This is a genomic window from Ancylomarina sp. 16SWW S1-10-2 (genome assembly GCF_009669305.1).
GTDB lineage: Bacteria > Bacteroidota > Bacteroidia > Bacteroidales > Marinifilaceae > Ancylomarina.
Genome location: NZ_SADB01000004.1, coordinates 1 through 115,343, shown reverse-complemented (window position 1 = coordinate 115,343; position 115,343 = coordinate 1). Strand labels below are relative to the sequence as shown.

At 34.5% G+C, this 115,343-nt stretch carries 100 protein-coding genes (1 of these 100 running past the window's edge); 25 read left to right on the top strand and 75 right to left on the bottom strand.

Annotation, left to right across the window (positions count from 1 at the left end; translation table 11 throughout):
- Positions 1–792: the 3' portion of a beta-ketoacyl-ACP synthase III gene (locus EMN46_RS04495; protein WP_154199487.1), read on the top strand. The gene continues 207 nt to the left of window position 1, outside the view; only the last 792 of its 999 coding nucleotides appear in the window; the start codon falls outside the window, past its left edge; its stop codon occupies positions 790–792.
- 66 nt (positions 793–858) lie between these two features.
- On the opposite strand, the gene EMN46_RS04490 is transcribed toward EMN46_RS04495, so the two are convergent.
- The 6 genes from EMN46_RS04490 to EMN46_RS04465 all read right to left on the bottom strand — a co-directional run bounded on the left by EMN46_RS04490 (position 859) and on the right by EMN46_RS04465 (position 7,371).
- The gene (locus EMN46_RS04490) at positions 859–1,929 is read right to left on the bottom strand and encodes an endonuclease/exonuclease/phosphatase family protein (RefSeq protein ID WP_154199486.1); all 1,071 of its coding nucleotides are present in this window, start codon (positions 1,927–1,929) and stop codon (positions 859–861) included.
- Positions 1,930–2,032: 103 nt separating this feature from the next.
- A complete protein-coding gene (locus EMN46_RS04485) occupies positions 2,033–2,959 on the bottom strand; it encodes a rhomboid family intramembrane serine protease (protein ID WP_154199485.1) in 927 nt (308 codons plus the stop codon).
- Between the two features lie 89 nt (positions 2,960–3,048).
- Positions 3,049–3,867, bottom strand: a complete 819-nt coding sequence (locus EMN46_RS04480) for a rhomboid family intramembrane serine protease (protein WP_154199484.1) — start codon at positions 3,865–3,867, stop codon at positions 3,049–3,051.
- A gap of 127 nt (positions 3,868–3,994) precedes the next feature.
- Complete coding sequence (mutL, locus tag EMN46_RS04475; RefSeq protein WP_154199483.1) at positions 3,995–5,965, bottom strand: DNA mismatch repair endonuclease MutL; 1,971 nt, start codon at positions 5,963–5,965, stop codon at positions 3,995–3,997.
- A 101-nt stretch (positions 5,966–6,066) separates the two neighbouring features.
- Positions 6,067–6,381 (bottom strand): hypothetical protein, encoded by a 315-nt coding sequence (locus EMN46_RS04470; protein WP_154199482.1) that lies wholly within the window; start codon positions 6,379–6,381, stop codon positions 6,067–6,069.
- A 189-nt stretch (positions 6,382–6,570) separates the two neighbouring features.
- Positions 6,571–7,371, bottom strand: a complete 801-nt coding sequence (locus EMN46_RS04465) for an ion transporter (RefSeq protein WP_154199481.1) — start codon at positions 7,369–7,371, stop codon at positions 6,571–6,573.
- Positions 7,372–7,540: 169 nt separating this feature from the next.
- Here EMN46_RS04465 and lpcA point away from each other — a divergent pair, with 169 nt between their 5' ends.
- Positions 7,541–8,113 (top strand): D-sedoheptulose 7-phosphate isomerase, encoded by a 573-nt coding sequence (lpcA, locus tag EMN46_RS04460; RefSeq protein ID WP_154199480.1) that lies wholly within the window; start codon positions 7,541–7,543, stop codon positions 8,111–8,113.
- Between the two features lie 66 nt (positions 8,114–8,179).
- Here the strand turns inward: lpcA and EMN46_RS04455 are convergent, their stop codons facing one another.
- The 9 genes from EMN46_RS04455 to arsC all read right to left on the bottom strand — a co-directional run bounded on the left by EMN46_RS04455 (position 8,180) and on the right by arsC (position 20,091).
- On the bottom strand, positions 8,180–8,479 hold the full coding sequence (locus EMN46_RS04455; protein ID WP_154199479.1) for a hypothetical protein: 300 nt from the start codon (positions 8,477–8,479) through the stop codon (positions 8,180–8,182).
- Positions 8,480–8,510: 31 nt separating this feature from the next.
- Positions 8,511–10,244 carry a bifunctional UDP-sugar hydrolase/5'-nucleotidase gene (locus EMN46_RS04450; protein ID WP_154199478.1) on the bottom strand — a complete coding sequence of 578 codons (1,734 nt, stop codon included), beginning with the start codon at positions 10,242–10,244 and terminating at the stop codon, positions 8,511–8,513.
- 244 nt (positions 10,245–10,488) lie between these two features.
- Positions 10,489–11,406: a Spy/CpxP family protein refolding chaperone gene (locus tag EMN46_RS04445; RefSeq protein ID WP_154199477.1), complete on the bottom strand. Its 918-nt coding sequence runs from the start codon at positions 11,404–11,406 to the stop codon at positions 10,489–10,491.
- A 229-nt stretch (positions 11,407–11,635) separates the two neighbouring features.
- Positions 11,636–13,231, bottom strand: a complete 1,596-nt coding sequence (locus EMN46_RS04440) for a S41 family peptidase (RefSeq protein WP_154199476.1) — start codon at positions 13,229–13,231, stop codon at positions 11,636–11,638.
- Between the two features lie 11 nt (positions 13,232–13,242).
- Positions 13,243–13,695, bottom strand: a complete 453-nt coding sequence (locus EMN46_RS04435; protein ID WP_154199475.1) for a dCMP deaminase family protein — start codon at positions 13,693–13,695, stop codon at positions 13,243–13,245.
- Between the two features lie 651 nt (positions 13,696–14,346).
- A complete protein-coding gene (scpA, locus tag EMN46_RS04430) occupies positions 14,347–16,503 on the bottom strand; it encodes a methylmalonyl-CoA mutase (protein ID WP_154199474.1) in 2,157 nt (718 codons plus the stop codon).
- A 54-nt stretch (positions 16,504–16,557) separates the two neighbouring features.
- Positions 16,558–18,420, bottom strand: coding sequence for a methylmalonyl-CoA mutase family protein (locus tag EMN46_RS04425; protein ID WP_154199473.1), 1,863 nt, complete (start codon positions 18,418–18,420; stop codon positions 16,558–16,560).
- A gap of 213 nt (positions 18,421–18,633) precedes the next feature.
- A complete protein-coding gene (locus EMN46_RS04420) occupies positions 18,634–19,680 on the bottom strand; it encodes an endonuclease/exonuclease/phosphatase family protein (RefSeq protein WP_154199472.1) in 1,047 nt (348 codons plus the stop codon).
- Positions 19,681–19,749: 69 nt separating this feature from the next.
- Complete coding sequence (gene arsC, locus EMN46_RS04415; RefSeq protein WP_154199471.1) at positions 19,750–20,091, bottom strand: arsenate reductase (glutaredoxin); 342 nt, start codon at positions 20,089–20,091, stop codon at positions 19,750–19,752.
- 222 nt (positions 20,092–20,313) lie between these two features.
- On the opposite strand from arsC, the gene EMN46_RS04410 reads away from it, so the two are divergent.
- Together EMN46_RS04410 and EMN46_RS04405 are read left to right on the top strand one after the other, a co-directional pair.
- Positions 20,314–20,514 (top strand): DUF6132 family protein, encoded by a 201-nt coding sequence (locus EMN46_RS04410; RefSeq protein ID WP_154199470.1) that lies wholly within the window; start codon positions 20,314–20,316, stop codon positions 20,512–20,514.
- A 72-nt stretch (positions 20,515–20,586) separates the two neighbouring features.
- Positions 20,587–21,006 (top strand): thioesterase family protein, encoded by a 420-nt coding sequence (locus EMN46_RS04405; RefSeq protein WP_154199469.1) that lies wholly within the window; start codon positions 20,587–20,589, stop codon positions 21,004–21,006.
- Between the two features lie 152 nt (positions 21,007–21,158).
- Here the strand turns inward: EMN46_RS04405 and rimM are convergent, their stop codons facing one another.
- Both rimM and EMN46_RS04395 read right to left on the bottom strand, forming a co-directional pair.
- Positions 21,159–21,701, bottom strand: a complete 543-nt coding sequence (gene rimM, locus EMN46_RS04400) for a ribosome maturation factor RimM (protein ID WP_195715181.1) — start codon at positions 21,699–21,701, stop codon at positions 21,159–21,161.
- Between the two features lie 10 nt (positions 21,702–21,711).
- Complete coding sequence (locus tag EMN46_RS04395) at positions 21,712–22,260, bottom strand: 30S ribosomal protein S16 (RefSeq protein WP_154199467.1); 549 nt, start codon at positions 22,258–22,260, stop codon at positions 21,712–21,714.
- A 635-nt stretch (positions 22,261–22,895) separates the two neighbouring features.
- Here EMN46_RS04395 and EMN46_RS04390 point away from each other — a divergent pair.
- Entirely contained in the window at positions 22,896–23,822 is a 927-nt protein-coding gene (locus EMN46_RS04390; protein ID WP_154199466.1) for a CPBP family intramembrane glutamic endopeptidase, read from the top strand.
- Here EMN46_RS04390 and EMN46_RS04385 read toward each other — a convergent pair.
- Entirely contained in the window at positions 23,787–24,542 is a 756-nt protein-coding gene (locus EMN46_RS04385) for a hypothetical protein (protein WP_154199465.1), read from the bottom strand. The two genes, EMN46_RS04390 and EMN46_RS04385, sit on opposite strands and share 36 nt — an antisense overlap.
- A 491-nt stretch (positions 24,543–25,033) precedes the next feature.
- On the opposite strand from EMN46_RS04385, the gene EMN46_RS04380 reads away from it, so the two are divergent.
- Positions 25,034–26,785: an endonuclease gene (locus tag EMN46_RS04380; RefSeq protein WP_154199464.1), complete on the top strand. Its 1,752-nt coding sequence runs from the start codon at positions 25,034–25,036 to the stop codon at positions 26,783–26,785.
- 377 nt (positions 26,786–27,162) lie between these two features.
- Here EMN46_RS04380 and EMN46_RS04375 read toward each other — a convergent pair whose 3' ends face one another.
- Together EMN46_RS04375 and EMN46_RS04370 are read right to left on the bottom strand one after the other, a co-directional pair.
- Positions 27,163–28,461, bottom strand: coding sequence for a hypothetical protein (locus tag EMN46_RS04375; RefSeq protein WP_154199463.1), 1,299 nt, complete (start codon positions 28,459–28,461; stop codon positions 27,163–27,165).
- Positions 28,462–28,494: 33 nt separating this feature from the next.
- Positions 28,495–31,074, bottom strand: coding sequence for a TonB-dependent receptor (locus tag EMN46_RS04370; protein ID WP_154199462.1), 2,580 nt, complete (start codon positions 31,072–31,074; stop codon positions 28,495–28,497).
- Positions 31,075–31,970: 896 nt separating this feature from the next.
- Here EMN46_RS04370 and typA point away from each other — a divergent pair.
- Positions 31,971–33,770, top strand: coding sequence for a translational GTPase TypA (typA, locus tag EMN46_RS04365; RefSeq protein ID WP_154199461.1), 1,800 nt, complete (start codon positions 31,971–31,973; stop codon positions 33,768–33,770).
- A 270-nt stretch (positions 33,771–34,040) separates the two neighbouring features.
- Here the strand turns inward: typA and EMN46_RS04360 are convergent, their stop codons facing one another.
- Positions 34,041–34,415 (bottom strand): T9SS type A sorting domain-containing protein, encoded by a 375-nt coding sequence (locus EMN46_RS04360; protein WP_154199460.1) that lies wholly within the window; start codon positions 34,413–34,415, stop codon positions 34,041–34,043.
- A gap of 229 nt (positions 34,416–34,644) precedes the next feature.
- Here EMN46_RS04360 and radC point away from each other — a divergent pair, with 229 nt between their 5' ends.
- Entirely contained in the window at positions 34,645–35,340 is a 696-nt protein-coding gene (gene radC, locus EMN46_RS04355; RefSeq protein ID WP_154199459.1) for a DNA repair protein RadC, read from the top strand.
- Positions 35,341–35,674: 334 nt separating this feature from the next.
- On the opposite strand, the gene EMN46_RS04350 is transcribed toward radC, so the two are convergent.
- The 19 genes from EMN46_RS04350 to EMN46_RS04260 all read right to left on the bottom strand — a co-directional run bounded on the left by EMN46_RS04350 (position 35,675) and on the right by EMN46_RS04260 (position 51,657).
- Positions 35,675–36,367 (bottom strand): OmpW family outer membrane protein, encoded by a 693-nt coding sequence (locus EMN46_RS04350; RefSeq protein ID WP_154199458.1) that lies wholly within the window; start codon positions 36,365–36,367, stop codon positions 35,675–35,677.
- Positions 36,368–36,462: 95 nt separating this feature from the next.
- Entirely contained in the window at positions 36,463–37,653 is a 1,191-nt protein-coding gene (kbl, locus tag EMN46_RS04345) for a glycine C-acetyltransferase (RefSeq protein ID WP_154199457.1), read from the bottom strand.
- 246 nt (positions 37,654–37,899) lie between these two features.
- Positions 37,900–38,742 (bottom strand): endonuclease I family protein, encoded by an 843-nt coding sequence (locus EMN46_RS04340; protein ID WP_154199456.1) that lies wholly within the window; start codon positions 38,740–38,742, stop codon positions 37,900–37,902.
- A gap of 342 nt (positions 38,743–39,084) precedes the next feature.
- Positions 39,085–39,648, bottom strand: a complete 564-nt coding sequence (gene frr / locus EMN46_RS04335; RefSeq protein ID WP_154199455.1) for a ribosome recycling factor — start codon at positions 39,646–39,648, stop codon at positions 39,085–39,087.
- Positions 39,649–39,774: 126 nt separating this feature from the next.
- The gene (gene pyrH / locus EMN46_RS04330; RefSeq protein WP_154199454.1) at positions 39,775–40,485 is read right to left on the bottom strand and encodes a UMP kinase; all 711 of its coding nucleotides are present in this window, start codon (positions 40,483–40,485) and stop codon (positions 39,775–39,777) included.
- Positions 40,486–40,656: 171 nt separating this feature from the next.
- Entirely contained in the window at positions 40,657–41,481 is an 825-nt protein-coding gene (tsf, locus tag EMN46_RS04325) for a translation elongation factor Ts (protein WP_154199453.1), read from the bottom strand.
- 26 nt (positions 41,482–41,507) lie between these two features.
- Complete coding sequence (gene rpsB / locus EMN46_RS04320) at positions 41,508–42,389, bottom strand: 30S ribosomal protein S2 (RefSeq protein ID WP_154199452.1); 882 nt, start codon at positions 42,387–42,389, stop codon at positions 41,508–41,510.
- A 193-nt stretch (positions 42,390–42,582) separates the two neighbouring features.
- Entirely contained in the window at positions 42,583–42,969 is a 387-nt protein-coding gene (gene rpsI / locus EMN46_RS04315) for a 30S ribosomal protein S9 (RefSeq protein ID WP_154199451.1), read from the bottom strand.
- Between the two features lie 5 nt (positions 42,970–42,974).
- Positions 42,975–43,469, bottom strand: coding sequence for a 50S ribosomal protein L13 (gene rplM / locus EMN46_RS04310; RefSeq protein ID WP_154199450.1), 495 nt, complete (start codon positions 43,467–43,469; stop codon positions 42,975–42,977).
- Between the two features lie 635 nt (positions 43,470–44,104).
- Complete coding sequence (gene atpG / locus EMN46_RS04305; protein WP_154199449.1) at positions 44,105–44,980, bottom strand: ATP synthase F1 subunit gamma; 876 nt, start codon at positions 44,978–44,980, stop codon at positions 44,105–44,107.
- 72 nt (positions 44,981–45,052) lie between these two features.
- Positions 45,053–46,657, bottom strand: coding sequence for a F0F1 ATP synthase subunit alpha (gene atpA, locus EMN46_RS04300; protein WP_154199448.1), 1,605 nt, complete (start codon positions 46,655–46,657; stop codon positions 45,053–45,055).
- Between the two features lie 125 nt (positions 46,658–46,782).
- Positions 46,783–47,319: an ATP synthase F1 subunit delta gene (gene atpH / locus EMN46_RS04295; protein ID WP_154199447.1), complete on the bottom strand. Its 537-nt coding sequence runs from the start codon at positions 47,317–47,319 to the stop codon at positions 46,783–46,785.
- A gap of 53 nt (positions 47,320–47,372) precedes the next feature.
- Positions 47,373–47,867: a F0F1 ATP synthase subunit B gene (gene atpF / locus EMN46_RS04290; protein WP_154199446.1), complete on the bottom strand. Its 495-nt coding sequence runs from the start codon at positions 47,865–47,867 to the stop codon at positions 47,373–47,375.
- A 110-nt stretch (positions 47,868–47,977) separates the two neighbouring features.
- Positions 47,978–48,235, bottom strand: coding sequence for an ATP synthase F0 subunit C (gene atpE, locus EMN46_RS04285; RefSeq protein ID WP_154199445.1), 258 nt, complete (start codon positions 48,233–48,235; stop codon positions 47,978–47,980).
- Between the two features lie 77 nt (positions 48,236–48,312).
- The gene (atpB, locus tag EMN46_RS04280; protein ID WP_154199444.1) at positions 48,313–49,401 is read right to left on the bottom strand and encodes a F0F1 ATP synthase subunit A; all 1,089 of its coding nucleotides are present in this window, start codon (positions 49,399–49,401) and stop codon (positions 48,313–48,315) included.
- 199 nt (positions 49,402–49,600) lie between these two features.
- Entirely contained in the window at positions 49,601–49,972 is a 372-nt protein-coding gene (locus EMN46_RS04275; protein ID WP_154199443.1) for a hypothetical protein, read from the bottom strand.
- 75 nt (positions 49,973–50,047) lie between these two features.
- Positions 50,048–50,293 carry an AtpZ/AtpI family protein gene (locus EMN46_RS04270; RefSeq protein ID WP_154199442.1) on the bottom strand — a complete coding sequence of 82 codons (246 nt, stop codon included), beginning with the start codon at positions 50,291–50,293 and terminating at the stop codon, positions 50,048–50,050.
- Positions 50,271–50,648, bottom strand: coding sequence for a polymer-forming cytoskeletal protein (locus EMN46_RS04265; protein WP_154199441.1), 378 nt, complete (start codon positions 50,646–50,648; stop codon positions 50,271–50,273). The genes EMN46_RS04270 and EMN46_RS04265 overlap by 23 nt, the downstream gene beginning before the upstream one ends.
- Before the next feature lie 391 nt (positions 50,649–51,039).
- A complete protein-coding gene (locus EMN46_RS04260) occupies positions 51,040–51,657 on the bottom strand; it encodes a glutathione peroxidase (RefSeq protein WP_154199440.1) in 618 nt (205 codons plus the stop codon).
- A gap of 211 nt (positions 51,658–51,868) precedes the next feature.
- On the opposite strand from EMN46_RS04260, the gene hemN reads away from it, so the two are divergent.
- On the top strand, positions 51,869–53,233 hold the full coding sequence (hemN, locus tag EMN46_RS04255; RefSeq protein WP_154199439.1) for an oxygen-independent coproporphyrinogen III oxidase: 1,365 nt from the start codon (positions 51,869–51,871) through the stop codon (positions 53,231–53,233).
- A 50-nt stretch (positions 53,234–53,283) separates the two neighbouring features.
- On the top strand, positions 53,284–54,633 hold the full coding sequence (locus EMN46_RS04250; protein WP_154199438.1) for a YihY/virulence factor BrkB family protein: 1,350 nt from the start codon (positions 53,284–53,286) through the stop codon (positions 54,631–54,633).
- 165 nt (positions 54,634–54,798) lie between these two features.
- On the opposite strand, the gene EMN46_RS04245 is transcribed toward EMN46_RS04250, so the two are convergent.
- The 4 genes from EMN46_RS04245 to EMN46_RS04230 all read right to left on the bottom strand — a co-directional run bounded on the left by EMN46_RS04245 (position 54,799) and on the right by EMN46_RS04230 (position 58,582).
- Positions 54,799–55,815: a branched-chain amino acid aminotransferase gene (locus EMN46_RS04245; protein WP_154199437.1), complete on the bottom strand. Its 1,017-nt coding sequence runs from the start codon at positions 55,813–55,815 to the stop codon at positions 54,799–54,801.
- A gap of 125 nt (positions 55,816–55,940) precedes the next feature.
- Entirely contained in the window at positions 55,941–56,744 is an 804-nt protein-coding gene (locus EMN46_RS04240) for a DUF2797 domain-containing protein (RefSeq protein ID WP_229130270.1), read from the bottom strand.
- A 29-nt stretch (positions 56,745–56,773) separates the two neighbouring features.
- Entirely contained in the window at positions 56,774–57,286 is a 513-nt protein-coding gene (locus EMN46_RS04235) for a peroxiredoxin (protein ID WP_154199436.1), read from the bottom strand.
- 30 nt (positions 57,287–57,316) lie between these two features.
- Entirely contained in the window at positions 57,317–58,582 is a 1,266-nt protein-coding gene (locus EMN46_RS04230; RefSeq protein WP_154199435.1) for a peptidase U32 family protein, read from the bottom strand.
- Positions 58,583–59,230: 648 nt separating this feature from the next.
- Here EMN46_RS04230 and EMN46_RS04225 point away from each other — a divergent pair.
- Positions 59,231–60,505 (top strand): KamA family radical SAM protein, encoded by a 1,275-nt coding sequence (locus EMN46_RS04225; RefSeq protein ID WP_154199434.1) that lies wholly within the window; start codon positions 59,231–59,233, stop codon positions 60,503–60,505.
- 81 nt (positions 60,506–60,586) lie between these two features.
- On the opposite strand, the gene EMN46_RS04220 is transcribed toward EMN46_RS04225, so the two are convergent.
- Positions 60,587–61,225, bottom strand: a complete 639-nt coding sequence (locus tag EMN46_RS04220) for a DEAD/DEAH box helicase (protein WP_154199433.1) — start codon at positions 61,223–61,225, stop codon at positions 60,587–60,589.
- An 859-nt stretch (positions 61,226–62,084) separates the two neighbouring features.
- Between EMN46_RS04220 and EMN46_RS04215 the strand changes: the two genes are divergently transcribed.
- The 3 genes from EMN46_RS04215 to EMN46_RS04205 all read left to right on the top strand — a co-directional run bounded on the left by EMN46_RS04215 (position 62,085) and on the right by EMN46_RS04205 (position 64,776).
- Positions 62,085–62,933 carry a hypothetical protein gene (locus tag EMN46_RS04215; RefSeq protein ID WP_154199432.1) on the top strand — a complete coding sequence of 283 codons (849 nt, stop codon included), beginning with the start codon at positions 62,085–62,087 and terminating at the stop codon, positions 62,931–62,933.
- Between the two features lie 75 nt (positions 62,934–63,008).
- Positions 63,009–64,010 (top strand): S41 family peptidase, encoded by a 1,002-nt coding sequence (locus tag EMN46_RS04210; protein ID WP_154199431.1) that lies wholly within the window; start codon positions 63,009–63,011, stop codon positions 64,008–64,010.
- 289 nt (positions 64,011–64,299) lie between these two features.
- Positions 64,300–64,776 (top strand): hypothetical protein, encoded by a 477-nt coding sequence (locus EMN46_RS04205; RefSeq protein ID WP_154199430.1) that lies wholly within the window; start codon positions 64,300–64,302, stop codon positions 64,774–64,776.
- Positions 64,777–65,407: 631 nt separating this feature from the next.
- Here the strand turns inward: EMN46_RS04205 and EMN46_RS04200 are convergent.
- On the bottom strand, positions 65,408–66,880 hold the full coding sequence (locus EMN46_RS04200) for a hypothetical protein (protein WP_154199429.1): 1,473 nt from the start codon (positions 66,878–66,880) through the stop codon (positions 65,408–65,410).
- A 188-nt stretch (positions 66,881–67,068) separates the two neighbouring features.
- Positions 67,069–67,566 (bottom strand): hypothetical protein, encoded by a 498-nt coding sequence (locus EMN46_RS04195; RefSeq protein WP_154199428.1) that lies wholly within the window; start codon positions 67,564–67,566, stop codon positions 67,069–67,071.
- A 382-nt stretch (positions 67,567–67,948) separates the two neighbouring features.
- Here EMN46_RS04195 and EMN46_RS20180 point away from each other — a divergent pair, with 382 nt between their 5' ends.
- Positions 67,949–68,071, top strand: a complete 123-nt coding sequence (locus tag EMN46_RS20180; RefSeq protein ID WP_255447696.1) for a hypothetical protein — start codon at positions 67,949–67,951, stop codon at positions 68,069–68,071.
- A 319-nt stretch (positions 68,072–68,390) separates the two neighbouring features.
- On the opposite strand, the gene EMN46_RS04190 is transcribed toward EMN46_RS20180, so the two are convergent.
- The 14 genes from EMN46_RS04190 to EMN46_RS04125 all read right to left on the bottom strand — a co-directional run bounded on the left by EMN46_RS04190 (position 68,391) and on the right by EMN46_RS04125 (position 82,905).
- Complete coding sequence (locus tag EMN46_RS04190) at positions 68,391–69,383, bottom strand: electron transfer flavoprotein subunit alpha/FixB family protein (protein ID WP_154199427.1); 993 nt, start codon at positions 69,381–69,383, stop codon at positions 68,391–68,393.
- Between the two features lie 12 nt (positions 69,384–69,395).
- Positions 69,396–70,178 carry an electron transfer flavoprotein subunit beta/FixA family protein gene (locus tag EMN46_RS04185; protein ID WP_154199426.1) on the bottom strand — a complete coding sequence of 261 codons (783 nt, stop codon included), beginning with the start codon at positions 70,176–70,178 and terminating at the stop codon, positions 69,396–69,398.
- 97 nt (positions 70,179–70,275) lie between these two features.
- Entirely contained in the window at positions 70,276–71,415 is a 1,140-nt protein-coding gene (locus tag EMN46_RS04180; RefSeq protein WP_154199425.1) for an acyl-CoA dehydrogenase, read from the bottom strand.
- Positions 71,416–71,496: 81 nt separating this feature from the next.
- Complete coding sequence (locus EMN46_RS04175) at positions 71,497–72,702, bottom strand: acetyl-CoA C-acetyltransferase (protein WP_154199424.1); 1,206 nt, start codon at positions 72,700–72,702, stop codon at positions 71,497–71,499.
- Between the two features lie 95 nt (positions 72,703–72,797).
- Positions 72,798–73,460 (bottom strand): 3-oxoacid CoA-transferase subunit B, encoded by a 663-nt coding sequence (locus tag EMN46_RS04170; protein ID WP_154199423.1) that lies wholly within the window; start codon positions 73,458–73,460, stop codon positions 72,798–72,800.
- A gap of 71 nt (positions 73,461–73,531) precedes the next feature.
- Positions 73,532–74,320, bottom strand: a complete 789-nt coding sequence (locus EMN46_RS04165) for an OAM dimerization domain-containing protein (protein ID WP_154199422.1) — start codon at positions 74,318–74,320, stop codon at positions 73,532–73,534.
- Between the two features lie 70 nt (positions 74,321–74,390).
- Positions 74,391–75,944 (bottom strand): lysine 5,6-aminomutase subunit alpha, encoded by a 1,554-nt coding sequence (locus tag EMN46_RS04160; RefSeq protein WP_154199421.1) that lies wholly within the window; start codon positions 75,942–75,944, stop codon positions 74,391–74,393.
- A gap of 58 nt (positions 75,945–76,002) precedes the next feature.
- Positions 76,003–77,415: a DNA mismatch repair protein MutS gene (locus tag EMN46_RS04155; protein WP_154199420.1), complete on the bottom strand. Its 1,413-nt coding sequence runs from the start codon at positions 77,413–77,415 to the stop codon at positions 76,003–76,005.
- 27 nt (positions 77,416–77,442) lie between these two features.
- Positions 77,443–78,459 carry a hypothetical protein gene (locus tag EMN46_RS04150; protein WP_154199419.1) on the bottom strand — a complete coding sequence of 339 codons (1,017 nt, stop codon included), beginning with the start codon at positions 78,457–78,459 and terminating at the stop codon, positions 77,443–77,445.
- On the bottom strand, positions 78,459–79,709 hold the full coding sequence (ablA, locus tag EMN46_RS04145) for a lysine 2,3-aminomutase (RefSeq protein ID WP_154199418.1): 1,251 nt from the start codon (positions 79,707–79,709) through the stop codon (positions 78,459–78,461). The genes EMN46_RS04150 and ablA overlap by 1 nt, the downstream gene beginning before the upstream one ends.
- Positions 79,710–79,817: 108 nt before the next feature.
- Positions 79,818–80,852, bottom strand: coding sequence for a zinc-binding dehydrogenase (locus EMN46_RS04140; protein ID WP_154199417.1), 1,035 nt, complete (start codon positions 80,850–80,852; stop codon positions 79,818–79,820).
- A 53-nt stretch (positions 80,853–80,905) separates the two neighbouring features.
- On the bottom strand, positions 80,906–81,730 hold the full coding sequence (locus EMN46_RS04135; protein ID WP_154199416.1) for a 3-keto-5-aminohexanoate cleavage protein: 825 nt from the start codon (positions 81,728–81,730) through the stop codon (positions 80,906–80,908).
- Between the two features lie 99 nt (positions 81,731–81,829).
- Positions 81,830–82,213 (bottom strand): hotdog fold domain-containing protein, encoded by a 384-nt coding sequence (locus tag EMN46_RS04130; RefSeq protein WP_154199415.1) that lies wholly within the window; start codon positions 82,211–82,213, stop codon positions 81,830–81,832.
- A gap of 41 nt (positions 82,214–82,254) precedes the next feature.
- Positions 82,255–82,905 carry a CoA transferase subunit A gene (locus EMN46_RS04125; protein ID WP_154199414.1) on the bottom strand — a complete coding sequence of 217 codons (651 nt, stop codon included), beginning with the start codon at positions 82,903–82,905 and terminating at the stop codon, positions 82,255–82,257.
- A gap of 490 nt (positions 82,906–83,395) precedes the next feature.
- Here EMN46_RS04125 and EMN46_RS04120 point away from each other — a divergent pair, with 490 nt between their 5' ends.
- The 4 genes from EMN46_RS04120 (at position 83,396) to EMN46_RS04105 (ending at position 89,652) form a co-directional block, all read left to right on the top strand.
- Positions 83,396–86,398 (top strand): DUF2723 domain-containing protein, encoded by a 3,003-nt coding sequence (locus EMN46_RS04120; RefSeq protein WP_154199413.1) that lies wholly within the window; start codon positions 83,396–83,398, stop codon positions 86,396–86,398.
- A 286-nt stretch (positions 86,399–86,684) separates the two neighbouring features.
- Complete coding sequence (locus tag EMN46_RS04115; RefSeq protein ID WP_154199412.1) at positions 86,685–87,296, top strand: polysaccharide deacetylase family protein; 612 nt, start codon at positions 86,685–86,687, stop codon at positions 87,294–87,296.
- Positions 87,297–87,407: 111 nt separating this feature from the next.
- Positions 87,408–87,779 (top strand): hypothetical protein, encoded by a 372-nt coding sequence (locus EMN46_RS04110; RefSeq protein ID WP_154199411.1) that lies wholly within the window; start codon positions 87,408–87,410, stop codon positions 87,777–87,779.
- 733 nt (positions 87,780–88,512) lie between these two features.
- Complete coding sequence (locus EMN46_RS04105; RefSeq protein ID WP_154199410.1) at positions 88,513–89,652, top strand: carboxypeptidase-like regulatory domain-containing protein; 1,140 nt, start codon at positions 88,513–88,515, stop codon at positions 89,650–89,652.
- A 129-nt stretch (positions 89,653–89,781) separates the two neighbouring features.
- Here EMN46_RS04105 and prfB read toward each other — a convergent pair.
- The 6 genes from prfB to EMN46_RS04075 all read right to left on the bottom strand — a co-directional run bounded on the left by prfB (position 89,782) and on the right by EMN46_RS04075 (position 94,462).
- Positions 89,782–90,883, bottom strand: a protein-coding gene (gene prfB, locus EMN46_RS04100; protein ID WP_154199409.1) for a peptide chain release factor 2 whose coding sequence is annotated in 2 segments (ribosomal slippage) — positions 89,782–90,819 and positions 90,821–90,883 — 1,101 coding nt in all. Because the reading frame shifts where the segments join, the coding sequence is not laid out codon by codon here.
- A 111-nt stretch (positions 90,884–90,994) separates the two neighbouring features.
- A complete protein-coding gene (gene yidD, locus EMN46_RS04095) occupies positions 90,995–91,198 on the bottom strand; it encodes a membrane protein insertion efficiency factor YidD (protein ID WP_229130269.1) in 204 nt (67 codons plus the stop codon).
- Entirely contained in the window at positions 91,182–91,628 is a 447-nt protein-coding gene (locus tag EMN46_RS04090; protein ID WP_154199407.1) for a ribonuclease P protein component, read from the bottom strand. The genes yidD and EMN46_RS04090 overlap by 17 nt, the downstream gene beginning before the upstream one ends.
- Before the next feature lie 142 nt (positions 91,629–91,770).
- The gene (locus EMN46_RS04085; RefSeq protein ID WP_154199406.1) at positions 91,771–92,529 is read right to left on the bottom strand and encodes a uroporphyrinogen-III synthase; all 759 of its coding nucleotides are present in this window, start codon (positions 92,527–92,529) and stop codon (positions 91,771–91,773) included.
- Positions 92,530–92,573: 44 nt separating this feature from the next.
- Positions 92,574–93,506, bottom strand: a complete 933-nt coding sequence (locus EMN46_RS04080; protein ID WP_154199405.1) for a DUF4271 domain-containing protein — start codon at positions 93,504–93,506, stop codon at positions 92,574–92,576.
- 113 nt (positions 93,507–93,619) lie between these two features.
- Positions 93,620–94,462 carry an MBL fold metallo-hydrolase gene (locus EMN46_RS04075; RefSeq protein ID WP_195715180.1) on the bottom strand — a complete coding sequence of 281 codons (843 nt, stop codon included), beginning with the start codon at positions 94,460–94,462 and terminating at the stop codon, positions 93,620–93,622.
- A 287-nt stretch (positions 94,463–94,749) separates the two neighbouring features.
- Between EMN46_RS04075 and murC the strand changes: the two genes are divergently transcribed.
- Both murC and upp read left to right on the top strand, forming a co-directional pair.
- On the top strand, positions 94,750–96,108 hold the full coding sequence (murC, locus tag EMN46_RS04070; protein WP_154199403.1) for a UDP-N-acetylmuramate--L-alanine ligase: 1,359 nt from the start codon (positions 94,750–94,752) through the stop codon (positions 96,106–96,108).
- Positions 96,109–96,433: 325 nt separating this feature from the next.
- Positions 96,434–97,084, top strand: a complete 651-nt coding sequence (upp, locus tag EMN46_RS04065) for a uracil phosphoribosyltransferase (RefSeq protein WP_154199402.1) — start codon at positions 96,434–96,436, stop codon at positions 97,082–97,084.
- A gap of 72 nt (positions 97,085–97,156) precedes the next feature.
- Here upp and EMN46_RS04060 read toward each other — a convergent pair whose 3' ends face one another.
- A complete protein-coding gene (locus tag EMN46_RS04060) occupies positions 97,157–98,815 on the bottom strand; it encodes a S41 family peptidase (protein WP_154199401.1) in 1,659 nt (552 codons plus the stop codon).
- Between the two features lie 569 nt (positions 98,816–99,384).
- Between EMN46_RS04060 and lpxK the strand changes: the two genes are divergently transcribed.
- The 3 genes from lpxK (at position 99,385) to EMN46_RS04045 (ending at position 102,220) form a co-directional block, all read left to right on the top strand.
- Positions 99,385–100,473: a tetraacyldisaccharide 4'-kinase gene (gene lpxK, locus EMN46_RS04055; protein WP_154199400.1), complete on the top strand. Its 1,089-nt coding sequence runs from the start codon at positions 99,385–99,387 to the stop codon at positions 100,471–100,473.
- Positions 100,474–100,674: 201 nt separating this feature from the next.
- Positions 100,675–101,493 (top strand): 2,3,4,5-tetrahydropyridine-2,6-dicarboxylate N-succinyltransferase, encoded by an 819-nt coding sequence (locus tag EMN46_RS04050; RefSeq protein WP_154199399.1) that lies wholly within the window; start codon positions 100,675–100,677, stop codon positions 101,491–101,493.
- Between the two features lie 163 nt (positions 101,494–101,656).
- On the top strand, positions 101,657–102,220 hold the full coding sequence (locus EMN46_RS04045; protein WP_154199398.1) for an L-threonylcarbamoyladenylate synthase: 564 nt from the start codon (positions 101,657–101,659) through the stop codon (positions 102,218–102,220).
- 83 nt (positions 102,221–102,303) lie between these two features.
- Here the strand turns inward: EMN46_RS04045 and EMN46_RS04040 are convergent, their stop codons facing one another.
- From EMN46_RS04040 to EMN46_RS04015, 6 genes are all read right to left on the bottom strand, one after another.
- On the bottom strand, positions 102,304–103,176 hold the full coding sequence (locus tag EMN46_RS04040) for a diacylglycerol kinase family protein (RefSeq protein ID WP_154199397.1): 873 nt from the start codon (positions 103,174–103,176) through the stop codon (positions 102,304–102,306).
- A 159-nt stretch (positions 103,177–103,335) separates the two neighbouring features.
- A complete protein-coding gene (locus tag EMN46_RS04035) occupies positions 103,336–104,256 on the bottom strand; it encodes a DUF58 domain-containing protein (protein WP_154199396.1) in 921 nt (306 codons plus the stop codon).
- Between the two features lie 113 nt (positions 104,257–104,369).
- Entirely contained in the window at positions 104,370–104,687 is a 318-nt protein-coding gene (gene trxA, locus EMN46_RS04030; RefSeq protein WP_154199395.1) for a thioredoxin, read from the bottom strand.
- 91 nt (positions 104,688–104,778) lie between these two features.
- On the bottom strand, positions 104,779–108,369 hold the full coding sequence (locus EMN46_RS04025) for a DNA polymerase III subunit alpha (RefSeq protein ID WP_154199394.1): 3,591 nt from the start codon (positions 108,367–108,369) through the stop codon (positions 104,779–104,781).
- Positions 108,370–109,003: 634 nt separating this feature from the next.
- Positions 109,004–111,082 (bottom strand): DUF748 domain-containing protein, encoded by a 2,079-nt coding sequence (locus EMN46_RS04020; protein WP_195715179.1) that lies wholly within the window; start codon positions 111,080–111,082, stop codon positions 109,004–109,006.
- Positions 111,083–112,012: 930 nt separating this feature from the next.
- Positions 112,013–112,777, bottom strand: coding sequence for an exodeoxyribonuclease III (locus tag EMN46_RS04015; RefSeq protein ID WP_154199392.1), 765 nt, complete (start codon positions 112,775–112,777; stop codon positions 112,013–112,015).
- A gap of 226 nt (positions 112,778–113,003) precedes the next feature.
- Between EMN46_RS04015 and EMN46_RS04010 the strand changes: the two genes are divergently transcribed.
- Entirely contained in the window at positions 113,004–113,795 is a 792-nt protein-coding gene (locus EMN46_RS04010) for a class I SAM-dependent methyltransferase (RefSeq protein WP_154199391.1), read from the top strand.
- Positions 113,796–114,429: 634 nt separating this feature from the next.
- Here EMN46_RS04010 and EMN46_RS04005 read toward each other — a convergent pair.
- Positions 114,430–115,197, bottom strand: a complete 768-nt coding sequence (locus tag EMN46_RS04005; RefSeq protein ID WP_154199390.1) for a LytTR family DNA-binding domain-containing protein — start codon at positions 115,195–115,197, stop codon at positions 114,430–114,432.
- Positions 115,198–115,343 lie beyond the last annotated feature (146 nt).

The following is a 115,343-nucleotide window of genomic DNA, read 5'->3' as shown; positions in this document are numbered from 1 at the left end:
ACCAATACCTCTCCTGAAGAAATTGACTTGGTGATTTGCGCAACTGTAACACCAGATATGCCATTTCCTGCCACAGCAAACATTATTAGCGATAAAGTTGGCATAAACAATGCTTTCAGTTTCGATATAAATGCTGGTTGTTCTGGTTTCCTTTTTTCTCTAACGACGGGTGCTAAATACATAGAATCCGGAATGTGTAAAAAGGTTATCGTTGTAGGAGCTGAAAAAATGTCTTCAATTGTAGATTATACTGATCGACAAACCTGTCCTATTTTTGGTGACGGTTCTGCAGCAGTACTTCTTGAACCAACTACTGAAAATGTAGGGGTCATCGACGAAATCTTACATACGCAAGGTTCTGGTCGCAAACACTTATACCAAAAAGCTGGTGGATCTTGCAGACCTGCAAGTCACGAAACAGTAGATAATCGAGAACATTTCATTTACCAAGAAGGAAGCCACGTATTTAAACACGCGGTATCTAACATGGCTGATGTATCTGTTGAGATGATGGAGAAACACAACATCACATCTGAAGAGTTAGCATGGTTGGTTCCTCATCAGGCAAACAACCGTATTATTGAAGCTACTGCAAAACGTATGGGCTTAGCTAAAGAAAAAGTGATGATCAATATTGAAAAATATGGTAACACGACTTCAGCTACAATTCCATTGTGTTTGTGGGAATGGGAAAAACAACTTAAAAAAGGCGATGACATTATCCTTTCAGGATTTGGAGCCGGATTTACTTGGGGTGCAATCCTAATTAAATGGGGATACGATACAAAATAATCCCAGTTTACAACATATAAAAAAAGGACTTCCAACTAGGAAGTCCTTTTTTTATATCATTAATTTCTACTTAAGAACAAAACTTGCACAAATAGGATAATGGTCGGAATACCGTTTTCTAATACGATCGTAGCTAGTACACACTATATCTTCTGAATAGAGAAGATAATCAATACGAAAGGATGGAAAATCGCCAGAATAAGTAGCACTTATGCCATGGCCTTGAGTCACAAAAGCATCATTCATACCTTTAGATAATTGATGGTAGGTGTACGAATTAGGTGTATCATTAAAATCGCCACATACCAAAGTCGGATTTGGAGATTGATTGACATGTTCCTTTATTTTGAGAGCTTGTTCTGCCCTACGAGAAAAAGCATGATTTAAACGTGAAGAAATATCTTTAATCTCATTCAAATCTTCATCATTCCCTTGATACTCCTCTTTTTTTATAAACTGATAATTTTTATTAACGAGTCGATTCGATTCCAAATGAAGGTTATAAATTCGCAATAATTTACTCTTAAAAGAAATATCAGCATAAATAGCCTTACACAAATTACCTTTTCCAAATGAAAGCCTAGCCTTTTTAACTATAGGATATTTTGAAAATATAGCAACCCCACTATTTTTATTACTGGAATACACATATTTCATTCCTAATATTTTCTTCAAATTAGCAAGTGATAAAAAACCATTGGTCGTGGTCCGATATTCTTGTAAACAAACAACATCGGGTTCCTGTGAATTTATCAATTTTATAATATTTTGAGGCGTATTAGGATCTTTAGTCCACTGATACCTATCAAACGAGCGTACATTATAGGAAAGGACAGTAAGTTGCTCTGAAGCTGTTATAACGCCCTTATCTCCCCTGCTTAACTGATAAAAATTACTTAAGCTACCATAGCCAACAAGAATAGTAACGAGAGGAATTAAAAAACTCCACTTTCGACGAAACATCCAATACAAAACAAAAAGAAGATTGACAATTAGGAGGTATGGAAAAGCTAGTCCGAAAAATGCAGGAAAACCAAGAGTTCCAGGATTAATATAAGCCGCAAAATAAGAAATCAAGAGCGAGCCTGAGAAAATCAAGCTAAAAACAACCAGTCCTGTATGGAGTATTTTCTTCAATTAAATCTGTTGTTAGTTATTAGTATTTAGAGTGCCTTGAGTTAAAAGTACCTAAAGAATTTCCAACTTATAAATATTCATAAATACTTTTTAACTTTAAGTACTAATCATTACTCGATTTAAACAGAATTTCCTTCTCTTCTTTGGATAAACTATCGTAACCCGATTTTGATATCTTCTCTAAAATCACATTTAAACTTTCTTGCTTTTGTTTTTTAGCCTTATTATAAGCCCTATCATCTCCAGTTTTCTTTCGTTTATGGGTTACTTTCATTTTCTTCTTAGACGTAAACCAAGAGAAAACAGTATCCATCATTTGATTAAATCCTAAAGATACATCTCTTCCTTTTTGCAATTGATTGATGAAAAACCAACCATAGAAAGCGCCTCCAAAATGAGCCAAATGTCCACCAGCATTACCTTGAGGCAACTGAATTACATCGAGAAGAATAAAGACAAGAGCAATATATTTAATTTTAACGGGACCAATGAATACTAAATTTACAATATAATTAGGTGAATAACTAACAGTAGCAAACACAACTGCCATAACCGATGCTGACGCTCCTAAGGCTACCGAATAAGCCAATCTATCAGCAAATACAGGAAAAATATTAAATGCAAACACAAAAATTGAAGCTCCAGTTAGTCCTCCTAGCAAATAAACACTCAAGAGTTTCTTCTGATCAAGAAAACTCAGAAATATCTTTCCAAACCAATACAAATAAAGCATATTGAAAAGAATATGAAGGAAACCTTCGTGCAAAAACATATAGGTAAAAACCGTCCATGGACGAAATAAAAGTACTGACGTGTCAGCAGGTAACATCAACCAATTCAAAACAAAATTTCCTTCGCTTGGAGCTAAGCCAAAAAGAAAAGCAACAACAGCTGCGATCTTTACAAGAATAAACACGCCTAGGTTAATATAAATTAACCGACTCAAATTACTTCCTTCTTTAAAAGAACTCTTAATGCCTTCCCAAATATTCTGATGAGAATAGGATTGATATGGATTGTTAAAATTCATGCTTATATCAAATAAGTCAATAACAAGTTAGAAAAATGACACTAACTTTAAAATGAATACTAATTGTTAATTTACTGTATTGCTATCGACTAATAAAATCGATTAGAGTGCTTTTGCCAATACTTAATCAGAATAAAACCAAAGAGCATACCTCCAAGGTGAGCAAAGTGAGCTACGTTATCTCCAGCACTATGTTGGAATCCACTATAGAGTTCTATTGCACCATAACCAATCACAAAATATTTTGCTTTGATTGGAATTGGAGGAAATAGAAGCATCAATTCCGTATTTGGGAACAACATGCCAAAAGCTAATAGAATTCCGAATACAGCACCTGATGCACCAATAGTAACCCCATTAATACTTGCTGTAATAGCTTGATGTGCAATTTCAACCCCTCTTTTAGCATATTCAACACTATCGGGATTATCAGCCCACTTATCGGCAAATTCGTATACCCAGGCTGCTGGTCTTCCTAATGCATCATTTATAATCGAAGAAAATAATTCAGGCGTTGGCGTATTTGAGAAGGCTGTAAAAGCTTTCATCACTGATGAATAATCTAACCAAATAACAAAAGTGTGCAAAGCCGCAGCTCCCAAACCTGTAATCATATAATAAGTTAAAAACCTTTTAGGTCCCCACACTGATTCCAATACACGACCAAACATGAAAAGCGCGAACATATTAAAGAAGAGATGCATGATGTTAGCATGCATAAACATGTGAGTCACATACTGAAAAGGCATAAAATGCTCAGATTCGAAGAAGTATAGACCTAATATCTTATTTAAATCAATACCAGTTTGTTGTAAAACCCATGTAGCCAGTAGCATCAGAGTATTTATTATCAACAGATTTTTAACAACTGGAGGTAGATTTAATAATGTCGATTTTAAATTATTCATTACAATATTTTTTTATGATGCTTACAATTCCTACTTCGTATATCGATTAAATTTCGGTAAGAACTCTATTAAGACAAGAGCCATACCAAGAAATTTAAACCAGGAATTACAGTCAAATTGTCAGTATTTACCTAAAACGTTTGTCAAGTTCCTGAGTCTCTAAAACCGAAACGATGGTTTTTCCATCAGGAGTATAATTTGGTGTTTCGCAAGCAAAAAGTTGATCAATAATGGCACTCATTTCTTCAGAGTTAAGCGTTTTTCCATAATTAACAGCAGAGGCTTTTGCCAAGGCCTTTGCTAAATTCTCACGAACCTTAACCTTTACATCCAATTGATTCACCTTATAGTTTTCCAGAAGATTTTCTATTAACTCTTTGGGGTTAACATTTTGTATATCAGCCGGCGTGCCATTTATTACAAAAGTTTTCTTTCCAAATTCTCTAATATCAAAACCTAATGCTCTAACATCTTCGATAATCACCTGTAAAAGGGTATAATCAGAGGCATTAAACTCAATAGTTTGAGGAAAAAGCGTTTGTTGCGCCACACCTTGATTATTTTGAACAGAATTTCTAAACTTCTCAAACAAAATTCTTTCGTGTGCCTTTCGCTGGTCGATAATCATTAAACCAGAACGAACGGGCGTTAGTATATATCTATTTTTTAACTGAAAGAAATCTTGTGATTTAGCATTTCGATCTCTTTGAAATATTTTTTGTTGTATTTGATTCTGAGGAGCTTCCTGTGGCTTGAAATAATCAGGCATCGGAGGTCTTTTAAGCTCAGTCTGTTCTTCAATCGGATAATCAGGTATCAAATCTGGCTCTCTATCCTGATAGAGCTTATCCCAATCCTGAGGAACCTCTTTCTTCGCACTTTGAGCTGTTGGTTCAGCTGTAGGCGTTTTCGGTTTAAATTCCTGGTAGAACTGATTATCCTCTATGGTATTTCTTCCTTGTTCAAAGGGATTGAACGAGGTATCTGCTTCAAAAGGATTAAACTCATGATTTACCTTAATCATAGGTGCTTCAACATCAGAAACATCTTGATTTACAAGAGGAATTTCAAGACTATTATCCTCATCAAAATCGATAGAAGGCACGATATTAAATTTACCTAGAGCCTCTCGAATTGATGCTCGTATAATCTGGAATATGGCTTGTTCATCCTCAAACTTAATCTCTGTTTTGGTTGGATGAATATTAATATCAATAATCTTTGGATCAACCTCAAAAAAGATAAAATAAGGTGGAACTGTACCAGGTGGTAATATTTTATCGTAAGCCAACAAAACAGCCTTGTGAAAGTATGAATGCCGCATATAGCGATTGTTTACGAAAAAGAATTGTTCATCGCTTCTTCGTTTAGCATTCTTAGGTTTACCAATAAAACCAGAGATTTTAACAATACTCGTATCGGTGTCAATACCTATTAATCTTGTATTAATATTTCGCCCAAAAATATTAACGATTCTTTGGCGCCTATTACTTGGAGCAAGATTATGTACCTCAACATCGTTATGAATCAACTGAAACTCAATATCGGGACTAGCTAAAGCAATTCTATAAAATTCAGTAATAATATTTCTCAGCTCTGTTGAGTTTGCCTTAAGAAACTTACGACGGGCAGGAACATTATAAAAGAGATTCTTAACAATAAAATTACTCCCAGAAGGACAAGCTACAGAATCTTGTGAAATCAATTCTGACCCATCTATCAAAAGACAAGTTCCTAGCTCATCTTCGGTGCGTTTTGTTTTAAGTTCAACATTGGCAATGGCTGCAATAGAAGCTAAGGCTTCACCACGAAAACCCATGGTGCGAATAGCAAATAAATCATTGGCAGCCTTAATCTTCGAAGTAGCGTGACGCTCAAAAGCTAATCGAGCATCGGTAGCTGACATACCACAACCATTATCTATAATTTGGATTAGGGTTTTACCTGCATCCTTCAGATTTATCTTTATGGAAGTACTCCCTGCATCAATAGCATTTTCAACCAACTCTTTCACTACAGAAGCCGGTCGTTGAACAACCTCTCCTGCAGCAATCTGATTAGCAACAGAATCTGGAAGTATTTGTATAATATCGGACATGTGAAATTTTAATGTGAGATAAATATTCCTTGTTCCCCAATTAAAAAGGAAATAAAAACAAAACGAAGCTTTATAATAAAGTTTAGCTTCAAATAGTCTCCTTACATTTTAAGTATTGAAAGATCAAAACCAAAAACATAGGCGTAAGCAATAAACAAAAGAAGGAACAAAATAATGAAAAGACGAATATTCGATTTTTTATTTGTTTGTCTTACATCAGCACTCTTATGTCGCAGAGAACGTCTTATTTGTCCCTTAATATTAGGGATATACTGATCATTATCATCGGTCATTCCCAATTCGGCTTTAATTCGATTCTCCCTCTCCTCACGTTCTTCCTTTGCAGGATCCCAATAGCGTGGTTGAATATTAAATCTCTTATATTCCGGCTTCTTAAAAAAACCTGGTAATGCCATAATCACTTGTGTTAATGCTTTTTATATTTAATACAACTATAAGGCAAATATAGCTATAAATACTGGATTTTAATCCAATAAATCAATTCAGACACAGAGGTATTTATGATATATTAACAAAGTCTTATCTTTCAATTCTTTATTCAATATCAAGCAGAATCGTGTTCTTATTTCTGAAGATTTTACTTTTTATTTCATTTTATGACCACAAAATCTACAATACTTATCATCTATATCATGCCCTTCGGACAAACAATTTTCACAAACCTGACCCGATGGTTTTGACTTAGTCGGTTTCGATAATTCTGCCGTTACAATCCCTGTGGGTACAGCAATTATAGCATAACCAATTATCATGACAAATGAAGCAATAAACTGTCCCAAAGCTGTAACTGGTGAGATATCACCATAACCTACAGTAGTCAACGTTACAATTGCCCAATAAATACCTCGAGGAATACTTGTAAAGCCATTTTCGGCACCTTCTATCAAATACATCATCGTTCCTATAATCACAACCAGAGTTAACACAGCAAAAAGGAAAACAGAAATTTTAATACGACTCTGTTTCAAAGCTTTTATAATGATAGCGCCTTCCTTCATATAACGATTCAGCTTTAGAATTCGGAAAACTCGAAGCAAACGTAAAGCTCTAATTACCATCAAACCATGTGTTCCAACAATAAATAAACCCAAGTAACTAGGTAGTATAGATAGAAGATCAATAATACCAAAAAAACTAAAAATATAGGTCTTGGGTTTAGATACAATCCATATCCTCATAAAATATTCTAAACTAAAGACAATCGTGATACTCCATTCTAAAAAATGTAATAAATCCCGGTGTTCATGTTCAATGGATGGTACACTCTCGAGCATGACCAAAACAATGCTCATAACAATTACAATAAGTAATAAAACATCAAATAACTTACCTGCTTTTGTATCTGATTCAAATATAATTTCGTAGAGTTTTTCTTTAAGTGTCATAGTAATAAATATGTTGGTCTATACCTCGTTTGAAACTGACTCGAAGTTAACAAAATCCTATCAGCTTAGCTAAGTGCTTAAGCAAAATACGACTTACATATTACGTTTTTTCCTTTCCTAATTGTAAGTTGCCAATTGTTATTGTAGTTTTGAAAAAAAAAGCAACTCTATGATTCTTGAAGATATACAAAGTAGTTTTAATGATGCACACCAAGTTCTGGAAGCATTTATAAAAAATAAGGAGAACTTTATTGCCATTGAAAGAGCTGGAACTGCCATGTCAATAGCAATTAGAAATGGTAGAAAAATCATATCTTGTGGTAACGGTGGTTCAATGTGCGATGCCATGCATTTCGCTGAAGAACTTACAGGCCGTTTTAGAGATGATCGCATTTCTATGCCTGCTGTTGCCATCTCGGATCCTAGCCATATAACTTGCGTAGCTAACGATTATGGCTTCGATTACATTTTTTCTCGCTATGTAGAAGGCATGGGCCAAAAGGGCGATGTCTTTTTAGGCATAAGCACATCAGGAAACTCAAAAAACATTATAAATGCTATTAAGGCAGCCAAAGAAAAAGGAATGACAGTAGTTGGTCTTACTGGAAAGACTGGTGGCGAAATGGCTCAGCTTTGTGATATTGAAATTAGAGTTCCTTGGACAGGTTATTCTGATCGTGTTCAAGAAATTCATATCAAAGTAATTCATTGCCTAATTCAATATATTGAATCACAGATTTAAAGGTGATTCTATAAAATACAAAAGACTCCAAACTAAATAGTTTGGAGTCTTTCTTTGCTTAAAATCTTATTTATTTCGGATATCTTTTACACGATCTTTAAAACCAGCATCTTCTTCAATCAGCATCAATCGAGTGACACCACTTCCACATTTGCCACATTTCCCTTTCATCAAAATTTCATTGGCATCGGTTAAAATAATATTGTAATCGACAACCCCCTGAGGACATATTTGACTACAATTGGGGCAAAATACAGTATGATTTAATAGATAGTTAAAAGCGTCCTTTTCTTCTTTATTCAATAAATTATCGAATTGCAAACTATCTAATTCGATCTCCTCTTCTTCAAGCATTATATCTTTCATTCTTATATGATTATTAGTCCTCTACTATAGCTTAATTATTGCCATATAATAATTTATATTCTCTCTCTTTTGCCTGTTTCCACCAAGCTTCAGGACTCACAGTCCAATTATTATCACAAGTAGGATTAACAACCTTTTGCTCTTCTATCCACTTCATTAAATAGAAACGTAGATCTTTTGTTGTTGAATTAGTCATTCGCTCAATCAATTCTTTTTGTGAAAGTCCTGCTCCTTCAGTCAAATGACCTCCTCCACCGTTTCCACGATACGAATTCAATGCTACTTTATATGTTTTATTCAAATCGAAAGCCTCTCCGTTACTCATCTTAGAGATATGAATTCGATTACCCTTTTCTTTTCTCAAATCAAGTTCATAGTCTATACCTTGAGCAGAATCGTAGTTAAAAAACATCGTACTTAACTGATTTCCCTTCTCAGATGACTTAATAAACAACATAGGATCGGTCTTCTTTTTCATCTGATGAAACCATTTATCATAGCTGTATTCTAAAAAGTCTTTAATTTCTTGACCAGTTAAATTCATGGTGTAAAGCAAATTTTCAAATCGATACAACTTAAATAAATCCCGAACATAAAGCATACCTGAATCGATTTTCGTATTAAAAGACAATGGCGCTGTAAATGAAACATCTGCACCCGTCAAATCCAATTGAATATTCTGTATCAGATCAACAAAAGGTGAATCGCCAAACATCGCATCAGATGTTTTAATACATTTTGTAAATCGTCCAACTGGTCTCGAAACATAATCTTTTACCTCTTGAAAATAAGTCTTAAATCGCTCCTCAAACTCTTTGGAAACAGGTAATGCTTTCACGTCGATCAATTGAGGTTCCAACTTTTTTGAATAAGTCTTTTTATCAGCATTTAGCTTAAACGAAACTGTGACATCGGCTAAAAATTGAGCTTTCGATTTTGGATTAATAATCAAAACTTGCTTGTTATCAGTATTTTCAACCCACTTGATTGCTTCTTGATGATCATGCCCACAAACAATCATATCGAATCCCGGCACATCTTTAGCCACTTTGAAGGTTTCATTTTCTACCACTCCAGACTCATTACCATCAACTTCACCCATTCCAGAATGGAATAAACCAATAATCATATCAGGCTTTTCTTTTTCCTTTACAATTGCCATCCATTTTTTTGCAGTAGCTTCTATTTCCTCAAAGTGTATACCCGACCAAATTTTTTCGGGTAACCATTTTGGAATAGCTGCTGTTATAAAACCAATAACAGCAATTCGAACACCCTCTTTCTCAATAATAGTATAAGGTGTAAAATAAGGTGTTCCATCAGAATCTTTCACTGCATTTGCAGCCATCCATGGAAAAGCAAATTCGTTAACCAAACGATCATACACTTCATGACCGGGTTCAATATCATGATTTCCGACAGTTCCTGCATCGTAAGCCATAAAATTCATAACCTCGGCACAAATATGCTTCTGATTAGGCTTCTCGAAATTTGAATAATAAACTACGGGATCTCCCTGAAGAATATCTCCATTATCTAAAAGTAAAACAGATTGATCATTCTTACTTCGTTCCTTTGAAATATAAGTATATGCCTGAGCGAGAGAACTCTTCGATACTTCATCATTTACTAAATCGTAAGGAAACAAAGCCCCATGTACATCTGTAGTAGCTAATACTTTAAGTGTTAGCTCATCTTTTCTTGCTTCTTGGCAAGAAATAAAAAAAGGAATAATTAAAAGAAGGTAAAGCGTTATTTTTCTCATAATTTTTAAGATCAAAAAATCTAATTAGGTCTTGTAAAATACTAATAATGAGCCAGTAAAAACCCGTAAATTTCACCAATACGATTTTTAAAAGTAGTTTATAAATCAATATCACACCTAAATATGGGAGTAATCTTATATTTCACAAACCATTATATGTCTCGAACTTACAAAAATAGAAAAAGGTTTCGGAATTCCGAAACCTTTATTCATAGACTAAGCATTATTACTACTTAATAGTTCTTTACATTCTTGATCTTCTATTTTCACCCATTTTATGTGATTTAGATAAAAATATAACCAATTGATCTTTATCTAAAACTTTACGAATCTCTTTCTGATTAAGAACTCTTTCTTTAGCTAACTGATTTTGAACCTTTGATATTTGATCTATATTCGCGTAAATCTCATTCTTATTAGGAGCCTCATCGTTAAGTAAATGTTTTTGTTTTAAACGAAGCTCTTGCATTTCCTCTCTTAAATTCTGAGTTGCTTTTCTAGAATCTAGTCTTATAGTTTTCATTTGTTTTTGCTGATCAACAGATAAATCCAATGCATTTATACCTCTTTGTTTTCCTTTATTAGCTAAAGCACGTCGATTTTCTTTATTCATTTGTCCCTTGCTAGATTTCATCTGCTGTCCTCGCATTTTAGAACTATCACCTCTCGTATCTCTACGCATTTTTTGATTCTGACCATCAGACATACATTCTTGGTTTCCCTTTTCGGCAAAAGCTCTTTTATCACCTTTATTCATTTGTTGTCCATTCATATTAAAACGATCACCTCTCATGTTCCTATACATTTGTTGATCCGCACCTAATAAGCCAGAAGTAGCCAATCTCATATTGATTCGTTCTTTCATCAACTGCTTTTTCAAAGCTGTCATATTATCGATATTCTCAAAAACTTTCTTTTCGTCTAATTTCTCAGCAGACATTAATGTTTTTTGATGTGCCTTAAGCTCATTCAATTCATTTCTCACATCAAGAGTTGCCTTTGCATACTCAAGTTTAGCAGCTTTCAACTCTTCTTTTTGAGCATCTGTTAAATTAGCGGTTGTCTTTTGCATACGATCAGATCTATTTCTTTTCTGTGCCTGACTTACGCCACTTAATAGCATTAAGGCTACTACAATACATGTTGTTATTTTAGTTTTCATATCTTTTTTTTTATCAGGAATACGCCTCTATAGTTCGAAGGTATCTGCCATTAAACATTTTATTAAATCTATGCTGATTCAAACAGGATTTCAATATTTGGATCCACTCCCATTTTGTAATCGCTTTCGAGATTTAGACCTGTTGCATTCCTAAAGGTTTAATTTTGATGCAAAAAAAAAGATCCACCTTCTTGGGTAGATCTTAATTTTTAAACTATTTGGACTGAAACTAATCTTTCATATCTATCACATAATCAAGCGTCTTGTCTATTTTTTGAATGATTGGATAAAAGCCATCATCATCAATTATATTACGAGCAATATAAGCTTTCATTTGCGTATCAATTATCTCCAAAGAATAATTCAAGCCTTTGTTATTTGTTTTTACACCTGCATCTTCACAGTATTTTGTCAATTCCTTTATCAGTGGTTTCTTATCCAGATAATTGAGAATATCTTTCACATTCAATAATCTCTCCATTTCAGCTCTATGCTCATCCACATAGTAAAATGCAAATCGATGAATAAGACCTTTGCGATTTAACTCAATAAAATACTTAGAATAGCCTGCAGTATCAACAGGTATAAATATATCTGGCATAATACCACCTCCACCGTAGACAATGTTTCCTTCTGGCGTTTTGAATTTTAACGAGTCTGCAAAATGAATAGAATCTTGCTGTTCAAACTCGCCGTGAATAAATCGTTCCGTAATATCATTATTGTATTCTGCCTTACCATTGGAATATGATTTTTGAATACAGCGACCAGTAGGTGTATAATAACGTGCTACAGTTAATCTTAAAGCAGAACCATCTGGCAAAGAACGTTGCTCCTGCACTAAGCCTTTTCCAAACGATCTACGACCTATAATTTCACCTCTATCATTATCCTGAATAGCTCCTGCAAAAATTTCACTTGCCGAAGCAGATCCTTCATCAATTAAAACAACAATTGGTAAGTCTTGATAATTTCCACTACCAGTTGAAACGTAATCTGTTTTAGATTGCGATTTACCCTCCGTGTAAACAATCATTTTCCCTTTTGGCAAAAATTCATTGATCATATTTGTAGCAGCAGACATATATCCACCAGAATTCCCCCTAAGGTCAACAATTAATTTCTTTAAACCTTGCTCTTTTAACTTCTCAAGTCCTACTGAAAACTCATGATAAGTAGTTGCACCAAAGCGATCAACTTTTATATAACCCAGATCTTTATTAATCATATAAGCCACATCAACACTCGCAACAGGAATAGAACCTCTAATAATATCTAGATCAATCAAATCTTTAACACCACGACGAACAATCTGCACTTTAACACCCGTTCCTTTACGACCTTTAAGTTTGCCTTGAATGAATTCAGTACTTAAATCAGCACCTACTATTGGCGTTGTATCAACTTTTACAATTCTATCTCCAGCAAGAACACCAGCAGAGTCCGACGGACCTCCTTCAATTGCTTTTACAACGGTAACCGTATCGCGATAAGTGATGTATTGAACACCAATACCACCAAAATTACCATTCAAATCTTCATTAATCCGTTGTAAATCCTCCTTTGGAATATATACTGTATGTGGATCTAAATTCTTTAGAATAGCAGGTATAGCTTGTTCAACTAATCGCTCCGCCGAAACCGTATCAACATAATCATCAACAATCATATTAAGAACAGCATCTAATTTATGACTTGAAGCTGTAGCAGGCATAGTAAAAGACTGCAAACCTGTGCGTTGTTGAAAAAAAGGATTAATGTACATACCCAAAACAATAGCCATAGCTAATAAAATGGGAAGGAATACCTTCGTTTTATTATTCATTCTATCTGATTTTATAAGTTTTTAATGTCGATATATTTCACTTCTATACCAGCTCTAATCAAAAGATCTTTTCCATCGTTAGAACGATAAGCTTCTGAATAAACAACACGATTTATACCTGCTTGAATTATAAGTTTAGCACATTCAATACATGGTGTTGCCGTTACATACAAAGTGGCTCCTTCACTACTATTACTAGACTTTGCAACCTTCGTAATAGCATTAGCCTCAGCGTGTAGAACATAAGCTTTTGTCTTATCATCTTCATCTTCACAAATATTTTCGAAGCCAGATGGCGTTCCATTATAACCGTCAGAAATAATCATTTTATCCTTCACAATTAAAGCACCTACTTGGCGACGTTTACAATAAGAATTTTCAGCCCAAATAATTGCCATTCTTAAATATCTGCAATCAAGCTTTTCTTGTTTTCCCAAAAGTTCTGTATTCAAAGTCTCCTGCATTATATTGGTTTATTTAGTAAAAATTAAGCAAAATCACATAGCACACTATCAGCAAGCTTCTTAAGAATAGATCCTATTCAAAATCCTTATCACAAGAATTTTGTAAAGTTAATCTCAAATTTCACACACTATTAAAATAGGTATTAAACAAAAATAGGAAAAAATAAAGCTTCTCGAATTTATTAGTCAGCAAGTTTCATATTTATTTAAGATTTAATCCCTTTACGTTTATGTATGAGGAGAAAATTTATTGGATATAATAAAACATAAACTGCATTGTAATTAAAGCTTAAAGCTAGAATATGAAGTTTCTTATTTTAAAAATAAACCTACTCAAGTATAATTACTTTGGAATTATACTTGCCTCTTTTAGTTAAGCAGTTTATGCTTTTTTAAAAAATAGGGATAGAATTAATTTACAACTAGAAGAATGCTAACACTTAAATCTAATAGGATTCTATTTAAAATTAAAAAACAATCCTTAAAATAAATAATTAGTTGACTAATAAAGTTATTATTTTTTTCATACAGAATGATTAACCCTCATATATAAATATATTCAAGAATACGTTTTCAGCTCCACACAACAAATAATACAAAAAAAACCTGTCAGAAAACTGACAGGTTTTAATATATTGAATAGAGAGTTTATTACTCTTGATTATTTTCAATAAGAAGTTCCAACATTTGGATAGCACATCTTGATACTTTGGTACCAGGACCAAATACACCAACAACACCAGCTTTATAAAGGAAATCGTAATCCTGAGCTGGAATAACACCACCTGCAGTAACCATGATATCTTCACGACCAAGTTTCTTCAATTCTGCAATAACAGCAGGAATCAAAGTCTTGTGACCAGCAGCCAATGAAGAAACACCAACAATGTGTACATCATTTTCTACAGCTTGCTTAGCAGTTTCTTCTGGAGTTTGGAACAAAGGTCCCATATCAACGTCAAATCCTATATCAGCAAAACCAGTAGCTACAACTTTACCACCACGGTCATGACCGTCTTGCCCCATTTTTGCAACCATAATACGAGGACGACGTCCTGCTAATTTTGCAAATTTTTCGGCTAACTTCGTTGCTTCAGCAAAGTCACCATCTTGTTTAGATTCTGATGAATACACGCCTGATACAGTTCTAATTACAGCTTTATATCTTCCACATACTTCTTCACATGCATCTGAAATTTCACCTAGAGAAGCACGTAATTGTGCTGCCTTAACAGCAAGATCCAATAAGTTACCTTCGCCACCAGCTGCACATGCAGTAATAGCTTTAAGAGCAGCTTTAACAGCATCATTATCACGATTAGCACGTAATACAGCTAAACGCTCAATTTGTGAAGTACGAACAGCAGAGTTATCTACTTCAAGAATATCGATAGGATCTTCTTTCTCTAGACGATATTTGTTAGTACCTACAATAGTTTGTGTATTAGCATCAATCTTAGCTTGAGTACGAGCAGCCGCTTCTTCAATACGAAGTTTTGGAATACCTGACTCAATAGCTTTAGACATACCACCAAGTTTTTCAACTTCTTCGATATGAGCCCAAGCTTTATTAATGATTTCTTGAGTTAATGACTCTACATAATAAGAACCTCCCCATGGATCAACGGCTCTACAGATTGTAGTTTCATCTTGAATATAAATCTGAGTATTACGAGCAATACGTGCAGAGAAGTCAGTTGGCAAAGCAATCGCCTCATCCAATGCATTTGTATGCAATGATTGAGTGTGACCCAAAGCAGCAGCCATAGCTTCGATACAAGTACGTCCAATATTATTGAAAGGATCTTGCTCAGTTAATGACCAACCTGAAGTTTGCGAGTGAGTACGCAATGCCATTGACTTAGGATTCTTAGGATTGAATTGTTTTACAATCTTAGCCCATAGTAAACGACCGGCACGCATTTTAGCAATCTCCATGAAGTGATTCATTCCGATAGCCCAGAAGAAAGACAAACGAGGTGCAAAAGTATCAATATCCATACCTGCAGCAACACCTTTTTTCAAGTACTCTAAACCATCAGCAAGCGTATAAGCTAACTCGATATCTGCTGTAGCACCTGCTTCTTGCATGTGGTATCCTGAGATAGAAATAGAGTTAAACTTAGGCATCTTTTGAGAAGTAAATTCGAAGATGTCAGCAATAATTTTCATTGAAAATTCTGGTGGGTAAATGTAAGTGTTACGCACCATGAATTCCTTAAGGATATCATTTTGAATAGTACCAGAAAGTTGTTCCAACTTAGCACCTTGTTCCAAACCTGCAACAATGTAAAAAGCCAAAATTGGAAGTACTGCACCATTCATTGTCATTGATACTGACATTTGATCCAATGGAATTTGATCGAAAAGGATCTCCATATCAAGAATAGAGTCAATAGCAACTCCTGCTTTACCAACATCACCAGTAACACGAGGATGATCTGAATCGTATCCACGGTGAGTAGCCAAGTCAAATGCTACAGAAAGACCTTTCTGACCAGCAGCAAGGTTACGACGGTAAAATGCATTTGATTCTTCAGCAGTAGAAAAACCTGCATACTGACGAATTGTCCAAGGACGCATTGGGAACATAGCTGAATAAGGTCCACGTAAAAATGGTGGTAAACCTGAAACATAGTTAAGGTGCTCCATACCTTCTAAATCTTCCTTGTTAAAAGCTGTTTTAACCGGAATTTGCTCTGGAGTCATCCAAGATTTTTTAATGCCGTTTTCCTTTTCCCATTCCTGAGAGGTAGCAGCAGCTCTTTTAGATGACTTGATATTTATATCTTTAAAATTTGGTTTCATTTTCATCATTTTTGAAATTAGTGTTTCCTAATTATTACAATTAATACTCACTAATTAAATTCCTAACTCGGCTTGATATGCTTTTAAAGTTTCAAGAACGTTAGATCTTACGTTAACAAAATTCTCAACACCTTTAGCTTTTAACTCGTCAGCACATGCAGGAGCACCTGCTACAACAAGAGTTGCACTTCCATTAAGAGCTTTTAAAAGCTCAGGAGCGATAGTTGCATATTCATCATCAGATGAACAAAGAACAACAATCTTAGCATTTTTCTCTGTTACGAATTTCACACCTTCTTCAACTGTATTAAAACCATTGTGGTCTTCAACATCGAATCCAGCACAAGCAAAGAAGTTACATGCAAATTGTGCACGAGCTTTACGCATATTCAAGTTACCAATAGGGAACATCATCACTTTAGGACGACCATTTGCTTTAGCGTAAATGTCAGTTTTGTTACGAAGAGCTTCGAAAGCTTGAGCACCACGGTATGGTTTCAATGTTTCGCAAACAGCATCTTTAGCCGTTTTATCTTCAGGAACAAGAACTGCTTCTGGAATAGCTTCAAGAACCTCACCGAAGTTAGGGAATTGATTTGTTCCTAAGAAGTTTTCTTTACGAGAAGCAATAGCTACATCTCTTTTTTGAGCAGTAGCTTTAATAGTATCTTGAACGAATCCAGCTTTGAAAGCAGCAAGGTATCCACCTTTGTCTTCAACAGCTAAGAATAATTTCCAAGCTTCATCAGCGATTGATTCTGTTAATGCTTCAATATAATATGAACCAGCAGCAGGATCAGCAATTTCACCAAAATGTGATTCTTCTTTCAATAATAATTGTTGATTACGAGCAATTCTTTCAGAGAAATCAGTAGCAGCAGCAAAAGATGAATTAAAAGAATTAACAGTAAATGAATCAAGACCACCCAATACAGCAGACATTGTTTCAGTTTGAGTACGCAACATATTTACATATGGATCGTAAACTGATTTATTCCAATTAGAAGTTTCACCATGTACAAACATTTTACAAACAGCTTCGTTAGAAGCACCAAATGCTTTAACAATGTTTGCCCATAACATACGACCAGCTCTTAACTTAGCAATCTCCATGAAATACTTAGAGCTTGTTGCAAAGTTGAAACGCATTTTAGGAGCAACATCATCAACTGAAAGACCAGCTTCGATCATTTTTCCTAAATACTCAGCACCTGATGCTAAAGAGAAACCTAATTCTTCAACAATTGAAGATCCAGAGTTATTGAACAAGCTACCTGTAACTGCAATTACTTTATAGTTAGGAAGAGCTTTTGATGCTTCAACAGCTTCTTTCATGAACTTATAAGCACTTTCTTCTGTTCCACAAAAGTTACCAACAGTACTGAAACCAGAATTGATATCGATAGAGATTCCACCATTTAGTTTATCTAAAGCGATACCTCTTTCAGTAGCAATTGCCTGTAGGTTTTTGATTAATTCGATAGAACCATGAGATTTTTCGAAGTTAACTTCTACACAATCCAAGAAAATTCCTTCTAACAAAGTAGTCAATTCTGCTTTGCTTAGGTCTTTCCAGTTTAAAATGAATCCTACTGAATCAACACCTTTGTTTAAGATTTCAAGAGCCTTTGCATTGGCAACTTTTACATCTTCTACAATAATATCTTGGCGAACTAACCAATTATTGTTGTCCTTTTTGTTTCCACGAACATAAGGGAAATCCCCAGGATAAGTATCCATGTATTCTTTACCAACCAAATTCTCTTCTCTGTAGAAAGGCTGTACATTGAATCCTTCGTTTGTTCTCCAAACTAACTTTCTATCAAAGTCAGCTCCTTTAAGGTCTTTAGCAATTCTGTCCATCCACTGTTGAGTAGTTTGTGGAGCAAAGTCACTAAAAAGTTTATTATTTGCCATAACTGTAACTGTTAATATAACTGTTTAAAATTAGAGTCTAAAAATACAGTCTTTTTATCATTTAGGGTATCAAAATTTTAATGTTCTGCATCATGTTTATTAAACAAGCACCTGATTACAAGATTTTAACTGCAAAAAAGAATGAAATTTTAATGAATAAGAAGTCATTTTACGCCCATTGAGATCCTATTCATTTTATATGTCACTCATTAATCATTCGTATTTTACGGTTATAGGTGCATGATCTGATGCTTCCATCCAATCTTGAATCGTAAGCCCTGATCCTAATACAAAATGCTTATTGGTAAAAATATAATCCGTTTTACGGTTCCAAAAGCCATCCTTATCTGTTGTGTGAGTATAATGTTTAAGATTGTTATGGGAATATTCACCCAAACTTATTGCAGATTGAAAACTTTCATAATAGGGTAGCATCCAATCGGTTTCCCTACTATAATCATCTGCATCAAAATCGACTTCCTCACAAACAGAATCATCAAAATTCTGTGTTTGTATTGTATTAGGAGGCAAAGCATTAAAATCCCCTGCCAAAATAAAAAGCTGTCCGTCAGCGCTTAAAGAATCAGCATATTGCTTAATAATTTCAAGCTGCTGTTTCTTTGTATTGTCCTTTGCATAAGCTGATACATGTGTATTGATTAAATTCAGTTCCCCATCTGAAGTTTTCATTTTTACATGCAAAAGGTTACGCTTCAAATAAAAATAACGAACGACCGAATGCTGCTCAGCAATCAATGGTAAGGCTATTCTTATAGCATTTTTAAGTTTCCACTTGGATAAAATAACATTACCCGAGTCCATTTTCCCTATACCTTCACTTGGAATATACTTAGCTTTCCATTGTGAAGCATAAACCCCATAATTAAGGCTTGTACTATCTAATATATACTGTAACTGATTTATGTAAGCTGATCGTTTTGCATCAATATCTACTTCCTGTAAAAAGAGTATATCAGGATTTACCTCACGAATTTTTTCAGCTAAAGTTTTCAAATTTTGTTCAACTTCTTCTTTTTCCATAATTACCCTATCCCCATGGCAATCGAAAAAGAAATCGATTCGTCCTCCACCAAACTTCACATTCCAAGTCATCACTTTCAACGTGTCGGGAAAAGCCACACTATCCAACTCAACAGCTTTAAAATAAGCCACCTCATCTCCTATATTAGTTCCAAAAGGATCGCAAGAGGAAAATAAAAGGCCAACAAAAAAGAGTAATATAAGCCGAGATAAATTCATGCTAATTAATAATTAACGATTAGTGATGAACGATATACAATATCAAAGTGAATAATTAGGAGTTACTAATTATAAAATAGCATCAACTTCCTCAGCAGGGACTGCAAAAATTGCTTTATGATCATTCACAATTATGGGGCGCTGAATCAATTGAGGTGATTCCAACAGAATCTTAATCCACTCATCGTGATTAAAAATCTTACCCTTATAATCGGACTTATACAATTTTTCTTGTGTACGAATAATTTCCTGAGGTTCCTTGTTCATACGTTTCAAAACGTCTTCCATTTCTTCGACAGTATATGGTTCTTTCAAGTACAAACGAACTTCAGGCTTTAAGCCTTTTTCTACGAGATAAGCCAGTGCTGCTCGTGATTTTGAACAACGAGGGTTGTGATAAATTTTAAGCATTCTATTAAATATTTTAAATCTCAAAAATGAGAATATCAGTTTATAATTTATCGGAGAGATTAATTCAGCGATCAGCAAAGTTAAGAATAAAGTTTTATTTAAGAAATGAATACTTTGAGGTCTTTTTCCTGTAAAAAATTCCATTTATTGATATCAATTTCATAAAACAAGTATATCTTAGAATTTCTTTATTTAGTTTAAGGACTCAAAAAAATATTGAAAATGAAGAATTTTATAAAAAGCAGAAAATTCGAAATCATAGGTGGAATTATCGGAACAATTGGAGGATTCCTTTATTGGAATTATGTAGGCTGTACAAGTGGTACCTGCCCTATTAAAGCAAATTGGTACACGATGGTCCCATATGGTTTAGTTATGGGCGTACTCGTTGGGGGATTGTTCAAGCCAAAAAAACATAAATAAATACGTTAAAGTCTTTATTAAGCTTCTCATTCAAGAATAATACTTAATTTTGCTGACTTTAAATACATAATTATGAATAGCAATCACACACAAAAAATACAAATTCGCTTTGGCGATATAGATTTAATGGGACATGTCAACAATGGTATACAGCTAGGTTACCTCGATTTGGCACGCTGGAAATATTTTGAGCAAGTATACGGACAAACGATTAGCTGGGATGACGCAGCTCTTATTGTTGCCCATCTCGATATCGACTTTGTATCTCCTATTCTTTTAAATGATCAGGTAGAGGTACATACTTCAATCTATAAAATTGGAAATAAAAGCATAAGCTTAAAACAAAATATTGTAGATGCAAACACTGGAGATATCAAAACTAAAACGACTCAAGTTATGGTTGCGTTTAGCCAAAAATCAGGCAAAAGTATAGAGGTACCTGAGATATTGAAAATAAGAATCAGAGAATTTGAAAAGACCTCTATAAAATAAGACTTCGCTATTTGTTTTTTGCAAATTAGAATTAGGTTGATACTTAATTTCTAATTTGCCAGAGCTAATTACTCTATGAGGTACCGAAAATCAATCTAAAAAAAATAGATTCAAATTGTAAGCCGATAAAAGTTTGATGGAATTGTATTCAATTAATCTTCTAGGTAAAGATCGATTAAACCTTCTGATGTTTTCATCGTAATAGATTTATTCTCTTCATCTATTTCAATAAAATGTTCGTCAGAAAAAGGAATCAATACCTCTTGACCATTTAGTTCCAATACTAAAACAATATTACCAGAATAATCTTGAATATCTTCAATAGTACCTATAACACCTCTTTCTTGGTCGATATAAGTAAAACCAATAAGTGCAGTCGCTTCAAAGTCTTCTTTATCTTCGAAAAAATCTGGAGCATCCTTAAAAGGAACATAAATTTCGCAACCAATAAATCGAGTTGCTTTGGCCTCGCTATCCATATCCTCGAGAAGAATACGAACACTAGCATGGTTTCTTGGGGTTAAACCATTGGGAGTAATAAAAAAAGGAACCAGTCCTCCGTCGATATCGACAAGAACTGATTCCAATTTATATTTTTCGAGAAGATCGCTAGATTTTTTTGCTACAAGTTCACCTTTCACTCCATGAGTTTTGACAAAACTTCCTACAAAAAAACAATCTTCTTTCTTAAACATGCAATTTGAATTAAGCTTCAGTAGTTTCTGTTCCTTCTTCAGTTGCTTCTTCTTTAGGAGCATTTTTTGCAGCTTCAGCAGCAGCAATTTCAGCAGCAGCATCTGCAGCTTTCTTTGCAATAGCTTCTGCTCTATCAGTAGAAACTTTAGTTTCTGCATCCAAACGAGCTTTAGCTGAATCAGTCGCAGCAGTAGAAAGACCTTCTTTCTTAGCGTTGATTTTAGCTTCTTTTTCTTTCATCCAAGCTTCGAATTTTACTTCAGCAGCAGCTTCGTCGAAAGATCCTTTTTTAACACCACCTTGTAAGTGCTTCATCATCATCACACCTTGGTATGATAAAATTGCTCTTGCAGTGTCAGTTGGTTGTGCACCATTATTTAACCAAGTTAATGCTTTATCAAAGTCAAGGTTAATGGTAGCTGGGTTTGTATTAGGATTGTAAGATCCAATACGTTCAATGTACTTACCATCACGTGGCGCTTTGCTATCTGCTACCACAATGTGGTAAAATGGTCTACTTTTGCGACCATGTCGGGCTAATCTAATCTTTGTTGCCATAGCTTCTTCTAAAAAAATTTGTTATAAACTTGCTTTTATTAAGCGCACAAAGATACAAGTTTATTTTTGATATGAAATAGCTTTCTAAGATATTTTCAAGAACTTGAAAGATAGCTAATTGCTTATGCGATTGTTACAAACAATAATAATCAAACAATATATACCTCAGATTACATAGATTAAAACCGAAAGGCCCCAGAGGGAGAACAGGCGATGTGGTGCAAAGAGTAAATTGCAGAGAACGCGACGGAAAAACTTGAAACACCCAAAACACTCATAATTCGTGATTTCATATTCTAATACTCATCAAATTCCACGCAAAGGACGCAGAGAGGTAATCATCGAGAACGCAAAGGAAAAACTTGAAACACCCAAAACACTCATAATTCGTAATTCTCAATTCGTAATTTCTTATTCTAATACTCATCAAATTTYACGCAAAGGACACAGAGAGGTAATCATCGAGAACGCAAAGGAAAAACTTGAAACACCCAAAGCACTCATAATTCTCAATTCGTGATTTCATATTCTGATACTCATAAGTACTTTCAACTTATAAATACTCTAGACACTCTAAATACAAAGTTTTAAATAGAAATTCCTACTTTTGAATCGCTTAATAAACAAATACAATTATGCTTAAAGGTCGTTTTTCTCAATTATCATATTTCAATCAAATTCTTTTAAGCCTAAGTTTGGTGGTGGGAATTAGTTTTGTTCTCCTATTTATAGGCGCAATACTTTGCTATCTGTTTTTCGGAATAAATATCATGACTGACACCAATGCACTTGATATTAATGGAACAAATCCCAATATAGCTGCTCTAAAATTTTACCAAGCCATCTACTCCATAGGTATGTTTATCGTTCCCCCTTTTATTATAGCCTTTTTTCTATCTTATAGTGTATCCAATTATCTTAAAATAAATCAACTTGCTAAACCAAGTGTATTCCTCAAAGCTTTTCTGCTTATTCTACTTGCTCTTCCATCTATAAATATGATGGCCGAACTCAATTCTCAAATTCACTTTCCTGAGTTCTTGAAAGGAGCCGAACAATGGATGAGAGAGTCCGAAGAAAAAGCAGCTTTGGTCACTCAGAAATTTCTTAAAATGGATAACCTAGGTGATTTATTCGTAAACCTGATATTAATTGCTGCAATTCCCGCTATTGGAGAAGAACTTCTTTTTAGAGGCGTGCTTCAAAAACAACTCTCAAAATTGACAGGAAATATTCATTGGGGAATATTTATTTCTGCAGTGCTATTTTCAGCTCTACATATGCAGTTTTTTGGTTTCTTTCCTCGTTTGTTTCTAGGAATGCTATTTGGCTACCTATTGGTATGGACCGGATCTTTATGGGTTCCAATACTTGCTCATTTTGTAAATAATGGATTAGCCGTAAGCATAAGTTATTTTATAGGTAAAGGACAATTACCCCAAGAGTCTGATGCAATTGGTTCCACTAATACAATGTGGGAATTGAGCCTTATATCTTTAATCCTATTCTCTTACCTAGCTTACCAATTATTTAGCGCTAGAAAAAGGCAAATTGAGAGTTGAGTTCTCAGCTGATTTCTCTTGTTTCTGTTTTTCCAACTCAGATTTTCGCCAAACATACACGATACCATATCGACTGCATATCTCTCGACGTTCTTCTTCAGATTTATCCTTATAGTAAGTTTCTACATCATTCCAAATATCTAATATCAACTGATCAGCCTCATGACGTCTCTCAGCTACTTGTTCTGAAAAACGCTGTGTATTACTCTGTAGTCTTTTTTGATGGTTATACGCATCTCTAAACTGGTCACAATGAACACGCACAAGAGCAATAGAAGGACTATAAATTGGATTTCCTCCAGCAGCTATACGTAAGCGTTCACCTTCAATCAACTTATATCCCCACTCAATCAACTTAGCGTCTTTAACTAAATTAGGAATACTTTGAGAATTAATCTTTAAACCATAAAACTCTCTAACTTCAGGCTTTAATTCTTCTCTAGCAATTGTGAAATTTAAGACTTGAATAAAGTGTGATACATATAATCTTGCTTTCCTCTGTCTCTCGTTATACGCCTTACTTTTTACCGATTGCTCAGCAATAGCTTGATGGTGATTACTTATTGCCAACTCAAAATGGGGTAAAAAGTCATGAAGTTTTCTCAATAATGTAAACGAGAATCCTAATTCGGAAGATGATAGAATCTCTTCCATATCTTGGGCAGAACGCAAGGCTCTTATTCTAGCTAAATCGGTATTAGGTAACCTTCTATATGGCATATTGATATTCTTTAAAATTCACTTATTACGAAGGTATAAATTTTAACTAAGGAGATATGGCTATTCGCAGTTTCACATTCTGTCATTTTATGAACAACACTTAAATGATTACCAAAATGATTTCTCGATAAACAAAATGATAAAAACAAAAAAAGCTGCCCTTTTGGGGCAGCTTTTAATATTACAAACAACGAATAGTTGTGTAAAAAAACAAAGATAGCAATCGTTCTTCTTGTATTTCGAAGCAAGATATGAGTAAAAGTCTTATTCCCAGATGATTCAAAAATACGATAAATGAAGATAAACTTATTTATTTTACAATTTATCATCAAAATATGAAATAGAGTCAAGGTCTTCTGCATTATATTCTTTAATTTGCAGTCGAATATTATCTCCAATACAATCACCTTTTGTTGATTTATTCGAACACATCAACCAACCATTTTTATGATACCCAATCAATTTAATATTAATCTATTAAGGCATATTGTATGATGAAATTTTTATACTCAAGATTTTTTCTTCCTTTAACATTTTTAGCAGCCATCTCTTTTTCTTCCATGGCTCAAACCTCAATTGAAGAATACTACCAAAATGCTACCGGTAAAACGGGTGGCGAATTGAAAACAGCCCTCCATTTTATCATTCACGATCACACTGAACTTCCATACACCAGTAAAGATTCAGATGACGAATACAATGTTTGGGAAGCTCTTAAAATTACGGATGAAGATCCTAATAATAGCGATAACATTCTCTTAATTTATACTGGCCGAAGCGAAGCAAAAAGCAATCAAGACAATGGTGATGGTGGTGACTTATGGAACAGAGAACACATTTGGGCCAAATCACATGGCGATTTTGGTACCGACCGAGGTGCAGGAACTGATATTCATCACCTTCGTCCCTCCGATGCAAGTGTGAATTCCGATCGTAGCAATTTATTTTTTGACGATGGCGGACAAGCTCATAGTGAAGCAACCGAATGTAATTACGATGATGATTCGTGGGAACCTCGCGATGCTATAAAAGGAGACGTTGCCCGTATGATTTTTTATATGGCGGTTTGTTACGAAGGCGAAAATGGCGATCCCGATTTGGAAATGACCGAAGATATGACTTATAGTAAAGACAACTATACAGCACCTTATTTCGGAAAACTTTCAACTCTTATTGATTGGAACACACAAGATCCGGTTGATGATGCTGAGAGAGCTAGAAACGAAAAGGTTTATACCATTCAAGGCAATCGAAATCCATTTATCAATCACCCAGAGTGGGTTAATGCTATTTGGGTTGATACCGATAACAATAGTCCTATGGCTACAGACTACAGTCCTGAAAATGGAGATAATACTGTTTCTTTAACAAGCAACCTAAAATTAACTTTCAACGAAAAAATTCAGGCAGGAACAGGTAACGTTGTTATCAAAAGATTTAGCGACGATTCAGAATTTGAATCTTTGGATATTACTGGCTATCCAAGAGTTGTATTTACAAACAATACGGTTTATATTAACCCACTTTCAATGTTTGAGGAAGGTACCAAATACTATATCACCATCACAAGTGGTGCAATTACGGATGCTTCAGCAAATATTTTTGAAGGAATTTCAGATAAAAACACTTGGAGTTTTACGGCAACATACCCTGCTCCTGTAATTTCTGATTTTACACCAGTAAATAATAGTGTAAATATTCCTATTAATACAGACTTGCAAGTTACTTTTGATAAAAATGTAGTCGCTGGAAGTGGAAATGTTTCAATTCAAACGAATGGTATTGAAGTCCAAAGCATACAAACTTCAACAGCAAGCATTGATGGGAAAACAGTTACAATTCAGCTCTCAGAAGAGTTAGAAGGTAGTACTAAATATTCTGTTCTAATTGATGAAAATGCATTTTTAAGCGAAAACGGAGCAACTTTTGAAGGAATCACTTCTGACACAGATTGGACCTTTACTACTGAAGTTATAGAAGTAGAGGTAATAACAGGTATTGAAGAATCAGTTACTGAAGGTACACCATCATTCTATCCAAATCCCGCTGATAATGAAATTCGTTTGATAAACATAGATAATGTTCAATCAATAAACTTTACAGATCTATCTGGCAGAAGCATTATGCAAATAAAACCGACTTCGACTAGAATTAACATCGATAATTTACCACAAGGAATGTATCTAGTAACATTTATTTCAAATGATGAAAGTACAGTAACAAAAAAACTATTGAAGCAATAATACTTCTAACAAATAACTCTACAAGCTTGTTTTCTTTTGAAAGCAAGCTTTTTTTATGCTCTCTCCAACTTTACACAAACAAATAGCCTCTTTATTAATGAGATCCATATACAAGTAGCAAATTAGCCCTTTTAACATCCTATTGAGTAGCCATAGAATATGAGCGCCGACTATATGTTTCAATTGAAGCAGAAACTCACGATAGGCTCAGAAAAATTGATATTCTATAGCAACAGTTTCTTCTCGTTTTAATTAAATAATTTCTCAGCAACGCCTAAATAAAAATCAACACTAAGAATAAAAACTCAATTCAGAATGGAGCAAAAAAAAGCCCGAATCCATAAGGATTCGGGCTTAAATTTAAACATATATTCTTTTTACTTAACAGTTGGTCCTTCAACAAATTCAAATTCAGACCCTGGTCCTGATTTAGAACATTTAAAGGTAATTGTATAGTAAACCATAGAACTTTCATACCCACCAAAGCTAATTACATAGTTCACATCAACACCATCTACCTGAGCAACAGCATTAGGAAATTTTAATGGAAGGAAAGCCTTAACACCTGCCTTAACAGCATCTTGCCATGTAGCAAAGCTTGCATCATAATTACCTTCTTTAATATTAAACTCTACATAATAAGAATTAGCTCCGTAATATGATTCAGCAGTACCATAACTATCCAAATAGCCAGCACCTATATCACTCTTCACATAATTAACTAAGAGTAAATAATCATCAGCTACCATAGTATACAATATTGTAGGATCAAACAACCAACCATTAGCAGTTTTAAGATATTGATCGGTTTTTGCAATTGTAGATTGATACTCTCCCCAAACACCATCTGTAAGTGTGTATTCTTTAGCTCTAGTTTCAGTAACACCACCTCCGGCATAATATTTATATAAAACTAAAAACTTATCTCCTTCAGCAGCATATGGAAACTTGACACCAAAAAACGTAGATAAGTAATTTTCTGGAGCATCAGAGCTAGAAAAATTACCATATTTACCAGGAGCTCCCATTAAATCGTAATCCTCATCTTCCAATTCGTAAACTGTTACGTCACCTGGAACTTCAGGAGCAACTTTATCAGACTCAGCCCATACAGAACCATCAAATGCCCAAAATTGAGTAATAACCGATGTAACACCAGAATTATAATAATTATAAGATACCACTAACTCCTTACCACTTACAGCATCAGGATATTTATTTAATAAAAAATCAGCAAGAACAGTTGGAATTTTAACATTATAATCGAAGTTATCATATTTCCCATACCCTAAGGCATCATAATCTGTATCCGAAAGAGTATAAGCATCCATTGCAGCTAACTCTTCTAGATAATCATTATAATCATACAAATATGATAACCCACCACGATAAAAATCATAAGTTACCTTAATAGATGAAGTTACATCTAAAGTAGGATACTTACCATCAAGAAAATCTGGCAAGAAATCAGTTGCAGGAGCAGATGAGCTAAAGCTTTCATATTTTGCAGGATCCCCACCAATATTGCTATAATCATCGGCTGTTAATGTATATTCCAAGCTATGTATGTTGTTGTCATTGCTAAGAGCATCAACGTCCTTGTAAATATCTTCCATTGGATCACAACTTGCAAATACCAACGCAAATAGTGATACTATATATAATATTTTTTTCATTTTAATTATTTTAATGGTTTTAAAGACTATTGATTAAAACTTAATTTTTAAACGCATAGATGCTGTACGACCAAAACCATAGAAACCATATGATGTTTTCCAGTCATGAGCACTACCATCTGTTGCGTCAGAAAAATATTCAGTATTAAATACATTCTGTACATTTCCATACACTGTAGCTTTTAAACTACCAAGCATAAAGTTGTATTTCACGTTTAGATCGAACAAACCATAATCAGGCATTTCCCAAGCTTGAGAAAGGTCATTTGCATTATCTCTATCAGCAACATTAAAATAGGCATACAAATTAGCATAGTAATTATAGTTCATACCTATTTTTAAGTCATCTAAAATTTGATAATCAAGTCCCAAAGCCGCAGTAGTTTGAGCTGCATCTCCTACCTTTAATCCATCACTATAAATGGTTAAAGTCTCTTTAGTTTGATCATCTTTATTATCCATATTAACACCATTGGCAGTACCATTGCTGATCCACTCCCAATCTCCCATTGAAGCCATACCTGTTAAAGAAAGTTCATTCGTGATTTGGTATTTCATATCCATTTCAACACCCATATGAAGAGCATCTAAACCAAGTACGTTAAAACGCCAATCTTCGTTTCGAATTGTTGTAGTAGTTGCAATAGATTTATCCATCCACTTAGTGTAATATCCATTAATATTTACAGATAACTTATTAGAACGAAATCCGTATCCTACTTCAGCAGAATATACTTTTTCATTTTCAGCATCAGGATTAATATCATTGGCATAGTTTAAAAATACACTATTAAAAAATGGTGCTTTTTCGAAGTAACCTACGTTAACAAAAACATTATTCTTCTCATCTAAATTATAATTTGCTCCAGCTTTAGCACTGTATCCCAAGAAATCTTGCCATGCAGTTTTTTGATTACCTGGTAAATATTGAAAATGATCTGTACGACGATACTGACTTTCAGTAACAGAAGCAGAAACAAATGCACTTAAAGCATCCTTTTGATATTCTAATTGAGAAAATAATCCTCCCCACATAATCTCACCTGGATTATCGTAGTATATTTTATCTCCTTTTTTCAATTTTGTATTTGCAGCTCTGTTGATATTTTTACTAGCTCCATTATTATCAACATCAACAAAATAGTCACCTCCTAATAAATCATCAATTTTCGTACTATGCTGACCAATGTAATATCTAAGATCAACACCACCCGATAATTTCAAATTTTCATTTAGTTCAGTAGATAGATTAGATAAAACTCCATACCATTGGTGAGAGTTTACAGAGTTTGTGATAATAGCTCTTGAACCAGATAACGAAGCAGCATTATCAGCTATAACACTATCGTAATCAAGATAACCATCAGCTGTTACTCTAGTACTTGAACCTACTTTTCCATTATTATCGTAACGTAACCAATATTTATCTTTTCCATCGGTACTACGACCTCCACCTTCAGAGATAGAAGCATAAACAGATGTAGATAATGTTGTTTTTTCGTTAATTTGCCAGTAATGGTTTAAAGAAGCTTGTGGCTTGTGATAATAATTATAGGCAGTATTGAAACGTTCTCCGTTTTTAAAACCGTAATCAAGATTACGTCTGCTACCATCTTTATGATTCTTATAATCTTCGATAGTTCCTCTAGTATATCTTTGGTTGTGCCATTGTGGTGCACCAAAAACAGTAAAAGTTAAACGATGAGCATCATTAATTTGCTTTCCTACAGAAAGGAAATAAGACCATCCTTCATAATCAGTACTTTTAACCCATCCATCACCTTTTGTGCGAGATCCAGAAAAAGTAACTGCCCAACCATTATCCAATAAACCTGTAGATAAAGTTAGACTTTGTTTTTCCATACCATTATTACCAATACCATAAGAAAATGATCCACCTTTTTTAGCATCTGTAGAATTTGTTAAGATATTAATTGTTCCACCAACTGCAGGAGTAGCAACTTTAGAAGCTCCTAAACCACGTTGTACTTGCTGGCTACGAGTAACATCAGAAAGACCAGCCCAGTTTGACCAGTACACCTTACCATTCTCCATACCATTAATAGGTACACCATTAATCATTACACCAATGTTATTTGATTCAAAACCACGAAGGTTTATACGTGAATCACCATATCCACCACCAGCTTTGGTAGCATAAACACCTGGAGTAGATTTTAACATCTCTGGAAATTCCTGTGTTCCTAATTTCTCAGCAATCAATTCAGGTGATATAGTCGATACAGCAACTGGTGTTTGACGATCAATAGCTACTGATGCCAAAACACTAATTTCACTAAGACCAACTGCATCTGATTCTAGTTTAATTGTACCCAAATCTTGTGTTCCGTTCAATGTAAGCTCCTTATTAAGAAAACCCACAAAACTCACTACAAGCGATTTAGTTCCATTAGGCACCTCAAATACAAAGGTTCCATCTAAACCAGTAACGGTTCCTGTTGCTGTACCAGGAATAATAATAGAAGCACCAGGTAAAGTTTCATTGGTGCTACCATCTACAACCACTCCTTTCACGGTGGTTTGAGCAATAGCTGCAACAGACAAGATCATAAGAGCTGCCATTGACAAAATACTTCTCACAGTTTTTTTCATAAAATGAATTGTTAGATTAGCAATTTTGTGGTGGTTAGACCACAGAAAAACATTCCACTCTCTATTTTTTTAAGAGTTTTGGATCAAAATAATGGTTGTTGAATTCAACAGTTTTAACTTTTTAAATTCATTGACAAAAGTCGTTAGTTAAAAAGAAATTAACAAAATTTAAGAATCTTATTTTCGATTATTCATCGTTTTTTTTTTGTCTGTTCATCGAAAAACATATCCCCCAGCCTTATATAACAGCCTTTTTAGCCAACTATACGATTGATAAAATGACTTCATTTTTTTTTAAAACTAAAATCTGTGGATTAAGTGTTCTAATATAACACTTTTTAACAAAAAAAAACATAGCATTTTGATTTAAAGAGCCTAAACCGATTAATTATTAAAACAAATATCTCACAAAAAGCTTTTAAAAATAGCTTGTAGACCACCTTTCAAAGAATTTATTAATCTGTTTAAATTATATATTAAGATTTTTCCTTTTATTAACTTCAACTTTATAACCACATATCTCTAGAATTTATTTTCACTGTATTTTTAAAATTTTCAACACTGCAAATCAATAATAATATCTGCTCATTCATGTTAATTGAATATTAAATTATCATACAGAAATCGTTTCCATAAAATTTAATTTGACAGAATTAGTGTAATCAAAAAATAAGCTGTACTTTTGCAGCCGCATTAAAAGCTACGCAATCAATTATAAGACAATGATTTTAATTAAGTTATTGATTGCTAACAATGCACAATATTGATTACGAAATAGTCTTGAAAGCATTCAGATTATTAACATTTTGCAATTAGTATTAAACATCATCATGGAGATAAGTTGTAATAAAAGATCTGAAATTTGTGATTATCTCCTTAGTTAAGCCAATAAGAACATGAGAAAACTAAGAAACATTGCCATTATCGCCCACGTAGACCATGGGAAAACAACATTGGTTGATAAATTGATAATGCACAGCGACATTTTCAGAAAGAATGAAACTCCTGGTGAGTTAATTCTAGACAGCAACGATTTGGAGCGTGAACGAGGCATTACTATTCTATCGAAAAACGTTTCTTTAGAATATAAAGGTGTTAAAATTAATATTATTGACACACCAGGTCACTCCGATTTTGGTGGTGAAGTAGAGCGTGTATTGAACATGGCTGACGGTGTACTACTATTGGTAGATGCATTTGAAGGAACTATGCCTCAAACTCGTTTCGTATTACAAAAAGCATTAAATTTAGGTCTTAAACCAGTTGTTGTAGTAAACAAGGTTGATAAACCTAACTGTCGTCCAGAAATTGTTCAAGAACAAGTATTCGACTTAATGTTTAATCTTGACGCAACAGAAGAACAACTTGACTTCCCAACTATATATGGTTCGGCAAAAGAAGGTTGGATGTCTACTGACTGGCAAAAGCCAACTACCGACATTACTGCTATTTTAGATGCCGTTATTGAATTTATCCCTGAGCCAAAAACAATTCTTGGAACACCTCAAATGTTGATTACGTCTCTTGACTTTTCATCTTACGTAGGTCGTATTGCCGTAGGTAGACTTCACCGTGGTGAACTTCGTGAAGGGATGAATGTAACTCTTGTGAAACGTGACGGTACCATTAAGAAACAAAAAATTAAAGAATTACACGTCTTCACCGGTCTTGGTAAAGAAAAAGTTAAATCTGTAGCATCAGGTGAGATTTGTGCTTTAGTAGGTATCGACGGTTTTGATATTGGAGATTCAATTTGCGATGTTGAGAATCCTGAACCTCTAACACCAATTGCCATTGATGAGCCAACAATGAGTATGTTGTTTACAATTAACAACTCTCCATTTTACGGACAAGATGGTAAATATGTTACATCTCGTCACCTAATTGACCGTTTGACTAAGGAGCTAGAAAAAAACCTTGCTCTTAGAGTTGAACCTACCGAGTCTGCTGATTCATTTTTAGTATTTGGACGTGGTGTACTTCACTTGTCTGTATTGATTGAAACAATGCGTCGTGAAGGTTACGAATTACAAGTAGGTCAACCACAGGTTATACTTAAAACTATTGATGGTAAAAAATGTGAACCAATCGAGGTTTTATATATCGATCTTCCAGAAGATGTTTCAGGAAAAGCGATTGAGATTGTAAATCAACGTAAAGGTGAAATGTTGACTATGGAGCGTAAAAACGATCGTATCCATCTTGAATTCCAAATTCCATCACGTGGTATTATTGGTTTAAGAAACCAAATGATGACTGCAACTGCTGGTGAAGCCGTTATGTCACACCGTTTTCTAGAATATATGCCATTTAAAGGTGACATTCCTGGACGTGTTAATGGATCATTAATCGCTATGGAAACAGGGTTGACTTTTGCTTATGCTTTAAATAAATTACAGGATAGAGGAACTTTCTTTGTTTCTCCTACGACTGAAATTTATGAAGGTCAAGTAATTGGAGAAAACAATCGCGCTGGTGATTTAGTAATAAACGTTACTAAAACTAAGAAACTAACCAACATGCGTACTTCTGGTACTGATGAAAAAGTTAGATTAGCTCCTCCAATCATTCACTCACTTGAAGAAGCTTTGGAATATATCCAAAATGACGAGTATGTAGAGGTAACTCCAAACAATATTCGTTTGAGAAAAATCCACCTTAAGGAAACAGATCGTAAAAGAGGCGGAAAAGCTTAATTAAGATCTTTATCTAGATATACAAAGAGCCTTTGAGAAATCAAAGGCTCTTTTTCTATTTAGCGTTGTGTCTAATCTAGTCTAGTCTTAAAATAGTATTCCTTTTTGTGCAACACTCGTTTTTAGCTAGTTATGCATTAACAAATATATAATAGTAAAATCCAACGTATTGAGGAATAAAAATCTCCCAATACTTATCGAATTGAAACAAACTTTAGGTTAAGGAGGTGTTTTAATGGGTAGTGACAGTGAAAAGCAAAGAGAAAGAATTTACTTCTTAACTAATTTACGAGCAATATGCTTACCATCATTCAAATCAAAATTAATTAGATACATTCCTTTAGGTAAGAAGCTCAAATTAATATTTTTTTTAGGTGTTTTAATATCTATAAGCGTTTTCCCAGTCAAGCTCATCACTCTAATACGAGTTACATTTTCCTGATTTGTAAGGTTTACAATACTTCTAACTGGATTGGGATAAAAACTAGGATCTTTCTTTTTAAATGGATCCAATTGATCAGTAAAACACTCTGAATTACAAATAAAAGAACACAAAGATACTTCTGCTTTTAAATTGATATTAGATATCAAAAGCAGAAAAACGAATAGGATAAAATATTTTTTTACGAGTAAAAATCTCTGCATATATTTCCTTTATTAGAGACTATTTCAAACAAGCTAATCCAATTGCTTATCCATAGAATCTTCTGCAAGATAATAATTTATAAGGGAGCATACCTCATATTTTTAGTATTTCACATTATTATCATACTTCAATAATTCAAGTTTAATAGTAACAAAAATTATTTATTTCATTAATTTAGTTCAGGAAACGAGTTACTTACAAGTTAATTCATCCTTAATTTTCGATAAAATGAGTGAATACAAAAGTCTCAGTATTAAAAATTGGGCTTTAGAAGATCGTCCACGCGAGAAAATGATGTATAATGGGTCAAAGAGCCTCTCTAGTGCCGAACTCCTAGCTATAATTATTGGTAGTGGCAATCGAAACCAATCGGCTGTAGAAGTGGCTAAAATGCTTCTCGCTGATAATCAGGGAGACCTAAATGTACTTGCAAAAAAATCGATTCGAGATTTAATGAAAACACCTGGAATTGGATCTGCTAAAGCTGTAAGCATTATTGCAGCTCTTGAACTTGGTAGTAGACAAAAATCATTTCCATCGAAACAAAAGCTAAAGATAACAAGTAGTATGGATGCCTACGAAAGGCTGTATCCTTATGTTGAAAACTTAAGCCGGGAAGAATTTTGGGTCATCTATCTTAACCGAGGAAACAAAATACTAGAAATAAAAAATGTATCAATAGGCGGAATTACAGGAACAGTATTCGATATGAGACTGGTTTTTAAAGATGCAATTCTCTTAGAATCAACCAATATTATTCTTTGTCATAACCATCCATCGGGCAACTTAACACCATCCGAAGCAGACAAAAACCTAACGTCTAAAACAAAAGAAGCGGGAAAATTGATGAGTATTGAAGTATTAGATCATCTAATTATAGCAGACCAAGCGTACTTTAGTTTTGCAGATGAAGGACTTCTTTAATTATGAATTGTGAATTATGAGTTGAAAGTTTAAAAAAAAGGAAAAAGTAAAAGAGTAAACAAAAAAATCTGACCACAAATTACACAGATTCACAAATTTTTAAAAACACAACATGCCCATTCTGAAAATTCTGAAATTATGTGAATATTTATTGTCGAAGACAATTCAAAACTGTTTTAACCGATAACCGAAATCACGCATAAGGAGTTCCGAAAGCTCTCGTAATTGTTTCACTCAAACTTACACAACCGAAAACTGATAACCGACAAAACTTAGTATCCACTTCCTAACAAATTACCACAGTCGCTCTGGCTCCTTCGTAATGACAATTAAACTAGAGACGATAATATACACCAACTGTAAGCGAAGTGGAGGTAATTTTATCAAAGCCAATATATCGGTATTTTTGAAGATCAGTTAATTCATATCCCTCTGGATAATCAGGTTTTACATTCTTCTTTTCGAGCTTATTCTCAAAATTCGGAATATAGGTCAGCTTTAAATTGACATCAACAGCTAACTTTTTACTTAAATTATACATAAAACCAACATTAGGTACTAAACCAACTTTACTGGAAGAAACAGTATACTCCTCCTTAATAGGATCATAAGTATTTGTTGGTATTGATTCCACATGGCTCCTATAAAAGAAATAGCCAAAACCTAGTGAAGCATAAGGTCTAAAATCAATATCGTAAGCCTTAATAAAATAAGTAGCCGTAAAAATAATAGGTATAATTTGATAATTAACCGTATTCTTAACCCTATTATCACCATTCCAGTAAGAATCATTCTGCCCCAACCCCATATATCCTGCAGAAAGACCAACTGCAATTTTAGGATTTAAAAGCATCTTAGCATTTAGACTTAAATCTGCACCAAGCTTGCTTTCGTCGGCAAAATCGCCCATGGGTTTTACAATACCAGCATTTACACCTACAATAAATCGATCGTTATTATTACGATATTGAGCTGATAAGGGAAACGTGAAAAATAATACCAGGAAGGTGAAAAGAAGATTTCTCATAGCTTTTTTAGATAAAACCTGATAGCTTATAATAAGCAAGGTAGAAATAAGCCTAACAGATTCAAATATGACCTGTTAGGCTTGTATAATATAGGTTAATCAATCACTTTAAGTTCTTTACCTACTTTTATAAAAGCAGCTAAAGCTTTATCAAGATGCTCTTTAGTATGAGCAGCTGATAATTGAATTCTAATACGAGCCTGCTCCTTAGGAACAACTGGAAAAAAGAATCCGATAACATAAATACCTTCTTCAAGCAATTTTGCAGCAAACTGCTGAGCTAAAACGGCATCATAAAGCATTAATGCATTGATTGCCGACTCAGAAGGTTTCAAATCGAAACCAGCCTCGCGCATTTTAGTACTAAAATATTTTGCATTCCACATCACTTTATCACGCAACTCAGTAGATTCGCTTAACATATCGAATACTGCGATAGAAGCGCCTACAATTGCTGGAGATAATGAGTTAGAGAACAAATATGGACGAGAACGCTGACGCAACATGTCAATCACTTCTTTCTTACCTGTTGTGAATCCACCTAATCCACCACCAAGAGCTTTACCCAAAGTACTTGTAATAATATCAACGCGTCCCATGCAATTATGATACTCGTGAGTTCCACGACCAGTTTTACCAATAAATCCTGAAGAGTGTGAATCATCAACCATAACCAAAGCATTATACTTATCGGCAAGGTCACATATCTCATTTAGTTTAGCAATATCGCCATCCATAGAGAATACACCATCGGTAACAACAATTCTAAAACGCTGAGCTTGAGAAACTTTCAATTGAGCTTCTAAATCAGCCATATTAGCATGCTTGTAACGGTAACGAGCAGCCTTACATAAACGAACACCATCGATAATTGAAGCGTGGTTCAGTTCGTCAGATATAACTGCATCTTCTTTTGAGAAAAGTGGTTCGAAAACCCCTCCATTTGCATCAAATGCAGCTGCATAAAGAATGGTATCTTCAGTACCAAAAAACTTGGCAATTTTACCTTCCAACTCTTTATGAATATCAGTTGTTCCACAAATGAAACGAACCGAAGACATACCATAACCATGAGTATCTAATGCTTTCTTAGCACCTTCAATTACTCTTGGATGAGATGATAGCCCTAAATAATTGTTCGCACAAAAATTTAACACTTTATCACCAGTCGATACTGTAATTTCAGCACCTTGTGGAGAAGTAATAATCCTCTCACTTTTGTATAAGCCCGATTCTTTAATAGATTCGATCTCACCAGCCAAATAATCTTTGAATTTTCCGTACATAAGTATTTGTTGTATAGTATTGAAATAAGAAACCCGAATCACATCGGGGAAAGATTGAAATTTAGTATAAGGATTTTCAATCCAGATCAAAATTACAATAAATATTCTTCAGGTTTATAAATCCCGACTATTTTTTAACTCAACAAAACACAAAAAAGCTACTTTAAGTCTATCTAAAGTAGCATTTGAGGTATGTAATATGATGATCTATTAAGTAGTCATAATATCTATAGCATGTCAAGGCAATTAATGCCATATATAATTCACAAACTCTGGATGATCAATAAAAGGATTACGATTCCCTTGAATATTAAAAATAGTTTGGTTGCGTTTCATCTCAAAACTGTCAACCGGATCTTCAATATTCCATTTTAATAAAGTAGAAAGTCTACCAATATTAGGCAAGGTATAATCTTTTGCACCAGTTTCGTTAAGCTCCAAATCATTAAAACGATCATCACCTTCATATCGCACAGCCATATAAAACATCATTCGGGCTACATCGCCTTTTACAGCATCACGCGGTTCCCATGTATCTGCAGTATATTTACAGCCTGTTGCCTCACTATGAGAAGTTCCTCCTTCGTCAAAGTACTTACTCCATCGGTCTGAATTTACCGATCTATCAGCTGGTCGAATATGATGTATGTCTGTCGCTGGACCTTTTACCTCATTAGGATTTCCACCAAATCCGCGCACTTTAGCCCATACATGTTCCCTATTCCATGAATTATTATCTCTTTTTCCATGATCCTGATAGCTTTTTGCTTGTGATCTTCCCGTGTAAAATAAAATAACATTATTGGAGTTATTCGGATCTTCATCCGTTTGCTCTAACGCGTCCCAAACATCGAAGCTCGAAGATGTATAAGGCAATACCTTATTGTTATCAATTAAGCCATGAAGATTATGCCTTAGATTCAATGAATCTATTCCATCAAGAATCGCGTAATATGAATCAAAATCAGAACTATTTTCAATAGTAATTTTACCTGATTTATCTGTTTTTTGATCAGAAGACTTATTGGTACTCGAAGAACAAGAGTAAATAAATAAGCTTAACAGTAATAGAAATGTAAATTTACGCATATTTTAATATCATTAATATCAAAGAGTAGTCTTTGTAATACAAACACATACAATCCAAAAATAGGTTGTAATATCTTTTAAATAAATATTTTATTAGCTCTAAAAAATAGATGGCAATGCTACTAATTTAGAATAAACCTAACACATCAATCTTAAAAAAGGGGACAGTTTGTAATGCAGAAATACCATTTTACATCTAGCATAAAATGGTATGATAAAAATAGATAAAATCATACAATTATCAAACAAATGAGTTTATCTAAAAAAATGAATAGCCTAAAAACAAAATGCTACTTCAAATATATTTGAAGTAGCATTTTAGAATATGATATATAATATCTATTAGATAGTCATGATATCTTTTTCTTTATCAACGAATAAATCATCAATTTTCTTACTAAAAGCATCAGTCAAGTTTTGAACCTCACCTTCAGCGTCTTTCTCAACATCTTCCGATAAGCCATCCTTAACTAATTTCTTTAACTCAACGATAGTATCGCGACGTGCATTTCGAACACTAACTTTAGCATTTTCACAAACAGCCTTAGCTTGTTTTGCCAAAACACCACGACGTTCCTCTGTTAAAGCAGGTATGTTAATACGAATAATCTCACCATTATTATCAGGATTTAAACCCAAGTTCGAGTTCATAATAGCCTTTTCGATAGGCACGATCATAGCTCTTTCCCATGGTTGAACAACTAGGGTTCTAGGGTCTGGAACACTCACATTAGCAACTTGAGTCAATGGAACCATGCTGCCATAATAATCAACAGAAACGCCTGCAATCATATTTGCATTCGCTTTTCCTGCTCGTACTTTCAATAATTCATCTTCAAGATGCACAATCGTTGCATCCATCTTTTCCTTCGCATCCTCTAGATACATTTGAACTTCTTCATTCATCGGAGAAAGAGTTTAAGTATTTTGTTTTTATATAGATTCATTTCTTATGTCTACCGATAAGGCCACATACAAAAATAATAAAAAAAAACTACATCAGCTTAATTCAAGAAACATAAGGTCTATAACCTACACATGAACTAAAGTTCCAATATTATCTCCTTTAATGACTTTCAACAAGTTACCCTTGGTATCCATATCAAAAACGACAATTGGAAGATTGTTTTCTTTACACATAGTCGTTGCAGTAAGATCCATTACTCGTAAATCTCTTTTATAGATCTCATCAAAACTAATCTTATCGTACTTCGTTGCTGTTGGGTCTTTTTCAGGATCAGCCGTATATACACCGTCAACACGAGTTCCTTTCAACATCACATCAGCTTCTATTTCGATACCACGTAATGAAGAACCGGTATCAGTAGTAAAATAGGGATTACCTGTTCCTGCTGAGAAGATAGTTACATATCCCTCAGTAAGGTAGTCAACAGCCTTTTGCTTTGAGTAGAACTCACCTATTGGCTCCATTCTAATTGCAGTAAGTACTCGCGACTTACAATCAATAGCCTCGAGTGCTGAATTTAATGCTAGACTATTAATAACAGTTGCTAACATTCCCATTGAATCACCTTTTACTCGATCAAAACCTTTTGAAGCCCCACTTAATCCACGAAAGATATTTCCTCCGCCAATAACGATACCAACTTGTACACCTTGTTCTACAATTTCTTTAATCTGTTCGGCATAATCATTTAACCTTTGAGAATCTATACCGTATTGTTGTTCTCCCATTAGCGATTCTCCGCTAAGTTTCAATAGGACACGTTTATATTGTAACATTATAAATAAAGTATTTTATGAGATGTTTAGATCGATAAGTATCAAATAAAAATTAATTCTCAAGATAAGAATTAAAAGTTTAATCTCAATAAATAGAGATAAAACCGAAAATCTAAGTCCAAAAAAAAGAGTCCCTAAAAGGAACTCTTTTTATATATATTAATAACTGTATTAAGCATTCAAAGTGAAACGCTGCATAGCAGTTACATTTAAACTTTTATCAGCAGTTGCTAAATATTGTTTAATGCTCATTTTGTTGTCTTTAACAAAATCTTGATTTAATAAAGTAGACTCTTTGAAGAATTTACCTAAACGACCTTGAGCAATTTTGTCAAGCATAGCTTCTGGTTTACCTTCAAGGCGAGCTTTTTCTTTACCAATTTCCAATTCTTGAGCAACAACATCTTCAGCTACACCATCTTTGTCGATAGCAATTGGTGCCATAGCTGCTGCTTGCATAGCAACATCACGTCCCATTTGTTTCTCAACTTCCATGTTGAAACCAATTAGCGTAGCTAATTTGTTACCAGCATGAATATATGCAACTGCAGCTTCTGCTTCAATTTTACTGAAATAACTTAAATCGATTTTTTCACCGATTATACCAGTTTGTTCAGTAACATAGTCTCCAATTTTTCTTCCTTCAAGATCCAAAGCTTTCAAAGCTTCAAGATCAGCAGGATTGTTTGCAATAGCTACGTCAAGAATTTTACCTGCAAATGCGATAAAGCTATCGTTTTTAGCAACGAAGTCAGTTTCACAATTTAGGCTAATCATTGCACCTAGTTTTCCGTTTTCAGAAACTTTTGCTAAAACAACACCTTCAGAAGCTTCTCTGTCAGCACGTTTACTAGCAATTGCCATTCCTTTTTCACGAATTATCACAACAGCTTTGTCAAAGTCACCATCGGCTTCAACAAGAGCATTTTTACAATCCATCATTCCTGCGCCCATTGCTTTACGCAATTTAGCTACATCTGCTGCTTTAATAGACATCTTAATAGAAATTTATCAGTTAATAATTACTCTTCGTTACCTTTAACTTCTTCAGTTGCAGGTGCTTCAGGAGCAGCCTCTACTTTAGGAGTTTCTACTTCTGTAGCAACTTCAGCCTTAGGCGCTTTAGCCTTAGGTGCTTTTGCTTTAGGAGCTTCAGTTTTAGGAGCTTTTTTAGCTTTAGCTGATTTCTTATCAGCAGCTTCTTTCTCTTTTTCGTTCTTTCTTTCTGATAAACCTTCCTGAATTGCTCCAGTTACTTTATCAAGAATAATAGATACAGAGTTAGAAGCATCGTCATTAGCTGGAATAACAAATTCCACACCTTCTGGGCTTGAATTTGTATCTACCATAGCAAATACAGGAATTCCCAAACGATTAGCTTCTTTAACAGCGATATATTCTTTCATTACGTCAACTACAAACAAAGCTGCTGGCAATCTGGTCAGATCAGCAATACTACCTAAGTTTTTTTCTAACTTAGCTCTCTGACGAGATACTTGTAGTCTTTCTCTTTTAGAAAGGTGGTTTAATGTACCATCAGCTTCCATTTTGTCAATAGTTGACATCTTTTTAACTGCCTTTCTAATAGTAGGGAAGTTAGTCAACATACCACCTGGCCAACGCTCAGTCACAAATGGCATATTTACGTTGCTCACTTTTTCAGAAACAATACCTTTAGCTTGTTTCTTAGTTGCAACGAATAAGATTTTTCTACCCGATTTTGCAATTTGTTTTAATGCTGAAGCAGCATCGTCAACTTTTACGGCAGTTTTATGCAAGTCGATAATGTGAATTCCGTTACGCTCCATAAAAATATAAGGAGCCATTTTTGGATTCCATTTTCTGGTCAAGTGACCAAAGTGACAACCTGCTTCTAATAATTCTTCAAATGTAGTACTAGACATTTTGTTTTTTTAAAATTGTTTACATTCATCTTAATGGCAATTGTTAAGTAGTCTTCCTAAAGATTTGAAAATAAGATATGGGATGATTAAACTGAATTTTCATTCACAATTAAACCCATATCTTTTATATATTATCTAATCTCTGTAAAAGGAGAGTCTTAACAATTTTGATACTAAACCTGCCACAAAAATATTAACGCTTGCTAAATTGAAATTTCTTACGAGCTTTTGGTTGACCTGGTTTCTTACGTTCAACCTCACGAGGGTCACGAGTCATGAATCCAGCTGTTCTCAAAGCTGATTTAGATTCAGCATCCATTTTAACTAGAGCTCTAGCAATAGCCAAACGAAGTGCTCCTGCTTGACCTGTTACTCCTCCGCCTTCAAGATTAACCTTGATATCATACTTATCAGCAACCTCTAAAAGGTTTAATGGCTGTAGTACAACATACTGAAGAGTCCCGGTAGTAAAGTACTCTTTAAGCTCTTTTTTATTGATGGTAATCTGACCTTTACCTTCGCTAACATAGATACGAGCAACTGCCGATTTTCTACGTCCAATAGCATTAATAACTTCCATACCTATTATTTAATAGTGTTTAAATCCAATTTCTTAGGTTGTTGAGCTTCATGCTTGTGCTCTGAACCTACATATACGTTAAGGTTTCTGAAAAGTTGACTACCTAAACGATTTTTAGGAAGCATACCTTTTACAGCCATCTCAATAAGTCTCTCAGGGTGCTTTTCAAGAATAATCGCTGGGTTTGCAAAACGTTGTCCCCCTGGGTATCCAGTGTAACGAATATAAACCTTATCAGACATTTTCTTACCTGTCAAACGGATTTTCTCAGCATTGATAATAATCACGTTATCTCCACAATCAACATGAGGAGTGTAACTTGGCTTTAATTTACCTCTTAATATCAATGCTACCTTAGAAGCAAGACGACCCAATACTTCGTTCTCTGCATCAATAACAACCCATTCTTTAACAACGGTTGCTTTATTGGCAGAAACTGTTTTGTAACTTAATGTATCCACTTTATAAAGTTTTAATAATTTATACTTCAATACAATCATTCAATTTGACCTAAAAGAGTGTCTGCTTCCAGTTAATACACAAATTCTTTAACGACTTATTTACAACAACTTAAACCCTGTGTGGATAATCGGGGCAATATTGGATTTTTAAGTTATTCCTATAAATCAAATTTGTGCACCTTAAATAAACAGATTAAAATACTTGCTAAGGGTAGTAAAATCAGTCTATTAAGATGAAAAGACAGGACTATTAATAGCCATATCGCATAAATGCTCTGCAAAAGTATAAAATTTATTTGGGATAGGAACTTTATTTTTCTAATTATTTTACCCTTACCGTGTTGAATCACTGAATTCTAAGATAATTTAAGTTATTAAAGTATTGTAAAAGCTGATAAATACTAATAGAACAACACTAAATCTATTTTTAATTTACGTTAAAAAAAAAGTTAACACTGATTTTAACTAATACCAAAATCGCTTAAAACAAGACACATGTAAAACTTACGTTAAAATAGGGAAAGTTCTTTAAACAACAAATCTGCTCTTATGAAAGTTCTATCACAAATTCTGGAAACTAGTTATAAAGGTTGCGACTCGATAAACTCAAGATTTTAGCATAAAAAAATCCCCACCAGTAAGGTGAGGATTCATATAAATATATTTTATTTTTTTTATTGAGACAAAGCATTTGCCCCAGATACAATCTCAAGAATTTCGTTTGTGATTGCAGCCTGACGAGCTTGATTGTAATGTAATTTAAGATCTTGTATCAAATCACTTGCATTATCAGTTGCCTTATGCATCGATGTCATTCTTGCTCCATGTTCAGAAGCAACAGAATCAAGCATAGCACCAAAAAATTGCGTTTTCAATGACTTGGGAATTAATTCTCCAACAATAACTTTTTTATCTGGCTCAAAAATATAATCTGTTTGGCTTACCTTTTCTTCGTCCTCATTACTTATAATTGGGAGAAATTGTTCATTGGTAAGAATTTGAATACCTGCATTTTTGAAACGATTGTAAACTAATTCAACCCTATCGTAATTTCCAGCAACATATTCTTTCATAATAGACGTGGCAATTGCAGATGTATTTTCGAAACTCATATCATCGAAAAGCTCATTATGGTGACCAATAACCTGTTGAACCTTTGATAAATCTTTAAAACCCTGTTTTCCAATGGCTAGGACTTTAAAATTTCCTTCAGCCGCTTGGCTAGCATAAATTCCCCTTGCTAGTTCGTTAACACGCTTAAATACGTTTGAATTAAAAGCACCACATAATCCTTTATTCGATGTAATGGCAACAATTAAAACTTTATTAGCCTTACGATCTCCGCCATAAATATTATCCTCAGAATCGCTCAAGCTACCTGATAAACTACTCAGAATCTCTTTTAATTTATTGGCATAGGGACGAATTTGCACAATCGCATCTTGAGCTTTCTTAAGCTTAGCAGCCGATACCATTTTCATAGCAGCAGTAACCTGTTTAGTCTTCTCAACAGATGATATTCGTGTACGTATTTCCTTTAAATTGGCCATCCTATAATCAAATTATATGACTTTTGCATACGCCATTGATCTCGTAATGAAACCAATGGCTATATACTAAAGCTAGTTTTTATATTTCTCAGATACTTCAGCTGCAGCTTTTCGCATTGTATCTTGTGCTTCGTCTGTGTATTTTCCTGATGCCAACTCGTTCAACACCTTTTTATGTTTCATCTCCATCAAATCCAAGAAATCTTTCTCAAATTCTTTAGTTTTATGAACAGGTACATCACGTAATAAACCTTGGCTACCACAAAATAGAATAGCTACTTGCCTTTCAACTGAATAAGGAGAATATTGTCCTTGTTTCAAAATCTCAACATTCTTAGCACCCTTATTAAGTACTGCCAAAGTAGCTGCATCCATATCGGAACCAAACTTAGAAAAAGCTTCCAGTTCGCGATATTGTGCTTGATCAAGTTTCAATGTACCAGCCACCTTCTTCATGGGTTTAATTTGTGCATTACCACCAACACGAGATACCGAAATACCTACGTTAATTGCTGGACGAATACCTGCATTAAACAAATCGGACTCTAAGAAAATTTGACCATCAGTAATCGAAATTACATTGGTTGGAATATAAGCCGATACATCACCAGCTTGAGTTTCAATAATTGGAAGAGCAGTTAAAGAACCACCTCCTTTAATAATTGATTCTCCATTCTCATCCTTAGCCGCTACCAAACTATCTGGTAAATCATTCATTTGACGAGCAATATCGTCTGAATTAATGATTTTTGCAGCACGTTCTAATAATCTTGAGTGAAGGTAAAATACATCACCTGGATATGCTTCACGTCCTGGTGGACGACGAAGTAGTAATGAAACTTCACGATATGAAACCGCTTGTTTCGATAAATCATCATATATAATCAATGCTGGACGACCTGTATCACGGAAAAACTCCCCAATAGATGCTCCAGCAAATGGTGCATAAAATTGAACCGCAGCAGGGTCAGAGGCAGTTGCCATTACAATAACAGTATAAGCCATAGCGCCATGATCTTCAAGCGTTTTTGCAATATTCGCCACTGTAGATCCTTTCTGTCCTATAGCAACATAAATACAAAAAACAGGCTCACCTTTATCGTAAAATTCTTTTTGATTAATAATCGTATCAATCGCAATAGCCGTTTTACCAGTTTGACGGTCACCAATAATCAACTCACGTTGTCCACGTCCGATAGGAATCATGGCATCAACAGATTTCAAACCTGTTTGAAGAGGCTCAGTTACTGGCTGACGATACAAAACACCTGGCGCTTTACGTTCCAATGGCATTTCGTAAGTTACACCTTGTATTGGACCTTTACCGTCGACAGGTTCGCCAAGTGTATTAATCACACGACCTAACATACCTTCACCAACATTGATGGAAGCAATTCGTTTCGTTCGTTTTACGGTATCTCCTTCTTTAATCCCTTGAGTCTCGCCAAGCAGTACAGCTCCAACATTATCCTCTTCAAGATTTAAAACGATACCTAAAACTCCATTCTGAAATTCGATAAGCTCGTTTGATCCAACATGAGACAAACCATAAATACGGGCAATTCCATCACCCACTTGTAGTACGGTTCCAACTTCTTCAAGTTGTGCTTCTGTTTTTAGACCTTCTAACTGTTGTTTTAGAATTTCCGAAACTTCAGCAGGTTTAATACTAGCCATATTTTTTTGCTTTTGTTACGATTCAATACTTATATGAGACTCAAGATTTACTTGCTTTACAAACTAAAGCTCAATACCTTATCTCGAATTGTATTATTAAAAAACCAAACCCTTTAGGGCTAAGTTTATTGTACTAATGTTCTTTTTATTTGATTCAACTGTGCAGACACACTTACGTCTAATTCTTGATCATCGACACGAAGAATAAAACCTCCAATAATATCCTTATCTAGCACCTCTTCTAATTCGATTTTTGAATCAAAAGCTTTCTTAAGCATTTCACTAAGATTCGCTTTATCTTCTTTATCAATAACACTTGCAGTTGTAAGTTTCGCAGACACAACACCCTTATCTTTTCGGCATAAGTCCAAAAAGTTACGGATCATATCTTTGATAAAGATTTCACGATGATTTTGAAAAACCAGATCCAAAAAATTCAGACTTATTGAATCAACCTTATCAGTTAAAACCAATTTAACAGCCTTTCTTTTCTGTGATGTCTTAACCACTGGGCTTTCAACCATCAACCAGAAATCCTTCACGGTATGACAAAGCTCGTCAACAAGCTTCATATCAGCCACAATTGTGTCTAACACCTTTTTTTCTTTTCCCAACAGAAAAAGAGCTTTTGCATATCGAACCGAGATTTTACTTTCGTTCATGTTTTCTTATTAATTGCAATCCACAAAGGGATAGATGTTCGACTTTCAGTGAATTAATTGATATTGACCTCTTTCATCAACTCTTGGAAATAATCCTTTTGTTGTTGATCTTCTGCAAACTGACGACGTAAAACTTTCTCTGCAATTTCTACCGATAAAAGAGCGACCTGAGATTTAATTTCACCTAATGCAGCCGTTTTATCACTTTCAATAGCTTGACGAGCAGATGCAACAACTTTGTCGGCTTCTTCAGTAGCTTTAGTTTTGGCTTCGCGAACAATTTGCTCACCCAATTCTTTAGCTTCTTTTAGCATGCTCTCTCTTTCTCGTCGAGCTTCTTTCAAAATCTTTTGATTATCAGCCTGGAGTTTTGACATCTCTTCTTTTGCACTTTCGGCAGAAAGAAGCGCCTCCTTAATAGAATCATTACGCTCATCAATTGCAGTAACAATCGAAGACCATGCATACTTCTTTAAAAGAAAAAATAAACCTAAAAAAGAAATAAGCATCCATATGAAAGTTCCCAATTCGGGAGTAACTAAGCCCATATTATTCTATATTAATAATTACAATTTGTAATTAATGATTTAAAATTAAAATGTTGGTACCCACAATTTGTCGCCGACAACCTCATTGAACAAATTGTGGGATAATACTATTAAAGTACAATAGCCAACAAACAAATGATAATTGCAAAGAAAGAAGCACCTTCAATAAGGGCAGCAGCAACAATCATGTTTGAACGAATATCTCCAACAGCTTCTGGTTGACGGGCGATACTCTCAAGAGCAGATCCACCAATCTTACCAATACCGATACCAGCACCTATAGCAGCTAAACCTGCACCAATAGCGGCGCCCATCTTTGCCATACCTGCAGTAGCAGCAACTTGAAGAATAATTGATAATGTAATCATGATAATTTAGTTTAAAATGTAAAAACTATAATGTCTCCCAATGGAGTTTGATTCTAATTAAATATTAAAGAACGATTTTAATGTTCCTCTTCCACTGCCATTCCAAAATAGAGAGCAGATAAAAGTGTAAATACATAAGCTTGAATTAAGGCAACTAATAACTCAAGAATATCCATGAAAATGATAAATAATACTGAAACAACTGATGTCCCCATTCCAAGTAGTGGACTTATTTCACCGAAAATAAAAATCAAAGAAATAAAAGCCATTACAATCATATGACCTGCTGTGATATTAGCAAAAAGTCGAATCATTAGTACAAATGGTTTTGTAAACACGCCCATAAGTTCTACAAAAGGCATTAATGGGATTGGAAACTTTAACCACCAAGGTACTCCAGGTGTATTAAAAATATCTTTCCAATAATGTTTGTTGCTATTTATTGTAGTGATAACAAAAGTAAACAGAGCCAATACCAATGTAATAGTGATATTACCCGTAACATTAGCACCACCAGGAATAAATGGCACAATTCCCATCATATTATTCAACCAAATAAAGAAAAAAATGGTTAACAAGAATGGAACGAATTTTTTATATTTCTTTTCCCCAATTGCTGATTTTGCAATATCATCGATTACAAAAACAATAATTGGCTCTAAAAAAGCTTGAATACCCTTAGGTTCTTGCCCTTTTCTTAAACGATAAGTTTTAGAAATAGATACAAAAAGCCATAATAGAAATATCATGGAAAATAACATAGCCACAACATTCTTAGTCATAGATATATCGAAAGGACGAACCTGCCGTCCATCAATCATCTCAACTACTTTACCTCTATATTCACCTTCTTTAGCTAACTCGAAACCTTTAAAAGATGAGTGTCCGTGATTAAACTCACTGGACATGAAAATATGGAAGCCAGAATTTTCTGAATAAACAATTATCGGTAAAGGTGCTGTAAAATGAAAATCACCATAAGAAAAAACATGCCAATCATATGCATCAACAACATGATCCATAATAAAATTACCTGGTTCAAATTTTTTCGCTACATGGTTTTCTTGATGAATCTCTTGTTCGTGATCATCGCTAACTGAAGCCGAAACCGAAGTTAGACCAATAAAAAAAAATGCTATAACTAAAAGTCGATGAATGTGCTTCATTACATTCGAAAATATCAGATTAATAAAACAGTTTTTAGACCTGCTAATGACACAAGAAAAAACCGAAAACAGCTTAAAATCAGCCTAAAATAAATCATACTGAAAAATGCATGACAAATTACTCGTAAAAGCCCTTTAATTTAAGCCCCTCAAATCTAACAAAAAAAAAACATAAGATACCAATTTGTCTTTATTCATATTATTTAGATTTCAGACTCTTCACTAAAGACGTCACTTCTAATATTGTAAAGAAGATATAACAAGTTGCAAAATATAAAACAAAACCTCTCGCTTCGACTCTATTCAGTAAAACAAAAACCAATATTATAGCAATATTGAGCAAGAACTTGACACTAAACCAAGTCATAAAAGCTGTATTAAAAGCCATAGGACTTTTATCTTTTCTTCTAATTAAAAATGAATATTGAGCCAAATTTAAGATGAAAAAATAAAGAATGACAAAAGGAAATATTGGGTTAAACCAGGGACTCAATAGGTCGTAAAACAAGCCAATGGTTAGAACTAATAGGAATAAAGATAAAAGCCACAATTGAGAAATATGTTTCTTCATTTTTAATTATTTAAAATTAAGATCTACAAAAGAAAGATTAGCTTTCTTAAAAATGACATCAAAACACAAAAGATCTTACCTATGATTATTCAAAAAATCTTTTAGAACTATATACAGAGAAAGTATCACCCCCATAAATGCACCCAAAACGGTAAATGCTGGAAATTCATTTTTCAGATACTTATCAGCTTGCATACCCGCAAACAACACTAACAGTATAATGGCAATCATTTGAAATGCTAAACCAGAATACTTAGCAGCTTCTCGTAATTGCCTTTTTTTCTTTTTAGGATCAAGTTTATTTAATGGCTTTTTTTTCATCCTTCACAATCGCTTCGTTTCCCATTTTACATGTTCCCGTAAACTTAGCACCTGGCTCAACAGAGATTTTAGTGGTATTTATATTACCTAAAATGAGAGATGATGATTTCAAACTAATCAATTCACTTACGTGGATGTTACCATCGACACGGCCCGAAACATCAATAGTTTGACAAGTGATATCTCCTTCTACCTTTCCTGTAGGTCCAATAACGACTTTACCTTTTACAGTAATTTTTCCTTTCACAAAACCATCAATTCGAATATCTCTTGCTGCATCAATATTACCGTTAATAGAAGTTCCATCACAAACTAAATTAACTGCTGTTGTTTGTACCTCGTTATTTCTGCTCATTTTTTTATTCCTTTTAAACATTTTTGTAATAGATTTTCGAATTCGACTTCATAATTATTCAGAACTAACCTGATTTTATCAAGTAAGAATCTAATTACATAAAACAGAAGACTAAGCTGACTAGTTGTTAATCAAAATATAGCCTTCTATTTTCTAGTCCCACAAATATAAAAAAAGCTAATAGACCTACATCTTTTTTTCGATTTTTAATTTTCAGCCAAACTTATACACTATAACAACAGTTTGTAAAACCCAAGACTCATTATACACTACAGACTTACAAACCACAAGGAATAACGGTATTAATCAGAAAATGTGGAAGTAAAATACTTTCCCCATTATCAGGAAGCAACAAAACTTAAGCGAACTGCTTCTATAACGAATTTAAGACTTAGAAATCACTCAACATCTCAACAATTTCATTCTCAAAATCTTTGGGTACAATATTTGGCTCAATGCGCTTAACAAGCTTCCCTTCTCTATCAAAAATAAACTTCGTAAAATTCCATTTCACACCATTTCCTTCATAAATCTCTGGAAATTTTGCACTCAAAAAAGATTTGAATTTCTGTCCTGAAGCTGAATCATCAAACCCCTTAAATGGCTTCTCACTGGTCATCATCTTATATAGAGGATGTGCATTTTCTCCTCTTACTTCAATTTTACTGAACATTGGGAAACTTACTCCATAATTTTTCTGACAAAACTCAGCAATCTCTGATGAGCTTCCTGGCTCTTGCCCTGCAAATTGATTACATGGCATTCCTAAAATAACCAAGCCCTGATTTTTGTACTTTTTGTACATGGCTTCTAAACCTTCATATTGAGGTGTTAAACCACATTTACTGGCAGTATTAACAACAATTACAACTTTTCCTTTATAGGTGCTCATAGGAATTTCCTCTCCTGACAATGATTTAAGCTTATAGTCGAAAAATTTATCTTGAGCCTGCAATGGCAACGCAAATAAAACAGCCAATATTACCGTAACAACACTTAATGTTTTCATATTATGAATTTTAAAATTTGATATGCAAGTTATTCAATTATCAGGGAATAAAAGATATTTTCATCTTAAATATCAACAAGCTGATTTACAATCTCACAAATACATTAAAAAAACGCAAAACAACAGCTAGTAGTCAACACCCTTAGATTCATAAAAAAGGATATCTTTGCATATAATTGAAAAATTTAAAATAGAATCAAGGCTATATATTATGAATAAAGAAGCTTTAATAGATAAATATAACGTCCCAGTTCCCAGATATACAAGCTATCCAACCGTTCCTTTTTGGAGTGATGACAAACCTGATGCGAACAAATGGTTTCAGCTTGTAAAAAAATGTTTTTACGAATCAAATCAGTCAAAAGGAATAAGTATTTACATTCATCTGCCCTATTGTGAGCGATTATGTACTTATTGTGCCTGCACAAAAGTAATTACACAGAACCATAAAGTTGAGGATTCGTATATTGATGCACTCCTTCAGGAATGGGACATTTATCTAAATCAATTTGATGAAAAACCCATTCTAAGAGAACTGCACTTGGGAGGAGGCACACCAACTTTCTTTTCTCCAGAAAATCTTAAAAAGTTGATTAATGGCATTAAAATTCATGCTGATTTACATCCTGAATATGAATTTAGTTTCGAAGGCCATCCTAACAACACGACTAGAGAACAAATGCAAGCTCTATACGATGTGGGATTTAGAAGAGTTAGTTTCGGTGTTCAAGACTTCGATCCTGAAGTTCAACGAATTATAAACAGGCTTCAATCCTTTGAAACGGTAAAAGACGTCACCGATATTGCCCGAGAAATAGGCTATCATTCTGTCAATTACGATTTAATTTACGGCTTACCTAAACAAAAAATCAGTTCGGTAAGAGATACTTTCGAAAAAGTTGCTGAATTAAAACCAGATAGAATTGCCTACTACTCATACGCTCATGTACCTTGGAAAAGTAAAGGTCAACGCCTGTTTACCGAAGAAGATATTCCAAACAGCGCAGGTAAAAGAGCATTATACGATCTTGGGAAAGAAAAATTAGCAGAACTTGGTTATGACGATGTTGGAATGGATCATTTTTCATTGCCACACGACAATTTATATCAAGCTAAAATAGATAAGCAATTACATCGAAACTTTATGGGATATAATACATCTCATACTGAGCTTTTAATTGGCTTGGGAGCTTCGTCTATTTCTGATGCAAAATATGCATACGCACAAAACACCAAGGAGATTGCACGCTATAAAGCTGCTTCGGTGAAAGGAGAACTCGACTTAATTAAAACGTGTTATTTAAGCGACGAAGATTTACAAATTAAAAAAGCGATTCTTGATATTTCATGTCGAAGAGAACTCGTATTTTCTGATGAACTAAAACCTTATTTACCTAAAACCATTGAGGATGAGTTACAGGTTATGGCAGAAGAAGGTATTTTAAGTTTCGATTCTGAGAAACTAGAAGTTTCTGACTTAGGCATGACTTTTCTTAGAAATATTTGTAAGTTATTTGATAACAGATTAAGAAATGGGAAATCTGGCGACAACAATATGTTTTCTAAAGCAATCTAATTTTGTAGCTTTACATAGCACACGAATCTTGTTATATTAAACATTACCGAATGATCAACAAATTAAAAGACCAGCTCAACCAACTCATGGATTTCCTTAGTCAGGGAGTTTGGAGTATGCGCTTAAAAGATTTATCAGGTTCTCGTTATTTTTTGATGAGACAACTGAGAATCTATCTTTTAGCAATAAAAGGCTTTTACGAAGATAAATGTCAATTAAGAGCTTCGGCACTTACCTTTTATTCTTTGCTGTCAGTTGTTCCTGTTCTTGCCATGTTTTTTGGAATTGCCAAAGGCTTTGGCATGGAACATCTCCTTGAAGAAGAGTTAACCAAGAGTCTATCTGGCCAAGAAGAAGTTCTTTCTTGGCTGATTGGTTTTGCCAATAAGATGCTTGAAAATACCAAAGGTACATTAATTGCAGGATTTGGTTTTGCTATTTTATTTTGGTCTGTTATTAAAGTTCTTAGCAATATTGAGGAAGCTTTTAATGATGTTTGGCAAATTAATAAAAGTCGAACCTGGGGACGTAAATTTTCAGACTATACCTCAATAATGATATTTGGCCCCATACTTCTTATTGGTTCTAGTGCAGCAACAGTTGTCATCAAGTCTATGGTGAGTAATTTAATCGTTGGGAACACCTTATTAGAGGCTGTAGGCCCTTTTATTTTTTTCCTTATCAATCTTATTCCTTACTTCTTGGTTTGGGTTCTCTTTACGGGTATATACGCTTTTATGCCTAATACACGTGTGAAGTTTAAATCGGCCGTATTAGCAGGAATAGTAGCTGGTACCATTTACCAACTCTTACAAATTGCTTATATCGAATTTCAATCGCATGTAACATCATACAATGCCATTTATGGTAGCTTTGCTGCTCTCCCACTATTTTTAATGTGGCTACAACTCAGTTGGCTTGTTGTGTTATTTGGTGCCGAAATTTCATTTGCTGAACAAAATGTTGAAAGTTATGAATTCGAATCTGAATCAACACATATATCATATAGCTTCAGAAGATTAATCAGCTTAATGATTATACATAAGATTGTTCGTAATTTTGCAGAAAACAAACGTCCGTTCTGTTCTCAAGAAATTTCTCATAAATTAAAAATACCCATTCGCCTGACAAGAGAAATCGTATTCAACCTAGTAAACTGTGGATTGTTATCTGAATTAACAACAGATAGAGAAAAAGAAATGGCCTATGCGCCAGCCTTCGACATTTCAGATATGAGCTTAAATAAAGTAATCAATTCTCTAGAAGATTATGGCTCAGATGAAATACCTATAAAAAAAGACAAGGTTTTTGACACTTTAACTCACCTAATAGATGAGTATAAAATAAATTTTAAACAACAAAGTGGCAATGTGCTTTTAAAAGATATTGAAATGGATTGATCATTTGTTCGACTATTAAAGATCAGATCAAAATGGAACGAATCCATATTTAAATAGGAACAACTGAGCCTTAAATAATTTAAGAGAATATAAAGACAAGACATCATAAAACAGAAAAGCGAGCGTTAAAATGAACGCTCGCTTTTATTTTATATCTCTGTCGAATTAAAATTCAATAATTGTATTCCAATTATATTTATCTTCAACTGTTCCGTACTGAATACCACGAAGCGTTTCGTACAATTTGAAACTTGTTTTACCAGCCTCATCACCATAAACGTAATCAACATTTTTATCAGCATCAACAATCTTACGAATTGGAGAAATAACAGCAGCAGTACCACAAGCACCAGCTTCAGTAAAATCAGCTAATTCCTCAACGGTAACTTTTCTACGCTCAACAGTCATTCCCATATCTTCAGCAATCTGACACAAACTTTTGTTTGTAATAGAAGGTAAAATTGAGTTTGATTTTGGAGTCACATAAGTATTGCCTTTAATTCCGAAGAAGTTAGCAGGTCCACACTCGTCAATATATTTTTTCTCCTTAGCATCTAAGAAAAGTACAGCAGAATATCCTTCCTCGTGAGCACGAGAACCTCCTCTTAAAGATGAAGCATAATTACCACCAACTTTAATTGTACCTGTTCCCTGTGGAGCAGCACGATCGTATTCGCGATAAATCACATAATCAGTTGGTTTAAAACCTTCTTTAAAATAAGGTCCAACAGGCATTACGAATACAGCAAATGTGTATTCTGGAGCTGGATTTACACCTACTTGAGGTCCATTACCAAAAAGAACTGGACGAATATAAAGAGAAGCACCTGATTCATATGGAGGAATCCATCTTTCATTCAGTTTGATTGCTTTAATTACAGCTTCTTCAAACAATTCAATAGGCATTTCAGCCATCATGATACCATGAGATGAACTCTGAAGACGTTTCGCATTCTCTTCTATACGGAATACTCTAACTTTCCCATCAGGACCTTTGAATGCTTTTAAACCTTCAAATGCTTGTTGTCCATAATGTAAACCTGTTGCAGCAATATGCACATTTACTTGATCTGATGAAGAAGTTTCTAATTCGCCCCATTTTCCATCACGATAGTTACAACGTACATTGTAATCGGTTTTAGTATAACCAAAACCAAATTCTTTCCAGTTTATATTTTCCATTTTACTTCAGAATTTTACGATTAGTAAAGGATATTTATTGTGTTTGATTGTGTTTTATTAAAATATTAACAAACAAAGATATTAAGAAATTTGTTCTTTTTACCTTCAATTTTTTAGATTTTTACTTAATCTACTTTCAATTCAACAAAGTATCCATTGTGTTTTCGAATATTCATCACTTTTCCATCATCAAAAATCAGATATTGCCCTTTAATTCCCTTCAATTCTCCTTCATAAGTCTCTATTTTGTCAAAACTAAGACTATTTATTTTTGTAGGATATTTCTGCACAGGATAATTAAGTTCATAAACCTCTTCTTCATCACACACATACTGTTGTAATTCAGGATGAAGTAGTGCTGCTGCTTTTTCTTTCTCAACTTTTAAATCAACATTCGCTTCACCTTCGTTCTTGAGCATGGCTCTCCAATTTGTTTTATCAGCAAAATGTTCTTTCAAAGCCACCTCAATAATACCAGCAATATGACGATTAGGTGTTTTTGCAAGCTTTATGGCACGAACAGCTCCCTGATCGATCCATCGTGTTGGTATTTGCGATTCGCGGGTTACACCAACCTTTAAATTGCTCGAAAAAGCCAAATAAACGTAGTGCGGTTTTAGTGAATTCTCTTTAGCCCACTCCATATCACGAGAAATGCCCAAGTAAGACTCATCTAACTCAGGATTCACAATACTGCTATCAGTCTGTGGCAAACTTTTAAAGCATTTGTAACAATACCCTTGAAAAAATGATGTTTTGGTCTTTTTACCACAATGCACACAATTAATTTGATGCTGATAAGTCCAAGTCAGCTTTTTGCCAATTAGCTTATTCATATCAACTAAATCGTCACCAATAGGAAGTTCATAGGTAATCACATCCTTAAGTTGGGTTCGCATTTTAAATAAATTCCCTTTATATAGCATCATTTCCTTGTGTTAAACACGTTTCTATCTATCTATTCCTTCAAGGCTTTTTCTATGATTTTCATCATCTCATTTAGCTCTTTTTGTGAAAAGCCTTTTGCCTGAAAAATAATTTTTCCTTCTTTATTGATAATGTAATTCCGAGGTATAAACTTTTCTGCATACTTCGAATATATTTCACGTTTAGGATCTGCAGCGATCGGGAAAGAAAACTTCTTAGTTGATTGAAATTTCTTCAACTCAGAAACAGAATGCTCACGTCCAATGGAAATCTGTTTAAAATTCTTATCCTTAAAACGAGGCCAAATTTGTTTTTCCAACTCAGGCAGTTCTTTCATGCAAGGTCCACACCAAGTGGCAAAAAAGTTGACTAGTACAACTTTCCCTTTCATGTCGGAGAGCTTAAATTGCTCACCATCCAAGGTCATTACACTAAAGTCAGGTGCGGTTTGTCCTTTTTTTGTTTTATCACCATCATTCTCAACAGCCCACAAACTAGTTGATAAAACTAAGCCCAATATTAATAATAATGTTAATCTTTTCATTCGTCAAATCTTTATTAATTTACAAGTCGATTAACTTTTTTGCTGAAGTAAATCATCATTTACCTCAACGATCTTATATAATTTGTCTGATCGACGTATTTGAGTGTCAAGAGCAATGGAAAAACTATCTCCTTTTACAGCCTTTTCAACCGATTTTAAGTCAACACGTATTTCCTCTATAGTTGTCTCAACAACACCTGTTGTAGGTCCTGTTATCATGATTTTATCACCAACGCTCAACTCCTGCGACTCTAATAAGAACTCAGCAACTTTAATCTTGTTAAAATAGTTAGTTCCTTTTCCAATCAACATTTTACGCGTAGTAGCGCGATTACCATATTCCGAACTCCACTCACCTAGCTTTTGTCCCATATAGTAACCATCCCAAAAACCTCGATTAAAAACAGTAGCTAGTTCTTCTTTCCATTCCGCTATTTTTGTTTCACCATAGCTACCATCTAAATAGGCATCAACAGCTTCGCTATAACAATTCAATACCGTTTTTACATATTCTGGAGAGCGAGCTCGGCCTTCAAACTTAAGCACACGAACTCCAGCATCTATCAATTTATTTACAAAACCAATTGTACACAAGTCTTTTGGTGACATAATATACTGGTTATCGATTTCTAATTCGTTACCCGATTCTTTCTCTGTAACCGTATAAGCTCTTCGGCAAGTTTGCATGCAAGCACCTCGATTTGCAGATGATGATTTCTCATGAAGACTCAAGTAACATTTTCCTGAAATAGCCATACATAAAGCACCATGAGCAAACATCTCAATCTGAACTAATTCTCCCTTAGGGCCACGAATATCTTGCTCAACAATTTGATGATAAATATTAGCTACCTGATCTAAATTCAACTCACGAGCCAATACAACAACATCGGCAAACTGAGAATAAAATTTAACGGCCTCAACATTGGTAATATTACATTGCGTTGAAATATGCACCTCAACACCGACAGAACGCGCATAAAGAATTGCAGATACATCAGCAGCAATAATAGCTGTTACACCGTTCTCCTTAGCTGAATCGATAACTTCATGCAATAAACTCATCTCATTATCATACAAAACGGTGTTCACAGTTAGGTATGTCTTCAAACCATTCTCTTTACATATCTTAACGATCTCACGAAGATCATCTTTAGTGAAGTTATTCGACGATCGAGCTCGCATATTCAACTGCTCAATACCAAAATAAATGGAATTTGCTCCTCCTTGGATAGCAGCCATTAAGGATTCATATGATCCAACGGGTGCCATTAATTCTATATCTGTACGCTTCATGAATTTTTAATATGAATTATCAGATTTTAATCTAAAAATATGATGGAATCAGTTTTAATGAATAAAGCTATTCATCAATACTTTAATAAAATTTTGCTATTATAAATACCAAAAATACAACGTGAATCAAACAAATTGAAACAGGCTGAATTCCTGATTTTCAGCAAAAGTAATCTTTATCGGGCTCCCATGCAATATATTAAAAGAGAAAAAAGTCTTTATTTTTAGTGTAAAGCTCACTGCGATATTTGTTTAAAGCTTACAAATAATGTATTTTCGCGGCAGTTAAAAATTAACTCACGGGATTATCATCTTCCTTATTCATATTTATTAAAGTTTTTAAAAGGAAATAACCCTATTTCCGTTTAGTATAACGGAATCTTATTTAAAAGTATTCATTCAAATAGCATAGGACCTATTTAGTCTTCGCTATAATTTTTCACTAGTAACTTTTTAAAATAGTTTTCAAAAAATGATTTTGGAGACAGAGAGATTTTACTTTATTTTTTTGAGATGAAACCTTCTTTGCCTTAGTATAACTTGTTTGTTGCGAGATGTCTCACAACAAACGAATTCTATTATTCATTTAAAAATGAGTAACTTCTGATTAACACAAATACACTTACACCTAAAAACATATTTTTTTTGATGAAATATAAAGTTTATACACAAAAAAACTTTAAAAATATCCCTCAAATTCAAAAGCTGAGTGCTACGCAGATATTTGACATTGAGGTTTTAGGGGAGATTTTCCCTTTTAAGGTAAACAACTACGTAATTGATGAATTGATCGATTGGGATAATTTCAGCGAAGACTCTATTTTTCGTTTAACCTTTCCTCAGAAAGGCATGCTTTCGACAAAACATTTCGATAGAATGGCACAGCTAATTCATGCTAAAGCTCCACCAAAAGAAATTACAAAACTATCAAACGAAATTAGATTAACCCTTAACCCTAATCCATCGGGACAAGCAAATAATGTACCTGAGATTAATGGCGAAAAGTTGATGGGTGCTCAGCACAAATACAGAGAAACCATGTTGTTCTTTCCTACACAAGGACAAACTTGCCATGCCTACTGTACTTTCTGTTTTAGATGGCCACAATTTACTAATATGGGCGATTTAAAATTCGCTATGAAGGAAATTGAGCCTGTAATTGCTTATTTACAAAAGCATGATGAAATTACTGACCTTTTATTCACTGGTGGTGATCCGATGATAATGAAAACGAAGGTTTTTAAAGCATACATCGACGCGGTACTAGAGGCTGATATCCCAAATCTTAAAACCATTAGAATTGGTTCGAAAACCTTAACTTATTGGCCATACCGATATACAAAAGATGATGACTCTCAAGAGCTTCTTGATGTGTTTAGATCGATTACCGATGCTGGACTTAGTCTATCTTTCATGGCTCACTTTAATCATATTAGTGAATTGAAAACAGCAGCAGTTGCTCTAGCAACTAAGGCTATTCGCGAAACAGGTGCCGTTATTAGAACTCAATCGCCATTACTTAAACACTTGAATGATGATGCCGATATGTGGGCAAACATGTGGCGTAAGCAAGTGGACATGGGTATGATTCCTTACTATATGTTTATGGCTCGTGAAACAGGTGCACAACAATACTTTGGAGTAACTGTAGAAGAAGCATGGAATATTTTCCGCGATGCATACACTCAAGTAAGTGGTATTTGTCGTACAGTACGAGGACCGGTTATGTCTTCAGATCCGGGTAAGATTCAAGTTCTGGGTGTCACCGAAATTAATGGTGAAAAACAATTCGCTCTTAACTTCTTACAAGGAAGAAATTCTAAATGGGTTGGGAAACCCTTCTTTGCTAAATACAATGACAAAGCACTTTGGATAAGCGATCTGGAACCTGCTTTTACAGACAAATTTATGTTCGAAGACTAAAAATCTCAAAACAAATAAAACAGAAAGCCATCATTCTTTATAGAACGATGGCTTTTATATTTACAGACAATTTTGTTTTTCTTACTGAACTTCTTCTTCGCTAGGCTCTTCTTTGATTTCCACAACCTCTGGTGCTATCATATAATATTCCACATAGTCGTTTATTCTCACATTCATCTTCGTGGTGAATACAATGCGCTGAGTTTCGGGCGTACTCGTTGTTAAACGATCTATCTGAGATGTAATTTCGTGCTTAAACACATCGTATCCATCGTCGATAATATACATTTTAAGACCATTCAAATTCATTCCCGAGTTGGAATAGAGCTCATTTAAGAATTTAGCTGGCCCAATTAACACATCGCAACCTGCATAAACTCTATCGCGTTGCTTAAGCATATGCTCACCTTGAAACACAGCTGTTACGCGTAAGCCCGTATCCTCTGTTAGAATATCGAATTGCGCTTTCATAGCCTCCGCTTTCGCTCTATCTTCCACAACGATTAAAGCTCTAGGAACATCCTCAAAAGCTTCTTTTAACTGCTGAATAACGGTAATAACAATGGCAGTGGTTTTACCCGATTGCTCAGGAGCGATAAACAGGCAATCATGCCCACTTTTCATTCTACCAATTGACTTTTTTTGTATAGGTGTTGGCTTTTCAAACCCCTCTTGTTCAAGGGCAATTGTAAGCTGTTCGTCGAGTTTCTTTAAAAACATATCTTTTACTTAATCTGTATCAATGAACTGCAAAGATGCTAATTATACCTAGCAAAGAGAAATTTAGAAGGGAAATAGCTAGACTTAATTATAATCAAGATAAAGATCTGCTCATTATTTTGTTAATCACATTTCCCCTCCTCAGTTCATATCAAATTGAACTAAGATGAATCCCTCAGGATTCGAATGCAAAGACATAAAAACTTGAAGAGCCAATAATAAAATTACGATAGATACACCTTTGCCTTACTTCTACGGCAGAAAATTAGTTAATCGCAGAAACGATAATTAGTAAACACATGTTATCTCATGTTTTGTTTAATCGACATAAGTCCTCCCGTTGATAAAAATGAAATCACGAATATACTTTACACCTATTGTAATCATCAAATAATAAAAACACCCAAAAGTATAAGGCTCGTACCAAGGAAATAAAAACTCAAATGAACAAGCTATTTTACATCGTTTTATCAAATCCTTTTGCACCCTTTAAATAGAACACCGTGTTGATTAAAACTTCAAAATCTGGCATATGCTTAGCCAACATATAGTAAGAAACAACACGTCCTACCTGATGTTTTTAACGACTTACAACACCTCATCTTAGCAACATTCTTTCTCCATAACAACACATCCCACACAATCGACCAGCTGCAAACTACAGCTTAACCCATTGGTGTAATGACAGGTAAAGACCAATATCGACTAACATATTTCATCTGAAATTATAAATTTATTTTTTTCATAGGGGTAAATGAAAGTTTGCTGTCTTATAATTGTAGAAGAGGAAAAGATGACCTAGGCTCAGCAAGTATTCAAATTATTAATAAATATAATTAAACCTTAAACTGAAAGTAACATGATACAAAAGACCATAATAATTACATTATTAACTATACTCCCATTCTTGGGTTTTAGCCAAACTAATCACGGAGGATTAACAAAAAAAGAAATCCGTAAAGCAAGACCTACGTATTATAATATTAATGCGGGATTTAATTTTTCGAAATTTAGAGACTTTGCAACCTCTCCATTGTTTTACAACGGAACAGCAAAAACATTTTCAATTTCACGATTAAAAACAGATGTCAATAGAGAAATTGAAGTTGGCCTGTCGTACGGGTTCGGCGATTACAACTCAAGCTATAACGGCACCACCTCTATAAGTCAAGTAAAAACTTATACATTAAATTATTCGCAATTGTACGCTATTCAATCCTTATCATCTGATAAATGGAATGTAAAAGTAGGGGGTCTTTTTAATACAACGGCAAATATTAGAACCAATCCTATTTTGCAAAACAACTCTACAGGAATGGAATTATTCGCCACTTTTTTCGGATCGATGAAAGTAACTCGTGATATATCAAACATCAACCGATTTTTATTCTTTAAACTTAAACCGGCTCAAAGAACACTTTCTTATCGTTTCAACTTTGGTCTAATGAATAATACTTATAGAAACAGCTATGCATATACAGGCCAAGAAGGTGTATTAAACAGTGATAATTACCTGAAATCATATGAGGTTAAAACCTTTTCTGGAGCCAGATTCAGCTCTGCCTTAGATTACACTGTATATCTAAAAAATAGAAATGGAATACGCCTTTCTTACGAGTGGGATGCTTATAAAACAGGCGGCAGTTTTGACAAGTTCGAAATGAGTAATCATACCATCAAGATAGCCCTCTTATTCAATAAAAAATAATAAACACTCACCTTCAGCTCATCAGAAAGCGTAATGAAGATTTAGTATTTCGTTAAACGAATAAAAAATAAAACAATGAAAAAGATATATTTAGCACTCCTTATAATTCCATTCTTTTTGTCTTGCGAAAAAGCAATGTTCGAAGACGAAATGGCCTCCACCGATCCAATGACTAACTTTGAATATCTGTGGAAACAATGCGATGAAAAATACTCTTATTTTGATTTAAAAAAAATCGACTGGGATCAAATTAAAACAAAGTACGCTGCTAAAATTGACAAAAATATGTCAGACGAAGCCTTATTTACCGTTATGGGAAATATGCTAACCGACCTTAAAGATGACCACACCAATTTAATTTCAAATTTTAATGTATCCTTTTTTGGTACAGATGAATTAGGACAGGATAACTACGATGCCCGAATTATTAAAGATAACTACCTATCTGATAACTATTATATATCGGGACCATTTATTCACGATTTTTTAGCCGATAAAAAAGTAGGTTACATCCGTTTTAGTTCATTTACAGGCACAGTAGACGATACAAACCTTGATTTTATTTTGAATCGATACAAAAACACCAAAGGTCTTATTTTAGACTTACGCGAAAATGGTGGCGGAGCAGTTACTGATGTTTTCGCAATTCTGAGCCGCTTTGTCGAAAAAGAAACTATTGTGAACTACTCTAGAATAAAAACAGGACCCGCTCACGATGCTTTCTCGGATGACGAACCTGTAAAAGTGACTCCTTTCGATGGTATTAGATACAAAAACAAAGTCATGGTTTTAATCGACAGAGGCACATTTAGTGCAGGATCATTTACCTCTTTGGCAACAAAAGCATTGCCTAACATGATTCTTGTAGGAGATACCACAGGTGGCGGATTAGGCTTACCAAATGGTGGCCAATTGCCAAATGGTTGGACTTATCGTTTTTCGGTTACTCAAGCTTTAACTTTAGATAAAGATAATTCATACGAAAATGGAGTTCCTCCAGATATTAAAGTATCATTCGATTGGAGCGATCGGACTAAAGATGAAATTATTGATAGAGCATTGCTTGAACTTCTTTAAAAGTCAAGGTTAAAAATAAACATTGGGAATCGGTCTTTTTAGGTCGGTTCCCTTTTCATTTTACACAAAAAGCAAATCATTCAGTAAAATTAAAATCTACAACTAAAATACAATATTCCTTATTCAAACTGATTCAACTTAACATCCTATTTTATACAATAAATCCCCATATCACCTCATGCACAGGATCATAAAAACACTTTAACTTCCTTTTATATTGGTTTTTAAGAATTATCTATTTAACTTCAAGTACAGTTATCTGAAATTTTCATGTCTAAAAAAATCAGTTATGAGTGTAGAAAATAAAGTTAAAATCGTTTTAACGGAAGAACAAAAAGCAGCTATTGCAGGCGGACTAAAAGTTATAAAGGATACTTTAGAACCAATTCTTATTAGTTTAACCCCCTCTGAAAAGAGAGCCCTATTAAAATTAGGCGATAAATCAATCAGCTTTGTTAACAAATGCTTGATGTTTGCTAATCAGAAGCCCGAATTTGTGCCTAGCTATATAGATAAAAATGAATGGCAAATTGACATGAATGCCCGTAATGACTTGTCGCCTTACAATGCCGAGATTCAAGAAATAAACAGTCTTTTATTAGATACCATTATGCTATGTGGCAACGAAGCTTTTCGTCAGGCTTTAACCTACTACAATTCGGTAAAGCAAGCGGCAAAAGATAATGTTCCAGGTGCTAAACCAATTTACGACGAACTGAAACAACAATTCCCAAACAATAAAAAATCGAAAGAAGAGGCGGAATAATTCTATTTAATCTACTCAAAGTACAAAGACCGAAATCCCTAAGACCAAACAATATAACTGGTTTTAGGGGTTTTATTATTCTATTTAATAAGCCCAGGTTAAAAAATAAAGCATCGTGCTACTGCTCTAGCCTATGGGTATTAAATCTTAATCGGCGAGTAGTAGATTTTAGTATCTCGGTACTAATTTTTATACGCCGAGTATATAAATAATGCCTCGCGGTACTCTTTTAATACCCTCTTATACTAAATTTTAATCGACGAGTACTCTTCTAATGTAAACGACGACTAATTTTTTATCCTCTTTTATTAAAATTTAGTCGACAAATACTCTTATGATGTAAAAAAGGATGTTTTTTTGATACCGGAGGAACTTCGAGAAATACCTTAAGAGACTATTTAATTAAAAAATATACAAGTAGATTATAATAGAAACAATTACATATATCCATACTTTAAACTATGCTACAAAAATCACTCTGCCACCTCGATGGAAGAAAAAATCTTTGAAATAGAATGTATACTGTCTATCCTGCAAAGGTTTCTAAAGAATTAAAAGAAGATGAAACTGACATAAAAAAAACGATCAATCGCTGGTCGCTTTTCTTGCTATTTTATTTAAGGCTTTTGTATTAAGGATATACTATTCTTGCTCCTACCCATTTATCACCACGTCTGGCACCTCCATAAAAATCTACTTCTAAAGTTTTTAATTTATTCATTTTAGGCATACTTATTCTAAATTTATTCGTCCCTGGATTGTAAACTACATCTGGCACTCTAAGTCGTGTTGCGTAAATCTTTTTTATTCTTCTGCTATTTTTCCTCTTTTCACTAAAATCTATATTGGTAAAATATACTTTATCCACACCAAAAGCCATCATTGATATTTGGTTTGCATCGGAGCTATTTTTACCTAATTTCCTTAATAACGATTTCCCTTGGCTTGCTAAAAGATTTAAGGCTATTTTATTCAATTCTTTACCAGACATATTCTTGGTGTAGTTGTACCCCATTAATTCCAAGTCTACCACTACTTTCAAATCAGTTTCAAATGGCCAATTAGGATAATCAGATTTTTTTAGTTTATACGTAATATCATTTAAATGATCGTCAAATTGTTTTCCGTCGAAAGACCATGTACTCTTAGGTGCACCTCCAGTATAATTTAGATCCATTTCTATATAATACGATATCAAATTAGCTCCAAGTATTAACTCATCTCCTTTTGTTCTCCACCAGCATCTACATTTTCTTCTTTGGTATTTAACTTTTATAACTGTTCTTGAGTATAAACCGTAATTTTGGTTTGAATATATCACTTTAGTTCTTCTTCGTTTGCTCATGTAAATAGTAGATACTCTTCGTTCTCCAAATAGTCCTGCTAATTTAGTTTGTCTTCCTTTAGTAGTTTTCCAAGATTGAATAGCTCTCCACATATTATCATCTATAGATGGGGGGCTAGACATCTTTTTTCTACTAGCAGCAACTGTTGTCGTATGCCTTTTGTGTATTACTCTATATCTTCTTACTTTACTATTAATATTTACTATACTACCACGATATCCTGCCTCTTCTTTTGGTAGAAGGTCATCTCCTGGGTACGGGTGATCATCATCTATCTCTTCATCTTCTTTATATTGTTGCTGTGTCTTGGTTGTGTTAAACATTAGATCTGGAAATTCTTTTGCTGCTGTTAAATCTTTTTTAAGTTCGTTTTCATCTTCTATCCTACACATAAATAAACCTCCATCAGTATATTTATATAAAGAATCACCAACAACAATTTCACCATCCTTATTTAACATGCTAGCGAACTCTTCATCACCAACAATCTCTTCAAGTCTCATCTGAATTAATTCTTCCGGTGTAAATGGAATTAAATCTTCAGGATCTATAGGTTCATCTTCTATCCATTCTTCGGGTCCATCATCATCTATATCTTGCATTGGGCTATAAATAGATGATTTTAGTTTATTTATTTCTGGCTGAATACTGGTTACGTAATGCTCTATTTTTTCATCCTCATTTATCATTGGCCTAAATGATTCAAAGCCTTTATCGTAAAGCTTCGACATTTTTTTACAAGCATTTGAGAATGACATTTCTTTTAGCTGATCAACTTCAAGTTGTAGCTGGTTTTTATTTTGGAATACTAGTCTTCCTTTTTCAATTCTTGTTTCTATTTTTTTACTTGGTTAATGATCATCTATAATTATTTCATCATCATTACATGACATCATAATTATTAAGGTGAATACAAATATTATATTTTTCATTTTGTTGGATTTTTTTATTTAATTATTTTGGTAAGGTATATTTTGTGTTCTTTATGATCTGGTGTTTTATCTCTTTTAAAGACCAGATCATTGTTATACCAAAACTTTTCTACAAATACATCGTTATCTGTATCGTCGGAACCAGGGACTTTAGCGTAGATAATTTTCACGCTATCCAAAGCTAAAAGTTCTTCATCATTCCACCATTCTAAGTACATTCTAGCTGTATCTTGAGGATTATTTTTAAAAGATGGAGATCCTGAAAAGATTAAGTGGTTTGTTAGCTCTTTTACATGGAAGAAAGAAATTTTTTCGTGAAGACCAAAATCTCGCATTCCTGATTCGTCTTTTACTTTCCCTATTACATCAAAGGGATGTTTAAGAATGTCATTACCATTTTGGTCTTCAAAAAAAATAAACAAGCTCCGAACATCTAATTCTCGAACGGGGCTATCGTGATCACATCCGAGCAATAAAGCCGCAAGTAATATTGCGACAATAAAAATTTTCATAGTCCTAAATTTTAAATTCTACTCATAGTTTTTATTATCTATATAAAACTAGTTATAATTAAGCGACATAAAAAATTACACGTAAAACACTATGGAATTAGATATCAGAACGATAAATTAGAATATGGTGAAATTCACATTAAAAAAAACAAATAAAAAAAAAAGCATTTTCCACACCTTTTTAATGCCTATTCCAAATACATAAATAAGAAATATAAACGAACTGGTCCTCTCTTCGAACGACCATTTAAAAGAAAACAAATCGAAAATAAAGTTTACCTGAACAGGTTAATTATTTACATTCACAATAACCCTATTTCATCATGGGTTTACTGATATTCCTATAGATTATCCTTGGAGTAGTTATCAAAGCTGTGTATCAGTGAAACCAACAAAACTATTAAAGAACGAAGTTGTTGATTGGTTCGATGATGAAGCTAATTTTAAATTCATGCATCAGCAGCATATCGATTTTATGAAACTTGAGGAATGGTTAGAAATCTAGCATTATACTTATTCAACTCTGACGGGTCTATCGACTCCGTCAGGTTTCAAAACAAATCAGATAAAAACCTATCAGAGTTCGAAGAACCTGATAGAGTTAAAAAAACTTTAACAACCAAAAATTAAACTCTGACGGGTCTAGCGACTCCATCAGGTTTAAAATAACACCTTAATGAAAACCTATCAGAGTCCGAAGGTCCTGATAATTAATAAACTGACATAAAAAAAAAGCCTGACAAGCATTATCTACGTGGTGTAAATAAACCTGTCAGGTTTCAATATTGTAAGCGATAAGATTACAAACACGATAAGCGATAGGCTTATTTGCTTAATCTCTCGTTTAGTTTTCTGATGATTTGTTTGGCGTCACCAACAATACCGAGGTCTGAAACTTGGAAAATAGGTGCATCCTTATCTGTGTTTATAGCAATAATAAGATCAGAATCTTCCATACCTGCAAGGTGCTGAATAGCTCCTGAGATACCAAAAGCAAAGTAAAGATCTGGACGTACCGTTTTACCAGTCTGTCCAACCTGACGGTCGTGACCTACAAAACCAGCATCGACCATAGCACGAGAGGCAGCAACTTCAGCATCAAGTGTATTAGCTAATGAACTTAATGCCTCAAACCCTTCCTTATTACCAACTCCACGACCTCCTGATACTAATATTTTAGCTTCAGTAATATCGATAAGATCAGTTTCTTCCTTAACGGTTTTAAGTAATTTCACCTTAATCTTCGAAGCATCGAAATCAACTTTATAGTCCGTAATAATTCCCTTGCGAGAAGTATCCGTATCTAAAGCAAATAAGACACCTGGACGAACAGTCCCCATTTGTGGACGATGTTTTTTACATACAATAGTCGCCATTAGGTTACCTCCAAAAGCTGGACGAGTCATTAACAACTCATGGTTCTCTCCCACTTCGATTTTAGTACAATCAGCAGTTAAACCGGTTTTAACACGAGCAGAAATACGGGGACCTAAATCACGCCCCATAGTCGTTGCTCCAATAAGTACTGAATCGGGTTTTCTATCGCGAATAATCTTACAGATAGCTTGAGTATATGGCTCAGTTGTATAATCAGCCAATTCTGGTGCGTCAACAACTAAAACCTCATCTGCACCAGCGGCAATAAGTCCTTGTGCTTTAGAAGCGATATTATGCCCTAAAAGCATCGCATAAACCTTATCGTTTAATTCATCTGCCAATCGTCGTGCTTGTCCCAAAAGTTCCAATGCAACATTCTGAACAAGACCTTCGCGTTGCTCAATAAAAACATATATGCCTTTGTAATCTTCTAAATTCATAGTCTCAACAATTTATAGAATGAATTTTTCTTTCATCTTTTTAATAATGATTCCCACAGCTTCATCGGTACTCACTTCATAAAGTTCACCAGCTGGTTTCAATCCACGAGCAAATGCTTTGTACACACTTGTAGGAGAACCTTTAAGACCAAGGTCTGCTTCGTCAACATCAATTTCGTTAAATCCCCAAACTTCAACTTCTTTCTGGTAAGCATCAACAATACCACCAACGCTCATGTAACGAGGCGTATTAGCCGAAGAAATAACGGTAACCACACAAGGAGCTTCCACTTCCAACATTTGGTAACCATCTTCGATATGGCGTTTCATTGTGAATGTTTTATCACCATCAAATTTCAAATCTTCAAGGTAAGACACTTGTGGTAAATCTAGGTGTTCAGCAATTTGAGGACCTACCTGAGCTGTATCACCATCGATAGCCTGACGACCAGTAATTAAAAGGTCAAAATCGAGCTTTCTAAGCGCTCCTGCAAGAGCACTTGATGTGGCAAGAGTATCTGCTCCCGCAAACTTTCTATCGGACAAATGAATGGCTCTATCGGCTCCCATTGCAAATGCTTCGCGAAGAATTAAATCCGCTTGTGGAGGTCCCATAGTAATCACCGTAATGTGAGCACCATTTTCTTCTTTCAACTGAAGCGCCATTTCCAAACCACCCTTATCGTCAGGGTTCATAATACTTGGTACGCCTTCTCTAATTAGAGTTCCTGTTTTTGGATCGATTTTAATCTCAGTCGTATCAGGAACCTGCTTTATACAGACAACTATTTTCATTTTCTTATTCTTTTAGATTCTCGTAACTGTTTTCAGATATCGGATATCGGTTAACTGACAACAGAAAACCGGCAACTAATAACATCTACGCAAATACTTACTTCAACATATTAGCTGAAATCACCATTTTCTGAACTTCGGAAGTTCCTTCGTAAATTTCAGTAATTTTAGCATCACGCATCATACGTTCAATTGGGTATTCGCGAGTATAACCATATCCACCATGCAATTGAACGGCTTTATTTGTAACCTCCATAGCTGTTTCGGCTGCATAAAGCTTAGCCATAGCTGCATCAACAGAATAAGCTATTTTATTGTCTTTTTTGTAAGCCGCTTTACGAACTAGCATACGAGAAGCTTCTGTTTTTGTATTCATATCAGCCAACTGAAACTGTGTGTTCTGAAAAGCAGAAATAGCACGGCCAAACTGTTTTCTTTCTTTCACATATTTCACTGTTTCGTCGATAGCTCCCTGAGCAATACCCAGGGCTTGAGCGGCAATACCAATACGACCACCATCAAGCGTTTTCATAGCAATACCAAAACCTTTATTTAGTTTTCCTAGCATATTGGTTTTAGGCAACACACAGTTTTCGAAGATCAACTCGCAAGTTGCTGAACCTCTAATACCCATCTTTTTCTCTTTTTTACCAAAAGAAAAACCAGGCGTGTCTTTTTCAATAATAAAAGCTGTAATACCACGAGTTCCCTTAGACCTATCAGTCATAGCAAAAATCACATACACATGTGCATATCCGGCATTGGTAATAAAAATCTTAGAACCATTAATGATGTAGTTATCACCATCTTCTATAGCTGTAGTTTGCTGGCCAGCAGCATCGGTACCCGCATTGGGCTCTGTTAAACCAAAAGCACCAAGCCACTCACCCGAAGCAAGTTTAGGTAAATACTTTTGCTTTTGTTCTTCGGTTCCATGCTCTAAGATTGGAGCCGCACATAAAGATGTGTGAGCCGAAACAATAACACCTGTTGTACCACAAACCGCTGAAAGTTCTTCAACAGCTATAGAATACATAAGGTTATCTCCACCTGCACCACCATATTGCTTTGGAATTGGAATTCCCAAAATCCCAATCTTTCCCATTTTCTCAACCGTTTCGGCTGGAAAACGCTCCTGTTCGTCGACTTCAGCAGCAATTGGTTTCACTTCGTTTTCCGCAAAATCACGAATCATTTGCTGGAATAACTCTTGTTCTTTTGTTAGGCTAAAATTCATTTTCTAATAGACTTAAGAATTAAGATATGAGAGCTAGATCGTTAAGAATATTAGATTTAGCCTCTCATATTTCATATCTGTTTATACATTTTTTAAGATAAGAGCAGCACCCATACCACCACCAATACAAAGTGATGCTAAACCAAATTTCTTATTGCTACGCTTCATTTCGTATATCAAACTTACAGTAATACGAGCTCCTGATGCTCCAATTGGATGACCTAAAGCAATTGCGCCACCATTCAGATTACATCTTTCAAGGAAAAATTCTGGTGCAACACCATGATCTTCGCACAACTGCCTAACCACACCTAGTGATTGTGACGCAAAAGCTTCGTTTAATTCCAATACATCCATATCGGTAAGCTTCATATCAGCCTTTTTCAATGCATTTGCAATAGCTGGAACTGGTCCCATGCCCATAATAGCTGGATCAACGCCACCTTGCCCAGTTGATACAATCTCTGCCAATGGAGTCAAATTATATTCTTTTACTGCTTCTTCGGATGCAACTAATACAAAAGCAGCACCATCGTTAATACCAGAAGAATTACCAGCAGTTACCGTACCATCCTTTTTAAAAGCAGGACGTAAACCAGCTAGTTTCTCAGCACTCGTTTTACGGTTGATAAACTCATCAGCATCAAAAATAATCGTTTCTTTACGAGTTTTAATCTCAACAGGAACGATCTCATCTTTAAAGTGACCAGCATCTTGTGCAGCCATCGCTTTCATTTGAGATGCAAGTGCAAAAATATCTTGCTCTTCGCGAGTCAGATTATATTTCTCAGCAATATGTTCTGCAGTAATACCCATATGATAACCACCGAAAGCATCAGTTAATCCATCAGTTACCATGTGGTCAGTAGCTCTTATATCGGCCATTTTATGTCCAGTACGAACTATACCTGGCATTACAAAACCAGCATTGGACATATTTTCTGTTCCGCCAGCCATAACTAGATTAGCTTCACCTGCTTTAATATTAGCAAAAGCTAAACCGATTGTCTTCATCCCTGAACCACAAATCATGTTGACTCCATAAGCTGGCACCTCTTGAGGAACACCTGCTTTAATTGAAGCCTGACGTGCAATACCTTGTTTCTGACCTGCCATTAGGATATTTCCCACAACAACCTCATCAAGTTTCGCTGGATCGATTTTTGTTTCTTCAATAATATTTTTGATAACTCCTGCGGCTAAATCGGCAGCAGTAACTGAAGTTAAACTTCCTAAAAATTTACCAACAGCAGTTCTTTTAGCTGCAACAATATATACTTTGCTCATAATTATAACAGTTATTTTGTGAGTTTTCAGTTATCTGATGTCAGTTATCAGTTATTCAAAACCGATAACAAAAAACCGATAAGCTGTTCTTTAAATTAGGCTTGTCTCATTTCAATTAAATCCTCAGCAATAATCAATTTTGCTTCGGTAGCTTCTTGTACTTGCTCAACAGTAAATGTTGGGTTAATCTCAGTTAAAAGAATTCCCTCTGGCGTAATTTTCATAACACCCATTTCTGTGATAATCATTTCTACCTGACCCGCTGCTGTTAAAGGCAAATTGCAAAGTGTCATAATTTTATGATTACCTCTAGCTGTGTGCTCCATAGATAGGATTACACGCTTAGCACCAACGATAAGGTCCATTGCGCCACCCATACCAGGCGTTTTCTTACCTGGAATCATCCAATTGGCAAGATTCCCTTTTTCATCAGCCTGAAGAGCTCCTAGAAAAGTCACATCAACATGTCCACCTCGAATAATCGCAAAAGAAGCTGCTGAGTCAAAAGTACTTGCGCCTTCCTTATAAGTGATATGACCACCACCAGCATTCACAAAATCCTTATCTTCCTCACCATCAGTAGGTGCAGCACCCATACCTAGCAAACCATTCTCTGACTGAAGAATAACATTAACATTGTCAGGAACATAATTAGGAATGAATGTAGGCAAACCAATTCCTAAGTTTACGACATCACCATCTTGCAATTCGAGAGCAGAACGCTTTGCGATAATTTCTCTGATTTCTTTTTTATCCATAGGTAGTCTGTTGTTTGGGTTGTTATGTTGATAGAGACACAGCATGCAGTGTCTGTACTAAAATTATAAGTCTATTGGTTGATTCTTCTATCTAATTCTTGAGCCATATATGAAGCAACGTCATCAGAATATTTATTCATTCCAAAACCGGCATCATAACCAAGTTCTTTAGCTAATTCGTGTGATAAACGAGGTCCACCACAAATCAAAATCACTTTATCGCGTAAACCTTCAGCTTCTAGCATCTCAACTAGTTCAACCAAGTTTTTAATGTGAATATCTTTTTGAGTAACGGTTTGAGATACCAAAAGAATATCAGCTTTCATTTCGATAGCTTTAGCGATAAACTCTTCGTTAGGTACCTGAGATCCCATATTTAAAGCCTCTACCATATCGTAACGCTCCAAACCATAGTGACCTGCAAATCCTTTCATGTTCATGATGGCATCGATACCTACTGTATGTGCATCAGAACCGGTACTAGCACCAACAACGACAATTTTACGTCCGATATGTTCTCTAATGAAATCATCAGTTTCGTGCATATCCATAGTAGTCGATTCTACCTTTGGTACAACAATAGTTGTATAATCAACGGTATGAATAGAACTTCCATAGCAGTTGAAAAAGGTAAAACCTTTCATTAGCTCTTGAACAAACACCACTTGGATGTCTTCAAAACCCATTTTTCTCATCATCTGCTTAGCCGCTTCAATAGCCTCATCGCCTTTAGGCACGGGAAGTGTAAAACTAACCTGAGTTTTACCATCGTTCATGGTATCACCGTAAGGCTTAATCTTTGTTAGATCTAAGGTCTTATCGAATTCATTCGAATTGGTAGAATAAAGTCCTCCACTCATATTGCTTATCTCCTATATTTTATGTGAGCCAAAAGTTATTAGCTATTGACTCTCAATCATTATCTAATAACTAGTTTTTCTTCATTAAAGCTACAAAAGGATTGAAGTAGTTGCTTCCTTTTTCCACAACACCATCAAGACCTTTACCACCATTGATTGGACGCTTAATATCAGCGAAAATTCCTTTTTCAAGTGCAGAAAACAGACCTTCTTTTTCAATTTTCTCAAGTAATTCAATTGAATCACTCAGAATTTTCTGGGCTCTTGTTCGGATAATCCCGCCTTCTTTAAACTCAACCTCATCGCCAATATTCTTCATATTATTGAAAACGTATTTCGCATTTTCAAGAGAAAGATAACGGTCGGACATGAAAGGTGTGTGAATCGCTTCAGTTAGCATACCCAATAGTTGGATTCCCTGTCCTGTCCAGATTGAAATCTGATTAAACAAAGCATCCTGTACGTTTCCTTTAAAGATATTACCTGTCATGAATTTTGTAGGAGGCATATATTTAAGAGGAGCCTTAGGGAAAATCTCACGAGTCATTTGTGCTTGTGCCAACTCATAAAGGAAACCATTCTCTAAACCTGGTTCCATTTCGAAAGCGTGACCTAATCCCATTTGTTCTTCAGGAAGATCAGCAATAAGCGCTAACTGCTCATTAATAAAATCAGAAGCCAATACCGTATGAGCTTCTTCAAATGCATCAGCAGTCGTTAGGTAATTATCCTCACCTGTATTGATGATTACACCTGCAAAACCGTTCAATATTCTTGAGAAATATTGATCGACAAGTGTACGTTTCATGTTAATATCACGGAAAAGAATACCGTAAAGGGCATCGTTCAACATCACATCTAAACCTTCGAAAGCACCCATAGCTGCAATTTCGGGCATACATAAACCAGAACAATAATTACACAAACGAACATATTTGCCTTCTTCCTCACCAACCTTATCGAGGTGAGTACGCATAATGCGGAAGTTTTCTTGAGTTGCTACGGTACCACCGAAACCTTCGGTCGTTGCACCATAAGGTACATAGTCGAGTAATGACTGACCTGTTGTACGAATTACTGCAATAATATCGGCACCTTGACGGGCTGCAGCTTCAGCCTGAATAACATCTTCGTAGATATTACCCGTTGCTACAATAACGTATAAATAAGGCTTAGGACCTTCTCCAATAGTATCGATATAATTATCTCTCTTAGCTTTACGAGCCAAAATTCTATCAATACAATTGTTGATATATGGCTTAAGAGCTTCGTGAGCTTCTGCAACAGTGTGCGATGGCAATTGAGTGATATCCAATTCCCCAGCTGACATTTTATCAGCAACTTGTTGTGGATTTAATCCAGTCTCAATAATTGCATTTCCTAAGAAATACATCACACCTTGGTTAAGAACACCTTTGTCCTTAATCTCATCCACTACAATATTTGGAAGTGGCACTTCGTTATTGTCAACACCATCAATTCCCAAAAGACGACACAAAGTACGCTCTACAGATACCGTTGTATAGCTTTCTACAAACTCCTGAACATTATCCGCAATGTTTCTCGAAACGTCCTTTGCGTAGTTAACTTTATCAAAGTCAAGACCTAGTTTACTCCTTTGCATATTTATTCTATGTTTAGATATATGTTTTTATTTCTTTTTTTTTCAAACCTATTCGGCTTTACGACTTAGCCAGCAAATTCTTATTTGCTTTCTCTATAATTTGTTGATTAATACCTAATATTTCAGCAATGCGAAGCGCCTCGTGTGGCACCCAGGAAGCATCATCTTCAACTAAGGCATAATCCATATAATCGTTTATATTATTCTTATTAATCTCACCCGGTTTGAACTCCTTATCCAAACCTTTCACCCTCAATTTACGACAAGTCTTATTCAATCCACTGTAATGAGTTGTGATTACCGATAAGGTATTGTTCTCGTTAAAAATCTCTGCTACTGCATTCACAATAGCTCTCCCCTCTGTTGGATTAGTTGTTCTCGCTAGTTCATCAACCAGAACTAAAACATTCTCCTTATTAATTGAAGCTTCAACCATCTCGTTGATCTTAACCATTTCGGATGCAAAAGATGACAAGCCATTTTGTTCTGACTGATCATCGCCAACTGAAACTAAAATTCGATTGACTAAAGCAATATGTGCCGATTGTGCAGGCACAAAAAAACCAAACTGCAATAAGTACTGACAAAGGGCCAAGGTTTTTAAAATAACCGTTTTCCCAGCCATATTAGCACCAGTTATGAAGCAAACCGATTGGTTTAGTTTGATATCTATTGCTTGAAATTTCTTATTCGATAAAGCTAATGCTTCCTTAATTTGAGGATGAAACATGGCTTTATATTCTGTTGTTGATTCTGAAATTTGAGCTCTCGTGAAAGCCATATTATCAGCAAGAATAGCCTTTGCTATAATCACATCGAGATGAGCCACTTGATTTAGAGCTTTCTCCAAATCATTGGAATATGGATAAATATTCTCACAAACTTGAGTTCTAACTTCAGCCTCAATTTCAGCAGCTTTATTTTCTAAAATATCCAACTTCGCTCCCAAATCCATTTCTGGATCGAGCTTTCTTGCAGCCTTTAATTCTTGTATTTTCTTCCTAGTAATAGCTAGGTCTTTTGAATAAGCATCGTAAATATAGAAAGATGGTACGCTGTTGTTTTCAGGATCTAGAATTGATATTACATGATTCAAATCTGGAATCTCAATCAAAGTCGTTTCAAACTCATTTTGAAGTTTTAATATTGCGTTAGATACTAGTGCGAATGATTTGATCTCGAAAAGTTCAATATCATCTAAAATCGAATTCGATTGGATATTTTTAAGACTTCCTTTAATATCACGCACCTGCATGAGTTTGGTCTGAATCTTACTAATCAATCCTGCTTTTTTGCCTTCCCGAATAGTATAAGTACGTTCGACCAAATCAAGTTCCTGATTTATCTCATTGGCTTGATACATCATATACGTGTCGAGTAAGTAGCGCTTTCCTAGACTGGATTGCAGCTGCATACTCTCCATTAAATAATGAAGTCCTTTTACTTGAGATATGGCAGTACGTAATTTCATTTATCAATATTCTTAAATAAACTCTACTCAATGTCCGCTTAACTCTCTTACATTGTAAACTGGCAAATTCAGTTTTTCTTCCAACGCTTGTTTTAAATCATCTGAATTCAGACAATAACCATCAGGTGATACTGGATTAATGCAAACGGCTATCAACTTGGTCTTTTGAAGGACTTTTATTCGTCCTCCTCGCTTTATAAAAGCATAAAATGTTTCGGGTGAGGCAAATATCCTCGTAAAATCCCGAACAATTATTTCAATATCCTTTATCTGCTTCTGAACTTTTAGAAAATTTAAGAACTTATCGGTAATTGCACCATTCACAAAAATTCGATTCCCTTTCTTAAACAGTCTATCTTTCGCTTTTTCAATCAGTAAAACAGATTCAATCTTCAAATCAGTTAAATTCCCCTCATTATCAATTGCCCAAACACCTTTTTGTATCGGCAATAAACAATCTTTAATCTCCTCATCAACAGCCTTAATACTTATAAGATCGTAGATGTATTTGGTTTTATAAACCAGTTGTGGAATATTTGCCGAAAGTGCAGCTCCAGTTGCCAAAATCATAGCATCGGTTACTGCTGGCGATCCCAAACTCTTACGTGATAATGCTCCATCAACTAAAGTAATATCAACATCAAACTTATTCATTTGTGCAATCAGATCTTTGATAGCCATACTATCTGCCGGACCTGAAATAATCACCTTATCGCTTGATTTGGCTTTGGCTGTTACTAATCTTCCCAAAGAGGTCGATTGAGTGCTTACATCCAAAACTTCGGCAACAAGTTTTTTCTTTTGATAATGCATTTCGGAAGTCACAAAAATCATCCCCTCATAAACCTCAATTTCGGGTTTGTGAGTTTTTGTCACCGCGTCGGTATTCTCTCCATCAACACCAATAGATGTGAGTGCAATTTGTTTATTGCTACCGCTCAATCGCGACAGCACATAATTCAAACACTCGGTTTTACCGGTATTTTTTTCAAGTCCAACAATCGATAGACTCCTGTATTTTTCTATTTCCTTTATAAAAGGCATTATCTTTTTTTATTTCTCTCTTTACGCTGTAATAATGATGGTTCAAGAGCCAATCTGCCACCCTCTAAAAGTGATGATACACCTTCAGCATGTCTCAGTTCTAAACATTCGGGACAATGACAGTTTTCAACATAACGTGCAGGTTCAGTGTAAGTTGTAATAACTCCCTCAAAATTTCTCAAAATCACCTTAGTAGGACTCTGTGAAATAACATATTGAGGCATAACTGGAATTTTACCACCACCACCTGGCGCATCAACTACAAAAGTTGGAACTGCAAAACCAGAAGTATGACCACGAAGACCTTCAATAATTTCGATTCCCTTAGAAACTGGTGTTCTAAAGTGCTCAAGTCCCATTGAAAGATCGCACTGATAAATGTAGTAGGGACGAATACGATTCATTACTAAATTATGAACCAATTTCTTCATGACGTGAACACAGTCATTAACACCTCGTAATAACACAGACTGATTACCCAAAGGGATACCAGCATCAGCCATACGAGCAACAGCAGCTTTAGACTCTGGAGTTATTTCATCAGAATGATTAAAGTGAGTATTTAACCAAACTGGATGGTATTTCTTAAGCATATTAACCAATCCTTCGGTTATACGCTGTGGCAATACAACCGGTGTACGAGTTCCGATACGGATAATCTCAACATGAGGAATAGCACGTAATGATTTAATAATATATTCTAATTTAGCATCACTAATTAAAAGTGCATCTCCACCAGAAAGAAGAACGTCTCTTACTTGAGGTGTGTTTCTGATATACTCAATTGCTTTCTCAATATTATCCTGTGGCGTTGAAGAATCAGACTGACCTGCAAAACGACGACGCGTACAGTGACGACAATACATAGCACACATATCAGTAATCAAAAACAAGACACGATCTGGATAACGGTGAGTTAAACCAGGAACTGGAGAATCCTCATCCTCGTGCAAAGGATCTAGAAGATCGGCATCAGCATGATGAACTTCCATAGCTGTAGGAATAGCCTGCTTACGTATTGGACACTCTGGATTATTAACATCGATAAGAGATAAATAATACGGCGTAATTGCCATACGCAAGGTTTCTAGTGTCTTCTCAACGCCTTCTTCCTCGTTAGCAGTAAGATTGATATATTTTTTGAGATCCTTTAAAGTCTCAATACGGTTTCTAACCTGCCATTTCCAGTCGTTCCAATGTTCGTCTGTAACCTCTGGAAACATTTCCTTACGTCCCTTATTTTCAATCATCATATTTTGTTTTAGTCTCAAGATTTAGAATCAAGTATCAAGGAGAAATTCTCTGTTGTATCAAAAATTGTATCTTGATACTTGATACACTTATCTCAATGCTATAATCTACACGTATAATTTTTCAAATAATTCTCTAATTCCTGCTGATTCTCTAATGATTCCAAGAGTTAAATCGGCATGACCAATAGCATAACCGTTTCCAACAATCATATCAACATCTTTACCTACACCTTCGGCACCAAGTGCTGCTTTAGAAAAAGAAGTTGCCATAGAGAAGAAATACACACAACCACGATCTTTAGTAATCAAGATTGATGACATTTCAGTAGAAGCAACGTTTACATTATTAATAACCACATCGCAACCTTCTTCGCCACAAATTTTAGTCACCTCAGAATAAACATTCATTACATCGGTAGCATCGCCAACAATAACATCGGTTGCTAAACCTAGATCTTTAATGCGCTGTGCATTCTCTTTAGAATACTCAACAACAATTACTTTTCCTTTGGGACCAACTTTTTTCATAGCTTGGTAGCAACAAAGAACACCTGATTTTCCACCACCACCGATGATACAAACCGTTTGACCTTCTTTAACCAAACGATCGACCTGAGCAGGAGCACCAGCTACATCAAGTGCAGCTAAAGCTAATTTCTCTGGCAAATCTGTTGGAAGTACAGCGTATAAACCAGAAGCAAAAAGAATCGCTTGACCATCAATATCAACCTGATCATTAGATAGATTAATATTCGTAATCTTGTCAATCTTAAGTGGCGTAAGAGATAGAGAAACCAAAGTTGCGACCTTATCACCTACCTTAAGGTTTTGATTTGGAAAGTTTGGTCCAACTTGTTTAACTGTACCAATTAACATTCCACCAGAACCCGTTACCGGATTTTGCATTTTACCACGTTCATCAACGATCGAAAGAATCATTTCTTCCATCTTAGCTGTATCAGCATCACAAGCGCCTTTTACTTGAGTAAAACTTGCGGAATCGATGTTTAATGTTTGAACATCGATTAAAACCTCATTGTCGTAAATTGACATGGTATTATCCAACTTAATAGCTGGTTGTGGAAGTGTTCCTTTTGGTTCAAGGACTCTGTGAGTTCCGTATTTGTTTCCTGCTTTCATTCCTATATTAATTAATGATTAGCAATGAGTAATTACTAATCGATAATTGTAAATTATCTAGCTTTTAAACCTAAAATTTCTCTTGCTTCTGCTGGAGTCGCAATTTCGCGACCAAGCTCATTAGCCAAACGAACTACTTTCGCAACCAATTGACCATTCGATTCAGCAATAACACCTTTTGAAATCATAGTGTTGTCTTCGAATCCAACACGAACGTGACCACCATCGATAATAGCAGCTGCAGCAAGTGGAAATTCGAATCGTCCAATACCGGCAACAGTGTAAGTTGCATCAGCAGGAATACTACCACGCATAAAAATAAAATCGCGAAGAGTTCCAGAGATTCCACCGTTTACACCCATCACAAAATCGAAGTGCATTGGCGATTTGATAAAACCTTTTTTACCCAAACGTAGAGCCATATCAATCATTGACTTATCGAAAACTTCCAATTCAGGTTTAATACCTCTTTCGATCATTTTCTCACCGAAGTATTTGATTGTATTCTCAGTATTTTCGAAAATTTCGTCGCCACCAAAGTTTAATGTACCACAGTCAAGAGTTGCCATTTCGGGATTCAACTCAGTTGGCTGAAGTCTTTCGTCGTTGGTCATTCCAACTGCACCACCTGTTGATGGCTGAATAATAACGTCAGGGTATTGAGCATGAATTGCATCCATTACCTGCTTAAAACGATCTTTATCTTGAGTTGGTGTACCATCATCCTTACGAACGTGAAGATGAATAATACTGGCACCAGCTTTAATTGCAGATCCAGCCTCACGAACACATTCCTCAACCGTATATGGAACAGCAGGGTTATGCTCTTTTGTTACTTCGGCGCCACTAATTGCGGCTGTGATAATTAACTTTTCCATGATTTAAGTATTTAAAATATGAGTCAAGCGTGAAAAAAATTAGTTAGTGGGTATTTTTTTTTGGTCAGTATGCTTGACTCATATTCATAAAAACGAATATTATTTACGTTGACTACCTTTTGGCGTCACACAAGTTCCGATAGCACGACATGCTACAATAGGTTCATCAAGTACATCGCAAGCTGAATCTGAAATATCAGTTCTAGGAACAATTACTTTACGAGCTTCAAACTTCATTTTACGGCTTGAGTTACCTTCTTTGATAATCTCACCTACAGCTTCGATAAAATCGCCAGCATAAACGGGAGCTAGAAATTCAACGCTTTCGTATCCTGCAAACAAGCCCTCATCGCCATCACGACGAATCAACAGCTCAGTAGCAACATCACCAAAAAGCTGAAGCATTTTAGCGCCATCAACAAGGTTTCCACCATAATGAGCATCTTGAGAACTCATGCGTACTCTAATAATTACTTGTTTCATATCAGTATATGTTTGTATTTTATAGTCTCTTAAACAACTATTTAGTTTGCCTTTACAATAAAGTCGACATAAATAGATGGTGTCTTTACTTCTTCAGGCTTAAATGTTCCTGCTTCTACAATCGTTTGCGCTTCAACAATTACAAGATCTGCAGCAGTTGCCATTAAAGGATTAAAATTCTGAGACGTTCCACGATAAGTTAAATTCCCATGTGTATCACTCATGCTAGCTCCTATTAAAGAAACGTCTGCACGAAGTGGTTTTTCAAGAATAAATTCTTTTCCGTCAACAGTTATAATATCTTTTCCTTCGGCAACTATAGTTCCAAGCCCCGTTGGTGTTAAAATACCACCTAAACCAGCTCCACCTGCACGTACACGCTCAGCCAAAGTTCCCTGTGGGCTAAATTCAACAACAAGCTCACCATTATTCATTTGTTCAACTGAAGCAGTATTAGCTCCAACATATGAAGTAATTACCTTAGCAACTTGCTTGTTTGCAATCAATTTACCTAAACCTTTATCTGCAAAAGCGGTATCATTACAAATAATTGTTAGATTCTTAACATTTGACTCAACAATACAATCAACCATTTTGTTGGCAGTTCCAACCGTTAAAAAGCCACCAATCATGATAGTCATACCATCTTTAATCTTGGCAACAGCCTCTTCAAATGAAATTATTTTGTTCATTATAAAATTCGTTTTAAATTAATCGTAAAGTATTCCACAACAATAATTTACAATTATTAATTGTAAACTCACATGACAAATATAGATTTATTTTTCAATCCTTTGATAACCTCGCCATCTAATTTCAGGCTTCTCTTATTAGGAATAATTCTATTTTAATTACATTAGACAGAATAATTCTAAATAACTACGAAAACCTTTGCGTAAATCGTAACAAAACAAACAACTAGTTAGTATTTAAACCAAAATGCATACATTATACGATAATATGTTTTAAAAACACCACAACAAACCTGCTTAACAACATAACCACCCTAACCAAAACATGTTCATAAACACAAATTTAGATTTATTCTATATATTTAGAACCTACTCATAAGTCTCTGTTAAAAATGACACAAAAAGGACTTTAAGCTTTTTTCACAACAGACATAAAAAGCTTCCTAAATAAATACTTAAATTCGTTGACACAATTCTAACTTATCATTACATGTCCATATTTCGGAAATACAACACCATAGGCGGCTGGGTCGTTTTTGCCATTTCAGCTCTTACTTACCTTTTTACGCTTGAACCTTCGGTAAGTTTCTGGGATTGTGGTGAATTTATTACAGCAGCCTACAAATTAGAAATTGGACATCCACCAGGAGCACCAGTTTTCATGTTGTTGGGACGATTTTTCTCTCTTTTTGCCGCAGATAAATCGCAAGTTGCCTTAATGCTTAATACGCTTTCGGGATTAGCCTCAGCAGCAACTATCATGTTTCTTTTTTGGAGCATTACACTTATGGCTCGTAAGCTTATTAGGTTTAAAACAGAAAGCTATACACCTATACAAACAAGTAAAATTTTAAGTGCAGGTCTCATTGGATCTTTGGCCTACGCTTTTACCGACACCTTTTGGTTTTCAGCAGTTGAAGCTGAAGTTTATGCCCTTTCGTCTCTATTTACTGCCGTCGTATTTTGGGCAATTTTAAAATGGGAAAACGAATCAGAATCAAAATACGCAACTCGCTGGTTAATCTTAATCGCCTATTTAATGGGCTTATCAATTGGGGTACACCTATTAAACTTACTTGCAATACCAGCAATTGTCATTCTATTTTATTTCAAAAAATACCCTGTCACTCCAAAAGGAATTTTCATAGCACTTACAACTGCTATCCTATTTTTGGCAAGTGTTATGTATTTGATTATTCCTGGAGTTTTAAAAATTGGAATCTGGTTCGAATTTGCTTTTGTAAATGAACTTTCACTCCCATATAACTCTGGTTTATTATTCTATCTACTGCTGCTATTCATTGGATTAATATTGGCTATTCGATACAGCATAAAATATCAGAAAATTCTTTTAAATACAATACTTACCGTTGTAGCTGTCATCCTAATTGGCTACTCATCTTATGGTTTAATCATGATAAGGGCAAATGCAAACCCAGCCTTAAATCAGAATAATCCAGACAATGCAATTACACTTCTATCCTACTTAAATAGAGAACAATATGGATCGAATCCTTTAATTTACGGAAAATACTTTAATGCTCCCATTGATGAAGAAAATCCTATTTCTGTTTCGAAAAAGGTTTACATCAAGAAAAACGGAAAATATGAATTATCGTATGAAACAGAGAAAAACAATTTTAGCTCAAGTCATAAAACATTATTCCCTAGAATGTACACCAAAGGTGCATCGGGCCGAGCTCCAATAGAATATGCCAAATGGACAGGCTTAAATCCTGAACAAAAAGAGAAACCAAGCTTTCGTCAAAACTTAACTTTCTTCTTTTCCTATCAGGTTAACCATATGTACCTCCGTTATTTCATGTGGAATTTTGCAGGACGACAAAATAATGTTCAATCCTATGGAGACAAAACAAAAGGTGCGTGGATCTCGGGTATTCCTTTTATCGATAATTATAGATTAGGTGATCAGTCATTGCGATCCGATGACATGAAATCGAACAAAGCGAACAATACCTACTTCTTTTTGCCACTAATCCTCGGACTATTGGGGATGATTTACCAATACAAGCACAGCAAAAAAGGGAAGAAAGATTTTTTTGTAATCTTCCTCCTATTCCTATTCACAGGATTGGCTATTGTTGTCTATTTAAATCAGCCTCCGTTACAACCTCGTGAGCGAGATTATGCTTATGCTGGATCGTTCTATGCCTTTACCATTTGGATAGGATTAGGTGTTATGGCTATTATAAATAGTCTCGAAAAGTATCTAAAACCTAAACTGAGTGTGATTATAGCGACTGCTGCTTGTTTTTTAGCTGTTCCTGCCCTACTTGCTCAACAAAATTGGGATGATCATGACAGATCGGATCGTTATTTTGCTCACGATTTGGCCTACAATTATCTCAACTCATGTGCGCCCAATGCCATTCTATTTACCATGGGCGATAACGACACTTTCCCCCTTTGGTATCTGCAAGAAGTTGAAGGTATTAGAACCGATGTTCGTGTTTGTAATCTAAGCTATCTATCAACAGATTGGTATATCGATCAGATGAAACGAGATAATTACGACTCAAAAAGCCTACCTATCTCTATGGATAAAGAGAAATATTTGATGGGAAAACGCGATGTCATTTATATTGTAGACGACCCACGATTTAAAGCTTGGGTAGATAAAAATAGAGGCATGAGTTTGGATGATGCTATGAATTACGTTCTTTCTGACAAGGAAAGCACAAAAACCATTTATGGCTACGATCAGAGATTAGATTATATTCCTGCTCGAAAATTTAAAATGCCAGTTGACAAAAACCAGGTTTTGGCTACAAAAACCGTTTCGGCAAAAGATTCAGCTAACATTGTTCCTCAATTGGAATGGGAACTTAACCAAAATGCCATAGAAAAAGCTGGTTTAACCTTTTACGACATCCTTTTAAGCAATAATTGGAAACGCCCTATTTATTTTTCACAAACTGTTCCAGAGTCAGGCTACTATGGTCTCCAAGATTACTTTCAACTTGAAGGTTTAGCTTATCAATTAGTTCCAATAAAAACAACTAACAAAACAGGCAGTGTAGGTCGAATAGATACAGATATCCTATACCAAAATATGATGGCTACATTTAAATGGGGAAACATCAACAAATCAGGTCTTTATTTAGATGACGGGATTAAACGAATGTGTCTAAATCTACGGAACAATTTCTTAAGCCTTTCAAACAAGTTGATAGCAGAAAATAAAACAGATAAAGCCATTAAAGTTCTGGATAAAAGTCGAGAATTATTACCCAACGAAGTTAGTTCATACGACTATATTGCCTTATTAATGGCTGAGAATTATCTGAAACTCAACAAACGTGAAATTGCTTTAGAAATGATGGGTCCGATTCGTTTAAGATTGACTCAGGAGCTCGATTATTACAATAGTTTGGAACAAACGAGTCTTTCTGATTTTGTACGATCTGGAAGAAGAAATGTAGCACTACTGAATGAAATGGATCGTATTGCTAAACTTTACGAGAAGCATTAGGCATTAGGCATTAGGCATTAGGCATTAGGCATTAGGCATTAGGCATTAGGCATTAGGCATTAGGCATTAGGCATTAGGCATTAGGCATTAGGCAAATTAAAAAAATCTGCGTTGATCTGCAAAATTTGCGGGAGGATTTGATGTGATAATTCATTACTAATCCTTATTGAAATAGAAAATATTAATAAAACGAATTTACAAACTACTTATAATTAAGTATATTAAACAATATGTGGCAAATTTAAAAGAAGTTCGTTACTTTTGAGGCTCTAAAATTCTTTTATTCATGCGATTTGTAAGTGTTCCCCAATTCATAAAAAAACTCTTTCCAAGTTTAACTTGGGATTACAATACGGGTAAAAAAATAGTTTACATCACCTTCGATGATGGTCCTATTCCTGAATCAACAGCTTGGACTTTAAATCTACTCAAGGAAAAAAATGTGAAAGCAACTTTCTTTTGTGTTGGCGATAATGTGAGAAAATACCCAGAAATATACCAAGAGATATTAAAAGAAGGACATGCAGTTGGTAATCACACATTCAACCACTTAAGAGGTTTTACCAATGAAACACAAAGCTATGTTGATAATATAAATTTGGCAAGACAATACATCGATTCTAAGCTCTTTCGTCCACCTTATGGTATGATTAAACGTTCTCAAGCCAAAAAGCTTTTAAAGGACTATAAAATTATCATGTGGGATGTTCTAAGCGAAGATTATCGCCAAGACATTACGCCTGAGGAATGTTATCAAGCTGTTCTTAAAAATATTCGCCCCGGATCCATTATTCTCTTCCACAATCATGTCAAGGCTGAAAATAATATGCGCTATTCATTACCTCAATTAATTGATGAACTAAGGGATAGAGGATTTGAGTTTGGGGTTTGTAAATAAATTGGAATATTCCAACTTCTACTTTTCAAGATAAACGGTGGGATTTTAAAAGCAGTTACAATCTAAATTTCACCATATAATTAGTGCTCTCACAAACAATTAGAACTGATCATGATACAAAGCAAGGACTATATTCTTCGAATGATTGAAGAAGCAGGTAAAGTACTCTCTAAGATAATTGGTTTTAAAGAGCGAGAAGAATTTCATGAAGCACTTCAAGAACTTGAGCTTTGTTATGCTGAGCATTTTGATTCAATACATATCGAAACTGAAAGTCATTACATAAAACTCGATATGTATGGCGAATTATTAAAGCACGAAGCTGATATCAACTCTAAATTAGGTGATAATATAAAAGCAAAAGAACTCTACTTAAAAGCCCTACAAAGTCTTACAAAAGCTGAAATAAAAAGTAAGAGTTTCGATATGAAACGAATTGGATTGATGAATGAAATACAAGAATCTTTGAACTTAATAAAATAACACTAAACCTTAAAAGCAAGCAAATTATGACATTTATATATATTATTTCAATAATAATAATATTAGCCTTTTATCCCTTTTATGTCAATGTAGTGTGTAAAAAAAATAAATCCATTATTTTTTTACCGAGTTGGGTTAAGATACTTGGTATTATTCTGCTCATTTCATGCTCAATTCTTCCAGACATATTTGATGTTAGGCATATAAGCTTTAATGAAGACTTGAGATTTTTATTTATAATATTAAGTCTACTATTGCTTTGTTTATCTAAAGATAAAAATGAATCTAAAAGTTATAATAACACCAGACTAGTACTTTTACTATGCTCTATTACTATCGTTACATTAGTACAGCAGATATCTTATTTATTTTTTATAACTAAATTACCTGAAGTCTCATCTGGTGAATTCGTCATAATGATTTTAACTTGTTACTTGCTATCATTCCATTTTTACAAAGAAAAAATAAACTAAACAAAAGAGAACTCCAGATCATCTGAATACGACACTCAAAACCCATTTTTAACAAGAACTTCTATATTAAAAAGCAGAAACCAATAAGGTGCAATTCTGTTAGAATCTATCCGACAAACTTTTCGAGATGCAAATAATTTATTGGATAAAGAAGTCGCCAATTTTGTTACTAGATTATCTGATAAATTAACAAACAAGACGAATTATCATCAGATAAATTCTAAACCTAATGGATCGTGTGAAAACTTATACTTCAATTGATGATTAAACACATATTTCTTATACTCATATTATTACTTCTTTACTGCAAGACTGAAGCTCAAGTTTCTGGAACAATTAAAGATCAGAAAGGCAAGCCCTTGGTTTTTGCAAGCGTAGTTGTAAAAGGTCAAAACACGGGTACAGCTACTGATACTTTAGGGTTGTTTCATATTGACGCTCAATTGGGTGATACAATTCTAATTTATCACCTCAATGTTGGTTGTCAGGAGCATGTTATTAACTCATCTCCCTCAACTATTATTTTGAATAAAAAAAACCACAGCTTGACAGAGATTGAAGTATCAAATAATTTCGCCTTTAAGCTTTTCGATTCGTGCAGATTAAACACATATAAAAAACTTCGCAATCAATACAATTTAAGAGCTTATTGGAGGGGAATCGAAACATCAAATAATGATACACTCCAATTGGTAGATATCGATTTTGATGTCTGTCAGGAAAAACTCAGAAAAATAGGCAAGGAAGCAGTAATAAACCTTAAGAAAATACAAGAACGAAAACTGGTAAGACCTGCAACATCGAAGATTTTAAAACAATTTGATTTTCAATCACGAGTAAAACCTTTTGAAAATAATTTTCTAATCTATAAAAATTTTAATGAAGATTATATCTACAAAATTAGAGAAAATGATGACAACTTAATCTTATCATTTGCACCCAAAAGGAAAATTAAAAAAGCTTATAATAATATTGAAGTTGCAATTCGGAAAAATGATTTTTGCATAGATTATATATCATCTTGTACAGCAAAAAATAAACAAATCTACGCTCAAGAAAAATCAGTATCAAAAAACATTACTAGAACTAATATTGAAGTCGCATTGTTTTTAAAATACAGTTACACCAAAGACTTCTGTTATCTATCCTATTATGAGATGATCAAAACTTTTCTTGTTTCGTCTGATGAAGGTGTTTCAAACAGAATGAATCATAAATCAGCTTATCAGGTATATAATCCTGAAATAAAAAATTGCGATTTAAGAACTGGAAAAAACATAATGCGTTACAGCATTCTTGATAAGGCTGAGAATAATTATATTGATAAATTCTGGAAGAATCCACAATTTATCAAACAACCCCCAATAGATTATGGTAAATTAAAAATAATTAACGAATAAGATTCTTTCTCCGATTGGATATAGTCGATAGCATATGGCATCCAAAACTCACGATTTTAAAAAATCCAATAAAAAAGAGCAGAAACCAATAAGTCTCTGCTCTTCATATATCTATTTCAACGAACTGAATTAGTCCTCTTTATTGTCTCCACCATATTCCATTAAATAGGCTTTGATGAAACCATCCAAATCACCATCTAAAACGGCTTGTACGTTTGAGGTTTCGTATCCAGTACGAACATCTTTAACCATTTTGTAGGGCTGCATCACATACGAACGAATTTGTGAGCCCCACTCTATCTTTTTCTTGGAGCCTTCAATCTTGTCAAGCTTTTCCTGTCGCTTACGCAATTCAAGCTCGTAAAGCTGCGATTTAAGCAAGCGTAAAGCATTCTCCCTATTTCCCAATTGTGAACGAGTTTCGGTGTTCTCTATAATGATGCCAGTGGGTGCATGTCGAACACGAACGCCTGTCTCCACCTTATTCACATTCTGGCCTCCTGCACCACCCGATCGGAACGTATCCCAGGTAATGTCTGCAGGGTTGATTTTAATATCAATCGTATCGTCAATAGCAGGATAAACATAGACCGAAGCAAAAGTTGTCATTCGCTTATTGGCCGCATTAAAGGGTGATAAACGCACCAAACGATGCACACCAGACTCAGCTTTTAGGAATCCGAAAGCAAAATCACCTTCAAACTCAAGGGTCGCCGATTTAATTCCCGCTTCGTCACCTTCTTGATATTCTATTTGACGAACCTTATATCCATTAGCTTCACCATAGCGCAAATACATGCGATATAGCATACCAGCCCAATCTAAACTCTCGGTTCCACCAGCACCCGAATTAATTTTCATAATAGCGCCAAAATGATCTTCTTCCTTACGAAGCATATTCTTAAGCTCCAAAGCTTCAAGTAGTTTTATGCTCAAAGCATATTGTTCATCCACATCTTCGGGCTCAGCTTCACCTTCTTTAGCAAATTCATAAAGAACCTGTAAATCATCCTCTGCAGCCTTAACTTCATCATACGATTCAACCCAAGTTTTTAGCGTTTTTACTTTCTTCATCTGCAACTCAGCTTCCTTAGGATTATCCCAAAAACCAGGAACTTGAGTTCTCAAATCTTCTTCTTGTATCTGAATTAGTTTGGCATCAACGTCAAAGATACCTCCTCAACGCGATCGTGCGCTCCGCTAATTCTTTTAGCTGGTCATTTGTTATCATGTGAATGTCATTTTTTAAATGAAGTCAAAGTTAACAAAATTCAATTGCTAACTGCCAACAGGAATGTCAACCTATTTATTTTTTATCGATAAAAAACACGGGGAAAACAGATCATTTTTTTGGTACAGGATCGTGTCCATGTCCACCCCAAGGGTTACAGGATAGAATACGTTTTATGGCTAAATAACTACCTTTAAACGGACCATGAGTCTTTAATGCTTGTATGGCATAAGTTGAGCATGTAGGTGTGTAACGACAAGCAGATGGTGTCATTGGGGAAATAAACAACTGATAAAACCTAATCGGTAATATCATGATGAAGAGAATCCCTTTCTTTAATGCTCGTAGTATACTTGTCATATTCGGTTCCAATTCGCTCGAGAGCTTTTACGAGTTTCGTATCCATCTCGGCTGTTTTCAGAATAGTCTTAGGCAAATATACAATCATAAATGATATTTGAGCCTCTCTTTCATTCAAATCCTTATAAAGCAGATGCTTGTTTAATCTGTAAATTTCACGAATTCTTCGCTTCAGAAGGTTTCGCGTAACAGCTAGCTTAAAACTTCTTTTGGTAACCGTAATAGCAACTTGAGCAGGGAACTCAACATTTAGAGGTGTGCTTTTCCAAACGATACGAAAAGGATAGCATGTAAAACCATTACCATCGGCAAACAAACTACTAATTCGTTTTCTGTGACAAAGACGCTCGTCTTTTGTGAATTTATATCGTAAAGAATCGGTCATGGATTATTTTTGCTTAGAGCATAAAATTACTAAAATATCTAAGTACAGAAGATAAATTTAAAGTAACAAAAAAGGGGAAAGCAACTTTCCCCAATTTCTTTCGAAGTGATTTTTATAATTACAAAAATCGACATACAATATTTTACTTGTCCTTGTTCTCTTTATTAAACGCTTTAATATACTGATCCAAAGCCATAGTCATTGATGGTGCTTGAGGCATTGGCGCTTGAATATCAAGACGTAGATGAGAATCTAGTACAGCTTTTGAAGTTGCAGGACCAAAAGCAGCAATTACAGTTTTATTCTGAGTAAAATCAGGAAAGTTCTGTATTAAAGATTTGATTCCTGATGGGCTATAAAAAGCAAGGATATCATAATTTACATCAGCTAAATCAGATAAATCACTGCATACTGTTTTGTAAAAAATAGCCTTAGTGTACTTGATATTACTTTTATTCAACAAAGCAGGAATTGATTGCTTGTGAATATCAGAAAGTGGCAATAAAAATTTTTCTTTCTTGTGCTTAACGATAGTATCAATTAAGTCTTCAAATACTCTAACACCAAAAAAGATTTTTCTCTTACGGTATACAATGTACTTCTGAAGATAAAAAGCAGTTGATTCTGAAATACAAAAATATTTCATATCATCTGGAATCGTAACACGCATTTCCTCTGCAATTCTAAAGAAATGATCAATAGCTGTTCTACTGGTAAAAATAACAGCAGTATGATCGAGAATGTTAATTCTTTCTTGTCTGAATTCTTTAGCACTTATGCCTTCAACTTGAATGAAAGGGCGAAAATCAATTTTTAGGTTGTATTTTTCTGCCAAATCGAAATAAGGTGACTTTTCCGTTTGGGGCTTCGGTTGCGAAACTAATATTGTTTTGATTTTCAAGGCGATATTCTTTAATTAAAACATTATTTTCCACTAAATTTTTCCTACCCTACCAATAATTTGTAAATCATTAGCAAAGGGAATATTTCCAGAGCGCAAAGATACAAAATCATATAAAATATTGAAACATGTTTGCGGAATAATATTTTCAATCCACGCAATAATCTTAAAACATAAAAGAAAGAAATCATGAAACCACCAATATACATAAGCCATACCACTGCAAAAGACTGGACAAAAGGCATGGCAATAATCACAGGAAAAAGGAACAATCCGATGTTTTTATTGTAAAGAAAAGTTGTAAACAGATACTCTTTACTCTCATTATCGCCCTTAAAAATATACCCCAAACTCCTTATTACAATAACCTTTCCAATATAAAGACAGCATACCCCTACCAAAAGAAAAATAAATTCTTTGAAACCATACTGTTGATTAAAAATCCTTGAATTATGGTTCATTACGTTAATTACAAACAAAGAAATATTCACAACAAACAAAACATTTATTGTCGAAGAAGCTTTTATTATGTTGATATTTCTCTCTAGAAATAGATTATTAGCAGTATGAAAATTAAAAATAGACTCAACAAGTTTTGATAAATACTTACCAAACAGGAACCTAACAGATGCGAGTAGAAATAATGAAAACAAAATAACCCCAACGAACCAATCATTACCAAAGCCTATATTCTGAAATCGAGATATGGCGTTTCCACCAAATCGAGGTTCTTGCTTTACTTCCACCTGATGCAAAGTGTCTGTATTAAAAATTGCATTATTTATTGTAAACATAGAATCACCGACTGTGGACTCAGATCCTATATATTCGTGCTTACCATTTATAGAATCATCAGAAATAGATTCCTTAATTGTATCTCTTTGTACATAACTAATTGACTTACTTCCTAACGATTTAGAAAGGTTAGTCAGTGTATCATTAACCACATTAAAATCAGCAAAATAGTTACTCTTCATAGTTTTGCAATGTCTCTCAGAATTATTATTTCACAAATATACATGAATAAAGGAAATCTAAATTATAAACCATTTAATAGATCATATTTATTCAAAAATCTAAATATCAACTTTTAAAATAAGCTCTTTAAAGTAAAACTTTTGTCTGGTTTAACACCTCTTTCTGTTTGTTTTAGCGAACAACACTCGTTATGAATATCGTGTTGAAAAAAGAATGTGTAATGCTTTTCAACCGCCTCCTTAAGAAATATCTCTTTCTCTTTTAAGCTTACAGTTGGATACAAATCATAGGCGGCAATCCATTTTATATTCATATTAGCCATGGTTGGGATAAAGTCGGCTGAAAAAACGATTGTATTTTTTTCATTATGGACTAAAACAGCCATTAAACCTTTGGTATGACCATTAAACAGCCTAACTTCTATATTGGGAAAAAGCTGCATATCATCTTCTATAAACTTTAATTTTCCAGATTCAAAAACAGGCATCATATTCTCAGGAAAATAACTATCTCCCTCACGCACATTAGGATTCAGATAATTCTCCCATTGTGTTTTACTTACCCAATGTGTCGCATTAGGAAAAACAAGTTCCAATTCTTTAGATCCATTCTTATATCGAGTAGATCCTCCGCAATGATCAAAATGAAGATGCGTAAAAATAACATCAGTGATATCCTCAAAATCGAAACCCAAACTATTTAATGAATTTTTTAAGCTTGTATCAACAACATAATTGTGATAACCAACTTCTGACTCTGAAAGCTTATCTCCTACGCCATTGTCAATTAAAATGCGACGATCACCATCAACAACCAACATACTTCTTAGAGCACAATCACAAAGATTATTTTCATCGGAAGGATATTTTTTACTCCACATAAATTTTGGTACAAGACCGAACATAGCCCCTCCATCGCATTTAAACGTGCCTGTTTCTATCGAATATATCTTCATTTTCTTCTCTTGTTTTATTCTCATTTATTCTAATTGGGCTTAAAGTAAGAAAGAAAAAAGAATACCTCCAATCACAAAGGATTTGATTATATTTAACTTTTCTTATTTTAAAGATGCTTGAGAAAGGTTTAACAAAACCATTTGGGGCTAAAACCAAACCTTTAAAATTCAAGTATCAATATAATTAGCACAAACCAACACCCTATTAATAAGCAATTAATAGATTTACAAATAATTAAGCACTAATATTAATCATTTTAAATATTAATGTCAAAAAAATAAAATCAATGAGAGTACATTTTATTGCTATTGGAGGAGCCGCTATGCATAATCTAGCTCTAGCTCTACATAAAAAAGGATTTCAAGTTACTGGGTCGGATGATGAAATATTTGAACCCTCAAAAAGCCGACTAGACCAATTTGGCTTATTACCTGAAAAATGGGGCTGGTTTCCTGACAAAATAAACTCTTATATAGATGCAGTTATACTTGGTATGCATGCTAGAATTGATAATCCAGAGCTTCTGAAAGCAAAAGAATTGGGTCTAAAAATATACTCTTACCCAGAATATATATACGAACAAACAAAGGATAAAACTCGAATTGTAATTGGTGGTTCTCATGGAAAAACAACAACAACCTCGATGATTATGCATGTTTTGAAAAGCAACAATATTGACTTTGATTACATGGTTGGAGCTCAAATTGAAGGTTTCGACACCATGGTAAAACTGAGTCATGATGCAAAAATTGCCGTATTTGAAGGTGATGAATATCTTGCCTCGCCTATCGATCCACGTCCAAAATTTCATTTGTATCATCCGCACATTGCCCTACTGACAGGAATTGCATGGGATCACATTAACGTATTTCCAACTTTCGAAAATTATTTAAGCCAGTTTGAAAAGTTCATTGGCTATATTAAACCTCAAGGGAGCCTCATTTATTTTGAGAAAGATGAGCATATTGCTAAGATGGTTGAAAATAAACGAAATGACATTAAGTATTTACCTTACAAGTCACATCCGAGTAAGGTGAAGAATGGCATCAGTTCATTGATAACTAAAGAAGGTGATATCGAACTGAATATTTTTGGAGAACACAATCTTCAAAATCTGCAGGGAGCTCATCTAATTTGTAAAGAATTAGGTTTAAGTGACGAACAATTCTATAGTACAATTAGGAGTTTTGGAGGCGCAGCCAAACGCCTACAAACCTTAGCTCAAAACGAACAAACAATCGTATATCAGGACTTTGCACACTCACCTTCGAAACTAGAAGCAACCACTAAGGCTGTAAAAAACCAATTTCCTGACCGAAAACTAGTGGCATGCATGGAGCTTCATACTTTTAGTAGTTTAAAGGAAGAATTTCTACCAGAATACCATAACAGTATGGCCTTAGCAGATGTAGCTATGGTTTATTTCAATCCTAAAACTGTTGAACACAAAAAATTGAAAGCTATAACTGCCGAACAAGTTCAAAAAGCATTTGGAGGAAGCAACCTAAAGGTTTACACAGATTCTAATATTTTAGTCAATGATTTAATGAAAATGAACTATACAAAAACGAATCTTCTTTTAATGAGTTCGGGAAATTTTTCAGGCATAAATCTTAAAGAATTAGCCGATAAAATAATTAAGTGAAAATATTTTTTCAATTTAAATTGAGATTAATTAGAGGTGCTACTATTTAGCATCTCTTTTTTATATCCGCATATCCCCTATCGCATTAAGTTAATAAACATTCAATCTCAAACTTAGCAAAACATCTACAAACATAGCTATTACAACAAATCTACAGACAAAGCACCAATCAATTACAATATTTATGTTATCCACAAAAACAAACACTTAAGCTTCTTGAGAAATTTAAAATATCAAAAGCAGCTAAAAAACAGATGAATGAGATAGAGAAAAATTCTATAGATATGCCTACATTTGCGTTCAGCTAAATTTTAAATACAAGATCATGGTGCACACTATTGGGGAAAACAACTCCCTATTCAACCAATTTATAGCTGAAATTCGCGACGTAGATATCCAAAAAGATCCTCTACGATTCAGAAGAAACCTAGAAAGAGTAGGTGAAATCTTTGCTTATGAAATCAGCAAGACCTTAAATTATTCTGAAAAAGAAGTTCAAACTCCACTTGGAACTGCAACAACCAATCTACCTAAAGATGAGATTGTAGTTGCTTCGATTCTTAGAGCAGGATTACCATTACACAATGGTTTATTAAGCTACTTTGATCGTTCTGAAAATGCTTTCATATCTGCTTATAGAAATTTTAATGAAGCTGGGGAGTTCGAAATTAAGTTCGAATACATTGCCTCTCCTTCTATCGATGGAAAAATTGTTATTTTGGCTGATCCAATGCTAGCCACAGGTTCATCAATGGAGTTAGCTTACAAGGCTATGCTCACAAAAGGAACACCAAAGCATGTTCACATTGTTTCTGTTATTGCTAGTAAAGAAGGTGTTGAATTGGTAAAAGAAAAACTTAATGGTGAAAACATCACACTTTGGATGGGTGTTGTAGATCCTAAGTTAAACTCTAAATCATATATCATTCCTGGTTGTGGTGACGCTGGAGATTTAGCTTTTGGTTCAAAACTATAAGAAGAACAAAACTATCATATACTAAAAAAGACCTGCAAATTGCAGGTCTTTTTTTATATCTAATTTTCAAATCTACTTCTTCAAAATCTTATTATATTCCTTTTGATTTTTAAGTGTAGAAACAGCTTCCTTAAGCACCTTATCATCACGAAGAGCATATAATATACCACCTATTTGATATTGATAACGTTTTACAATTTCGTGGGTTAAAAGCGTCTTAATTTCCTTATCGAACATCTTTAGATCACGATCTAAGTTTGGTGTTAACTTAGCTGTTATATTATCAAATTCATCCTTCGCAATGGAATAATACTTCTCTTCTTTTGCAGCTTTCTTCAGTGCTTCCAAAATTTCAGTACTCTCAGATTCATAATCAAACTTCTCTGTCTTTAAAAATTGCTTAAAATCCTCATAATCCGCGTCAGATAATTCAAAAGATTTTGCATCTGCTATTTCAGCATGTTTATTGGCATAAAGTGTAGCGTAATCAAATATCTCCTGTTTTCGAATAAGTCCCACAGACAAACTACTAAAATACTCCATTTCAACTTTCACATCAGGAAGAATACCTCCACCATCAAAAACTTCACGTCCATTCTTTGTATTAAACTTACTAATTAAACTATCAGGTACTTTCCCAACACTACCATCCTCATTACGATGGGTGTAGTCTAAGGCTTGAATACATCTTCCACTAGGAATATAATATTTTGCTGTAGTTACTTTTAACTTAGAGTTATAGCTAAGATTACGAGTTGTTTGCACAAGACCTTTTCCAAAAGTACGCTGACCAACAACAACTCCTCTATCCAAATCCTGAATAGCACCCGAAACAATTTCTGAAGCTGAAGCTGAACCTCTATTTACAAGAACAGCAATCGGAATTTCAGTATCAACAGGTACTTTTTCAGCCATATAAGTTTTATCCCATTGACTAACTTTCCCCTTAGTACTCACAATAGTTTCACCTTTTTTTACAAATAAATTCACAATATCAATTGCTTGATCAAGCAAACCACCAGGATTATTTCTTAGGTCGAGAATTATAGATTTTGCATTTTTTTCCTCAAGTTCACGTAAAGCATTTCTGACTTCACCTGCAGCTTTATTGGTAAATTGATTTAGGTTAATATAACCTACTGAATCATCAAGCATACCGTGATAGGGTACCGATTTTAATTGTATTTGTTCACGAACAACCTCTTTCTCAATGATTTTATCTACTCCTGGACGATGAATTTTAATGGTAAGCGGTTTATTTGCTTGTCCTTTTAAAAGGTTACTCACATCACTAGAACTTTTTCCCTTTATTTTAATACCATTAATTTCAACAAATACATCACCAGCTTTTAAACCCGCTTTATCTGCAGGAAGATCTTTATAAGGTTCTGCAATAATAATATCATCACCATGTTTACTAATTAATGAGCCAATACCAGCATACTCACCAGTTGTCATCAACTTAAAATCTTCCATTTCAGATTCAGGAATATAAGTTGTGTACGGATCAAGAGAAGCCAACATGGCATCCATACTTTTCTTAATTAAATCGCCAGCGTCTATTTCATCAACATAAAACAAATTTAGCTCTCTAAAAAGCGTATGATATATGTTTAGATTCTTACTGATTTCGAAATTCTTTTCGTCTCTGTTAAATCCAAAAAACAAAACACTACTTAATAATAGTGCTGCCAATGTTAATAGGATCCCCTTCTTCTTAAATATCCTCATATTTCGAAATTTGAATTTATAGATTTCTTAAAATTTAGGATTTAGGTCTGTCTGCAATTGATCTTAAACACCTAATCCTACAGCATTAGAGTATACTGTAAGCCAAAGATAGGAAATATGATTTAAGCTTGAGACTTTATTAACAATTATTAATGCAAGTAACATATGAGAACTAATAGTTAACAAAAACTAATTAATAATAAACCTACATCGTGAATCAAACCAAACATAAAAATAACATAATTTTGAAATTAATTAAATTGGCGCTACAGTCTTATTCTTAACGGGTTCAGAAACTACAAAGTCAAAAAGCAAATCATAAAAGTCCAATTTACAGATTCTTACATTTTTATTATTAAATATTTATACCTATATTTTATCCTGAATTAGCTTTAAGTCTAGTTTATTGGGTTAGTATTTATTAACTCCTATCTTGTTCTGAAGTTAATAATGGTTAGTGGTTAAAAAGCGATGAATTCTTTTCATCGCTTTGCTACTTTATAGTGGTTAAGTTTATTTTTAGAAAGAAATAATTAATTTTAGACCAAATTAATTCTGATAATTAATCTATGCGCAGCCTTCTGTCTTTTCTTAAATTTTTGCTAATACCTTTCACCCTTATCTACGCAAGTGTCCTTTCAGTTCGAAATTTAATGTTCGATTGGGGCTTCTTAAAATCAAGCTCTTTTGACCTTCCAATTATTTCAGTTGGAAATATTTCAGTTGGAGGAACAGGTAAAACACCACACACTGAGTATCTGATTCGTATTTTACAAGGGAAATACAAGCTAGCTAGTTTAAGTAGAGGTTACAAACGAAAATCGAAAGGTTTTATATTGGCTGATAAACATTCGAACTCATTGGATTTGGGTGATGAACCCATGCAGATGAATAGAAAATTCCCAAAGTTAAATGTAGCTGTTGACGCTGATAGAGTAAATGGTGTTCAGCAATTAATTACTAATAATAATGAATTAAAACTAGATTGTATTCTTCTTGACGATGCCTTCCAACACCGATATATCAAACCAGGTTTATCGATTCTATTAATTGATTATAACAGACCCATATCTCATGATTTTGTGATGCCAACGGGGCGACTGAGAGAAAGTACTTCTGGGAAAAAGAGAGCTGATATAATTATCATGAGTAAGTGTCCAAAAGATTTAAGCCAGTCTAAAGCTGATGAACTAAAAAAGGATATCAAGCCTCAAGCTCATCAAGAACTGTACTTTACTTGTCTTGATTATGCTCCTATTGAGCCTGTTTTTAAGACAAGCATCGAATTAGCACAGTTAAATGAGGCAAAAAAGGAATCTCTAGGCATTCTTCTTGTAACAGGAATTGCTAATCCAACTCCTCTAAGAAAGTATTTAAGTGCTTATTGTAGTGACTTAAACGAAATTCAATTTCCTGATCACTACACATTTAAGGACAAGGATATCCATCAAATAGAAAGAGAATTTAATAATCTAAAGACTGATAATAAGCTTATTATCACAACAGAAAAAGATGCCATCCGATTTATCGATATGAAAATTGAATCTGATATATTAAAAAAGAATATGGCTTATATTCCTCTACAAATAGAATTCCTTCACAAAACGAAAGATCAGTTTGATAAGCACATTCATCAGTTTGTAGAAAACTTTAACTAAAATCGATCTACACCAATAAGTGTAAACTTTAGCTAAATTTAACAACACACTAGCTTTGAAAAATTCAATAAATCAAAACTCTTTCTTAGCTTTGTTGAAATTAATCAAAATTCATACAATCTCTTGGACTTTAATGTAGTACAAAACCAAGTATTACAATGAAAATTATCATCGAGTCTAAGAAATAAAAAAAAGAATAATATGTACACAAATTTAAAGCAAAGCATTGAGGCAGCTTGGGATGATAGAAGTCTTTTAAAAAGCAGCGATGTTCAAGCTAATATCAACGAAGTAATTGAATTACTTGATAAAGGAACTCTTAGAACAGCAGAACCTACTGAAAACGGATGGCAAGTAAATGAGTGGGTTAAAAAGGCCGTTATTCTTTATTTTCCTATCCGTAAAATGGAAACCGTTGAAGTTGGTCCTTTCGAGTTTCACGATAAAATGGCTCTTAAAACGAACTATGCCGAACTAGGTGTTCGCGTGGTTCCTCATGCAATTGCTCGTTACGGTGCTTTTCTTGCTCGCGATGTAGTCATGATGCCATCTTACGTAAACATTGGGGCTCACGTTGACGAAGGAACTATGGTTGATACTTGGGCTACCGTTGGGTCATGTGCTCAAATTGGCAAACATGTTCACCTTAGTGGTGGCGTTGGTATTGGTGGTGTTTTAGAACCAATTCAAGCCGCTCCAGTAATTATTGAAGATAACTGCTTTATCGGATCTCGTTGTATCGTAGTTGAAGGTGTACACCTTGAAAAAGAAGTTGTACTTGGAGCCAATGTGGTTCTTACAAAATCAACTCGTATTATTGATGTAACTGGTGTAGAACCTGTAGAATATGATGGATATATTCCTGCTCGTTCGGTAGTTATTCCAGGTACAAGAACTAAAAAATTCCCTGCTGGCGAATATCAAGTTCCTTGTGCATTAATCATTGGTAAGCGTAAAGCTTCTACTAATCTTAAAACTTCGTTGAACGATGCTCTTCGAGAATATAACGTTGCTGTTTAACAAATAAGTACTTAAAGTTAAAAGTGACTTAAGTGACTAGATCATTTACAAGTCCTTTAAATGCATGAAATATTTATGAGTTCTGAAAAAGTTCCTTTGCGGATTTTGCGATTTACTCTTTGCGTTCTCTGCGTGGAATATAATTAGTACCTAAAACATTATTATGCATAATGATATAAAAAAAGCTTTAGAGGTTCTTAAAAATGGGGGAATCATACTTTATCCGACAGATACGATCTGGGGTATTGGTTGTGATGCAACAAATGTAGAAGCTGTAAAACGTGTTTATGAGATAAAGCAACGCAAAGATTCAAAATCGATGTTAGTTCTTATGGAGAATCCAAACCGTATTAGCTCGTATGTTGATGATGTGCCTGAGGTTGCTTTAGACTTAATAGAAGTTACCGATAAACCAACAACTATTATTTATTCAGGAGCCAAAAACTTGGCTAGTAACCTGATTAATTCTGATGGTAGTATTGGAATTCGAATCACAAACGAAGCATTTACTCAACAACTAATTCAACGTTTTAAAAAACCTATCGTTTCCACTTCTGCAAATATTAGTGGTGATGCTCCTGCGCAAAACTTCATGGAAATTAGTCAGGATATTATAGACGCTGTTGATTATGTGGTCGAATATCGCCAAGAAGAAATGGCTAAAGTTGAAGCATCTAGTATTATAAAAATAGGATCGGATTGGGGTGTTGAAATTATTAGAAAATAATTTTGGATCGCTGATCAGTCGAAAAATAAACAAGCCCTTAACTTCAATCAAGTTAAGGGCTTGTTCTATAATGTCAGTTTTACCTAATTCATTTTAATCACTTTAACGCTTTGCTTCTCAAGTGTAATATTTAAATCTTCTGTCATTAATCGGGGTTCACCATCTACATGATAAGTCTTCGAATTAGATTTAATAATCATCTCGCTAGCTCTCAAATATGTCATATATTTGGAGTTCTTAAACTTGCCCGTAAACATTTTATAAACCACAAATGGTGCGAGCAATAGTGGATATTTCTTCATCAATACAATTTCAAGTAAACCATCATCGTATTTCGCTTCAGGCGCAATAATGGCATTATTGCCAAATTGCCTAGTATTAGCAAGATAAACACCCCAAAATTTACCAGTAAGTTTAACTTGTCCAAGAAAGATCTCGACCGAAATTGGTTTAAAAGAGAAAAGGCCTTTTATGGTGCAATAGATATACTTTTTAAGTCCCCGAAATTTACTTCCTTCAAAAAGTGAAGCCACATAACTATCGAAGCCTAAGCCTGCAACATTTATCGAATAATCATCATTAATTTTAGCCAAATCGACCTTGCGAATTTCGCCTCGCAAAATATTCGAAATTAGATTACCTAAGTCAGCAGTAAAACCTAATTCCCGAGCAAAACCATTTCCAGATCCATTGGGAAGAACTGCAAAAATGATATCTTTATTTGCAACAAGATGCTTTAAAGTACAATTGACACTTCCATCACCGCCACAAATTACAACAACCTTATAATCAATAACCTTACTTACCCACAACTCATCAAACTCTTTAAGATTTTGAGTTAGGATATAATCGATATCATGACCACTTTTCTTAATTCCATTAATAATGGTTTCAGGTTTTTGAGTTCCAGAGTTTGGATTGATAACAAAAAGGATATCACGAGATTCTATTTGCATAGGAATTCTTTATTCTATGGTTTATAATTCCTCTTTTATCTATAAAGAAGAAAAGCTTTAGGTGTTGACAGTCAAGCTGCAAAAATAAAATGTTTTTTTCAGAATAGCTTGTAAAGAATACAAATTTCTATCTAAAATAAACTATCTACTTCGTATAGATCAACCTAGTTTTTTACGTTTAATCAGGTAAGCTTGTAAAACATCCTTAAAGGGTTTTCGTATATCTGCTTCAACCAAATCAATCGCAAATTGACTACATAAGAGTTTCATTTCATCATAAAACAGCTCTTGCTTTTTGGAGAAAGCTTCTCGAACCTCTGAAGGATTCAATTTAAGACTCTCCCCCGTTTCCATATCAATAAATTTAGATGGACGATTGGCAAAATTAAATTGGTTTTCTAAATCATGGTCAGTAACTGCAAACAAAACAACTTCGTGTTTATTATAGCGTAAATGCTGAAGTGCTTCAAGTATTTCCTGTGGACTATCATCTCCCATTAAATCAGAAAAAATAACAACTAAAGAACGCTTATGAATAACGTCGGCTAGATAATGTAAATTCGCAGAAAATCGAGTTGCTTTATTTAGTCCCAGATCTTCCTTATTATATATTTTTAAAAGCTCGGCATACAAATGTTGCGCATGAGTTACAGATAGTTTAGCCGGTGTTAAAAGTTCTATTTCATCAGAAAAAGTAGATAAACCAACGGCATCGCGTTGATGACGTAACAAGTGAATTAATGCCGCCGAACAAAGCACCGAAAACGCCATTTTAGACACTTTCTTGTCCTGATAAGGGAAAAGCATAGATGATGAAGTATCGATAACCAGATGAGCTCTAAGATTGGTTTCTTCCTCGAACTGTTTTACAAAAAGCTTATCGCTCCTGGCATACAGTTTCCAATCAATATGCTTAGTTGATTCACCTTTGTTATACAAACGATGTTCAGCAAATTCAACCGAAAAACCATGATAAGGACTCCGATGCAATCCAAGAAGGAAACCCTCAACAATTTGTTTAGCCATGAGCTCCAAGTTGTCAAATGCTTCAAATTCTAATAAATCTGTTAGTTGTTTCATTCTTGCGCTATAAAATAGACTGTTAGTTATCTAGTAGACTCTTCAAATTTGACAAAAAAAAGGCATAGAATTAAATTCTATGCCTTAAATATGATAACAACGCTTACTTTTTATTAAAGTATAGCATTCATTTTTTCAGCTATTGCTGTTTTTGGCACAGCACCTACTTGTTTATCTACAATCTCACCATCTTTAATGAAAAGAATAGTAGGAATGTTACGGATACCAAATTTAGCAGCAGTTGCAGGACTTGCGTCAACATCAACTTTAGTTACTACAAATTTGCCATCGAAATCTTGAGCTAATTCATCAACGATTGGTCCAACCATTCTACATGGTCCACACCACTCTGCCCAAAAGTCAACCAATACAGGTTTATCCGACTTCAAAACTATTTCCTCGAAATTAGTATCATCTACTTTAATAGTCATGGTTTTTATTTTTTTTGGTTTATATACAGCTATACTTTAAATTCAAACACTCATATGTAGCTATATAGAATATTGATTTTAAAGATGCAATTTAGTTAATTTTAAATTCAATGTCAGAATTATTTTTGAAATATTCGATCAAATCAGTAGAAAGTTTTACTTTACATGTTCGTGAGAACATTTTAAGCTTCATTTTCCCATCATCTACTATCACAAAATTAAGTAATAACTTTCCTTTATTATCTTCATTTGTCAAACAATTCTCCATCTCATTAACAAGTTCTTGAGTTAAACTCATTAACGGAATTGTAAGCGTAATTTGCTTTACTTTTTGTTCTAAAACATCAGATAAAAGGCCTATCGATTTTATTTTATACTCTAACTCAACTGAGTCTTTAGGCCAAGTTCGCTGTTGAACTCTTCCATTAATAAAAACTGAAAGTCCCTCAACAAAGTAATTATTAAATGTCACAAAATCTTTACCAAAGAAAGGCAATTCATACGAATCGGTAAAATCTTCAATGTTAACAATTGCAAAAGGATTCCCCGTTCTCGTAATTCCTCTACGAATGGCAGTAATCATACCTGCAACATTAACTTCCTTATCCTTAAACTGGATCATATCTGCTGATAATGCCGAAAAAGAAGCATTGCAAAATGAATCAATCTCCAAACGGTAATCGTCCAAAGGATGTGCAGAAAGGTAAATTCCAATCAAAGCTTTCTCCTTATTCAAACGTTCAAGCTTACTCCACTCTCCCGAGCTTGGCACTTTAGGAGGCGTAACCACATAATCTTCAACACCACCAAAAAGCGTTTGTTGCGCCATATCATGTTCAGCCTGTAACTTGTTTCCATATTTGGATAAAAGCTCAATAAAACTGATATCAAAATCATCGGTGGCAAAATACTGGCTACGATTAAATTCAAAGCTATCGAAACCACCAGACATGGCTAAATTTTCAAGGGTACGCTTATTAACTGTTCGAAGGTTAACACGTTCTACAAAATCAAAAATATCCTTGAAGTCACCATTCTCTCTTTCTTTGATAATATCTACAGCAGCAGCTTCTCCAACGCCTTTAATTGCAGCCATTCCAAACCGAACAGCACCTTCTTTATTTACTGTAAATCGAAGATAAGATTCATTTACATCTGGACCTAAAACCGGCAAACGCATACGCTTACACTCATCCATGAAGATGGTTACTTTATCGATATCAGAGAGGTTACGACTAAGTACCGCTGCCATAAATTCTGCTGGATGATGCGCCTTAAGATAACCTGTTTGATAAGCAATATAAGCATAACAAACCGAGTGAGATTTATTAAAAGCATACTGAGCAAATGCCTCCCAATCGAGCCAAATTTTATCAATCAAATCTTCAGGTTTCTCAATGTTACGAGTCACCTCTTTATCCTCAGAAACCCTCATTTTAAAGGTCTTTCCTTTCCCCTTAACTTCCTTGTCAAAACCCTCAATAAATTTATCGTTGGCCAAACAACCTTCGATAAATTTAACTTTAAGCTTATCCATTTCAGCTATCTTTTTCTTACCCATCGCTTTACGCAAAGAGTCAGACATACCACGCGTAAATCCTCCCAATGCTCTCGACTGAAGCATTACTTGCTCCTGATAAACGGTAATTCCATAGGTATCCTTCAGATATTCTTCCATGATAGGATGATCATAGACAATCTCTTCGATACCATGCTTACGATTTATAAAATTGGGAATATACTGCATTGGTCCTGGACGATAAAGCGCATTCATTGCCACAAGATCTTCAAAACGGTTAGGTTTCAAACCTTTCAAGTGCTTTTTCATTCCAGGTGATTCAAACTGAAAAATACCTGTTGTTTCACCATGAGAAAATAGCTCGAAAGTTAGCTCATCATCAATTGGAATCGTATCAATATCAAGATCAATACCCTTGGATAGCTTCACATTGGCAAGCGCATCCTTAATAATAGACAAAGTCTTCAGTCCCAAAAAGTCCATCTTAAGCATGCCTACATCCTCAACAAACCGACCGTCGTATTGGGTAACAAGTAAATTTATCCCTTTTACTTGCATAACAGGAATATGCTCAGTTAGGTCGTCACGACCAATTAAAACACCGCAGGCATGTACTCCCGTTTGGCGGACAGAACCTTCAAGATTCTCAGCAAAACCAAGTGTTTGAGCAACTAATTGATCATCCGATGTTCTTTCATCATTTAGTTCTGGAACCTCTTTAAAAGCTTTTGCTAAACTCATTTTTGGACCATCAGGAACCAGCTTAGCCAAGCGGTTTGACTCAGATAGTGGTAAATGAAGCACACGCGCCACATCCTTAATAGATGATTTGGCGGCCATGGTTCCAAAGGTGACAATGTGTGATACTCTATCGTGTCCATATTTTTTAGTTACCCAATCCATAACTTGCTGACGACCATCATCATCAAAGTCAATATCAATATCGGGCATTGAAATACGATCTGGATTCAAAAAACGCTCAAAAAGCAAATCGTATTTAATTGGGTCTATATTGGTAATTTTAATACTGTAGGCAACAACCGAACCAGCAGCCGAACCACGGCCAGGTCCAACAACCACTCCCATATCTCGGGCGGCTTTAATAAAATCCCAAGTAATCAAGAAATAACCTGGGAAACCCATTTTCTTAATCGTATCAAGCTCGAAATCTAAACGCTCTATATAACTCGCAGGTAAATCTTTTCCCCATCGTTCATAAGCACCTTCGTAGGACAAATGACGCAAATACTCATCAGCATCATCAAAACCTTCTGGCAATGGAAAATCGGGCATTAATGGAGACATATTCAGCTCATAATTCTCAACCTTATCGGCAATTTCTTGAGTATTTGAAATAGCTTCAGGTATATCAGCAAAAAGCTCGCTCATTTGAGCTGTTGTTTTCAAAAACTCTTGCTTAGTGTAGCGCATACGAGTTGGATCATCAAGATCTTTACCTGTATTCAAACATATAAGCAGGTCATGCGCATCAGCATCTTCTTCGTTCAAAAAGTGAGAATCGTTGGTCGCAATAACCTTCACATTATGCTTTTTAGAAAGCTCTAAAATCTTCTTATTGCACAATTCCTGATTGTCATAAATATCAGCATTCTTTACAGGATCGTTGGTTTTGTGACGCATCACCTCCAAATAATAATCCTCTCCAAATATTTTTTTATACCAATCTATAGTCTCGTCCAATTCAGTCCATCGCTCTTTCATAATAAGCTGTGGAACTTCACCACCCAAGCAAGCTGTTGAAATAATCAAACCTTCGTGATATTTTTCCAACAATTCCCTGTCAATACGCGGTTTATAATAAAAGCCATCAACATATCCAGCAGAAGCTAAACGCATTAAATTATGATATCCCACCTTGTTTTTGGCTAGAATAATCAGATGATATCCCGATCTATCTTGTCTCTCTTTTTTATCGAAACGCGTACGACGAGCAACATATGCTTCAATACCCAATATCGGTTTAATACCATTTGAAGTAGCTACAGAATGCAGTTCCTTTATTCCGAACATATTTCCATGATCAGTTAAAGCAATAGCAGACATGCCGTCTTCCTTAACTTTATCGATCATCCGCTTAATTTTTGAAGCGCCGTCGAGAATGGAATATTGAGAGTGAACGTGTAGGTGTGTAAATTTAGACATCGATATGTATATATTGAAATTACTAAAGGCGAGTGAATTACTAGCTAATCAAAACATTAAAAATCAACTCCAAAACTAGCTTTTCAGATCACATTCTGACAAATTTAATCTTTTTCTTTGGTTATATTCCTCTGATCAGCATCAAAATATTGAGGTTGATATTGTTCGATTTCTAATCTCTTATCATATTATTTAGATCACAAATATTTGGATAAAAAACAACAATCCAATACAAGTTGATTCAAATTAATATTCATCATATTATATAACTTACTGTAAAAATATGGCACTTTCATCAATTCAGAATCTATATATATAGATTATATACTAGCCGTTTAACGTGAATTACATGATATTCATCCTATTTACTTATAAAAAAAAGGCTTTAAAACTAACTCACGATTTCACAGCATTTTATAAAGTCATCAATTAGAATATCTTTGCACACTGATACTTTTATACAATTCATATAATCAGTCGCTTGCATCTGACGATAAGTCAAGCAAATACTTATCATGTCGATTAAACTACAAAAAGGTTTATGAGACATTCCATTAAGCTTTAATTGTATTTCTGAATCACTTACAACTAAGCTTTTAAACCCCAGACAACCCATCTGGGGTTTTCTATTTGTCTACTTCAAAGAAACTTCGACTCTATAATTAGGCGACTTAAGTTGCTCAGGCATGTTTCTCAAATCGGCTGTTTTCACTTTAAAAGATGCCTCATCCAAAGCCAAACTATCCTTCATAAAAATATTCAAAACCGTGTTTCGAGTTTGAAGCAAATTCATAAACATGGAATCGACCTTTAACCTTCCAACCTTCTTACTACAAAGAGAAGATAAACTGATTTCCTCTTCAGAATTAGGGTTTATATAAGCCATGAAATCAGAATTTGAGATCGCCCAACTTTTTAATTTATCATTGGAAAGATTGGGAGACGCAATACCTTGAGCTGTACAGTAAGTTTTTATTGAATTCTTGAGAGCCAACAATTCTTTTTCGTTTTTCAAGTTCGTTTCCTGAATAAATGAAAAACTTAACTCATCTTTCTTGGTTAAAATAGTTGCAATCTGCCTCAAATTCTTCTTCTGCGTTGCATCCAAACTATCTTGTAGTAGCTGAAAAGGTATACTTTTGATACTTTCAGGATCACCTCCAGCTAAGTTTCCTAGAATATTAAAAGGTTGACTCGCTGTTTTAATCAGAAATTTCAATAAGGTTTTCCAAACTATCTTGCCGACTCTAAAATCAGGATCTTCAGGATTACCCGATACAGGTAAATCAAACTCAATCTGATCATCTTTATCCTTTAGTAGATATAAAGCCAATCGAACTGGTGCTTTAAACGTATTCTTATCCTTGGTTTTATTACCAAAATCCAATTCCGAAATATGAATATGATTCTCATTCTTAAGCTGAGTAGCAGACATTGCAAGATTGGTATTATAATTGAATCCGCCTTGCGTAATAGGACGAGCAATATAAAACTCGGTGTAGGGTGAAAAGCTCATCATATCTAGATTTTCAAGCTTATTCTTAAAGTTTACCGATGAAAGATCTTTTAAACTAAATGTTCCCTCTCCTTCCGAACGGCCTGCTCCGTGCAGATTCATCGAATAAGATAGAGGTATTGAATCTACCTTTTCGGAAAGCATACCCATCTTGAAAGTGATATTTGACAAATCGTAAACAAAAGGTCGATTTAAGGTGTTATCCCTAAAGTTGACCAAACCATTATTTACCGATATACTTTTAACCTGATAAAACATATTTGAAGAATCGACCTCTACTTGAAGCGTATCTTGTGCTAAGGAATCAGCTTTCATGTAAGGCGCTATCACTCGCTCAATATTACTAGATTCCTTGTCTAAACTAGCGTAAATCTCAGGTGAGTCAACTTTAATATCTCCAATTTCGTAATATTCTGTACCAATATTCAGAGAATCTAGATCAACATCAACTTTTTTAGCTGCAAACAACTTTTTATCAGCACTATCAATCATCTCAAAATCAAGAACATTTGTTTGTCCAGATACAATCAAATTCATCGGATTATCAATGCTTCCAAGTAAATGAATAGTCGTATTTAGTTGTCCCGAAATGGCTGAAATATCAATATAATCAGACAAATAAACCCTTATGGGTTCCAAATCGACAGACTGTGTAGAGATATCTATCGTATAAGCATTCTTAGCATGGTCGATATCGGCAGCAACTTGAACTCTCCCCTTATCTCCCATGGCAAAGTCGACACCCATTTCCGATTTCTGATTATTCCATGCGATAAGCGGCAGTTTTAAATCCATCTTCTCAAAGGCAATGGTATTCTCTTTAACCTCATCGATATAACGAACAGACCCATTCTTAAACTGAATATTCTTAATGGAGAATTTCAAGTCTTTTTTCTCACTTGGCTCCTCAACAACAGAATCCTGAACTGGAATCAGACTATCAAAATTAAAACCTAAGCTATCTTGAATTACGGATACATTTAAACCATCGAGATAAATTTCTGAAAAGGCATATTCGCCTCCCAATAAATACCAAGGAGAAAAGTTAACACGCAGTTCATTAAAAGCTACGAAAGTATTTGTTTTATCTTCTTCAAAAAGATTGAATCCTTTTACGCCAAGGGCAACCTGAGCATAATTAAAATGTAATTCCGAAATTTCGAGCTTACGACCTACCAATTCCTCACTATTTTTCACCACCCAGTATTTAACTAGGGAGGATAAGAAGAAAAACAGAATAAAAAGAAGGGCAAAAATTGAGATTAGAATCTTCTTTTTCTTTGATAATTGGATTTTCATATGGACAGGATTGTAATCGTTTCTTAATAATGAAGGTAATAGTTACAGATTTACATTGATTGAACTTATTAAAGGTCAATTCTAAAATCGAGCACAAACTTAGTGTATTATTTATTCTTTTTGTCGAGTTTCTGATTGAAAAAAATGATAAGCTTATAGAGGTTTATTTACAATATTCTCATGAACTTGATAAAATCAAAGAAAGCCATCAGAATATCTATTCTGACGGCTTTTATTTTGATTTTCTCCTGCAGAGTATTGAGTTGGAGGTTTAGAACCTCCGTTTATCATATACTAAAAGCGATTGCAAATCGCTAACTCATCAAACCCAGATTACAAATCTGGGCTAGCTACCTCGCTCCTGCAGATTTATAATCTGCAGGTTTAAAGTTGGAGATTTTTAATCTCCTTTTTTCATGTACTAAAACGATTGTAAATCGCCAACTCATTAAGCCCAGATTGCAAATCTGGGCTAGCTTCTTTCGCTCCTGCGGATTTATTCGATTCTCTCATGAGCTCGTAAACTCGGTTGTAATCTGCAGGTATCGAGTTGGAGATTTGTAATCTCCTTGTAAATCTTCATAAAGAGCGATTGCAAATCGCTAACTCCTTAAACCTAGATTACAAATCTGGGTTAGCTTGCTCTGCTTCTGCGGATAATATCATCATGCTCTGACTGTAAGCAAGCTGTATATGTCAGAGTATGATTAATTCTCAAACAAACTTCTTACTGAAAGCCTCAACAAAAAAGTGAGACCCTCAGGAATAACAAAAGGCGATTGTAAATCGCCAACTCCAATAAGCCAGATTACAAATCTGGCTTAGCTATTAAGCATCTAGTTCAACTACCACAGGGCAATGATCAGAATGCACAATATCGGCAAGGATTGAAGCGCCTGTAAGCTTCTCTCGAAGGCTTTCACTCACCATATGATAATCGATACGCCAACCCAAATTTTTGCCACGAGAACCTGCTCTGTAGCTCCACCACGAATACTTATCTGGTGATTGGTCGAATACTCTAAAACTATCAATGAATCCTGAAGCTATAAACTCAGAAACCCATTCCCTTTCCTCTGGAAGGAAACCTGATACATTTTTCTTTTTCTCTGGCTTGTTAATATCAATTGGCTTATGACAAATGTTGTAGTCACCAGCAATTATTAGGTTCGGAATTTCCTTTTTTAATTCCTGAATATAGCTATGGAAATAGTTCAACCAATTCATTTTATATTCCTGACGAGGACCTCCTGTTGTTCCCGATGGATGATAAGTTGACATAACAGAGAAACCATCGAAATCGGCACGAATGGCGCGTCCTTCCACGTCAAATTCATCATTATCGACACCAATATAAACCTTGTTAGGTTTCACTTTGGTTAGGATTCCAACGCCCGAGTAACCTTTCTTTACAGCAGAATGCCAGTAGCAATGGTAGCCTAATTCTTCAAAAAGATGAGACTCGATTTGCTCAGGCTGAGCTTTGGTTTCTTGAACGCATAAAATGTCTGGATTTTCGGCTTTTAACCAGCCTACCAAATCTTTACTTATAGCGGCACGTATGCCATTTAGGTTATAGGATATAATCTTCATAATCGAATATTAATTTTAAAATGAAAAGGTCGTCACAAAACCTCTCCTTCTGTTTACAAAACTTAAAAGTAAGAAAATTCATGGGAGATAGAAATACTTATAACTATTAAGATTTGGATTTCGGTTATCAGTTATCGATGAGCATAGTTGAAGTATTGCCTTGAATAAAAGCACTAATTTACGCCACCATCAATTCAAAATCAGCATTCTTTACTTTCTTTGTAACATGAAACCCAATCAATACCAAGCTATTCTTGCTGCCTTAGATAAAATGAGCATCTCCAAGGCAGATATCACTCGAAAACACACCTCTGCTTTCGATGAATTTCACGTTCGTGGTCGAGCTGTTAGCGAAGAACTCTTCTCTCAAATTGAGCTAAACAAGGATTCTTTGGTACTCGATATGGGTTGTGGATTGGGCGGTACTTGTAGAATGATAGCCGAAAAGTACCATTGCATGGTTCATGGTATTGACTATTCTGATCGGAATATCGAAACGGCAAATTCACTATCTGAATTGATCGGTTTTGAGAAGCAAACTCTTTTTAAACAAGCTGATGCAACTGATCTTCCCTACCCTTCAGATTATTTTGATTTGATTATTACACAGCATGTTCAAATGTGTATAGCGGATAAAGTTAAACTCTACTCGGAAGTCAAAAGAGTACTTAAAAATGGTGGTCGATTTATCTATTACGATGTACTTAAAAAGAGTGATAATACACCAAACTACCCACTTCCTTGGGTTGATGAAGCAGCTCATAACCACCTGATAACAAGTCAGCAATTGAAAGAGCATTTGGATTCTCTAGGTTTCAAGAAAATATCATCGCAAGATGAAACACAAAAAGGGATTGATTTTCTTAACACCTTTTTAGCAAAAGCTGAAGATAAACCTGCCATACTCACAGGTCAAAAAATACTAATGGGCGACAATGCTCTTGAGAAAATCACAAACCTGCATCAAGCCATGAAAAATGAATTTGTAAGTTTGGAAAGCGGAGTTTATGAGTTGTAGAATTATGATTTCGGAGTTTTAAATAGTTGTATTGGCTTACATGCTTTGAATAACTAGTAAGTGTGAAAAATTACAATTAAATTGGGTTCTACTACGATTTTAGTGGATGACCTTACAATATCATAGTGAATATTAGTTTGAAATTTAAGTAAATTCTTTAAACTCTTCAATATTAAACGAGTTTTAATCTTCTACAATATCTCGTAAAAACTAAATTATATCTTTTATTTTATTTTTCTTTTGGCTTAATCCAAAAGAAACAAAAGATCAAGTCTCCATAAGACTCAGGGTAAATACTTCAGATATCATAAGTGCAACTGGGTGATCTCCTCGTTCCTCCGAGCTTCCCAGTTTTACTAATGATTTCTTTGTATTCTTACCCATCACCTTCTGAGGCCATTTACTGGTTTCTGCCTAACAAAACACTCTCAAAATGTTTTGATAAGATATGATTAAGATTGTGGAATTTTTCTTTGGTTATCGGAATCAGGATGACGGGTATGAGCTATTTCATCAAATTCATACCGTAATTGACGTATTTCCACTAAAATGGTAGTAGAACCTTAAATTGATATAAAAGAAGCTCATCCTTTCACTTGAAACAATGAGCTTTTTTCTTTGTATAGCACTAAATTTAATTTACTCCCAAGGATTCTTTAACTTGTTTCCTATAAGTCCGTCCGATATTTAATTGGATATCATCTACTAAAATATGGTCGTAAGAAAAACGCTTAAGTCTTCCTTTATTAATAATAAAAGAACGATGAATCCGTAAAAAATTCTCCGGTAATCTATCTTCCAAATTACTGATTTTTTCTTTCGTTTTTATTTCTTCACTACTGGTATGAATATTTACATAGTCGGATAAACTTTCAATATAAATGATATCCTCATACTTAATTTTACTTGTTTTTCGATTGGAAATAATCTCAAGATAGGTTTGTTTCATCTTTTCTTTTTCAAGCATAAATTCTTGAATAATTTGCTGTTTTTCCCTAATCTGCCGACTCAATAACAGAAAAGAACCAATAAATACCATCAAATAAAGTAGAGCGGCCAACAGAAATGTATTTGAGGCATTCGGACCTAGGTTGCTAAAGCTAAAATTACCAAGATATATAAAAGAAAACATCAGCACAATTGTCTCCAAATACATCGATATTATCGCCGTATAAAAAGAATATAAGCCAAACCTAACATATTTTTTTTGCAGATAATATCGAGGAACAAGAAAATAATTAAAGAAATACGACGTGCCAAGTACGATTGGCAAAAGCATACTTATAAAGAAAAATGCAGCAATATTATTTCCCCATGATAATCCGAAAACTAGCGTTAAAATTAGAAGAACAAAAATCCAGTAAAAAATATGATAATATGGATTTGACGATTTTTTAATCATCCTGAATTCAAGTTGCAAATGCAACTTTTTGATTATTTACAACATAATTATATTTTTCATTTGGAGTCAAGTAATTTAGACGCTTTCTAGGCCTATTATTTAGTTTATCTTGAACCCATTGTACTTTTTCATTTGTTATTCCATCA

What these genes read in the sequence shown, in the direction of transcription:
- EMN46_RS04485 (WP_154199485.1), bottom strand. Translation starts at nt 2,959, where the DNA reads ATGAATTTTAACAATCCATATCAATCCTATTCTCATCAGAATATTTGG.
- EMN46_RS04480 (WP_154199484.1), bottom strand. Translation starts at nt 3,867, where the DNA reads ATGAATAATTTAAAATCGACATTATTAAATCTACCTCCAGTTGTTAAA.
- mutL (WP_154199483.1), bottom strand. Translation starts at nt 5,965, where the DNA reads ATGTCCGATATTATACAAATACTTCCAGATTCTGTTGCTAATCAGATT.
- EMN46_RS04470 (WP_154199482.1), bottom strand. Translation starts at nt 6,381, where the DNA reads ATGGCATTACCAGGTTTTTTTAAGAAGCCGGAATATAAGAGATTTAAT.
- EMN46_RS04465 (WP_154199481.1), bottom strand. Translation starts at nt 7,371, where the DNA reads ATGACACTTAAAGAAAAACTCTACGAAATTATATTTGAATCAGATACA.
- lpcA (WP_154199480.1), top strand. Translation starts at nt 7,541, where the DNA reads ATGATTCTTGAAGATATACAAAGTAGTTTTAATGATGCACACCAAGTT.
- EMN46_RS04455 (WP_154199479.1), bottom strand. Translation starts at nt 8,479, where the DNA reads ATGAAAGATATAATGCTTGAAGAAGAGGAGATCGAATTAGATAGTTTG.
- EMN46_RS04450 (WP_154199478.1), bottom strand. Translation starts at nt 10,244, where the DNA reads ATGAGAAAAATAACGCTTTACCTTCTTTTAATTATTCCTTTTTTTATT.
- EMN46_RS04445 (WP_154199477.1), bottom strand. Translation starts at nt 11,406, where the DNA reads ATGAAAACTAAAATAACAACATGTATTGTAGTAGCCTTAATGCTATTA.
- EMN46_RS04440 (WP_154199476.1), bottom strand. Translation starts at nt 13,231, where the DNA reads ATGAATAATAAAACGAAGGTATTCCTTCCCATTTTATTAGCTATGGCT.
- EMN46_RS04435 (WP_154199475.1), bottom strand. Translation starts at nt 13,695, where the DNA reads ATGCAGGAGACTTTGAATACAGAACTTTTGGGAAAACAAGAAAAGCTT.
- scpA (WP_154199474.1), bottom strand. Translation starts at nt 16,503, where the DNA reads ATGAAACCAAATTTTAAAGATATAAATATCAAGTCATCTAAAAGAGCT.
- EMN46_RS04425 (WP_154199473.1), bottom strand. Translation starts at nt 18,420, where the DNA reads ATGGCAAATAATAAACTTTTTAGTGACTTTGCTCCACAAACTACTCAA.
- EMN46_RS04420 (WP_154199472.1), bottom strand. Translation starts at nt 19,680, where the DNA reads ATGAATTTATCTCGGCTTATATTACTCTTTTTTGTTGGCCTTTTATTT.
- arsC (WP_154199471.1), bottom strand. Translation starts at nt 20,091, where the DNA reads ATGCTTAAAATTTATCACAACCCTCGTTGTTCAAAATCACGAGCAGCA.
- EMN46_RS04410 (WP_154199470.1), top strand. Translation starts at nt 20,314, where the DNA reads ATGAAGAATTTTATAAAAAGCAGAAAATTCGAAATCATAGGTGGAATT.
- EMN46_RS04405 (WP_154199469.1), top strand. Translation starts at nt 20,587, where the DNA reads ATGAATAGCAATCACACACAAAAAATACAAATTCGCTTTGGCGATATA.
- rimM (WP_195715181.1), bottom strand. Translation starts at nt 21,701, where the DNA reads ATGTTTAAGAAAGAAGATTGTTTTTTTGTAGGAAGTTTTGTCAAAACT.
- EMN46_RS04395 (WP_154199467.1), bottom strand. Translation starts at nt 22,260, where the DNA reads ATGGCAACAAAGATTAGATTAGCCCGACATGGTCGCAAAAGTAGACCA.
- EMN46_RS04390 (WP_154199466.1), top strand. Translation starts at nt 22,896, where the DNA reads ATGCTTAAAGGTCGTTTTTCTCAATTATCATATTTCAATCAAATTCTT.
- EMN46_RS04385 (WP_154199465.1), bottom strand. Translation starts at nt 24,542, where the DNA reads ATGCCATATAGAAGGTTACCTAATACCGATTTAGCTAGAATAAGAGCC.
- EMN46_RS04380 (WP_154199464.1), top strand. Translation starts at nt 25,034, where the DNA reads ATGATGAAATTTTTATACTCAAGATTTTTTCTTCCTTTAACATTTTTA.
- EMN46_RS04375 (WP_154199463.1), bottom strand. Translation starts at nt 28,461, where the DNA reads ATGAAAAAAATATTATATATAGTATCACTATTTGCGTTGGTATTTGCA.
- EMN46_RS04370 (WP_154199462.1), bottom strand. Translation starts at nt 31,074, where the DNA reads ATGAAAAAAACTGTGAGAAGTATTTTGTCAATGGCAGCTCTTATGATC.
- typA (WP_154199461.1), top strand. Translation starts at nt 31,971, where the DNA reads ATGAGAAAACTAAGAAACATTGCCATTATCGCCCACGTAGACCATGGG.
- EMN46_RS04360 (WP_154199460.1), bottom strand. Translation starts at nt 34,415, where the DNA reads ATGCAGAGATTTTTACTCGTAAAAAAATATTTTATCCTATTCGTTTTT.
- radC (WP_154199459.1), top strand. Translation starts at nt 34,645, where the DNA reads ATGAGTGAATACAAAAGTCTCAGTATTAAAAATTGGGCTTTAGAAGAT.
- EMN46_RS04350 (WP_154199458.1), bottom strand. Translation starts at nt 36,367, where the DNA reads ATGAGAAATCTTCTTTTCACCTTCCTGGTATTATTTTTCACGTTTCCC.
- kbl (WP_154199457.1), bottom strand. Translation starts at nt 37,653, where the DNA reads ATGTACGGAAAATTCAAAGATTATTTGGCTGGTGAGATCGAATCTATT.
- EMN46_RS04340 (WP_154199456.1), bottom strand. Translation starts at nt 38,742, where the DNA reads ATGCGTAAATTTACATTTCTATTACTGTTAAGCTTATTTATTTACTCT.
- frr (WP_154199455.1), bottom strand. Translation starts at nt 39,648, where the DNA reads ATGAATGAAGAAGTTCAAATGTATCTAGAGGATGCGAAGGAAAAGATG.
- pyrH (WP_154199454.1), bottom strand. Translation starts at nt 40,485, where the DNA reads ATGTTACAATATAAACGTGTCCTATTGAAACTTAGCGGAGAATCGCTA.
- tsf (WP_154199453.1), bottom strand. Translation starts at nt 41,481, where the DNA reads ATGTCTATTAAAGCAGCAGATGTAGCTAAATTGCGTAAAGCAATGGGC.
- rpsB (WP_154199452.1), bottom strand. Translation starts at nt 42,389, where the DNA reads ATGTCTAGTACTACATTTGAAGAATTATTAGAAGCAGGTTGTCACTTT.
- rpsI (WP_154199451.1), bottom strand. Translation starts at nt 42,969, where the DNA reads ATGGAAGTTATTAATGCTATTGGACGTAGAAAATCGGCAGTTGCTCGT.
- rplM (WP_154199450.1), bottom strand. Translation starts at nt 43,469, where the DNA reads ATGATTGTATTGAAGTATAAATTATTAAAACTTTATAAAGTGGATACA.
- atpG (WP_154199449.1), bottom strand. Translation starts at nt 44,980, where the DNA reads ATGGCCAATTTAAAGGAAATACGTACACGAATATCATCTGTTGAGAAG.
- atpA (WP_154199448.1), bottom strand. Translation starts at nt 46,657, where the DNA reads ATGGCTAGTATTAAACCTGCTGAAGTTTCGGAAATTCTAAAACAACAG.
- atpH (WP_154199447.1), bottom strand. Translation starts at nt 47,319, where the DNA reads ATGAACGAAAGTAAAATCTCGGTTCGATATGCAAAAGCTCTTTTTCTG.
- atpF (WP_154199446.1), bottom strand. Translation starts at nt 47,867, where the DNA reads ATGGGCTTAGTTACTCCCGAATTGGGAACTTTCATATGGATGCTTATT.
- atpE (WP_154199445.1), bottom strand. Translation starts at nt 48,235, where the DNA reads ATGATTACATTATCAATTATTCTTCAAGTTGCTGCTACTGCAGGTATG.
- atpB (WP_154199444.1), bottom strand. Translation starts at nt 49,401, where the DNA reads ATGAAGCACATTCATCGACTTTTAGTTATAGCATTTTTTTTTATTGGT.
- EMN46_RS04275 (WP_154199443.1), bottom strand. Translation starts at nt 49,972, where the DNA reads ATGAAGAAACATATTTCTCAATTGTGGCTTTTATCTTTATTCCTATTA.
- EMN46_RS04270 (WP_154199442.1), bottom strand. Translation starts at nt 50,293, where the DNA reads ATGAAAAAAAAGCCATTAAATAAACTTGATCCTAAAAAGAAAAAAAGG.
- EMN46_RS04265 (WP_154199441.1), bottom strand. Translation starts at nt 50,648, where the DNA reads ATGAGCAGAAATAACGAGGTACAAACAACAGCAGTTAATTTAGTTTGT.
- EMN46_RS04260 (WP_154199440.1), bottom strand. Translation starts at nt 51,657, where the DNA reads ATGAAAACATTAAGTGTTGTTACGGTAATATTGGCTGTTTTATTTGCG.
- hemN (WP_154199439.1), top strand. Translation starts at nt 51,869, where the DNA reads ATGAATAAAGAAGCTTTAATAGATAAATATAACGTCCCAGTTCCCAGA.
- EMN46_RS04250 (WP_154199438.1), top strand. Translation starts at nt 53,284, where the DNA reads ATGATCAACAAATTAAAAGACCAGCTCAACCAACTCATGGATTTCCTT.
- EMN46_RS04245 (WP_154199437.1), bottom strand. Translation starts at nt 55,815, where the DNA reads ATGGAAAATATAAACTGGAAAGAATTTGGTTTTGGTTATACTAAAACC.
- EMN46_RS04240 (WP_229130270.1), bottom strand. Translation starts at nt 56,744, where the DNA reads ATGATGCTATATAAAGGGAATTTATTTAAAATGCGAACCCAACTTAAG.
- EMN46_RS04235 (WP_154199436.1), bottom strand. Translation starts at nt 57,286, where the DNA reads ATGAAAAGATTAACATTATTATTAATATTGGGCTTAGTTTTATCAACT.
- EMN46_RS04230 (WP_154199435.1), bottom strand. Translation starts at nt 58,582, where the DNA reads ATGAAGCGTACAGATATAGAATTAATGGCACCCGTTGGATCATATGAA.
- EMN46_RS04225 (WP_154199434.1), top strand. Translation starts at nt 59,231, where the DNA reads ATGAAATATAAAGTTTATACACAAAAAAACTTTAAAAATATCCCTCAA.
- EMN46_RS04220 (WP_154199433.1), bottom strand. Translation starts at nt 61,225, where the DNA reads ATGTTTTTAAAGAAACTCGACGAACAGCTTACAATTGCCCTTGAACAA.
- EMN46_RS04215 (WP_154199432.1), top strand. Translation starts at nt 62,085, where the DNA reads ATGATACAAAAGACCATAATAATTACATTATTAACTATACTCCCATTC.
- EMN46_RS04210 (WP_154199431.1), top strand. Translation starts at nt 63,009, where the DNA reads ATGAAAAAGATATATTTAGCACTCCTTATAATTCCATTCTTTTTGTCT.
- EMN46_RS04205 (WP_154199430.1), top strand. Translation starts at nt 64,300, where the DNA reads ATGAGTGTAGAAAATAAAGTTAAAATCGTTTTAACGGAAGAACAAAAA.
- EMN46_RS04200 (WP_154199429.1), bottom strand. Translation starts at nt 66,880, where the DNA reads ATGTCATTCTCAAATGCTTGTAAAAAAATGTCGAAGCTTTACGATAAA.
- EMN46_RS04195 (WP_154199428.1), bottom strand. Translation starts at nt 67,566, where the DNA reads ATGAAAATTTTTATTGTCGCAATATTACTTGCGGCTTTATTGCTCGGA.
- EMN46_RS04190 (WP_154199427.1), bottom strand. Translation starts at nt 69,383, where the DNA reads ATGAATTTAGAAGATTACAAAGGCATATATGTTTTTATTGAGCAACGC.
- EMN46_RS04185 (WP_154199426.1), bottom strand. Translation starts at nt 70,178, where the DNA reads ATGAAAATAGTTGTCTGTATAAAGCAGGTTCCTGATACGACTGAGATT.
- EMN46_RS04180 (WP_154199425.1), bottom strand. Translation starts at nt 71,415, where the DNA reads ATGAATTTTAGCCTAACAAAAGAACAAGAGTTATTCCAGCAAATGATT.
- EMN46_RS04175 (WP_154199424.1), bottom strand. Translation starts at nt 72,702, where the DNA reads ATGAGCAAAGTATATATTGTTGCAGCTAAAAGAACTGCTGTTGGTAAA.
- EMN46_RS04170 (WP_154199423.1), bottom strand. Translation starts at nt 73,460, where the DNA reads ATGGATAAAAAAGAAATCAGAGAAATTATCGCAAAGCGTTCTGCTCTC.
- EMN46_RS04165 (WP_154199422.1), bottom strand. Translation starts at nt 74,320, where the DNA reads ATGAGTGGAGGACTTTATTCTACCAATTCGAATGAATTCGATAAGACC.
- EMN46_RS04160 (WP_154199421.1), bottom strand. Translation starts at nt 75,944, where the DNA reads ATGCAAAGGAGTAAACTAGGTCTTGACTTTGATAAAGTTAACTACGCA.
- EMN46_RS04155 (WP_154199420.1), bottom strand. Translation starts at nt 77,415, where the DNA reads ATGAAATTACGTACTGCCATATCTCAAGTAAAAGGACTTCATTATTTA.
- EMN46_RS04150 (WP_154199419.1), bottom strand. Translation starts at nt 78,459, where the DNA reads ATGCCTTTTATAAAGGAAATAGAAAAATACAGGAGTCTATCGATTGTT.
- ablA (WP_154199418.1), bottom strand. Translation starts at nt 79,709, where the DNA reads ATGATTGAAAATAAGGGACGTAAGGAAATGTTTCCAGAGGTTACAGAC.
- EMN46_RS04140 (WP_154199417.1), bottom strand. Translation starts at nt 80,852, where the DNA reads ATGAAAGCAGGAAACAAATACGGAACTCACAGAGTCCTTGAACCAAAA.
- EMN46_RS04135 (WP_154199416.1), bottom strand. Translation starts at nt 81,730, where the DNA reads ATGGAAAAGTTAATTATCACAGCCGCAATTAGTGGCGCCGAAGTAACA.
- EMN46_RS04130 (WP_154199415.1), bottom strand. Translation starts at nt 82,213, where the DNA reads ATGAAACAAGTAATTATTAGAGTACGCATGAGTTCTCAAGATGCTCAT.
- EMN46_RS04125 (WP_154199414.1), bottom strand. Translation starts at nt 82,905, where the DNA reads ATGAACAAAATAATTTCATTTGAAGAGGCTGTTGCCAAGATTAAAGAT.
- EMN46_RS04120 (WP_154199413.1), top strand. Translation starts at nt 83,396, where the DNA reads ATGTCCATATTTCGGAAATACAACACCATAGGCGGCTGGGTCGTTTTT.
- EMN46_RS04115 (WP_154199412.1), top strand. Translation starts at nt 86,685, where the DNA reads ATGCGATTTGTAAGTGTTCCCCAATTCATAAAAAAACTCTTTCCAAGT.
- EMN46_RS04110 (WP_154199411.1), top strand. Translation starts at nt 87,408, where the DNA reads ATGATACAAAGCAAGGACTATATTCTTCGAATGATTGAAGAAGCAGGT.
- EMN46_RS04105 (WP_154199410.1), top strand. Translation starts at nt 88,513, where the DNA reads ATGATTAAACACATATTTCTTATACTCATATTATTACTTCTTTACTGC.
- yidD (WP_229130269.1), bottom strand. Translation starts at nt 91,198, where the DNA reads ATGATATTACCGATTAGGTTTTATCAGTTGTTTATTTCCCCAATGACA.
- EMN46_RS04090 (WP_154199407.1), bottom strand. Translation starts at nt 91,628, where the DNA reads ATGACCGATTCTTTACGATATAAATTCACAAAAGACGAGCGTCTTTGT.
- EMN46_RS04080 (WP_154199405.1), bottom strand. Translation starts at nt 93,506, where the DNA reads ATGAAGAGTAACTATTTTGCTGATTTTAATGTGGTTAATGATACACTG.
- EMN46_RS04075 (WP_195715180.1), bottom strand. Translation starts at nt 94,462, where the DNA reads ATGAAGATATATTCGATAGAAACAGGCACGTTTAAATGCGATGGAGGG.
- murC (WP_154199403.1), top strand. Translation starts at nt 94,750, where the DNA reads ATGAGAGTACATTTTATTGCTATTGGAGGAGCCGCTATGCATAATCTA.
- upp (WP_154199402.1), top strand. Translation starts at nt 96,434, where the DNA reads ATGGTGCACACTATTGGGGAAAACAACTCCCTATTCAACCAATTTATA.
- EMN46_RS04060 (WP_154199401.1), bottom strand. Translation starts at nt 98,815, where the DNA reads ATGAGGATATTTAAGAAGAAGGGGATCCTATTAACATTGGCAGCACTA.
- lpxK (WP_154199400.1), top strand. Translation starts at nt 99,385, where the DNA reads ATGCGCAGCCTTCTGTCTTTTCTTAAATTTTTGCTAATACCTTTCACC.
- EMN46_RS04050 (WP_154199399.1), top strand. Translation starts at nt 100,675, where the DNA reads ATGTACACAAATTTAAAGCAAAGCATTGAGGCAGCTTGGGATGATAGA.
- EMN46_RS04045 (WP_154199398.1), top strand. Translation starts at nt 101,657, where the DNA reads ATGCATAATGATATAAAAAAAGCTTTAGAGGTTCTTAAAAATGGGGGA.
- EMN46_RS04040 (WP_154199397.1), bottom strand. Translation starts at nt 103,176, where the DNA reads ATGCAAATAGAATCTCGTGATATCCTTTTTGTTATCAATCCAAACTCT.
- EMN46_RS04035 (WP_154199396.1), bottom strand. Translation starts at nt 104,256, where the DNA reads ATGAAACAACTAACAGATTTATTAGAATTTGAAGCATTTGACAACTTG.
- trxA (WP_154199395.1), bottom strand. Translation starts at nt 104,687, where the DNA reads ATGACTATTAAAGTAGATGATACTAATTTCGAGGAAATAGTTTTGAAG.
- EMN46_RS04025 (WP_154199394.1), bottom strand. Translation starts at nt 108,369, where the DNA reads ATGTCTAAATTTACACACCTACACGTTCACTCTCAATATTCCATTCTC.
- EMN46_RS04015 (WP_154199392.1), bottom strand. Translation starts at nt 112,777, where the DNA reads ATGAAGATTATATCCTATAACCTAAATGGCATACGTGCCGCTATAAGT.
- EMN46_RS04010 (WP_154199391.1), top strand. Translation starts at nt 113,004, where the DNA reads ATGAAACCCAATCAATACCAAGCTATTCTTGCTGCCTTAGATAAAATG.
- EMN46_RS04005 (WP_154199390.1), bottom strand. Translation starts at nt 115,197, where the DNA reads ATGATTAAAAAATCGTCAAATCCATATTATCATATTTTTTACTGGATT.